Raw genomic sequence first — 111,601 nt, forward strand, 5'->3', positions numbered from 1 at the left:
GACGAGGGCCCACCAGGGATACGTATCGGTCAGCAACAGGCCGACGAGCGCGGCCTCCGACTGCATCGGCAGGAGCGTCGCGGCCACCAGCGCCGTCAGGAACAGCCCGGCATAGACGGTAAGGCTCATCATGGGCGCGCGTCACATGGGGCGTATCGGGCGCCCTCCCGGAGCCATGAACGGGGCATGCGCGAGATTGTCCGAAGATGCGGATCGACGGTCACGACGTCAGCGCGCGCGGCTCTCAAAAAAATCATGCCCGGGACAAGCCCGGGCATGATTTCGGTCTCAGAAGAACTCAAGGCGAGACTGTCGCCCGGTCCTAGTACTGCACGGACAGGGCGTCGATCTTGGGGGTCTGCGGGGGCGCAAACTTGGTCAGATCGATGCCTTCCACAGCGGCCTTGTACTCGTCAGCGCTGGGCGTACGGCCGAGGATCGCGGAGAGCACCACAACCGGCGTCGAGGCGAGAAGCGACTCGCCCTTCTTCTCGGTGGTGTCCTCGACAACGCGGCCCTGGAACAGGCGGGTCGAGGTCGCGAGCACCGTGTCGCCCTTCTCCGCCTTTTCCTGGTTGCCCATGCAAAGATTGCAGCCGGGGCGCTCCAGATAGAGGATGTTCTCGTATTCGGTGCGCGCCGTGTTCTTCGGCTTCGCATCATCGAATTCGAAGCCCGAATACTTCTGCAGGATTTCCCAATCCCCTTCGGCCTTCAGCTCATCGATGATGTTGTAGGTCGGGGCGGCGACGACGAGCGGCGCCTTGAACTCGACCTTGCCCTGAGATTTTTCAAGGTTCTTGAGCATCTGGGCGACGATCTTCATGTCGCCCTTATGCACCATGCACGAGCCCACGAAGCCCAGGTCCACCTTCTTGGCGCCGCCGTAATAGGAAACCGGGCGGATGGTGTCGTGGGTATAGCGCCGCGAGACGTCGTTGTTGTTCACGTCGGGGTCGGCGATCATCGGCTCGTCGATCAGGTCCAGATCCACCACGACTTCGGCGAAGTATTTCGCATTGTCGTCGGGGGTCAAAGCCGGCTTCTCGCCCGAGCGGATCTCGGCGATGCGCGCATCGGCCCTGGCGATCAGGCCCTTCAGCGTGCCGGCGGCATTGTCCATGCCCTTGTCGATCATGATCTGGATGCGCGACTTGGCGATCTCCAGAGACTCGATCAGCGTCTCGTCCTGCGAGATGCAGATGGACGCCTTGGCCTTCATCTCGGCCGTCCAGTCGGTGAAGGTGAAGGCCTGGTCGGCCAGCAGCGTCCCGATATGGACCTCGATGATGCGGCCCTGGAAGACGTTGTCGCCATGCTGCTGGAGCATCTGCGCCTGGGTCGCATGGACCACGTCGCGGAAGTCCATCCAGGGCTTCATCTTGCCCTTGAAGGTCACCTTGACCGACTGCGGGATCGGCATGGTGGCCTCGCCCGTGGCAAGCGCCAGGGCCACGGTGCCGGAATCCGCGCCGAAGGCCACGCCCTTGGACATGCGGGTGTGGCTGTCGCCGCCGATGATGATCGCCCAGTCATCCACGGTGATGTCGTTCAGCACCTTGTGGATCACGTCCGTCATGGCGTGATAGACGCCCTTCGGGTCGCGGGCGGTGATCACGCCGAAATTGTTCATGAAGGACATAAGCTTGGGAATGTTCGCCTGGGCCTTCTTGTCCCAGACGGACGCGGTGTGACAGCCCGACTGATAGGCGCCGTCCACCAGCGGGGAGATGACGGTGGCCGCCATCGCCTCAAGCTCCTGGGCGGTCATCAGGCCGGTCGTGTCCTGCGAGCCGACGATGTTCACCTTCACGCGCACATCCGAGCCCGCGTGCAGCACCTTGCCCGGGGTCACGCCGACGGCGTTGCGGTTGAAGATCTTCTCGACCGCCGTCAGGCCCTGGCCTTCGACGGTGATTTCCTTGTTCGCAGCGAAGACCGGGGTCGGCTCGACGCCGAGCGTCTGGGCGGCGAAGGTCTGGAGCTTCTTGCCGAAGACGATGGCATAGGAGCTGCCGGCCTTCATGAACTCCATCTTCTGCGGCGTGAAGGCGGCGGCGATGTCCACCAGCTCTTCGCCATTCTCGTCGCGCAGCTTCTTGCCCTTGGCGTCGATCTTCAGGACGGTGCCGGTCGCCACGGAGAATTTCTGGTCAAGGATCGGATTGCCCTCGTTGTTGAGGATCGGCTTGCCGTCCTCGCCGATCTTCTTGACCCAGTTCTTCAGATTGAGGCCGATGCCGCCGGTCACGTCCACGGTGGTGGCGAAGATGGGCGAGATGCCGTTCGTGCCCGCCACGATGGGGGCGAAGTTCACGAAGGGCACATAGGGGCTGGCGGGCTTGCCGGTCCACAGCGCCACGTTGTTGACGCCGGACATGCGCGATGAGCCCACGCCCATGGTGCCCTTCTCGGCGATCATCATGACGCGCTTGTCGGGATGCTGCTGCTGCAGCGCCACGATTTCCTGCTGCGCCTCGGGGGTGATCATGCACTGGCCGTGCAGCTGGCGATCCGAGCGCGAATGCGCCTGGTTGCCCGGCGACAGGAGGTCGGTCGAGATATCGCCTTCGGCGGCGATGAAGGTCACGACCTTGATCTCGTCCGCGACATCCGGAAGCTTGGTGAAGAACTCGGCCTTGGCGTAGCTCTCCAGGACGCCCTTCGCGACGGCGTTGCCCGCCTTGTAGGCGTCGCGCAGGCGGAACATGTCGGCGTCGTAGAGGAAGACCTGGGTCTTCAGCACCTCGCCCGCCTGCTGGGCGAGCACGGCGTCATCGCCGAGGGCGATGTCGAGCAGCACCTCGATCGACGGGCCGCCCTTCATGTGCGACAGCAGTTCGAGGCCGAAGGTGGGCGTGATCTCCGGGACGATCAGTTCACCCAGGATGACCTGCTTCAGGAAGGCCGCCTTCACCCGCGCCGCGCTCGTGGTTCCGGGCAGCGTGTTGTAAATGAGGAAGTTGAGGGCATCGGCGCGGTGCTCGCTGCCGGCATCTTTAATCAGCGTGATGAGTTCTTCAACAAGAACGCCATCATCAATCGGCTTGGGAGCGAGACCTTGGGTTTTTCTGCCTTCGATTTCGGCCAGGTAATCTAAATAGAGAGTCATCGCTATCCCAACGTCCTGAGGTGCATGGGGCTGAAACACAGCGCCGCCAAATCGGTGTTGTCGGTCGGCCTGGGGTCCGGTGGACCCCGGCTGCGCCAACGAAAGCCAGCCGATTAGGTACCACATTTCAGCGAAAAAATGGCACCCCGGATTCAGCATGGGACCGCTCGCAATGCCCACGCTCATGCATGTCGGGCCGGCTTCGTGGAAGTCAAATCTTTCAGCCCACTTTGTCTTACGACCGGCATGACGGATAAGTATTTCACAATTATATTTTCGAATTATGCGATTTATATGGGTATTTAACTTATAGTTCGGCCTGACTTGTCGCAGATTTCGACAATGAGCGATTGTGCGATGCACGCGAGTGGCGGTTCGATATTTTTGGAATGCCTCCAGACCGCCATTCCGGATCGCAGAAAAGTGATGCGGCCGCCCTGGCCTCGACAGGCACGCCCGTGCCCATCCACATCGGCCGGACCGTGCCGTTCGCCATTCCGGAACCCTGAGGATGGGATATAAATCCGCGCGACTCAGAACCGAACACGATGACGAGGCGACCATGAGGCCCCTGGGCTGGATCCTGCTCCGCACTGACGTGACGACGTGCTGATGGCGCTCACCCATCCGGTCCTTGAATGTCTCTCCTGATCACCCGGCTCACGACAGAACCCGCCCCGCTTCCCTGGCTTGAGCGTCAGGCATGGCATCCCTGGCTGGTGGTCGGCCTCGTTTCCATGGGCGCCTTCGTCGGGCAGTTGGACGCCACCATCGTCCAGCTCGCCTTGCCGAGCCTCGGGCATTATTTCGACGCCTCCCTTGAGCATGTGAGCTGGATCGCGCTGTCCTATCTCGCGGCGTTCGTGTCATTCCTGCCCATCTTCGGCCGCCTGTGCGAGATGTTCGGCCGCAAGACGCTCTACATCGCGGGATACCTGATCTTCATTCTCGCCAGCGCCCTGTGCGGCTCCGCGGCGAGCTTCGAGCAATTGCTGGTCTTCCGCTTCCTGCAGGGCGTGGGCGGCTCGCTCCTCGGCGCCAACAGCATCGCGATCCTGGTGAAGACCATCTCGCCGGCCCAGCGCGGGCGGGCGCTGGGCTGGTTCGCGGCGGCCCAGGCCGTGGGCATGAGCGCGGGGCCGGCATTGGGCGGCCTGATACTCGCCTCGCTCGGCTGGCGATGGATCTTCTGGCTGACCGTCCCGGTCGGCGCGCTGGCCGTCATCGTCGGCTGGCTGGCTTTGCCCCGAAGCACCGGCATGCAGCCGGAGCGCGCGTTCGACTGGGGCGGCGCGCTCCTCATCGGCCCCGCTTTGATGCTGATCGTAGCCATTCTCAATCATGTCTCGACCTGGGGGCTGGGCGCGCCGGTGACGCTCGCTGGGCTCGCCTTGGCCGCGCTGTTGCTCGCGCTGCTGGTGTGCAGGGAGCGCATCTTCCCGACGCCCTTGATCGATCCCGCCTTGTTCCGGAGCGCCGCATTCTGCAGCGCCGCGGCGGGCGTGGCGCTCGGCTATGCGCTGCTGTTCAGCATGTTCTTTGTCATGTCCTTCGCGCAGGGGCACGGCTATGGCCTGCCGCCCGGCACGGCGGGCCTGCACCTCGCCATCATTCCGGTGGCCATCGGGCTGACGGCGCCGTTCAGCAACAGCGTGACGGAACGGTTGGGCATGCGCTGGGTCGGCATGGCCGGCATGGCGATCAGCTTCGCGGCCGTCGCCCTCCTGATTGCCACGCTCGGGCGGGTCGAGGATCACTTTCTGTTCGATGCCACCGCCTATGCGCTGTTCGGCGTGGGTCTCGGCCTGTTCATCGCACCCAATAATCATGTGGCGCTCGCGGCTGTCCCGGCGGCCCAATCGGGCCCCGCCGGTGCGCTGCTGAACCTGATGCGCGCGCTGGGAACCTGCCTCGGTGTTGCCGGCGGCGCGACCATGCTGGCGTTGAACCTGGAGGGTCCCGGCGAGGCCACGCGAACCTGGATGTCCTCAAGCGGCCCGCAAATGCTCGTGGCGGTGCGAGACAGCCTGCCGCTGCTGGCGGCCATGGTAGTGCTGGCGGCCATGGCCACCGGCTATGCCGCGCGGCAGGTGGCGCGCCAAAGCGAGAACAATACAGCGACCTCCGATTGAGGTGTGCCCGCCCGGGGCGCTGACATTCGGTCGCGCTCGGCTACCGCCCTCCATAAGGGCGGGCGGGTCTATAGTGTGTCGGCGGGCCTTTTCCGGGGAGGGCCTGCAAGGGGGAAAACATGACCACGGCATTCGTCGCTCTCGATTTCATCAACGACATTGTCGATCCCGCCGGCAAGATCGCGGGTTCCGCCGCCGAGATCGCCGCGCGCGGTACGCTGGCGAAGGCCCATGATGCGCTGGCAGCGGCGCGGGAGCGGGGCTGGCTCACGGTGCTCGTGCGGGTGGGCTTCGCCGAGGGATATGCGGCGGCTCCCAAGACCAGCCCGATCTTCGGCCGCGCCGCCCAGCTCGGAGCGCTGAAGCTCGGAGGCTGGGGAACGGAATTCCACCCGGCCCTGGGCGCGACGCCGTCCGACGCGGTCATCCTCAAGCCGCGCGTCAGCGCCTTCTATGCCTCGGGCCTCGAAGCGCTGTTGCGCGTCAACCATGTGGAGCGGCTGGTGGTGTGCGGCGTCTCCACCGCCTGGGCGGTCCAGGCGACCGTGCGGGACGGGCATGACCGCGACTATGAGATGGTGGTGGTGGAAGACGCCTGCGCCGCCGCCGACGCGGAGGAGCATGCCGCCTCCCTCCACCTGCTCTCGCGGATCGCGCGCATGGTGCGCGCGGAGGATCTGGCCGGCCTATGAGCGGATTCGAGGCTCCGGCGGCGAAGCTGCGCGATTTTCTCGCGCGCGAGGTGAAGAGCCGCGAGGTGCTTCACGCCCTGGCGGTCATCGGCCCGCTGGTGGTGGCCTATCTCGTCTCGGGCGAGACGGCCCTGCTCAGCCTGGGCCTCATCGCCATTTCCCTGTTCGTCCCCGCGCGCAAGCTGCGGCTCGGGCCGAAAATGGTGGCGCTGCATTTCCTGGTGATCCTCGCCGTCTTTTCCGTCCTGTTCATCGCCCTGCCGTTCAAGCCCGTCTTCGTACTTCTCACGGCGCTTGCGGCCTTCCTCGCGGTCGCGGTGACGCATTATGGAAACGAGCTGCGGAGCCTCGGCAATTGGGTGTTCATCCCCGCCGTCTATCTCGCCTGCGAGGTGCGCGAGGGCGCGGGGATGGACGAGGCGTGGCGCCATGCGGCGCTCATCGTGGCCCTGTCTCCCGTGGCGCTGGCGCTGGTGTGCGCCGGGCAGGTTCTCGACCGCAATCGCCCGGCGGGTGCCCCGCCCGACTATGGGCCGGCCGCCGCCAACTGGCTTCTGCCCGCAGGTGCAACCGCGCTCGCCGTCCTCGCCGCCGCCGCTTTGGTGGAGGCGTTCGACATCGCACAGGGGCAGTGGCTGATCTGGTCCTCGGCCAGCGTGATCGTGGGCGACCTCTCCGCCACCACCGGCAAGCTGAAGATGCGGGCCATGGGCGCGTTGATCGGCGCCCCGCTCGGCCTTCTTGTGGGCCTGGCCCTACCGGCGAGCCGGCTCGGCTATTCGCTTGCGGTGCTCGGCGCCATCCTCACCCTCATCGCCTTCTCCCGCTACGTGGTGGGGTTCGGCTCGCGCTGCTTCCTCATTGCGCTCGCGGCGGCCTTCGGCGGGGGCGCGCACGGCATCGCGGAGGAGCGCGTCGCCAACGTGATCATGGGCGGCGCCTTCGGCCTCGCCGCCGTGGCGCTCACCGAAGCCATCTGGCGCCGTGCGGCCAAGGCGCAGGAGGGTGGCTAGGTGGAAGGCGTTGACGGGCTTGTGACCAGCGGCATTTCGACTGCGAAGCGGGCCTCTTTCCGGGCGCGTTTCGGCCGCAACCGCCGTTCCGGCCTGGATTCCCGACCTCCGCCAGGGACACCGCCGGGCGGGTCACCTGCGGCGCCCTCTCGTTGGCACCTACCATTGAACCGTTTATAGGTCGGCTCCAGATCCTGCGGCCGTGCTTGCGCTCGGCCTTGTGGGAATATGTCTTTGTTTTCCAGGCGAGTAAAAGAATGCGGGCACCCGGTGCGTCCTTGCCGCACGTCACGTTACGGCTCAGCACTGGGTTTGTTCTCGGATGCGCTTCGGCGCTTGTATCGCCGGCTGCGGCGACCTCCTGCATTTTCGACGCCAGCACCTCCAGCGTGAGCTGCACCGGAGAGCCCACGCTCCCGATCCTCTATTCCAATATCGCGACGACCACCTTCTCCGCATTGACGGCGGACCTGATCGCCCCTTCCGGGACGTCCATCGCCGTCATTTCCAATGCGGGCGGCTCTCCGGGCAATGGCGCACCGAATGGCGCTCTGTCGTTTCAGGGCGGCGCCTATGGCTTCGCGACAGCCAATGCCTCCGGCCTCGTCCTGTCCGCCGTCGGGGCCGCCGGGGGCGGGAATGGCGGGGTCGTCACCCTCACCGTCGATGCCCCGTCCGTTTCCGTCTCCGGCACCGGCATGGCGGCCATATGGGGCGCCAGCATCGGCGGCACGGGCGTAGCAGGCGATCCGCAGCCCATTCCACCGGACCATGACAATGTCCATGGCAGCGCCAGCGGGGCCGGTGGCTATGGGGCGGCGGCCAGCGTCACCGCCGCCATCGGCACGCTCAGCATCACCGGAGGGGCGACGGGGATCTCCCTGGCCAGCACGGGCGGCGCGGGCGGCAGCGTCGGCGCGGGCACCGAAACGGCGGGGCAGAACAATGTGGTGGGCAGCGCGGGCGGAGCCGGCGGCAATGCCGGCATGCTCGGCGGCCTGAACGCGGCGCTCTCTTTGTCCTCGGTCACGCTCAACGGTGCCTCCGGCGCGGCCGTCTCGATCAGCGCCACCGGCGGCGATGGCGGCGACGGTGGCATGGCGGTCTCCGTCATCGGCTTGGGACAGGGCCTCGCCACGGGCGGGGCCGGTGGGGCGGGCGGCAATGGCGGCGCGATTTCCGTCATGGGCAGCCTCAACCTCTCGGGCACGACCGGATCGGGGTTCGTGGGCCTGCTGGCGCAGTCGCGCGGCGGGGCGGGCGGCGATGGCGGCGCGGTCTCCGGCTATACCGGCTCCAAGGGGGGCAATGGCGGCGCAGGCGGCGCGGGGGGCAGCGTCACGGTCGGGACCGCCGACAGCGCATTCCTGCTCACCGCCAGCCTCAGCGGCGACAATGCTCCCGTGCTGGTGGCCCGCTCCTATGGCGGCGCGGGCGGCGACGGGGGCGAGACGCAGAATTCCTACGGCCAGAAGGGCACGGGCGGTGCCGCCGCAGGCGGCGGCGCGGCGGGCGATGTGAGCGCTTACCTCACCGGCAACGCGGCGACCGCGGGCACGGGCTCCACGGCGCTCCTGATCCAGTCCGTCGGCGGGTTTTCCGGTGCCGGCAACATGTCCTACGGCGCGGGCGCCCAGAGCTACGGCGCCGGCGGAAACGTGACGCTTGCCGCGACGCTGGCGCCGGCGTCCAACGCCTATGGCCTGGCCACCACCGGAAACACGTCCGACGCCATCCTGGCGCAGTCCATCGGCGGCGGCGGCGGCGCGGCGCTCCAGAGCCTCAACATCACCACCCTCGGCGGCGCGGACATGGCCGGGGGCGATGCCGGCGCGGTGACCGTCACGGTCGGCGGCGCGCCCATCCAGACCTCCGGCACCTTCTCGCGGGGCATCTATGCCGACAGCATCGGCGGCGGCGGCGGCAGTGGCGGCGGGAATACCGGCATCACGGTGATCGGCGCGGCGGGCGGCTCCGGAGGCTCCGGCGGGGCGGTGAGCGTGACCAGCGCGGTTCAGATCGTCACCACCGGCAACGGCTCCGACGGCCTGTTCGCCGCCAGCCGGGGCGGCGGGGGCGGCTCGGCCATGTCGAGCGCCGCTTCGAACTGCGTCAGCAGCGGCTCCGGCTTCTGCATCGGCGGCGGTGTGGGCGGCGGCGGCGGCGCGGGCGGCACGGTCTCGGTGAACTTCACCAACGGCATTTCTACCTCCGGTTCGGATGCGGGCGGCCTCGTTGCCCAGTCCATCGGCGGCGGCGGCGGCGACGGCGCCAATTCCGTCGGCACGGGCATCGTCTATGTGCAGGCCATCGGCGGCACCGGCGGCAAGGGCGGCGACGGCGGCACCGTGGGCGTGACCCAGGCGAGCGGCGCGCAGGGCCAGATCGTCACGCAGGGAGACCGCTCGCGCGGCCTGTTCGCGCAATCGGTGGGCGGTGGCGGGGGTGACGGCGGCAGCGCGGTGACGGTGGGTGCCATCGCCTCCTACACCCATACGGTGGGCGGCAGCGGCGGCGCGGCCGGCGACGGCGCGGCCATCACGGTCGATCTGCTGGTGCCGGTCAGCACCCATGGCCATGTCGCCGATGCCGTGTTCGCGCAATCCATCGGCGGCGGCGGCGGTTCGGCCGGCGGCGTGATCGACGCCGACATGGGCGGCCTCGTCTATTTCCAGCACAATGTGGGGGGCACCGGCGGCGCGGGCGGCTCTGCGGGCGGTGTGTCCGTTTCCACCCTCGGCGCCATCTCCACCACCGGAAACCAATCCTCCGGCATCGTGGCCGAGGCGACAGGCGGCGGCGGCGGCCATTCCAGCACGGTGGTCTCGAACTCCACACTGGTCGCGGCGAACATCGCCGTCTCCGTCGGCATGGCGGGCGGCGCGGGCGGCGATGTCACCGGCACCATTCTCGTGAATGCGGGCGGCGCGGTCACCACCACGGGGAAATCCTCCGGCGCCATCGCCGCCCATTCCACCGGCGGCGGCGGCGGCCATGCGGGCACGGTGATCTCCACCGGCGATGCGCAGATCGGCGAAGTCGCGGTGACCATTGGCGGAAACGGCGGCGGCGGCGGCGATGGCGGGGCCGTCATCGTCACGACCACCGGCCCCATCTCCACCGCAGGTGGGGCTTCCGTCGGCATTTCCGCCATCTCCACGGGAGGAACCGGCGGGACCGGCGCGCTGGTGGTGGAAGCCTCGGCCCTGTCGCTGGGCAATGTCGACGTCACGCTCGGCGGCTCCGGCGGCGCGGGCGGGAATTCCGGCACGGTTTCGGTCACGTCATCGGGCAACATCATCACAGCGGGCGGGCTGTCGGACGGCATCTTCGCCTCCTCCGCCGCAGGCTTCGGCGGGGATGCGGCCTTCAGCTTCGCCAGCACCGTGGCGGCCAATGCCGCCTCCCTCGGCGACATCACCGTCACCCTGGGCGGCCATGGCGGCGCGGGCGGCACGGCCGGCAACGTGACGGTCGTCAATACGGGCAGCATCGCCACCGCAGGCCCCTTGTCGTCCGGCATCTTCGCGCAGTCGCTGGGCGGCGGCGGTGGCCGGGCGCACGGTGTCATGGCCGGCAATGTGGGCGATGTGGGCAATGTCTCCGTCACCCTGGGCGGCGCGGGCGGCGTGGGCGGCATCGCCGGGGACGTGCTGGTGACCTCGCTCACGACCGGCACCACCATCACCACCGGCGGCTCCTCCTCTCACGGTATCGTGGCCATGAGCATCGGCGGCGCGGGCGGCTCCGGCGGCTTTGCCAGCGAGGTGTCGTTCAATGTGGGGACGCAGGCCACCGGAGGCGTGTCCGGCGCCGTTTCCGTGGCCATCGGCGGCGGCGGGGCCGCCGGCGGGCGGGCGGGAACGGTCGAGGTGGAGAACGCCTCCGACATCCTGACCCAGAATTTCGGCAGCATCGGCATTCTCGCCCAGACCGTGGGCGGCAATGGCGGCACCGGCGGCAGCGTCTATGCCGGCAATCTGAATGTTAGCAATAACGGCTCCATCAATGTCAGCGTCGATATCGGCGGCAATGGCGGCTTCGGCTCCGCGGGCAACACGGTCGGTGTCGCCAATAGCGGTGCCATCACCACCACCGGCCATTTCGCGCCCGGCATCTCCGCCAGTTCCACGGGCGGCGACGGCGGCAACGGGGGCTCCACCTATGTGGTGTTCACCCAGATCGGCCCGGCGGCGCAGGAAAAGCTCCAGGTGAGCGTCGGCGGCGCGGGCGCGGGCGGCGGCGATGCCGGCGCGGTGACGGTGTCGAACCAGGGCGCCATCAGCACGGCCGGCGGCAGCTCGGAGGCCATCTTCGCGCAGTCCGTCGGCGGCGGCGGCGGGCGCGGTGGCAGTGCCGGCTATATCGGCGTCGATTTGACCCTGCCGACGGCACATGACAACGATGCCTGGAATGTCAGCCTCAGCGCCAATGTGGGCAAAGGCGGGGGCGGCGGCAGCGGCGGTGACGCAGCGGCCGTGACAGTGACAAACGCGGGCGCCATCACCACCACCGGCACGCGGGCGCGGGGTATCTTCGCCCAGTCCGTGGGCGGCGGCGGCGGCGACGGCGGCACCGCCTCGGCCACCTCCTTCGGCCTCAGCGACATCTGTAACTGGGGCCTGAAGGGCGACTATATCTGCCCGGCCGCCAAGCCGGGCCAGGACGGCAAGGTGCCGGTGTCCGTCACCCTCAGCGCCACCGTCCAGATCGGCGGCGGCGGGGGCACCGGAGGCAACGGCGCGGCGGTCACGGTCCATAACACCAGCGCCATCACCACTGCCGGCCAGCTCAGCCACGGCATCTATGCGCAGTCGGTGGGCGGCGGCGGCGGCAATGGCGGCGAAGGCGCGCTCGGCATCGAGGCGTGGACCACCAATAGCGTGGCCCTCATGGTCACCGATCTGCCGAGCAATTTCCTGCCCAGCTTCACCTCGATCGATATCGCGGTGGGCGGCACGGGCGGCGGCGCGGGCAAGGGCGGTGCGGTGGAGGTGACAAATTCGGGCACCATCCACATCCAGGGGCCGGACCCCTCTTATGTCCAGAAATATACCGGCGTCTCCGGCGGCGTAACCAACATCCTGCCGTTCCTGGCCGGGGGCGCGGGCATCTTCGCCCAGTCGGTCGGCGGCGGCGGCGGTGACGGGGGGGCGGGATCCTCCAGCCTCACCGCCATCGTCACCCTGGGGAATACCGGCGGGGGCGGGGGCGATGGCGGCACCGTGACGGTGAACAATTCCGGCACCATCATCAACGCATCCGGCTATTCGGGCACCGGCATCTTCGCCCAGTCCGTGGGCGGCGGCGGCGGCACCGCCGGCGACGTGGGCCTCGCCTTCTCCGACAAATGGGACGACCTCAATATCGGCGTCGGCCTCGCCGCCACGGCGAATGGCGGCGCGGGCGGCAATGGCGGCGATGTGAGCGTGACCACAAGCGGCGCCATCACCACCAGCGGCACGGCGTCCGTGGGCATCATCGCGCAATCGGTGGGGGGCGCGGGCGGCATCACCGGCGTGTCCGGTCATTCCGAGCGTGCCTTCGCCGGCAGCACGGGCGCGGGCGGCAATGGCGGCACCATCTCGGCGAACGTGAACGCGCCCATCGCCGTCACGGGTACGGGATCGGTGGGCGTCGTGGCGTTGAGCACCAGCGGCATCGGCACGGGCGACTCGAGCGGCACGGTCACCGTCAACGCCAATGCGGACATCGCCGCCTCCGGCAGCGGCGGGCGCGGCATCCTTGCCTCAAGCGCCAGCTACCAGAACGGGGCGACGGGCGACGTACTCATCACCGTGGCCCAGGGCGCGAGCGTGACGACCGGCGCCGCAGGCGCCGAGACCATCGGCGTGACGGAAGGCGGTGGAAACTCCACGATCACCAATAATGGCACCATCACCAGCGGCAATGCGGCCGGCTACGCCATTCGGGTGAACACCTCCAACACCTTCGCCATCTATAATTTCGGCACCATCAACGGGTCGGTGCTCGGCAGTCCGCCCGACCCCACATCCAATCTCGGCATCTACAATTTCACAAATTACGGCCTGCTGAATTCAGGTGCCGAGATCACGCTCGCCGCCGCCAATTCCTACTTCCAGAACGAGGGGACCATCTCGCCCGGCGGGCTCGGCACTCTCGCTACTACCGCCATCAGCGCCACCCTATCGGTCAACCTCAACGCCAACGGCACCTATCAGGCGGACTTCGATCCGAGCCGGGTGCTGAGCGGGACCACGGTGGCGAGCGATAGACTCACCCTCGCCACCGGATATGGGACCACACCGGGGATCACATATGTGGAGGGCACCATCGCGCCTTATGTGGTGGTGTCCAATCCCGGCAATGCGCTGCGCTCCGGCACGGCGAACATCCTGCAGAGCGCCCAGGCGTTCGACACCTCGCTCCTGTCCGTCTCCAACAGCGCGACCGTGCAATACGGCCTGTCGGTCCGTTCCGGCGTGCAGCCCGGAGAGACGATTCTGGCCCTGTCCTACGTCATCGACACGACGCCCTGGTCCGGGCCCATCGCCGCCACCTTCCCCACCTCCGCCTTGGGCCGGGTGAATGCGAACCACGATGCCTTCGGCACCTATATGGACGGCCTCATCTTCCAGAACACGGCGCCGGGCGCCCAGAGTTTCGTCAGCAGCCTGAGCGGCCTCGTGCTGAACGTGCCGGACGGCAACACGCTTCTGACGGTCTACGACAATTACATCGCGGACGAGGCGTTCGCAGTGCCCGACGCCACCTTCCTGTCGGCCCTGATGTTCTCCAACGAGCTGCACAGCTGTGACCGGAGCCGGGCCGAGAGCGTCGTGCGGGTGGGCGAGGACGGCGCGTGCGCCTGGGCACGCATGTATGGGCGGGTGCTGGACACCAACCAGGACAAGGCCGGCCCCTCCTACCGGGAGAACATGTTCGGCATGTCCGCCGGCGCGCAGTTCACGGTGGCGCCCGGCACCCTTCTGGGCATCGCGGGCGCCTGGGAGACCGGCTCCGTGGATATGGACGTGGCGGGCAGTGCCGATGTCACCCGCTATTTCGGCGGCCTGATGCTGAAGCACGATTTCGGCGCCTTCACCCTGTCCGGCTCGCTGGAGGGCGGCATCTATTCCTCCAATCTCGATCGCGCGCTGAATGGCTTCGGCGCCTATCTGATCGCCGACAGCGACCAGGATGGCGGCTACGTGGCGAGCCATGCCCGTGTGAGCCGCCGGTTCGATATGGGCACCCTGTTCCTGGAGCCGGTCGCAGACATCGGCATCACCTGGCTGCGCCAGAACGCTTTTACCGAGAGCGGGGCGGGCGACTTCAACGCCTCCCTCTCGGCGCTCAACCAGACCACCGTGAGCGTCAATCCGTTCGTGAATTTCGGCGGAACGGTGAACCTGTCGGGCTATGCCGCCAGCCTCAAGCTGCGGGCCGGCGTGCTGGCCTTGTTCGGCGACGATCCCGTTCTGACCGCGTCACTCGCCGGGACCGGGACGTTCGGCCCCTCCTTCACCATCCAGAACAGCCAGAGCAACCTGTTCGCCGATCTTGGGGCCGGGATCGGCGTATCGCTGGCGCAGGATCTGTCCCTGAGCGCGGACGTCTCCGCCTTGCTGTCCGAAACCCAGGCCGCCTACGGCGCCCAATTGCGGCTGAACTATCGGTTTTGAAGCAAAGCTCGATCGGCACGGCTTGATGCGCCCTCGACCAGCCAGACCACCGGCGGGATATTCGTGTGCTTCGCGATGCCGGTGACCATCAAGGCACACCGCCGGAGAGGCATCGAACCGGCCGCCGTGCTTCATGCGCGCTTTCAAGAATTATCCGGCGACGGTCAAAACCATGCTACAAACAGGTTCCGTTCTCGCGCGGGATCTGAACAAAGATCGCGGCGTCATGAATGACGAATATCGACTGGAAATAATTTGCAGATCTTGGTTCGGGACAACAATATTGAACAGGCTCTGAAGGTCCTCAAGAAAAGAATGCAGAGAGAAGGCATTTTCCGCGAAATGAAGCAGCGGAAAGCCTACGAAAAGCCGTCGGAGCGTCGGGTCCGCGAAAAGGCTGAGGCGGTGCGACGGGCGCGCAAAGCGGCGCGCAAAGTTGCCCAGCGTGAAGGCCTGATCCCGATGAAGCCCAGGAAGCCGAGAGCGGATCGCTCCCCCTCCATGCCGAGATAGATCCTTTCCCGACACTGGAAATGACAGGAGCTGTCGCATGGCAAAAGGTCAGAAACGAAGCAATCGCGAGGTCAAGAAGCCGAAGAAGGTCAAGCTTGCCCCTGCGCCGACGTCAGCGCTGACGAAAGGCATTGCGATTGGCGGAGAGGCATCGAAGAAAAAATAGCCGACACCGCAGCAGGGCCGGGCGCGCTCCGGTTTGGTTCAGCCTGTCAATAGAATGGGCGCGTGAGCCTGGCGCTGGCCAAGGCCCTGCCCTTGGCGTCCATCGCATCCACGGTCCATGTATACATCCCCCCGACGCACGGGGATCGGAATGAGACCGCACCGCGAGGAATCAGCCCGAGAAGGGGGGCCGGCACGTCCGCGCCTCCTAACTCACTGCCATCCGTATTGGTGAGCACGAACCGCAATTGGGTGGTTCCGCTCGGCATGTTCTCCACCTGGAACCTAGGGCTGCTCGATTGCGAAGCGCAGAGACTTGTCCCGATCCATGTGAAATCGAGCGTCATGTCCTCAGACAGCGCAAAGGCCGAGGACGGACATGCACAGAGAAAGCAGACCAGCGCGCTCGCGATTTTCATTCCGGTTCCTCCGGCTTCGGTGCCGAAGCTGATCGCACGCTATCATGATGCGGGCTTCCCAACGGGATGAACTCGAAAATAAAAATGTTCTTTCATAAAAATAAAACCTCTCCACTTACGAAGTGTGGTAGAATAAACTATGAGTGCAAAATTCAAGATCGACGGTCGCGTCGAATTTGTTGCTGGCTTCGGCTCACCGCCTGGACAGTTTCGAATTATTCGTGAGCTGCCGTCCGAGAGAGACGAGCCGAGCTACCGGCTCAAGGGCGAGCACGAGGCATTTGAGCGTGTGGCCCGGGAATCGCAACTTCGCCGGGTTGTCGAAAATTTAAAATAATTTAAATAGCCACACCTGCCTTCACATCAAGAGCACCCCTCCCACGGGGAATGCATGATATTGAATGGCAGTTTCAATTAACACGAACGTGCGTGTGGCGATTTTTATTCAATATATATTTCCAACTCTTCTGAAATTTTCAGAAATCAAATCTGTGCGATTGAAGGGAAACAGTGATGAGTGTCGGTACCGTGAAATGGTTCAATGCCACCAAGGGCTTTGGCTTCATTCAGCCCGAGGATGGCGGGGCGGATGTGTTTGTGCACATCTCGGCCGTCGAGAAAGCCGGAATGGCGACGCTTTCCGAAGGGCAGAAGGTGCAGTTCGAGCTTGTTCGTGACGAGCGCTCCGGAAAGAGTTCCGCAGGAAACCTTCAGGCTGCGTGACAAACCCATGCCATTGACCGTGGATGTATCGGGAATGGCATGAAGCGCCCTGAAGGCGAAAGTATCAGGCTCCGCCTCGCCGAGGCGGAGCCTGTTTTTGTGAAAGGGACAGCCCTTTGGCTTAAAATAAGTCGGCTCTGCTGGACCGACATCCTTGCGCGCCCTGCCCGCCCCTCCGCTTCGATGCGGTGGATCCCGGCGACACTGCCGAGCGCGCCCAATCCATTTCCGCAGGGAAGGACACCCTCTCCAATGTGGGTCGGGGGGTGCATCACGGTTGTGACTTTCCCGACGAGATAGCCGGGCCGACCGCAGGGAACGCCTCTGAAGCCATTCGCGCCGGCTTGAAACCCATCTACGTCAACGATGCGAAGTCGCGAGATCGTCACTCGCGAGATCGACCTCCGCCTTGGCGGCGCGTCCGAACGTCGCTTCCGACGCCTGATCGAGGGCGAACCTCACATGAGAAGCTTGGCGCTTTTTGGCATCCGAAAGCATCGCGCGAAGTAAGATGGCCTTCGGCGCATCGCGCCCCTCTGCCGCGACATTGATGATCCCCTCCGGCTTCTCCACACCTTGAAAATGAGCTCACTCTTCGAGAAGCTTATTGTAAGCACAACTTACATTAATTCGCTTCCCGCGAATTATCGTTAGGTATTATAATGAGTGTTGAAATATTTATTTCGTGATGATTACATTGCGTGATCACATCGGAACATGAATGTGGCTGCACGAAAAGGAGAGATGGCTCTCTCCATTCGATGCGAGTGCGAAATGAGCGTTTCCGGGGGCGGAAATGGATTCGACGCGCACAAGTCATTGCCCTCCAAGGGGCACGTCCGAACAGGCCTACACCTCGCTCATGCCCAGGCTCGAGTTGCTCGCGCCGTGTTTCGTGGCGCTTCTGCATCCCGACGGCGGGGACATGGACCTTAACGGCGTGATGCGGCGCTATCCGTCAGCCCTCGCTTTGCTGTCCGCCTGCGCGGAGTTTTCCGGAAGCGCCCATCTGGGCATCCTGCTGGCCCAAATCTGGCCGCTCCCGGAGCTTCACCCCTCCCCGGCCGACACACCCACCTGGACCGTCCTGAGCGCGGCTCTGGCGGATGCGCGCGGCACCCTTGACCTCAACCAGCACGGCCAGATCATTCTGGGGTGGGCGCCTGGAACCGTGCGTGTCAATTATGTCATTACCGACAATGCCATGGAGAGCGGGGCGGTCGCCGCCGATTTCGAGATCGCCATGGCCTGCCGAATCCTCTGCAAGCTGCTTGGCCCGGAATTCACGCCCGAACTGGTGGAGCTTCCGCGCCGTGCGCCGCGGGATGCGCGCGCTTACAGGCGCGCCTTCGCCTGCCCCGTCGCCTTTAACGCCAGCGTCGCGACCATCCATGTGAACGCGGCCGCCCTTCAGGCGCCCACCAAGCTACGGGTCGGCCGGAAGGACGGGGTGGGAGCGGACTGGGCCACGGACCCTGCCCCGCTCGGGGATCTCGTCGCGCGTGAACTCGCCCTCAAGATCGCCCTGGGCGAATCCCCGTCCGCTGCCCGGGTCGCCACTGTCCTCAACATGGGATGCCGGACGTTGCAGCGGCAATTGGAGCACGCGCAGACCAGCTTCCGGCTGCTCTGCGACGGCGTCCGTTTTGGAATGGCCAAGCGGCTGCTGCGGGATACCGATATCGACCTGACCAACATGGCCTTGTCGCTCGGCTATTCCGACGTTTCGGTTCTCACCCGCGCCTTCACCCGCTGGGCCGGCACCTGCCCATCCAACTGGCGGGCGAGCCACCCGGCCCGCGAGCCGGCCTCACGCCGGGCGCCAGAGATGACGGAAGGACGGTGAGCGCGCTCACGGAGCGGGGTCCAGGCGGTCAAAGCGGATCAGGCGCGGCACGAGGCTGACGCTCCACGCGACCCCCACGCCCAGCAGCGTCTCCAGGAAACGATTGATCGCGTAGTCCCACGACCCGCCCATGTGACCCACGAGGATAAGGCCGGAAATATAGCCCGCCACCTTCGCGCCCTCACCGATGCGGGCAAGCTGGCAGCAGACCATGGACAGGAAGATCCCGAGGCCCAGCGTTGCCAGATGGGCGGGGAACATGGTGCCGAGCGCGGCGCCCACCGCGGTTCCCACCATGGTGGCGGCCACGCGGACAAGGCCCAGCCGCCGGGAGATGCGGGGCGACAGGTCCGTCACGATGATCGACGCAATGAAGGCATAGACCGGATGGTCGAAATTCAGGGCTTTCGCCAAGGGCAGCGTAATCAGCGCGGCCACGGCGACCCGTAATGCGAGCTGAAGTCCTGTAATGGCGTTTCCCATGGATGATGCCCGTTCGGATATCTGAGTATCCGGCATGAGGTTGGGCGCATCATTGTCTTCGGGTACGCGAAGGCGGCCGATCTCGCGAAATCGAACATGTAATCAATCCACGATGCTTGACATTTCGCGACAATAAATCAGATCGCCCCGTTCAAGAATCGATGTCGCAAAATATCAAGCAGCGCGGGATCGATGATGATCAATATCGAATGCCTGAATGTCTCGTGTCGCCGGCAATCACAATGCCGGCGCGGACGATTTCTGATGTATAAAATCAATCAGTTCGAGGGAGAGATGCCATGCCTGATCAGGCGGGGCCGCAGATCGACGCCTTCTTTCTCCTTCACTCCGTCCGGCCGGACCATTGGCGCGGTGCGCTGACCGTGATCGAAGCCTGGCATCGGGGCGAGGCCACGGCGAATGACGTGAAGAGCGCACTGGCGGCGTTCGAGGTCATCGAGGAATTCCATGCGTTTCCCGGCGTTGGCGCCATGGCGCGGCTCCACCAGCTCATCGCGGCGGGGGACACACTGGGCACCATGAAGCTGGTGCGTTCGCTGTCCGATGCCATCATCTCCGGGCACGAGCGCGGCGAGGCGCTGGCGGAAGCCGCCGGTGAGGCGGAGGACCTGCTGCCCTTCACCAGGGGCGACACAGGCCAGAAGCGCCCCTCCTTCGAGACCCTGTTCGTCACCGCCCAGCCGTCCACCCGCTGGCCCGCGATGGTCGAGGAGGTTCGGCGCCTGCGCCGCAAGGAGGACCTGTTCGTGTACGACGCCCTGTTCGTCGCCTCGTTCGAGGATGCGGTGTGCGCGGCGGTGGCCAATCCCCGCATCGCGGCGGTGGTCACCATCGACGACATGCCGTACCGCTCGCGCCACGACACGCCCGTCCTGCGCTCGCTGCTGGATCCGATCCTGAACTATTCCGGTGGCCAGGCATCCGGCATTGACCTCGCCGATGTGCTCAAGGCCATTCGTCCCGAGCTGGACATCTATGTGCTGTCCGACCGCAACGTCGAAGCGCTGGCCGGAATGCAGCAGAGCAGTGTCGCCCGGCGGATCTTTTACGCCGTGGAGGAGCCGCTCGAACTGCATCTGTCCATCCTGGAGGGCATCGCGGCGCGCTACGAGACGCCTTTCTTCGACAATCTGAAACGCTATGCAGAGCGGCCCGTCGGGACCTTCCACGCCTTGCCGATCGCGCGCGGGAAATCGGTCTTCCGGTCCGAATGGATCGGCGACATGGCCGAATTCTATGGGATCAACCTGTTCCTCGCGGAAAGCAGCGCGACCACGGGCGGGCTCGACAGCCTCCTGGAGCCCACGGGCAACATCAAGAAGGCCCAGGAATACGCGGCCCGAGCGTTCGGCGCCGATCATGTCTTCTTCGTCACCAACGGCACGTCCACCAGCAACAAGATGGTGGTCCAGGCGCTGATCAAGCCCGGCGACATCGCGATCATCGATCGCAACTGCCACAAGTCCCACCATTACGGCATGGTCTTGAGCGGCGGCCAGCCCATCTATGTGGAGGCGTATCCGCTCACGCGCTATTCCATGTATGGCGCGGTCCCGCTGTCCGAGATCAAGCGGGCCATGCTCGCGCTGCGCGCCGAGGGCCGCCTCGACCGGCTGCGGCTGCTGGACCTCACCAACTGCACATTCGACGGCCACATGTACAACACCCGGCGGGTGATGGAGGAATGCCTCGCCATCAAGCCGGACCTGATCTTCCTGTGGGACGAGGCGTGGTCCGGCTTCGCCCATTGGTCTCCTTTCCTGCGGCCGCGCACGGCCATGGGCGCGGCTACTGCCATCGAGGCGTGGATGCGAGAGCCGGCATCCATCGAGGCTTATGAGCGCCAGCAGCAGGACCTCGGCGGCTCGCCCTCGGACGAGACGCTCATGGAGACGCGCCTCATTCCCGATCCGCGCCAGATCCGGCTTCGCGTGTACCAGACCAATTCCACCCACAAATCCATGTCCGCCATCCGGCAGGGCTCCATGGTCCTGGTCCGTGACGTGGATTTCGCCCATGTGGAGAGCCAGTTCCACGAGGCGGTGTTTACCCACGCCTCCACCAGCCCGAACCAGCAACTGATCGCCAGCCTCGACGTGGCGCGACGCCAGATGGAGCTGGAGGGCTATGGGCTGGTGACGAACGCCATTTCCATCGCCCTGAAGATCCGGATCGCGGTCAACCGGCATCCCCTGATCTCCCGCTATTTCCGCATCCTGGGCGCGGACGACCTCATACCGTCCGAGTTCAGGCAGTCGGGCTTCACGGATTTCCTCTCGGAAGGCGTGACCTGGGGCGACATCGCCCGCGCCATGCGCGAGGACGACTTCTATCTCGACCCGACCCGCATGACCCTCGTATGCGGGACGGCCGGCTTCGACGGCACGCAGTTCAAGGGAATTCTCGCGAACCGCTACAATATCCAGGTCAACAAGACCTCCCGAAACTCCGTGCTGTTCCAGTCGAACATCAACAATACCCGCAGCGACATCGCTCATCTCATCCGGGTCCTGGCGGAGATTGCCGGGGAGATCGACGCGCGGCTCAAGACCGGCGGCGCGGGCGTGAACGACGCCTTCGCCGCGCGCGTGCGCTCCCTGATGGACGATGTGCCGGACCTGCCGAATTTCAGCCGGTTCCACGATGCGTTCCGCGCCGATGCCGGCGACAAGACCCCGGAAGGCGACATGCGCACCGCCTTCTACGGCGCCTATGACGAGGCCGGGTGCGAATACCTGCCCCTGATGAGCGCGGATATCGACCAGCGCCTCGAAGACGGGCCGGAACTGGTCTCCGCGAACTTCGTGATCCCCTATCCCCCGGGCTTCCCGATCATGGTGCCCGGACAGGTGCTGACCCGGGAGACCATCGACTTCATGCGCAAGCTCGATGTGAAGGAAATCCATGGCTACGAGGCCGCCAAGGGCCTGAAGCTGCTGCGCGCGGACCGTCTGGACGGCGCGCGCGCCTGAGCGGGGAGGAGAACGACCATGTCCGGCTTCTTTCATTATCTCGCCGCCAACCCCTACATCCTCCTGTTCCTCACGGTGGGGGGAGCCGTCTGGCTCGGGCGGCAGTCCGTGGGCGGATACGGCCTCGGCATGGTGGCCTCCGCCATCATCATCGGCTGCGGCCTGTCGGTCTGGGCTTCCAGCTACGGGGCGAAGCTGGAGCTGAACAACTTCACGAAATCCATGTTCTACTATCTGTTCATGTATGGGGTGGGCCTTCGCGTCGGCCCGTCCTTCGTGAACAGCCTGGGCGGGGACGGCCTCAAATTCACCGGCCTTGCCGTCGTGAGCTGCGTGATCGGCTTGCTGCTGGTGGTGGCCGGCGCGCGGATCTTTGATCTTCCCGCAGGCGCCGCGGGCGGCATGCTGGCCGGCTCTCAGACCATGTCGGCGGCCATCGGCTCGGCGGAGGAGGCGGTGAATTCCGGCGTGGTCAAGCTGGCGGCGGGCACCACCGCCGAGCAAGTCTCCTCCATGATCGCCCTGTCCTACGGCATCACCTATATCTGGGGCACGGTGGGCATCATCCTCATCACCAAATACCTGCCGACCTGGTGGGGCGTGGACGCCCGCAAGGCCGCCCAGCGCTACGAGGTGGAGCACGGCGTCGCCAGCGGCGACACACCGGCCCTGAGTGCCTGGATGCCCGCCGCAATCCGCGCCTACCGGCTCGAAAACACCCTCTGGGCCGGCCGGACGGTGGGGATGCTGCTGGAGGAGAACCCGGAATACCGCGTCGTCAACGTGGTGCGGGACGGGCAGCGTCTGGAGCTGTCCGACGACCTCACCCTCGCGCTCGGCGACATCATCGCCCTGGGCGGACGGCGCGAGACCATGACGGATAAGATGGGGCTCGTCGGCCCCGAGGTCTCCGATCGGCTGGCCCTGGACATTCCCCTCGACCAGGCGGAAATCCTGGTGACCAACCGCGACATGCTCAAGCTGACCCGCTCGGAGATGCGGCACCTGCCGGACGTGAACCAGGTCCAGGTGACGAAGCTGGAGCGGGGGGGCGTCCCGCTACCCATCGGGTCCGACACCAAGCTCCAGCGCATGGACATCGTGACGGTGGTGGGCCTCAAGGATGCGGTGGGGCGGGTCGGTGCCCTGTTCGGGCGGGTGGTGCGCCCCAGCACGGCGACGGACCTGTTCACCCTCTCGGTGGGGATGGTCCTGGGCTTCCTCATCGGCGCCATCCAGTTTCCCGCCTTCGGGGCGTCGGTCGGGCTTGGAAATGCCGGTGGCCTGCTGGTGTCGGGCGTCATCATCTCGTCCCTGGCCTCGCGGCTCCGGTTCTTCGGGAATACGCCCAACGCCGCCCGGAACATCCTTGAGGATCTCGGTCTCGTGGTCTTCGTGGCCATCGTCGGCATCAATGCGGGCAATTCCCTGCTGGCCCAGCTCACCGGCGTCCTTGCCCTGAAGATCTTCATCGTGGGCTTCGTCGCCTGCTCCATCCCCCCGGTGATCGTGTGGATGATCGGCTACCACGTCTTCAAGATGAACCCGGCGGTTCTCATGGGCGGCGTCGCGGGCGCGCGGAGCCATTCGGGTCCCTGCCGTGAGGCAGCGGTCGAGATCCAGAGCAACGTGCCCTGGATCGGATTTCCGGTGGCTTATGCCGTCTCCGGCGTGCTGCTCACCGTCTTCGGCTATTTCGCGATGGTCCTGGCGCAATAGGCCCGCATCCGTGCCCCGCCGCCTTCTCCCCAGGCGGCGGGGCGGGGGACACCGGGCCGGCCTTTCTCGCCGGCATTCTCTCCGCCATGTCCAAGCACTCGCACATCCAGCCGGGCATGAGCCTGACGGCGCTCACTGTGCGCTGCCCTCTTCATTGCGACCATGCTCACCGTGCCGGCCAGGGCTCACAGCCAGGATCCGGCACCGGCTGAGTGAGACTTGGGGTCACGCAGTGGTGCGGAGCGCGACACTGCCACGCCTCGCGCTCTCTCCAGATGGCGCGCCTGGAGGGTTTCAGCTTTTCATGGAAACGCTGAAACACTCTATCTCTTTGTTTTTGCGCATTTCCTTCAGGCGAACCGCGTCACGCCTCGCTCGGAAATGCGCTAGAAGCTGATGGTCGCGCGGGTATTGATGGAGCGCCCGGGCCCTGCAACTGGATAGCCCCAGGCCGCTGACGTGCCCATCATGCTCGACACCTGATAGTTGACGAGGTTCGCGCCACCGAGCGGCAGGTCATATTGGGTGTCGAGGATGTTATCGATCCCGAAGTCCAGCTTCAGTTGACCGGCCGTGTAGCTGGTGCGGACGTTGAGCAGGGCGTAAGCCGAGGTTTCCAGCTCGTTCCGTACTTCGTTCACCAAGGTCTTGGCGCCGACCAACTGGACCTCGATGCTCGAACTCCAGTTGCCCAGCGTATGGTCCAGGGCCAGCGTCGTGTTGACGGGCATGATGTGGTAGAGATTCTGCCCGTCCGTCCGCTGCCCGCGAACGAAGTTCAGGGCCCCGCGGAATGCCCCCTGGCCCCACCCCGGATTGTCCCAGAGCGCCAGCTTTCCGTCGATATTCACGCCATAGAGCCAGGCGTCGAAATTGGCGAACTGCAGGAAGACGAAGGTGTTTTCGGCGGTCAGGTTGTTCGGCAGATTGGCAAGGCAGCCAGCCAAGGCGCAGCGCTGCGCGTCGATATAGTCCTGCACGTAGCTGTAATAGGGCGAGACGCGAACGTGCCAGATCTTCTGGGACGGGTCATGCCAGTCGGCCGTGAAGCTCACGGTGTGGGCCTTTTCAGGCTCCAGGTCGATATTGCCCACATAGCCGTTGCCGTCGCCGAACCAGCCGATCATCTGCATGGCCATGCCATTGGTGGACCATGCATAGCGCTCATACAGGTTGGGCGAGCGCGTCTTGCGGGACAGGCCCAGCTCATAGAGGCTGAAGGCATTGGCCTCGTAGCGCAGGATGGCGGAGCCATCGATGTTGAAGTCGGTGCGCGCGTGGCTCTGGTCGTTGAATGCGGCGGCATTCGCCCCATACATCATCATATTATAGCCCTGAACGTCGCCGGTATTCATCCAGACGATGTCGTTGCGCAGGCCCACGACGGCGGTCCACTGGGCATCGATGGCCCGCTCCCACTCGCCGAAATAGCCGAAGCGCAGACGCTGGCCGTTATTGATGTTCTCGAACGTATCCGGCCCCATCATCATGGAGCCGGCCACGGGCGGCCACCAGTCGTCAAGATCGTTGTAGTAAAGCTCGTTGCCGATACGGACCGTGTCGATGGGCGACGTTGCGAACGTGGCCTTGACCTTGTAGCCGAGATCGGTGCTGCGGGTGTCCATGGGCATGTCGCCGGTCTTGTCCGGCTGGATGAATCCCATGGTGTGCCGCACGCGATTGGCGAAGAGCGAGGCTTCCAGCTTGCCCCAGTCGAACAGCCCTTCGTAGCTGCCGTTCGCATAGATGCTCTTGTTATCGACCATGTCCATGTACTGGTTGACATAGCCTTGGTAGGGAATGAACTGCCCGCCGATCTGGAAGGTGAACAGGCTCTGGTTCACCTGCTTGGCAATGGTCAGAGCGTGGTTCTGCGTCTCGTACATGGTGGACTTGATGACCGTGCCATTGCCGGACGTATAGTCGCTCGACCGCACCCAGCCGCCGGTGTAGCGCACGCTGGTATCCTCGTTGGACACGGTGCCGTTGAAGTCCACGCCATATCCGGTGCCGTTGCTGCGGAAGAAGCCCGAAAGGCTGCCGGAAACGGAGAGCGCCTGGCCCTGGGTGAATTTGGGCGGTGCCACGGTCACGTCCGCTTTCGCGCCGGTATAGTCGCCGCCCACGCTCACCGGCGCGGTGCCCTGATAGACCTTCACGCTCGAGATCATCGCCGGGTTCACATAGGACATGGGCGGGTTCATCTCGTTCGGACAGGCCGGACTGAAGATCATGTTGTTGATGGCGATCTGAACCCGGTCAGCTCCCATGCCATTGATCGCCGGCAGGCTGGACACGCCGCCCGCGCCCCATGTCGCGCCCCCCGGAACGCGCGAAAAGAGCGATCCGGAATCGCTGGTCCAGAGCGTCGCATTCTGTGCCGCGGGTCCGGAAATGAAGGTGGCGTCGGCAGGCATGAAGGAGCCGGTGCCTTGAGCGCTTGCGACGGCCTCCGGAGTGGAGGGCCTGACAAGCACCATGGGAAGCTCAGGAGCCGTCTGGGCCATGGCCGCATCGTTTGTTAACGCCATCATGGCCAAGGCCGCGAAGGACCCACAGCCAAGGGCGGTGGTCGCGTACAGTGAGCAGTAAAGTCGGGAATTCGTCGTCCGTTGCATTGGAAGAGTCCAAGTCCGTTCGCGGCCACGCGGCCAGACGTCACGCCTTCGCGCGCGCCTCCGGCAAGCCGAAGTCGAGAAAAAGCGGCGCAGAGCGCCATCGACGGGTCAAACGGAAGCTGGAGGTCCTCGCGGCAGGCATTTGCGCTGCACGTTCAACGGGGAGGCTGAGATTCCCTCGGGGCCGCGAAGCTCGACGACCATCTGGCGGCGCTGGATGTCCGCAATGGCCGGCGGGATAGGCAGAATCGCCGCGTCGGCCCTTGGAAGGCAGAGGGGGCAATGAACCGCCTTCTGCGCCGTGTCGTCCGCGCCCCCGTGCTCAGAGGCATCGGGCAGGGCACCGAAGCAGATCTGGGCCGGGTCGGCGCCCGTGGCCGCTGTCTGGCTCGCGATGAGCGTACTGGTCAGGACAAGCTGAAAGACGAGCGCATACGCAATCGCCCAGGCGACTGCCGACACTCCTTTCCAGCGTGACCCCAGCGCGTTGATCATCCAGCCTTCCCCGCCCGGACTATGTCTGTTGTCACAGCGAAAATACAGTCGGGGGGTGCGTGGTCATTCTGTCCCAGGCAGGAGAGGAAGCGGCCGGCGGCATGATGCACGGTGCGTGCGATCCACAGATATGTGCGGCCATCCGGCATCTGCGCCACCTGGGTCAGGATGCGCCCAGGCCGAGCCAAGGCCTCGTAGACGTTCCAGAGGGGACATATGCCGCCGCCCCGGGAGACATCAATGTCCGTGGCGGACTGCCACTCCGAGATGTTGCCCGCCCGGTCCATGCGGATGAAGAAGAACGGCACGCCTTGGGCGCCCGGCCAACGCTGGAGCAGGAGTTCGCGATCTTCACCGAGGTGCAGTTCGTGGCTCTTTCCCTGCTCGCTGGTCGCGAATGAACCGCCGGCGCAGGCCGCGCACGGTATGAAGCGCTTAATTCATTGAAATAAAACAGAAAAATAAAACCCAACGCCGGATGAGATGCAAAATTGGTGTCCCGGAAGGGAATCAATCTGAAGTTCTATTTCAATGAAAAGTATGAATAATATTTTTCATTCTGCCAGCATGCCCACAAAAATGCCTACACATGGCCGGCGTACGCGCGCGAGGCATCATGTCGCCTGCGTGGAGCTCATTTCACATCCCTATTACGGAGGCGTTTAAACTGCGTCCGATCAAGTGAAAATCACGGTTTTTCAATGCATTATTGACATTTAGACGGTAATATGATATTCTCATAGGGGCGGAGTGCGCCGCCTCCTTCTCGAAGGAGCTCCCCTATGAACGACAAGTCGAACGTCACGCCTCTCGCTGCCGCCAAATCGACGGAGAAGGCCACCAGCGGCAAAGTCGGCACTGTTGTCGCCTCTGCCGAGCCGAAGGCCGTGGCGGCCTCTGCGCCCGCCTCGGACGCTGGCGGTGGCGCCAAGGTGAAGGCTGCCGCTGTGCCGGCTGCGCCTGCGGCTAAGACGGCCTGGCAGGACGGGCCGTGGCAGGCCGTCGCCGCCGGGGAGGTCGTCCTCATCGCCGACAACAGCGATGGCGAGTTTCAAGGATGGTGGCCGGCCAAGGTCATCTCGCGTTCCGGCGACTTCGTCACCTGCGAGTTCCTCGGCTACGAGAGCATGGGCCGCTTCACCAAGCCGCTCAGCGCGCTGAGCCTCATGCACCCCGCTCACAAGGACTGAGCCGAAGGAGGCGCCGCTTTGCGGCGCCTCTCTCTCATGTCTCGCATGCGGAGGACATCCATGAGCAGGACGCAAAGGCGCCGTCGCGCGGGTTGGCGGCCGGCGAGTACGATTGTTCGCGATTGCCTGATCTATGCCCAGTCAATCGCCGCGCTCAAGGCGGCGCACGAGATGGATCCTGATCCGGAGGGCCGATACGCCGCCCATCACGCAGAGCATCTGCGCGAGCGGGGCGCCCGGGCACTTGAGCGCCTTACTCAGACCGAAGCCGCCACACCGGATGAGCTGAGGGGGAAGGCCAGGGTGGCGGCCCTGTTGATCGCCGATGGACATGGCGCACTCGAGGCGGAGGTGGAGGCCTTCATGACGGCTCTCCTTCTCGACATCGAGTTCTGCCTGCAAGGCGCGATCTTTGTCCCGGGCCCGTCATTCGAGCAGTGGCGGTGATAAGCCCGCGCCACGTCACTTCGGCTTGAGGCGTGGCGCGCGCTTGCGCTCCGTGAGCGGCGGACGGGCGTCTTCATCCTCTTCGAACAGCGCCTTGATGCTGACGCCCAAGGCCTCGGCCGCATGCCAGACCGTCACCACCGTTGGATTGCGGCGGCCGGCTTCCAGGCTGCTGATATAGGCGCGGTCCACGCCCATGCGGGCGGCGACGTCCTCCTGGGACAGCCCGGCGGCGAGCCGCAGCCTTCTGACATTCGTCCCGACAAGTTGCCGCGCATCCACCATGGGGTGGAAACGGCCTAATTGTGCACTCTTGTGCTACGCACTATAATGCACGTTATGGGTGAGGAGCATTGCAGATGGGGGAATTTCGAGGATTGCCGGCAGCTGGCCTTGCCTGCCTCGCCACGACACTGGTTGTGATGGGCGGTCCGCCCGCCGCAGCTCAGGCTTCATTCGAGTTCGGCTACAAGGATCGGATCTTCAAGCAGCAATACGTTCTGCCCGAGGAGATTCCGGCTTCGAGATTGAATGAAGTGGCGTTAGCTCTCGTGGCTATCGCCATGGCAAACCCGACAACGGCCACGGTTGTGACCGATCCGAACGTATTGAGGCGCCAGCTTCAGGGGGAGTGCGGGGTCATTCTTCTGCGAAGACTTGCGCCGGGGCCCATGACGGACGCCCAGCGTGCACTTGCCAAAATGCCGGATGCCCTCGATCCGATGCCGGATCGGCTCATCAAGGTCACGTGCAATGCCCAGGTTTTATATTTTGTAGCGGCAAGCGCAGATCCTGCTTCTACCGATCGCCAGCTCGACGATTTGGCACGCTACATCCCGGAGCGGTTCCGAGATGATTGGGTCATGATTGACCGTATCCAAGATGCGCGACTTTTGCCGTCATTAAAGAAATTCGCAACCCTGTGGTTTCGCGCCGATCTCTTGAAGCGGAAAGGGGTTTCCGGCGCAGCTGATATTCTCTCCGAACTTGAGAGCGGTCCGTTCAGCCTGCGGCTTTCGAAGTTCGCCGACGCCGAAGGCTACGACCCCGTGGATGCGCGGTTGACGTCATTGGAGAACGACGCTGTTCAACGTCTCCCCCGCCTTCAAGCGGAAGATGCCGCTTCCAGGAAGGAGAGGGAACAGGCTGCGTATGCCGCTCGGCTGCTCCGAGAAGCGGACGACGCCGTAGCGCGTGCCGAAGGGTACCTGAAGGGCAAGACAGAGGAATACGAAAACGCGGCGATGCGAGCCCGCTTGAATCCGGACCCCACAAGTACGGCCGCACGGGTGGCGGCGTTTCTCGAGGACCAGGTCACGCGCGCGAAGGCTGATCTGAAGGGGGTCATTGCCGACCGTGAGACGCTAAAGGCGCATCTCGCACAGGTCGCCAATGGCACGCCTGCCACGCCCGCGCAGCCCCAAGCGCAAGCCCAGCCCGGCGATCCCTCCATGTGCTTTGCCGGGGAGCGGTGCAGTATTCTGTCGAAGACGATCTTCTGCGAGACGCTCGGCCAGATGCAGGCCGTGCTTGCGAAGCCGGCGGGCCCCCAACGCCGCAAGCTGCTTCATGACCTCATGGCGAGACGCGTCTGCCTGGTGCTCGAGCCCGGCACGCTTCTCTATCCCCATGGCGACCTTCTGACGGTCACCCCCATCGGCGAGGCGCCCACCAAGGCGGTTGCGGCGAAACTCGAGACAGGGCGCGAAGGCTTCGTCCTCGAAAGCGCTGTCGGTAGCCATCAGACAGCCAGCCGCTAGAGGTCGCGACATCCATGAAAGTCTGGCTCATCAACCCGAAGACGGGCGCGTTGAAGCACGCGCCCGTCAAGGCTTCATCGCTTCACTCAACGCTCGCTGTGTGGGCCGTGCTGGCCGTGTGCTTGATCGTGCTGACGCTCTTCGAGCCGCCCTCGTATAGCAGCATGCTCAGGATCATCTGGGCCCCTATGGCGGCCTTCAGCATCTTCATAACACACCGCCGCCTTGGGAAGTCGATGTATCTACGCGGCTGGCGGTTTGCCGACCCCGATGGATTGGATGCCCGCATGGCGCGGGCTCAGTGGGACCTCCCGCCCGTCGAGGCTCCTTCCGAGAGACCGAGCATGGCAGCGCCTTTCGTGCTCAACGAAGCCGCCTTTCTCGCCGAGGCAACCCTCCCCGCCAGCGCCCCTCCGCAGGCCATCCGAATGCCCCGCATCCCGCACATGTCCGGAGGAACGAACTTCATGCGCTTCATCATGTATGCCGTGGCCGTGCTGGCCTTTCTCGCCGGCATTCTCTCGGTCGTGTCCATGCGCTCAGACATCCAACTGGGCATGAGCCTGACGGCCTTCATCGGCAGCTTCATCCTGCTTGGCCTCGGCCACATCATGGGAAGGCTGGCGCGATGAAGGGTGTCACGTTCGTCGCTCTTTTCGCCGCCATTGCGGGTGTGGCGCCGGCCAGTGCTCAGAGCCGGGATTCAGGCACCGGTTGGCAGTGCTTCGACAACATGGAGCAGTTGAGGGCCTTCGAAACCGAGGGTCCCATTCGGCTGAACAACATTTCGATCCGAGAGGCGCCCGATCTTATCTCCGGCGTCTCGAAGATCACGTTCAAGGCGTCCATCGCCAATCGCAGTCGCTCCCGCGTCGTCGCTTCGGTGGAGATGATCGGTTCAGCGGGCGCCACCTCCTTGTTCGCCATATCTGCTCGCCCGAGCTTCGATGTCGTGAACCCGGGCGACAATGCCGAACTGACCCAATCCATCTTCGCCGAGAAGGACACGCTCGCCAGGGCCGATGGCGGGTGCATCAAGTTCGTGGCTTTTCCGACGAAATAACCGGGCCGCCTGCTGCGATGGCCTTGCGGCGGCTCGCTCGTCACAGCAGCACAAGGCGGCGAGTCAGGCCGCCGCCCTCCCTATTTCAAGACCTGGGGGTATCATGAAAGTTCTTCTGCACAATCCAAACAGCGGCGAGCTAAAGGCCGTGAAGATCGGCTGGAGCTGGACATTGTTCTTTTTCAGCGGCTTCTTCGGTCTGCCCCTGTTCCTTCGCAAGCTCTATTACTGGGGGCTGTTTTTCCTGATCCTGCCCCTCATGTTCAGCTTTGCGCCCGAGATACCCGAGGACAAAGGCGAGCAGGCCGTGATCGTGCTGACCTACCTATTCAGTGTGCTCATCCAGTTTGGGCTATACGTCTTCATCGCCATCAAGGGTAATGAGCTGACGGCCAAGAACCTGCTGGAAAAGGGCTGGAAATTCGCCCATCCAGAGGCCGTTGAGACGCAGTTCGCGAAGCACAAATGGAGGCTCATGTGAGTGTCTCCTTCGACCACCGGCTTGTTTTGAAGCCAAGCTGCCGCTTGCCCGTTGACTATCGCGCACCGGGGCGGGTGACGTCAGGGGGTTGGGCCCTTATGCGCAAAGGATTTTCCACGATCCTCATGAGCGATAGAAGGGTTATCTATAAATCACAGACTTGCTAAAATAAGAGCTATAAAGAGGCGTTCTATAGCTCACGGCATGGAACTGGGCCCAGCGCGGATGGCCACGCTTCACTACGATATGGCCGCTCTCGAGGCGATGGAGCGGCAGTTTCTTCTGCTATCCGGGGAGGTGATCGGGGCTGTCCGCCATGTGAGCGACGGAGAACGCGATCTGCTTCGGATCGAATCCCTCAGCAACGAGGCCGTCAAGACCAGCGCAATCGAAGGCGAAATGCTGGATCGTCTCAGTATCCAATCATCTCTGCGCCGGCAGCTCGGGCTCGATGCCGATAATCGCGACGTGAAGTCGTAGGAACGTAGCGTCGCTGAAATGATGATTGATCTCTATCGCACCTGAGAGGCTCAACGAGGTTGCGCTCGACGGATTTCGGCCCATGAAAAATTCGATCTCTGCGCCGGATGCCAAGCATTCCAGCACGGTGGCGCGGATACCATCATCGTGCAGGGCGGAATAAACATGGACGCTACCACGTTGCCCGTACAGGCATCAGGCGGCCGCAGCGTTGCCAGAGCTGAGAAGAGCCACCCGGTCACGCCGAGTTCGCGATACCGGCTGAGCGCCATGGACGCACCACATGCATTGAAGCTACAAGTGGGATCGATCGGCTCGTCCTTCAGATAGAGATGCGGCAGGCCTGAGGTCTGTCCGAATGTTTCGAGGCGAACAATAGGCGTGAATCCTTCGCCCATATGCACGCTTTGATCTGAGATCACGTCATGGTCCGCCATCCGCCGCCATTGTTAAATGGAAGAGGAGATTTCAACGCGAGCCACATGGCGGATCCGCTTGCGGGCCGAGCGATTTCTGAAGCGACCGCGCGAGGTTCGCGAGTTGGGGCGCGATCTGCGTTTCCAGCACGGACGTGGACAGGCTGGCGGCCGGGGCCCCGCAATTCAACACATAGGGGACCGTGCCATCGGGCATCACGAGGGGCACCGCCACCGTGTTATAGGCCTTGTGGTAGACGCCGATATTCAGCACGAAGCCGGTGCGCCCATAATCCAGCAGGGCCTCTTCGAGGCAGGCCCGCGCCGTACTGAACCGCGCTTCATCCTGCGCGGTGAGCTCGTTCAGGATGCGCGCCCGCCCATCTGGCCCATGGCCCGCGATGAAGGCCCAGCCCAAAGCGGACGTGGCGAGCGGGACGGTGGAGCCGACGCGCAAATTCATGAGGAGTTGGTTCTGGCCCTCGCACCGCTCGACGAACACCATGTCGAGGCCGTCGCGCACGCCGATGCCGCAGGCCGCGCCGTATTTGGAGGCGAGTTCCTGCATGTAGGGGCGGGCGAGATCGATCACGCTCATTCCCGACAGGGCGCTATATCCCAGCCGCAGCACCGCGAGGCCCGGGCGCATGCGCTCGTTGGCCACCATGGTCAGCATACCCAGTTCCAGCAGGGTATGGCACAGCCGCCAGACGGTGGGCTGCGGCAGGCCGGTGATCTTGGCGATCTGTGAGCCGCTCAGCTCCGGACGGTTCACGCTGAAGCACTGAAGAATCATCACGCCCCGCGCCAGCGCCGTCACGAACTGCCGGTCCTTGCCGCTCTCCCCTGCCTCATCCGCCGCCGCGCCAGCCGCGCCTTGGGCCTCGCCCCCGACAGGGTGCGTGGCCAAGGGCAAAGGCGGCCGTCCACGGCGACGGGGGGCTCCATCCTGCGTGCTCACCATGACCTCCACTTGTGCTGCACCATCAAGCATGACATAAATATTCGCTAAGCAATATATATATTTGCATAGCGAATTAAAAGGAAATCTTCCGCGGTACACGCGGTCCGAGGAGAGGACATGGAACCAAGGCTTTTCCAGCCGCTGGACATCAGGGGCGTTACGCTTCGGAACCGCATCGCGCTTGCGCCGATGCTGACCTATGGCGCGCGCAACGGCTACGTCACCGATTGGCACATGGCCCATCTCGGCAAGTTCGCGGCCGGCGGGGTTGGCCTCGTCTTTCTGGAATCCACCAAGGTCGATCCGCGCGGCTGCACCACAGCCAACGATCCCGGCATCTGGAAGGACGACTTCATCGCGCCGCTCCAGCGCATTACGCAGTTCGTGAAATCCCAGGGCGCGGCGGCGGGCATTCAGCTAGGCCATTCCGGGCGCAAGGCGCGCAATTCCCTTCCCTGGCTCGGCCGCGCGCCGCTCGCCTCGGCGCCGGGGGTCGATCACGGAGAAGAGTGGGAACTCATCGGCCCGAGCGCCATCCCCCATTCCCCCCAGGCCGGCGTCCCGCGCGCCATGACGGTGGATGACATCGCCGAACAGGTGGAGGCCTGGGGCCTCGCCGCTGTGCGCGCCGACCGGGCCGGATTTGACGTGCTCGAAATCCACTGCGCCCACGGCTATCTGCTGCACCAATTCCTGTCCCCCATGGCCAACGCCCGCACCGATGCCTATGGCGGCAGCTTCCTCAATCGCGCCCGCTTTCCTTTGGATGTTGTGGAGCGCGTGCGGGCCGCATGGCCCGCCGACAAGCCGCTGTTCGTGCGCATTTCGGCAGTGGACGAAGGCGGCTGGACCATCGAGGAGAGCGTCGCCTTCTCCCGTCTGCTCAAGGAGCACGGCGTCGATGTCGTGGATTGCAGCGCGGGCGGCATGACGCCCGCATCCGTTACCGAGGTGGGGCCGGTGCCGGTGCTGGGATATCAGGTTCCGTTCGCCCACCGCATCCGCCAGGACGTGGACATGAAGACCATGGCGGTCGGCCTGATCATCCATGCCGATCAGGCGGACGCCATCCTCACGGATGGCTCGGCCGACCTCGTGGCCCTGGGACGGGAACTGCTCCACAACCCCAATTGGGCACTGGACGCGGCGGAAAAGCTGGGCCGGGCCGATGTCTTCGCCACCGTGCCTCCCAACTATGGCTATTGGCTGGAAAAGCGCGCCCGTGCGGGCTTCGCGCGCCGCTCCTCCACATGGCTCGCCGGCAGCGACCAACCGCGCGGAGCCGCCTGACATTCTGCTGGCCATACTATGAATAATCAATTTGCATAGCAAATAGGTGATGATGTGAGCGAAGCGAAGGACGCGGTCGGCGCGGAACACCAGAGCGGTGTTTCCGGCGGCCCGCTCAGCGGACTGAAGGTGGTGGAAATCGGCGTCGCCATGGCCGGTCCCTTCTGCACCATGACGCTCGGCGATTACGGCGCCGATGTCATCAAGATCGAGAAGCCCGTCGAAGGCGATGACAGCCGGAGCTGGACCCCGCGCTTCCACGACACGCTCGGCTACTATTTCGCCTCCGCCAACCGCAACAAGCGCGCCGTCGCCCTGGATCTGAAGCAGCCGGAAGGGGTGGAGATCGCAGCCCGGCTGATCGATCAGGCGGACGTGCTGGTCCACAATTTCCGGCCCGGCGTGCTCGAACGCCTGGGATTGGGATGGGAGGCGCTGTCCGCGCGCAATCCGCGCCTCATCTATTGCGCCATCAGCGGCTTTGGCGCCTCCGGTCCGCTCAGCGCCAAGCCCGCCAACGACCTGTTCATGCAGGCCTATTCCGGCGGCATGAGCATTACCGGCGAGCCCGGCGGCTCACCCGCCAAGATGGGCATGTCGGTGGCGGACGTGGGCGCCGGCATGTTCGCCGTCATCGGCATCCTCATGGCCATCGAGGCGCGCCGGCAGACCGGGCGCGGCCAAAGGGTCGATACCTCGCTCCTTGAGGGGCAGATCGCCATGCTCGCCCATTTCATCACCCGCTATTTCGCGAGCGGCGACGTGCCGGGGCCGAGCGGCAGCGGCGCGCTCAGCAGCCCCATCTACCGCGCCTACAAGGGCAGCGACGACTGGATCGTCATTTCCGCCTTCAACCAGCGCATGTGGCAGGGCCTGTGCCGCGCGCTGGAACGGCAAGAATGGATCGAGGACCCGCGTTTCCTGGATGCCGGGCTGCGCTCCACCAACCGCCATCTGCTCATCGACATGATCACGGCGGTGATCGCTCCGCGCACCGTCGCCGAATGGGAAGAGCGGCTGGTGAAGGAGGGCGTGCCGTGCTCGCCGGTCAACAAGATCGACCGCATGGTCGCCGAGCCGCAGGTGGCGGCCTGCCAGATGATCCAGGACATCGACCTGCCCGGCCTCGGCCCCATGCGCATGGCGGGGCTGCCGGTGAAGCTGTCCGCCTCCCCCGGCGGCGTGCGCCGCCATCCGCCCCGGCTCGGGGAGCACACCGCCCAGGTGCTTGAGGAGCTTGGTCTTTCCCCTTCGGACGTGGCGCGCCTCGCGGCCAGCGGCGTGGTCGGCCTCGATGCCGGCTGGCTGGCGCCCGCCTCCACCGCCCAGGCCGCCCAATAACCACGTTGCCCCATGACGGGGGCTGATGAGGAAACGCCAGAATGGCACTGCTGACTGACGACGTGCGCAGCTATATCGGCCGGACGAGCGAACCCTGGTTCGCCTGCGACGCCATCGAAGCGGGAGCCGTGCGCCGCTATGCGCAGGCCATCATGGACCCCGACCCGGCCTATGCCGGTGAGGGCCGCGACCGTTTCGGCGGGCCGGTGGCGCCCCCGCTCTATCCCGCCTTCATGTTCCGGCTGCCCTTCGGCTCGCCGGACTATCTGACGGAGAATGCGGAGAACCCGGACTTCGACGGCCTCGCCACATCGGTCTCCAGTGGCCTGCCGGAGCTGCCGCTGCCAGGCCTCGCTTTGCTCAATGGCGGCGCCGAGATCGAGCTGTTCCGCTACGCCCGCCACGGCGAGCGCGTGCTCCAGAAATCCCGCTACGCCGACATCACGGAACGACAGTCCAAGGCGGGGCCGATGCTGCTCGTCATCGTGGAGACCACCTACGAGACCGAGGCCGGCGAGGTGCTGCTGAAGGTCCGCAAGACCTTGATCCGGAGATGATGGACATCATGCGACGCAATTTTGAAGACGTCCTGGCCGGCGACGAGTTGACCGTGCTGGTCAAGGGACCGCTGACCACCGCGCATCTCATGCGCTGGTCCGCCGCCACGGAAAACTGGCACAAGATCCATTACGACCTGCCGTTCGCCACAGGCCACGACAAGCTGCCGGGCCTGCTCATCAACGGGTCGCTGAAGCAGCAGTTCGTGGCCCAGTTCCTGAAGGATTGGGCGGGACCGGACGGCTGGGCCTGGAAGATCGCCTTCCAGTTCCGCGCCATGAACCTGGCCGGCGAGCGCCTGGAATTATGGGCGCGCGTCACCAGGCTGGAGCGGGCGGAGGCCTTCGGCCTCGTGCATCTGGAACTGGGCGTCCGCAACGGGGAGGGCAAGGAATCCACCCCCGGCAGCGCCGTAGTGGCCCTGCCCTACCGTGACGGACCGGCGGTTCCCTACCCGTTCGTTCCTCCCGTCCTCCCATCGGCGGAGGCGGCAGGCGCATGACCAAGCTCACTTCTGAGGTGCGGGTCGCCTGCGCCGAGATCGACATGCTGGGCGAATGCCCCATGTGGCACCCCGTGGAAGAGCGCCTCTACTGGGTCGATACGCGCCGACCCGCCTTGCGGCGGCTTGAGGCGGACAACAGCATCACCTCCTGGCCCATGCCCAGCAATATCGGGTCTTTCGTCTTCCGCAGCCGCAGCGGCATCGTGGCGGGCCTGAAGCAGGGCTTCTGCACGGTGGACCTCGAAACCGGAGATGTGGCCACCCTCCTCCATCCCGAGCCGCATCTGGCGGAGAACCGCCTCAATGACGGGCGCTGCGACCGTCGCGGCCGCTTCTGGTGCGGCACGCGCGATCCCGGCAACGACAATCCCGGCGGCTCGCTCTATCGGCTGGACCCGGACTTCTCCGTCACCCGCATGGATAGCGGGTTCATCGTCTCCAACGGCATGGCCTTCAGCCCGGACGACCGGACCCTGGTGTTCGGCGACAGCCGGGGCGACACCATCTGGCAATACGACCTCGACATGGACAGCGGGGCGCTCAGCAACAAGCGGCTCTATCTGTCCACGGCCGGGCTTCCCTGGCGGGTGGACGGCGCCACCTTCGATGCCGAGGGCTATTATTGGTGCGCGCTGATCGGCCATGGCGCCGTCGGCCGCTTCGACCCGCTCGGCCGCCTGGACCGCATGGTCCTGCTGCCGCTCACGCACCCCACCATGTGCAATTTCGGCGGGCCGGACCTCGGCACCCTCTATGTCACCACATCCTCGGTCCTGGTGCCCGAGGAGGACCGCGCGCGCCAGCCGCTGGCCGGTGCGGTGCTCGCCATCGAGGGGCTGGGGGTGCGCGGCGTGCGCGAACCCCTGTTCGCGGGATGAGACACGCCCGCATGCCGCTTCCCGATCCGCTTTTCCGCCGGGGCCACCCCGCCGCAGCCGGAGCCGACTATGCCTAGCTTCCCGAAATTCGTTCAGATCAACGAGGAAGGCCCGCGCGAGGGCTTCCAGATCGAGAAGGGGCCGATCCCCACCGATCGCAAGATCGCCCTCATCGATGCCCTCTCCGAGACCGGGCTCTCGCAGATCCAGACCGTGTCCTACGTCAATCCGGCCCGCGTGCCGGGCATGGCGGATGCCGAGGCGGTGGTGGCCGGTTTCACCGCGAAGCCGGGCGTGCGCTATACGGGCCTGTGGCTCAACGACAAGGGCCTGCTGCGGGCCATCGCGAGCGGCAAGCTGTTCGTGCGCGGCTCCATCTCCCTCACGGCCTCCGAGGCGTTCCTCCAGCGCAACCAGCAGCGCACCATGGAACAGAACATCGCCGCCCAGGACGGCATGGTGGCGATCTTCAAGGCTAATGGCGTGACCGTGGACCGGGGCGCGATCATGGCCGCGTTCGGCTGCAATTATCAGGGCGAGATCACGCCCGCCGACGTGCTCCGGCAGGTGGAAGCTATCCTGGAGGTGGCGGGCCGTCACGACCTGCCCATTTCCATCGTCTCCCTGGCGGACACCATGGGCTGGGCGACGCCGGACAAGATCCGCCGCACCGTGGGCGCGGTGCGCGAGCGCCATCCCGACCTGCGCATCGCCCTGCATCTGCACGACACGCGCGGCATGGGGATCGCCAATGCTTATGCCGGCCTTGAAATGGGCGTCGATACATTCGACGCGGCGGTCGCCGGTCTCGGCGGGTGCCCGTTCGCGGCCAATGCGGGCGCGGCCGGGAATGTCTGCACGGAGGACCTGGTCTTCATGCTGCACGAAATGGGCATCGAAACCGGTATCGACCTGGAACGGCTGAACGACGCCGCGCGCCTCGCGGAAGACATTGTGGGCCATCCCCTCCCCGGCAGCGTGAAGATCGGCGGGAGCCTCACGGCGCTCCGCCAGCGCATCGCCGGCCACGCCTGAGGAGGCCCCGATGGACCCGTCGAACGCAGCCCTCCACGCACCGGCCAACGCCTTCAAGCGCCAGCTCTATTCGGGACAGCCGCAGATCGGCCTGTGGGCCGGCCTCGCGGATGCCTATGTCACCGAACTGCTCGCCACCGCCGGCTTTCACTGGCTGCTGGTGGACGCCGAGCACGCCCCCAACGACCTGCGCTCCATCCTCGGGCAGCTCCAGGCCATCGCCCCCTATGCCAGCGCAGCGGTGGTTCGCCCGCCGGTGGGCGAAACCTGGATGATCAAGCGCCTGCTGGATATCGGCGCGCAGTCGCTGCTGATCCCCATGGTGGAGAGCGCGGCGCAGGCCGAGGCACTGGTGGCGGCCACCCGCTTTCCGCCCCACGGCGTGCGCGGCGTCGGGCTCGCTTTGGCCCGCGCCTCCGCCTTCAACGCGCGGACCCGCTATATGGACAGCGCCAGCGCGGAAATTTGCCTGCTGGTGCAGGTGGAATCCGCCCTCGGCCTGGAGAATATCGAGGCCATCGCGAAGGTGGACGGCATCGACGGCATCTTCATCGGCCCCGCCGATCTGGCCGCATCCCTGGGACATCCCGGCAATCCCGCTCACCCGGACGTCCAGGGCACCATCGATGACGCCCTGCGCCGCATTCAGGCGGCCGGAAACCGGGCGGGCATCCTGACCTCCGATAACAAGCTGGCGCAGCACTATCTCGATCTGGGCGCCAGCTTCGTCGCCGTGGGCACCGACGTCACCTTGCTCGCCAATGCGGCTCGGACCCTCGCGGCGCGGTTCGGCTGCCGGCCGGAGACCGCGCCCGCACCGGCCGGCCCCTACTGAAACACCCGATGCCGATGCGCCGCAGGCCCATCGCGCGCCGTTCGAATAACAGGGAGGAGAAACACATGATGAAAAAGACGCTACTGACCGCCGTGACGGCGGGCGCCATGGCCCTGGGTCTGCTGGCGCCCTCGGCCCAGGCCGCCGGCTATCCCGACAAGGCGGTGAAGATCATCGTTCCGTTCGCCCCCGGCGGCCTCACGGACATTCTCGCCCGCATCATCGCCCAGCGCCTTCAGGAGCGCAGCGGGCAGCCCTTCGTGGTGGATAACCGGCCCGGCGCGGGCGGCAATACCGGCATGGAAGCGGTCGCCCGCTCGGCGCCCGATGGCTACACGCTCGGCATGATCATCACCTCCCATGCCATCAACATGACCATGCCGCCGAAGCCCAATTACGACGTGGTCAAGGACCTCACGCCCATCTCGATCCTGACCCTGTCCAACAATGTGCTGGTGGTGAACAACAAGCTGCCGGTGAACTCCGTCAAGGAGCTGATCGCCTACGGCAAGGAGAAGGATCGCAACCTGACCTTCGCCTCCTCCGGCAACGGCACGACGCCGCATCTGTCGGGCGAATTGTTCAAGCAGATGACCGGCGTGAACATGACCCACATCCCCTATCGCGGCGCGGGCCCGGCCATGGTGGATGTGATCGGCGGGAACGTGCCCATCATGTTCGACGCCATCTCCACCGCCGAGCCGCACATCCGCAGCGGAGCCGTGCGCGCCCTGGCGGTGACGGGCATCGAGCGGTCCCCGCTTCTGCCCAACGTGCCCACCATGGAAGAGGCCGGCCTGAAGGGCTATCGCATCGATGGCTGGCTGGGCCTCGTGGCCCCCGCCGGGACGCCCACGGCCGCGCTCCAGTGGCTCTCGGCCCAGACCACGGAAATCATGAGCGACCCCGAGGTCCAGAAGAAGCTCATCGATCAGGGCATGATCGTCGCGAACTATACCGGTCAGGCCGCGAGCGACTTCATCGCCAATGAAGTCAAGAAGTGGAATTCCATCGTCGTGAACAGCGGGGCGAGCCAATGACAACCGCGCTGATCCCCCCTGCCGCGACGCGCCTCGGCGCGGATCTCGCGCGCTTCGCGGATGCCGACTTCGCGCCGGCCGTCTGGGAGAAGGCCAAGGCCTGCGTTCTGGATTCCGTCGGCCTCGCGGCCATCGCCCGCGAGGAGAACACCACCCGCGCCATGGCCGATCTCGTCTCGCCCGCCGCCCCGGGAGCGGCGGCGGGACGCATCTGGCCCTATGGAAAGCGCGCGCCGCTATCGGAGGCGGTCACCGCCAACGCGGTCGCGGTTCACGGCCATTTCCACGATGATTCCGACCCCGCCTCCTGGTGCCATCCCGGTTCGCTGATCGCCCCCGTGGCCCTGGGCCTGGCGGAGGCCAACGGCGCCTCCGTCGGCACGGCCCTGCGCGGGCTCATCGCGGGCTATTCCGTGCTCAACTGGCTGGGCGACAAGGAGCATGTGGCCCATGCCCTGATCCAGCGGGGCGTGCGCACCAGCCCGTGCTTCGGCACCATCGGCGCCGCCGCGGCGGCCTCGGTCTGTCTCGGCCTCGACGCGGTCCAGAGCGCCAATGCCATCTCCATCGCCGCCAGCATCACCGGGGGCACCCTGGCGCCCCTGCGCGCCGGATCGGACGAATGGCGGGTGCAGAATGCGCAGGCCGCCCGGGGCGGGTTGCTGGCGGCCCAACTGGCGCAGCGCGGCGTGGTGGGCGCGGCCGGCGCCCTCGAAGGGCCGAAGGGGCTGCTCCAGGCCCTGGCCGGGCTTTCCGACATCCCCGAGGGCTGGCAATCGCCCCTGAGGGAAGAGGCGATTCTGGACATCTACGCCAAGCCCTGGGCGACGCTGGGCGACAACATGGCAGCCGTCCGCGCGGCCCGCCTTATGGTAGAAGACGGCATCGATCCCGCCGCGATAACCTCCGTGGAGGTCTATATCTGGCGGGCCTTCTTCGACTATCCTGGCACGTCGTATCGGGGCCCGTTCGACCTGCCGGTGCAAGCGCTCGCCAGCACCGCCTTCGCCACCGCCGCCATGCTGATGCTGGGCGATCTCGAATATGACGTCTCCCTCGACCAGCGCACCAATCCGGCCCTGCTGGACCTGATCGCCAAGACCAAGGTGCTGCCCAGCGACGAGGGCGGGAAGCTGGCCTCCACCCTGACCGTCACGTTCGCGGACGGCACATCCCGCACCCGCCGGGCGTCCGAGGCGCCGCGCACCTGGCTTTATCATGACGCCCCCCGCGCCATTGAGGTCCTCGACCGCCGCATGTCGCAGTGCGGGCACCCGGCCGGCAAGGGCGCGGCCTGCGCCGAGGCCCTGTTCGCGCCCGCAGGAGACGATCTCTCCATGGCCGCCTTCCTTGAGCAATTGGCGCCCTGGGGCCCGTCTCACCCCTGACCCATCGCCTCTAACGTTTTGAAAAAGAACACGTTGTCCGACCAGTCCGCATTGCGGGCCGGTCGGCGCGTGCCTAAACCGAGGACTTCGCCGTGCATCACGCCGCCACCACCGACAATGCCTATCGCCTGCCTGACGACATCCAGGAATTCTGCGAGGTCGCCCGCCGGATCGTGCGGGACGAGCTCCTGCCGCTGGAGCAGGAATATCTCGCCAGCTCCAACCACGCCTATGGCGTCAAGGAGACCATCAACCTGAAGAATGTCTTCGGCCCCAAGGTGGTGGACCGGCTCACGGACCTGTCCAAGGAGACCGGCCTGTGGAACCTGATGGTGCCGGAGGAGCACGGCGGCGCGGGCCTCTCCATGCTGGCGCAGGTGGCGATCCTGGAGCAGTTCAACTACACGCCCGTGCCCTTCCCCTTCGCCAATGTTCCCAACATCCTCTATTTCTGCAGCGGCCCGCAGATCGAGAAATATCTGAACCCGGTCATCTCCGGCGAGAAGACCACCTGCTTCGCCCAGACCGAGCCCAATGCAGGCTCCGACCCCGGCGGAATGATGCAGACGCGCGCGGTGCGCGATGGCGACGGGTGGGTCATCAACGGGACCAAGATGTGGATCTCCATGGCGGCGGAGTCGGACATCATCATGGTCCAGGCCGTCACCGATCCCGAGAAGCGCCAGCGCGGCGGCATCACCATGTTCCTGGTGGACCGCAACAATCCCGGCGTGAAGATCGAGGAAGGCGGAATCCGCACCTGGCTCGGCCCGAAGCCGTCCCAATATGTGGTCCATTTCGACAATTGCCGTGTGAAGGACGAAGACGTTCTCGGCGAGGTGGGCGGCGGCTTCTCCATGGGGCAGCGGTGGCTGACCATTCACGACCGCCTGCTCCGGGGGCCCTATGCGCTGGGGAAGATGCAGCGCTCCCTCGACATGTCCGTGGAATGGGCGAAGCAGCGCGTCACCTTTGGCCGCCCCATCGCGGAGCGCCAGGCCATTCAATGGAAGCTGGCCGACATCCATATCGATATCGAAGCCCTGAGGGCGCTCACCTATTCCGTCGCCGCGCGCGCCGATGCGGGCGAGGACGTGCGGGCCGAGGCGGCGCTCGTGAAGCTGGTCTCGACGGAATGGGGCGCGCGGAGCGTCAACGAGGCCATTCAGATTCACGGAGCCATGGGCGAGGCGCTGGAACTGCCGCTCACCCTATTCTACCGCTATCTGCGCCACGCGCAGATCGGTGGTGGAACGAGCGAGATCCAGCGTGTCCTCATCGCTCGTAAGCTCCTGAAGGGATGATCGTAGCCCCCGTCCCATCGCGTTTGGTGGGACGGGGAACTGCATTGCGAAGGAGCGGTAGTCCCGGGCTGCCGAGGATCACGCATGGGACAGCGGGTTGGCGGTTTGATCCTCAATCGCCATACCGCTCAGGATGTCAGCATCCTCCCGGGTGGCCCGTGTTTTTCTGTCAGGGCGACAAGCTCCGGCCAGGTGTTTAGTCCCGGCATTTGATGGATTGGATTAAGCGTGAACTGTTCCGGCTCTAAAGCCCAGCGTTTGCAGATCCACTCGCAAGGCGTGAGGCCTTGGAGGGTCTTCAAGCGGTTGCCGAAATTGGAGGCTGAGCGTAGTCCTGAGGTGACGTTCGAGCTGGTTGTGGTTGTCGTAGTGGGACCTTCTGCTTTTCGGTCACCTCAGGGCGCAAGCGCAGGTCGAGTTATGACCATTTGGTCAGGAGCGGCGAGCGCGGCGCAAAAATCAAAAGTTTTGAGACGTCTGCCGTATGCAGCAATCACAATGGCTTAGGCGTCTCATTTTTTAGTCTCGAAAGTGCTGAGGCACGGCTCGAGCCAAGCCCCCCTTGCAAGCATTGTTCGCTCAGCGAGCCACCCAGCGGCCGTGTCGCCGGCATGTATAAGGTGTCGCCTCTAATGGGCGCTGAATGGGGACTGGGGGGCAGCGCAGGCTTCGAAATCCTTTCTTGCATGCGGTAGTAAGCTTGCCTACCATCGGACAAAAGGAGAACCACTTAATGGCCAACGTCGAGAAGGTGAGTGTCGCGCTCACGCCGGAAATGGCGGCGATGATGCGCGAGGCGGTGGATACCGGCGAATACGCGTCCGCGAGCGAGGTCATGCGCGAGGCGTTGCGCGATTGGAAGTATCGGCGGGCTCAGCGTGCCAAGGCCATCGAAGAATTGGGCCGCTTGTGGGATGCTGGTATGGGCAGCGGGCCGGCCGTCGATGGCGAAGAAGCCTTTGCCAGAATTAAAATGAACCTCGACGACAAGATTGCCCAGCGTGGAGAAGAATGAGCTACCGTCTTCGACCGCAAGCCGAGGCGGATATCGAGGCCATCACCCTTTATATCGCAGAAGATAACCCGTCGGCTGCCTTACGCTGGTACGAAGAGCTGCAACGACATTGTCAGCGGATCGGAGACATGCCGGGCATCGGCGTTGCGAGGCCGCAGGTGCGACCTGATCTGAGAAGCCTTCCGGTCGGCAATTACTTGATCTTGTACCGTCAGGTCGATGAGGGGGCGGAGATCGTCCGTGTCGTGCATGGCGCACGACAGTGGGAAGACCTTCTCTAGACTGCCGCTGTTGACCCATACCTGCCCCTCGACTGCCCCTTCAGCGACGTCCGCTTTGCGCCCCCATTACCGTCATTTAGCGATCTTGTGCGAGATCCTGAGAGCTGCCGTCTAACGTCACATCACCACGTTGAACCTTTTGGGGTTGGCTCGGTACACGGGAGCCGGGTCCGCGGGATCCGGATAACACGCTCATGTGGAGCAATAGAATCTAAGGCGGGTATTCGCTCTCGCACAGGCTGTCTGCATTGCGTCCCAATGCATCAGGAATTGCCGCAAACGGTTCTCCCACGGTGCCTGATCTAGACCGTCTGCCAGCGCTTGTCTGCGCGCCATCTTCGCACCGACAATCCAGATTTCACGATCAAAGGACGGATTGCGACACGAGGCGCGCAGCAGATCGTTCATTTGTTCGGCTGTGAGCCCGTCAGGATTCCGGAAGATGCGGCTGCGGCCATCCAGCGTAACCCTGTTTGCGTGTACGTCGGTTTGCCAACGTTCAGGCGTCCAGATAGTTGACGGCTGCCCGCGCGAGATAAAACCTAGGCTAGCCAGCGCCTGTCGACCGACATCCTGCAAGCCGCCGACATTGAACCCCTGCCCTCCCCCCTGATGTTTGCCGACCTTCGCATGAACAAGCATGATCTTTTTCCCATCGGGATCGACTCCGATGAAATCCGCAGCTTCGCGATTGTCGTCGTCGCAGAGCCATATGGGAACCGCTTCGATTGCCTTGGTCAGATCGTCGTCCGCAATGCCGTTCGCATCACGGACTTCATCGCATGTCGCTGAAAATAGACCGAAAATGGATTGACGATACCAATCGCCTCTGTTGGCCGCGTAGTCGTTCTCGCCCTTCTCGCTCTCCACTGCGTCCAGCGTCGCCGATGCATGGACATATTCGAGAACCGGCTTGATGCCGCCCTCCTGGACCCATTGCATTTTCGGTTCGTAGAAATTGCCCTCGGAATACACAACGCCTCGACGCTGCGTGAGAATGCGAAAAGCTTGTCCTTTGTTGAGCCGCTGCACGAGTGTCAGTGCCTGACGCCTGCCGTCCCCCTCCGGTGTGGGAGCAAGTTCATCCAGTCTGTTGCTGGCGAGCCTGTACTTGCCCGTTTCGGAAACGAACTCGACACTGCACGCCACATCCTCCTCGCCGATCCGGATCGTGAACTCGCCGGTCCCGGCATCCACCTCGGCACAAAGATCGAAGTAGTCTATGTCCTCGTGCAGAACCCAAGCCGCCCCACCGGCCTCGTCGTCCCGCATGTCGTCAAGAGATGGGTCGAGCAAGATGGAAATCGGTTGGGCTTCCTGCTCGCTGATATCCTCAACCAAGGCGGCGTAGCGGTCGAAGACGCGGCTTCGCGCGCGATCAGCATCCTCTAGCTCGGCGGCAATTTCCTGCGTCCATGACACATACTCATCAACAGGAACATAGCGCTCTGAGGCATCGCGCAGACGCGACCGGCTGAAACCAACATAGCGCGCGGTTCCGTTCACAAAACCGGCGGCAGTTGCGGGAACCAGTGAGGGATCGAGCAAGTCGGTGAAGGCGTCGGCAAAAGATCGGGTGCGCAGCGCCATTGCCCGGATTGCATGTTGCGACATGTCGAGCGAGGAAAAGGACATGCGGGAAAGTCGGGACGGGCTGGCTTCGTCTTCGGGAAAGGCTTTCTCCATGACGGCGCGCCCGGCACGTTTGAGGCTCAGGCCATCCATATCGACTACGAGCCCTTCAGTATCGTGCATGAAGACGAACGCGCCCTTCTGAACAGCAAGAAATATCCCGAGTTTCCACTCCGAGAAGAAGCGATCGATCAGGTAGGGGGAGTTTCGCCAAGCATAGTACGAAAAGCCCATCGAGCCATCCGGCATCCCTTCGATCGGCGTGATCTTGAAGCGGTCCTTGTCCATGATGGCTTCCTCGATCACCGTGCCAAATGCACGGATGTCGGGAAGCGGTTCGGCTGTTCTTAGCACGGCGGCGGTTCTGGGAAGTTGAATATCGCCCGCGGCCAGCGGCTGCTCGAACTCGAAACGACCGCGAAACTCACCGCTAATGTACTGGTACTCAGCCATATATTCGAGCAGGCGATCCGGCAGCGTGACCTCGTTCGTGACGATGTGCGCTGTGTTCCTTGCTGCGTAGTCCTCGTATCCCTGATACCGCTCCCACGCCGTTCGAATACGTTCGGCGTTAGCAGGCGACGCGAGTACGAAGCCGGTCTGCCTCACTCGTCCATCGCCATTTGAGTATCTTGTGACACGTCCAATTTGCTGCACGAGCTGGCGAGCGTTTCCCATTAAATCAAATATCCCAACTGCCACGAATGTAGGATCGTCGATTCCCTCCATGAGTTTGTTCTGGTGAATCCAGAACTGCGCGTCGGCCCGTGATCGTTGGGCCGATGCGACACTTATGAACATGTCGGAGTTATACGCGGTCTTCTTTGCTCTGTCATGAATAACGACAGCCCGGGTCTCGAAGACGCGATTGATCTCGGCTTGCAGTAGCGTGAGCGTCTCGAGGTCATCACCACGCACCATGACTTTTGGCGATGCGCCGTTACGAAACCAACGCCGCGCTTGTTGAAGCCTTTCCGGCAACGCATGGTGCAGATTGGCGACAAACTGCGTTATTGCAGCTTCTCGCCCTTCAGGTTGGTGGACGTCTTGTGGTTGAATGATCTCGGCAGGGCGGATAATGCTTCCATCGACAGCCTGCCGGTAAGGGAAGTTGAAGAGGTATCGTCCACGAACGCGGAACGATTTGTAGTCGTTCCGGTACGGAGTGGCACTCAAGAGAAGAGTCGGCAGATTAAATTCCCGAACGCCCCGTGACCACGAAATCGCGGGCTCGTAATGACCTTCATCGACAATCACGAGATCAAAAATGTCCTGAATGTGGGCCAGCAATGCGACGCAATTTGCCGATCCCTGCGATTCCGGATTGTGAGCTCTTTTCCGGATATCTCCAAGTGCCTGGTGAGTGCCTACGAGGATTGCCCGACCGCATTCCGCTTCGATCAGGTGTTGCACCATCATGTCTACGTTCTTGGGTAAAAACTGCTCGACGTATACGCTTTCCAAGGCACTACCGAACTCTTCCGCTTCGGCAGTGAAGAGCGCCGTTCCTTCGTGCTCGAAGCCCATGTGCTTCCAGAAGCGATAGCGAATGTCCGCCATCAATTGCTCGGTCAGCGCTGTACGAGGAGTGAGCACGAGCACGCGGCGCACGTCCGGAAGACAGCGCGCGAGAACGGCTACGATGCCGGATTTGCCAGTGCCCGTTGGAAGCTTGAGAAGCGCGGCCTCCTTTTGCTCGGGCCGTTCGGGAATCGCCTTCTCACCATTTAAGTAGGCGAGGACGGTAGCGATGGCGGCTTGCTGGTGTTCCCACAGCCGCGGCATGCCTTCTATGCCATCCCAAAAATTGTAGCCTCGGAGATGTCGTAGCGCACGCTCGTAGGCTGCACCATCAATCACATCCTGCCGTATTGATGTACGGTTATCTCTAATGAGTTCGCTTAAATTCACGTTAATTCCATAGCTAAAGAATTAGAGTGCCACTGAACGCACGAACCGCTTCGAAGTTTGCTCCGAATAATAGAATATAATACCCCATGATAGAAGAGGAAGGGCCTTTCAGTGACCCGACCTGCACCCATCGGACATTTCGGTTCAGTCGTCGTGCATGGCGGGACAGGACCAAATGCAGTCGTCCGCTGCGTTGGTCGCTAAGGCAGGCTTTAGAGCTGAAAGTTAAGGCTAGCCCAAGTTGCGGGAACGACCGCTTTAATAGGGCGTCTTCCAGAACCCGACTGTCCGCTTCCGGCCCCGTAGCCGTCTGTCAGCAAAGCGCCGCGATTTCGGCCATAGAGGTCGGACGAGCGATTTCCTGAAAGCAGAAGTTGCGGTTACCGCTCTGGAGGTCGTGGTTGCGCCAACTGCAGACATTGGAGTCTTGCCAGTAAGCGGACATTAGGGACACTAGGCTAAAGGAGCCACTTCGACCCGTGGCGGACACAAGGCGGTCTGATCGGACATCGGGGGCGAGCGTCGTGGACTTCATACAAATCGCGATCTCAGCGCGCTTGGCCCACGCCGACCTTATCGCGGGGGGGACCGCGATCTTGAGGCGGGCCCCAGCGACCCCGCGAGCCGCCTCATCCTCATCAAGCAGCTGCTGGTGACGTGCACCAATGTCAGCGACCTGGAGGGGATCAGCCGGGCCCTCTACCAAGCACACCCCGAGCTTGGCGACTTGATCACCGCTCACAAGCGCGGCTTCGAGTTCGCCAAGTACATCCGTAACATCACCGTGGGTCACGTGAACCCCGCGCTTTGCCATAAGGCAATCGAATGGCGGCCGGAGCTGAACGCGCTGTTGGCCGACCCCAAGGAGGGCGCGGGCGTGTTCCTCGGCTACGCGGTCCTGGAAACCGCCATCAACACATATGTCGATGGCGAACGGCATCGGATTTTCGAGAGCGACACAGATCTGGCCTATCCGCCCGACATGACGCGGTTCCTCAACTTCCTCGGTCAGACCGTCCATCTCGGGATCGCCTATTGTGAAGCTGTTGGCGCCGTGGCGGTGTCTGAAGCGAAGCTTCCCGACTTCCAGAAACACCTTCTCGATTTGGCAACGAAAGCCGCACAGACGGACTTCAAGTTCATCATGAGAAAGGGGGAAGCGTAGTAAGGGAAAGCCTTTCTCTGCGTTCGAGCCGACGTCATCTCGCTCGACCTTTCGGTACGATTCGACTCTAGGTGTTGAAGGACGAGAAGCGATTCATCTTCACCGCCGCTACTCAAGCCCAGCAGGCAGCCGATTTCCTGCATGAGCGGCAGCCTGCACCTCAGGCGGCTTGACCCGCCTCAAGGGCGAGTTCGATATCGCCTGGCGTCTTCACGTTAATCGCGACCAAAACGCTTGCGGATCCAACCGAGCAAAAGGGCCATGCGAGAATCCGGAACACTGACCGGCGGTTCGACGGGCGCGGGCTGGCCGAGGCGTTCGAGATAGCGACGAACGTCGAACATCGGATCGCCGACCGCCTTGGCTGGGTAGTGGGAGCAAGGCTTGCCGCGCCGCCGGGCTAGGCGGTCCGAGGGGCTCACCGTCCCCAGGTTGGCGTCGTAGGCAAAGTAGGCGCTGCGGGGCGGATCGGAGATCCAAGGCGTCAGCAACTGGACCACCAGGCCAACAGCAGTCGACGCGAGCAAGCCATTCGGCCAGACCACCTGCGGCCGGCTGCCGGCGACGCCATAGCGCTGCGCCTCTGCCTTCAGCCGCTCGTCGGTGACCAGTTGCAGGCACCGCAGACAAGGCTCACCCGGCATGGACAACACCACCTGCCCGCTGACCAGGCTTTGGCCAGCGCCGGGCAAGGGCGTTACGTCCATGCCCATGTCGATGTAGGGGGTCATGAAGCGACGGCAGAAGGCCTCCAGTTCGTCCTTCGAGCCGATGTGGTCGAGGCCGCCCACGATGATGTCGCAGCCCTTCAAGAGGTCGCCGACTTCCTGCCACTTGGCCTTGCGCATCACGATGCGGGCGTCCGGATTGACCGCTCGAATCACGCGCGCCGCGATCTCGACCTTTGGCCGGTCTGCTTTGACGTCGTCCAGGGTCCCGCCGACGAGCCTGTTAAGATTGGTCAGAGTGATGATGTCGTCATCGAGCAGAACGAAGCCGCCGACCCCCAGGTGGGCCAGCTGCTGGACCACGTGGGAATTGCCGCCGCCAAGCCCCACCAGGCCGACCGTCGTCGCCGCCAACCTGGCGTTGCTGTCCGCGCCTAGGAAACTCTGTCGATCAAGCCAGGACATGGGGCCCCCATTCGCGCTGCAGAGGTGCGTCGATGCGTTGGAATTGGTCGATGGCGACCGGCAGGCGGTCGTTGGCGAGCCACAAGAGGCCGTGGGCCGCGTCGTTGCTGAGGACGAGCAGGCCGTGTGGCATGCGCGGCGTGGTTTCGAAAAAGCCGGGGACGAAGTCATCGGCGCTGTTCAGGTCCACTCGGCTGAAGCCCGGCTTGCCGCGGCCGCCGTGGGTGTGGACGTGCAGGAGCGCGGCCGCCGGCCTGTAGGCTGACTGCACCGCCTTGCGCATCGCCGCCGAGCCGATCTTGGCACCAACCTTATGGTCGATCTCATAGTCTTCATCGGCGACCGGCATGTAGTCGCGAACCGTCAGGAGCAGCCGGTCGCCCAAGTCGGCAGTGCCGGCGGTGAAGAAGCCCACCCGCTCGTGGGCGAAGGGATGCGGCCGGTGCAGGTCCATGCGGACATAGTCCAGCAGCCGGCCGTCGATCTTCAGGTGTACGGTCATTGCAGAGGCCTCAGATGGGCACCCAGGATTTCGTCCCAGCCGAGGCTGGGATCTACGCCGTTCCACGACATGGCGTGCCAGGGCGCGCCGAGGATGTTGTGCGTGGTCCAGTTCTGGCCGCGGGCGGGAAAGGGCTTCGACAGGAAAAGCCGCGAGCTATAGCCGCTGTGCTGGCCGGGGCAGAGAAGGCCATCGACCGTCTCCACCCCGCCCGCATACTGGATCCGCAACTCCGGAAGATGGACGAGCGGCTGTCCGCCATCTTCGTGGAGTTCAGCCCGGCGGCAGATCCGACGCAGCTTGCGCAGTTCCGACGCTGGGTCCCTCACGACGAGTGCCCCGCCGGCGGGTGCGACGAGAACTCCAGACCTTCGCGGATCTTGATCAACTCGCCGGGCTTGAGCTCGCGGAACTCGCCGTCCTGCTCGATCAGGTCTAGCAGGTAGCCGGCAGGCGCCGAGAAAACCGCGATCAGCTGTTCGGTGGTGTAGGCACCGCGCTCCAGTTCGAACGGCGCTTCCTTGTAGTAGACCGTCACCGTCTTGGGCGGGTGGCGCAGCATCAGCCGTTCCACGCCCTTGGCGGCAACGTCCACCAAGTCGTCGTCATCGAGGACGACGTCGCCGCCCTCGCTGTCGAGCACCAGCACTTGGCCCTCTTCGGCTTTGGCCAGGAACTTGATGTTCTTGGCGGCCAGCTTCGCCTTCGGCCACTCCATCGACAGGCCCTCCACGGTGAACCGGTGAAGGTCGTCACCGCGGATTACGAAGAACCGCTCCACTCCCTCTTCGCCCAGGTCGACGACCTCGGTGGGGCGGATTGACTCCAGTTCGCCCGAGCGCAGATGGCGCAGGATGGAGAACGCTTCGATCGGATGGGCGCCGGCGGCTTCAGTAATCTGTATGCCGACAACCTTGCGATCGTCAAAGCGCACGCGGCGAAACTTGAAGGTTTCGTCGCTGAGCTCGACCGTGAAAACGCCGGCGGCGCCTCGGTCGAGGGCGCTCTCCTCTTGGGGAATAAGCTGACTCATGGGGTGGGTACCTCGGTCTTGGTGTGAAAGGGCCGCGATGCCGACCCGCGACAATAGGGATGACAGCGACTCGCGGATGAGTCAATATCAAGCACCAAACACATGCAGTATGTTTGTGACAGGCACGCTTGATGTCAGCCCCATTGACACCGCTTCATGAGGTTGTCATTATGTTCCTATGGACGACATGGAAATTTACCGGCAGCTTGGCCAGAAGGTCGCTCGAGTGCGCGGCAAGCTCGGCAAGACCCAGGCCGAGATCGCTGTGCAGATCGGCCTGACTCGCGCGTCGCTGGCCAATATCGAAACCGGTCGCCAGAAGGTACTGATGCATCATGTCTTTCGGCTGGCCAACGCGCTTGAATGCCCGTCCGTCCTCGATCTCATTCCAGAGACGTTCGTCTTCGCCGACGACGAGCCGCCAGTCACAACGCACGGAAGCCAGCTCAACGACCAGCAGCACGCCGCAGTGCAGCGGTTCGTCCAGATCGCTGGAAAGCGCTAACCATGGCCGATAAGGTAAGGGCCAGAGCGGAAGCCTTGCGGCTCTTCGAGGCCAGCGCCGTCAAATCCGCGCCCGTGCCGCTCGACCGCATCGCCCGCGCGGCCGGTGCTATCGTGCAGTACGCGCCGTTCGATGGCGAACTGTCCGGGATGGCCTTCATCAAAAATGGCCAGGCGATGATCGGCGTGAACTCCCTCCATGCGCCGACCCGCAAGCGGTTCACCTTGGCGCACGAACTTGGCCACTTGATCCTCCACCGTCATGTTCTGGAGACGGCGGGCGTCCATGTAGACAAGGGCATCCTTCGCCGCGACACCTTGGCGTCCCAAGGCACGGACGACCGGGAGATCGAAGCGAACAACTTCGCCGCAGAACTCTTGATTCCAGAACCCCTGCTCGCCGCCGCGCTCGATGGGCGAACCCTAGACCTTGAAGACGACGAGGCGGTGCAGACCCTGGCCAAGCGTTTCAACGTCAGCGCCAGCGCCCTGGTCTACCGGATCCAACGGTCTTAGGCGGGCGGGTCGATGGGCTTCGTGATCTATGACCTCGAGACTACGGGCCTCAACAAACGGTTCGACCAGATTCTGCAGTTCGTGGCGGTCCACACCGACGCGAACCTTGAGGTGCAGGAGCAGGTCGAATTTGAGGGACGCCTGCGCCCCCACATCCTGCCGTCGCCCGGCGCCCTGCATGTCACGGGCAGCCACTACGCGAACCTGATCGACCCTTTGCGGCCGTCCTACGACGCCATGCTGGGCAACATCTATGGGACGATGAAGCGTTGGAGCCCTGCGATGTTCGTTGGCTTCAACTCCATCAGTTACGACGAAGAGGTCCTGCGCCAAGCCTTTTACGAATCCTTGCGGGCGCCGATCTACATCACCAACAGGGATGGCAATTCGCGCGGCGACCTCCTCAAGCTGGCGAGGGTGGTTGGGACCTTGCAACCCGACGTTCTCAAGACTATCCGCGGTCCGGACGGCCGGCGCGTGTTCCGCCTAGCCGACCTCGCCCAGGCCAACGGAATCCATCCCGGTCAATCGCACACGGCGTCTGCCGATGTCGCGACCACCCTGGCGCTTTGCAGGCTGATCGCTGCTGAAGCGCCAATTCTGTGGTCGAGCTTCATGCGGTTCTCAAACAAGGCCGAGGTTCTGAGCTTCATCGCCGAACGTGACGCGTTCGCGGTGTTCGAGTTCAAGAGGGGCGTTCAGGACGTTCACCCGGTGACAGCGATCGGGTCCAAGCCCGCCGACAAAAACGTGCACTACTGCCTGGACCTGACGGCGGACCTCGCCGCGCTTCGGCGGATGTCGCCGACGGAGTTGATGATCGAGATCGGAAAGCCCGATGGGCCGATCCTGCGCATGAAGGCCAACGGCTCGCCCATCCTCGCCGAGCTTTGGGAGCTTGACCAAGCTCTGTTTGGCGACTTCACTGAGGCTGAGTTGGAGACGACGGCGGCCAATGTGCGCGGCGACACGGCTTTTGTTCAGCGCCTCGTCACTGCGGCCATCGCCTCCGAGAGAGTCTGGCCGAAGTCAAAGTACGTCGAGTTCCAGATCTACGAAGGCTTCATCAACGACTTGGACGAGGATGTGTGCCGGCGATTCCATAGCGCCGCTTGGAAGGATCGGCCAGCGCTGATCGACCGTTTCCAGGACCCGCGGCTGAAGAAGCTGGCCCGGCGACTAATCTATTTCGAGCGGCCTGATCTTCTCGACCCCGATATTCGCGGACAGATCGACCGGGCGATCTGGGGGCGCTTGCGGGGAAATGAGCCCGACGCACCCGGCCGAAGCTACGCCGCCACGCTTCAGGAATTCGACGGCCTGGTGGCCGAGATCCAGATCGTCAGCCCGTCCCTGGCGAGCTACCGCGACTATCTTCAGTCGCAACTCGTCGCGGCCGCCTGAGGCGCTTGGTCTCGATGTCGAGGTAAATGCGCATGCGGCAGGTCCTCCTGTAACCTCTCCCCATAACTCGCGTCCGCCCCAACAGACGATAGAGCGCTGGCACGCTGATATGACATCTGCCAATCTGATCAGGCAACGGCTCGAAGAGGCTGTCGGATCGGGGGGTCGATGCTCACTAGAGTCAGCAGATTGAAAAATCTGGGCGTATTTGCGGACTACACTTGGGGCGCACAGCTTCCGAAATTCGAGCGATACAATCTCATCTATGGAGACAACGGCTCGGGGAAGACGACGCTCTCCCGCCTGTTCGAATGCCTGGAGGTCGGCGCGCACGACGACTATCCGACGCTCGAATACAGAATCGAAAGCGAATCCGGCGATATCGTTCATGGTCGGGCGGCACACCGAAAGGTCCGCGTCTTCAATGCCGACTACGTCCAGCTCAACATTGGACCCATCGATGGCGCGCTCAAGCCGATCCTGGTCGTCGGCGAGGAAAACAAGGCGATCGCTGACGAGTTGGTGATCGAACAGGCCGAAATTTCCAGTCGAACGCAGCTGATCAACGCCGCGAAGGACGCGATCAGCACCTTGGAGACGAGCCGCGGCAAGGTCTTCACCGCGATAGCGAAGACGATCAGCGAGGCTACCAGTGGCAGCACGGTTCGCAATTATCGAAAGAATAACGCCGAGGCCGCATTCGCAAAGCTAACGGCCGACTTGACGCTCTCTGCGGCGGCCCTCGAACTCCGCCGCGCGACGCTCCGGCAGGAGCCTATGGACGATGTCGCCTCCCCAAGCGAGCTACAGGTCACGGTCGGGGACAGCGCCGTTACAATAACGGTCGCAGTCAGTTCCCTGCTGCAGGAAGCATCGCGTCTTTGCAGTCGGTCGGCGATCTCGGATGCAATCCACCGCCTGCGAGACCATCCCGACATAGCCTCGTGGGTCGAACAAGGGCACGCTCTCCACAGACAACATGGCAGTACCGACTGCGAATTCTGCGGCCAACCGGTTCCGACGGAGCGTTGGAGCCGGCTTGAGGCTCATTTCAGCACCGAGGACCAGGCGCTCAAGTCGGCAATCGAAGCGTGCGCGGCGTCAATCGGTGCACTCATGGCGCCACTCAATGCCGTAGTGCTTCCCGATCGGCTCGCACTCTACAGCGACTTGCGGGACCGCTACGACGCTGCAGTTGCGGCTTGGCAAGCGGCCAAGCAGGAAGCTGACCGGCAGGTGCAAGCGGTCTTGGAGCGCCTAGCCGCCAAGCTAGCCGCCAGGACGGAGGCCCTTTCTTTCGACCTGGAGGTCGACCTATCGGCAGTCGCGGAGGCCCATGCGGCGCTCGCGGCCGTAATCAAGGATCAGAATGAAAAGACGGCGGGGCTTGGGCAGGCAAGCGACAAGGCACGGGCCGAGATCGAGCAGCACTACCTGACCAGCATCAAGGCCGACGTCGCGGATTGTGATCAGAAGATCCGCGACAAGCAGGATCAGATCACGCTCGCAACCGAGGGGACGGCGGCCGAGGGGAAGCCGAGCCTAGAGGCACTCCAGACCTCTACAGCAGAGAAGCGCGCCCAGATCTCGAATGCGCATAAGGCCGGCGAGCGGCTGACGAAGCTGCTTCACACTTTCCTTGGCCGCAGCGAGTTGGTCTTCAACTCAAGCGACGAGGGCTATCGAGTCCTACGGAACGGCAGGGTTGCCAAGCGACTGAGCGAAGGAGAGCGAACCGCGATCGCGTTTATCTACTTCATCGTGCAGCTGGAGGATCAAGATTTCGACCTAGCCGATGGCATTGTCGTCATCGACGATCCTGTATCCAGCCTAGACGCAAGCTCGGTCTACCAGGCGTTCGGCTTCCTGAAGGCTGCCGTTAAAGGCGCGAAGCAGGTGTTCATCCTCACGCATAACTTCAGCTTTCTCCGTTTGCTCCTTAATTGGCTCCAGACCTTGCCAAGAGCCGAGCGCAAGAGCGCGTTCTATATGCTGGTTTGCCGCACGGACGCCGACAGCCGCACGTCGACCATCGGCGCGTTGGACAAAGCGCTGATCGATCACCCGACGGAGTACCACTTCCTGTTCAAGGTTCTCGCGCGCTTCCAAAACGACGGCACGATCGCCGGCTGCTATCACATCCCCAATGTGGCTCGAAAGGTGCTTGAGACCTTCCTCGACTTTCAGGCACCCGCACCCGAAAAGCTGCATGCGAAGCTTAACTCCGTCACCTTTGATGAGGCCAAGAAGTCTGCGATCTACAAATTCTCGAACGACTTGTCGCACCGGACCGGCCAAGGCTTTGAACCCGGGCTCGTTCAGGAGAGCCAGAAAAATGCAGCCTATCTTCTGGAAATGATCAAGGAGCTCGCACCCGCGCACTACGACGGGATGATGGCCTCGATCGCGTAGCGGCATGCGGGAAATGGGCGCCATCTCCTTTAGGCCATCTGAATGCTTCCAGGCCTGATAATCCGGTCGTCGGCTAACGGTCAGGTGCAGAAGGGCAGCTATGCGGCATTCCCCACCCGATAGCTGACGGCCCGGAGACGGCCCCAAACCGGCCATTCATCGTCCCGCAGCTAACGTCGGCTTCTGGCGCAGGCGTCGCCCTGCGATCCGGCGCACAAAGGGCAAAGAATGTTTTGTCCGCTCCGGAGGCACCAACCTTGCCGATAGCATCGCTATCGCGGTTGTGAACCAACTAGATGCGGACGGCGGGCTTGCCATATGTAGCCGTATTGGTCTCTCGGCCAGCTAAGGTAGTAGGATTTGCACACCGCAGAAGTGATCGCCGATTCGTATTGAGCCGGGCACAGCGACGACCATGAAGACGTCGAGATCACGAATCCCTCTCGGGACACTTGAACCGATGCAGGCGATCTTCGACAAAAATATCCAGACGCTGCCAGAACGCTATATTCAGAGGATCATCGCCAAGCGAGCGAGTGCGTCGGGCATAGAGCTGAAACCACATGAGACCGAAGCTCTAGCGAAACACCTCCTCGCCGGCAACTGTACCCCACTTCAACTGGAGGAACGCCCCGGCCTGATGTCGGCAACGCTAACGTTGACGGAAGAAGATATCGACGAGATCGCTGACTTGGCAGACCGCTTCGAAGCCAAGTTGACACGGGCCATCGAAGGGATTGCTAAGGACGCCTCGAACATCCTTCTTCGCAGCATCCGCAAGCAATGGCGGGAAATTCAAGCCGAGCACGAGCGAAATCGCGCGAAGTTTATTGAGACTATCCAAATAATCTGGGGCGATGCTTTCGATAAGCTCGATATGCTCATGGCGGCGGCAGACAGCGTCGGCGGTCAAGCCATCGCCGTCGCGCACGCCGCCGGCTCGAAGCAACACCTCGCCATAACCACGGCCCTCGACCGACTACATATCCGTGGCATCCAAGTCGCAACCGAAGTTCTCACATTGCTACGCGAAGGTTTCGCCGATGCCGCCTTCTCGCGATGGCGAACTCTGCACGAGGTATCGGTCGTCGCGATGGTGCTGGGTGACCATGGCGAAGACATCGCCATACGGTACCTAGACCACGATTCGGTGGAGGCGCAGCGGGCCGCTGAAGCCTATCAACGCTGCCACCCTAAGGAGGCAGCGAAGGAGAGCAACGTTGCCGCACTCCACCGAACCAAGGCAGAATATGACGCTGTGCTTGCGCGCTATGGTCAAGCGTTCAAATCACCCTATGGCTGGGCCGCCCAGCACCTCGGCAAACAGAAGCCGACCTTTCAGGACCTGGAGGAAGCTGCAAACCAGGTGCAGATGCGGCTACAATACAAAGCCGCAAGCTACGGTGTTCATGCTGGAATCGAGGGCCTCACAACCTCGGTGGCCGACGTCTTTGGTGAAGGACCGCCGGGGCGCGCAAGCATCGGCGGCCTGCATGAGGCCGGAATTGAAACTGCCTTTAGCATCGTGCGCCTGACCGGTCCTCTCCTAGGGCCGAACTGGTCGATCGACAAGCTTGCTGGTCTCAACGCGCTCATCGAGTTGCGAGACATCGCCGCCAACGCCTTCTGGGAAGGCGGCGAAGCGATGCGTCAAGCGACCTGGGTCTCCGAGGAAGAGATGGAGGCTTGGGAGCGAGAGGTGCAGAACAACCGGAACGCAGAGGAGCAGGAGGACTAATGGATCGCTTGCTTAGCCTGCGACAAGATATCTACGATCATTTCCACTCCTCGACTATTCGAGGCGATCTGTTCCTTGCACCTGGCAACCGGGACCGCTTCGCGCAGTATGAGATCGCCATGGTGCTGATCCAGGACACCGGCGAAGCGCTGTGGACCCACATGCATCGTGATTTCTCGACGTCACCAATGGCGGCATACATCGAGTTCTGGGGCGTGATGCAGGCCGTCATCATCCAACAGGACGCGCTGCTGGAATTGGCGGCGGCGCTCGGCTCCCCCAAGCCATCGACAGGCAAATCCTGGAAAGCGATCCGCGATTTTCGGAACGTGTTGGCAGGCCATCCTGCCAAGAAGATCTCCGGTTGCAATCCCCTTGGCGCAAAACCTACACTACGCGCGTTTATGGGGCGCCAACAAAAGTCGTATCGTGAGTTGATCTACGAGGTTTGGGACGCCAGCGCCGAACAAATCACTCACCCGCAGGCCAATCTCGGTGCGATGATCGGCGCCTATGAAGCCGAAGCCGCCGACCACCTCGCGAAAATCCTCGATCACATGCGGCGGAGTTGGCCTGTAGAGCCAGACCACGGAGCGCTGGCCGCCTGCTAGGAGGCATATGCCGATGAGCAGGTTCACGTCTGAATGAACCAACGGGGCATCCGAGAAAGTCGCGCTCAAGCCTTTGGGCGAATGTCTCTTACTGGTGCTCGAGCGAAGGTCGGCTCCTGGCGTCGGCACGCCGGCGCCGACCTCTTCGCGGCCGGCTCTTATGGCATTAGCCTAATCGGGGCTGCTCCTCGGAAGGAGGATGCCATGCACGTCAATCAAGACACGCACTCACAGCACGAGCCTTGGAACGCCGGCCGGATCGTCGGAGCCAAGCCTCCCTTGAAGCCCAAGCACATATGGGCCCTGCGCACGCGGCTGCAAATTGCCAACCGGGTGCGCGATCTCGCTATGTTCAACCTTGCCATCGACAGCAAGCTGCGTGGCTGCGATCTGGTCACACTGAAAGTCGGCGACGTATTCTCCGGCAGCGGCATTCGCGCGAGATCAGTGGTCGTCCAGCACAAGACCGGCCAGCCGGTCCCCTTCGAGATCACTGAACCGACGAAGGACGCACTCGCTGCGTGGCTCGCAATCCGGCGCGCAAAGGGAAGCGATTGGCTTTGGCCAAGCCGTAGCCACAGCGGAGGACACGTCACCACTCGGCAGTACGGACGTCTCGTCGACCAATGGGTCGGCCTGATCGGTCTCAACCCAGCGGATTACGGGACGCACAGCCTGCGGCGAACAAAGGTCTCTATCCTCTACAAGCGGACCGGAAATCTGCGTGCCTGCCAACTCCTGCTCGGTCACACGAAGCTCGAAAGCACCGTGCGGTATCTCGGGATCGAAGTTGACGACGCCTTGAGCCTATCGGAGCAAACGGAGATTTGAGGTTCGGCACATCAGCGACGCTTGCCGTGGCACCCAAGCTAATCCTCGGAGTATTGGGCCGCATTGCTCCCGGAATCATGGTTTGCAGGCTGCTCCCGGCAGATTCAGATGGTAGCGCGTATATCGGCGCTCGCCGGTTCGCGTCAGGGCGCCTTTCTCGACCAGATCGTGCAGGTCACGCGTGGCGGTCGGACGAGAAGTGCCGGTGATCGCGATGTAGTTCTCCGCGCTCAGGCCACCCGTGAATCCGCCGGGGCCTTCACGGAATAGCCGGGCGATCACCTTCTCCTCGCGGTCGTTCATTTTGTCGCGGAAGCGATCGTAAAAGTGCGTCTTGGCGATGTGGAAGGCGACGCGGCCCAGTGTCGTCCGCTGGGCTGTGATGATCGTCTCGGCGAAGTAGGTCAGCCAACCGGTGATATCGAGTGTCCGCTGGTGGACCTCGAGCTGTTCATAATAGGCCTTGCGGTGCTGCTCGATGGTATGGGCGAGTGCGATCAGCGTCGGTTGTCCGATGTTCTGCGCGAGGGACTTTTCCGCGACGGCGCGACCAATCCGGCCATTGCCATCCTCGAAGGGGTGGATGCTCTCGAAATAGAGATGTCCAATCCCGGCACGGGTTAGGGCGGGCAGCGGCGTGCCACCGTTCGGTGCCGAGCCGTTGAACCAAGCGAGATAGGCGGTCATCTCCCCGGGAACCCAAAAGGATGGCGGGGCCTCAAAATGCACCGTGGGCCGATCGTAACGGCCGGACACGATCTGCATCGCGTCTTCGTGACGGCGGTAACCGCCAATCGTCTCCAGATGCTGGCTGTCCGCCATGAGCATGCGATGCCAGCGGAACAGGGTATCGTCTTCCAGCGGATCCGCCCAACTCCGGTACAGATCGGCCATCATCTCCGCGATACCGCGCTCCTTCGGCTTCACGGCACGATCGTCGGTGTCGAGGCCGAATTGCCGGCGCAGCGAGGATTGCACGCTCAGGCGATCCAGGGCCTCGCCCTCGATCGCGCTGGTTTTGACCGCCTCGTCACTGAGAAGTTCGATCCGCAGCAGGTCGCGGTCATCGTCGCCCACATGCCGGACCGCGCCGATCACCTCACCGGAGAGCAGCAGGAAGTGCCGCTCCAGCGGTTCAAGAGCGGCCGGATCATAGGTAAAATGCGGCCAACGGGACTGCGTCCAATTCCATGCCATGAGCGATAGAATCCTCCTCTATAGCTCGCATATTAGCCGATATATGATTTATAGAAAACTATCCTATCGCTCACATGGCCCACGGGGCCGAAGTGCATTGTGGAACGAAGGGCGCGACTTTCTCCTCCTTGGCGTCGAAAACGCAATATGATGGCGCGGATCAGGGATGGGACATGGGATTCGGCGTCTTCATTCACCGCTCCGACTCGATCTACGATGACAGCCCGGCCGAGCGATATCAGTTTCCACCCCAGTATCTCGGGCGGGTCGAAGCCTGTGTCGGCGACTGGATCGTCTATTACGAGCCACGGAAGATCGCGGAGACACGCGGCTATTTCGCGATCGCCAGAGTCGAGCGTGTGGTGCCTGATCCGACGGCGCCCGGCATGTATCTGGCGCTGATCGAGCCCGGAAGCTATCTCGATTTCGTCCATCCGGTGCCGTTCAGCGATGCCGATGGTGTCATCGAGCTTGGCGTGCTGAATGAGGAAGGGCGGATTTCAGGTCGAGCGCAGGCCGCCGTGCGCGCGCTCTCGCCGGACGATTTCGATCGCATCATCCGGCTCGGGCTGGATGACAGCGAACCGTTGCTTCCGCGCGTCGACGATGACGCGCCCGTTGCCGGCTTTCATGAAGAGCAGGCACCGTTCTTATTCGAGCAGAATCGGGAACGCGTCAGCAGCCTTTCATCGCGGATCGTGCGGGATCGGGTTTTCCGGCGGGTGGTACTGCGCGCCTATGATGAGCGCTGTGCGATCAGCGGGCTTAAGCTGATCAATGGTGGTGGGCGGGCCGAGGTCGCTGCGGCACATATCCGACCGGTGGAAGCGAACGGGCCCGACATCGTCAGCAACGGCCTGGCATTGTCGGGCACCGCGCACTGGATGTTCGATCGCGGTCTGATCAGCCTCTCAGATGATCTGGAGATACTGATCTCCCGGCAGGCCAACGACCCCGATGGCGTGCGGGCCTTCATCAACCGGAGCGGCCGCGCCATCGCGCCGAGAAAGGCGTTCGAGCGACCGCATCCGCATTTCCTGCAATGGCACCGGCAACACTGCTTCAAGCAGTGAAGCGGTGCCGCTACGCCGCCTCCCAGACGCGATTGAGGATCTGTGCGGCGAGCGCCGCCTTGTCCTGCGGCAGGAAGCGCCCATAGTGCTTGGCCACCATATCGGGCGTGTCCTGAATGGCGTAGCTTGCCTGCTCGTAGGAGCCGGTCTGCTTCAGGATATGGGTGGCGAGCACGTCGCGGACATTGTGCGGTCCGTGGGGCAATAGCCCCCTGATGGCGCCGCGACCCGTATAGGGGTTGTGGATGCCGTAGCGCTGGATCGTGAGCCGCCACGCCTCATAGAAGGTGTTCTGGTCGTACGCGGCGTCCTTGCTGGTGAGTTTCACCGTCTTTACGAACAGCGTGCCGGGATCGGCGGCATTCTTCAGCAGTGCTCTCCGGTGCCGGTCGATATAGGCGTCGAGATAGTGGTAGAGGCCGCCGAGGTCCGGCAGGATCAGCCGGAACGGCTTGCTGCCGAAGAAGGACGAATTCGCGTTCTTGAAGGCGACGGAGGGGATGAACACTTCCCAGCCTCGATCCCGTTCGCTCCAGCGCAGTTCGCCGCGCTTCAGTTCAGTGAGGCGACGTTCCGAGCTCGGAATGTGTCCGCGCGGGCAGACGAGGAGCTGGCGCAGGTTCTTCTCGCGTAGCCCGAGATGCAGGCCGAGCCGGAGCATCAGGAAAGCCCTCACGGCTTCAGCGGCGGCGCGCGGGTAGCGCTTCTCGTCCGGCATCAGCCGCAGGATCTCCTCGGTGATCTTGCGGTACTCGCCCACAGGACTGTCGGCTTCCAGCACGACCATGATCGGCTCGAAGGGATCGCGATGGATGCGCGCGACACGTTGGACTTCCCTGGCGCGGGCAAGTCCGTGCTTGTGCATCTGCTCGCAGGCGCCGGCCCAGTCGGCGCGGATTGCGGCGATGTCGCGCTCGGTGATCAGATTGGGGATTGGCCGGATACGCTCGGCGAGCTGTGGGCTTTGACGCAGCCACCCGGTATCGACCCGCGTCAGCGCGATGGCGATGCGCAGCATGTCGACTTCCCATGCGGTGTAGAAGCCGCGCCGACGCTCGCGCCATTGGATGTACCAGTCCCAGACGATCGGAAAGACGAGAAGACCGAAGGTGAGGCTCTCCAGCGGCACGCCGAAGCCATGAACGGCCCCGCTCGGCGCCGCCGCCAGGGCGCCGAACATCAGGCCGAGATGCTCGACCTTCTGCGAGGCGGTCTCCTCACCCCAGACGCCATTGCGCTGATAGCCGAAGGCTGTCAGCGTCGCCGTCTTGAAACGGACGAGGTCCGCCATCTCCTCGGAAAGCTGGGCTGGTGCATCGACAGCGGCGACCGCAAGCTCGGGATCGGGCAGGCTACCATCCTCTTCCCGACAGAAGCGATAGAGCCCGCGTGGGCGCGTGGATTCGCCGAGCACGCCGGGAAAACGCACCGCGTAGCGCTGTCTCATCGCGGCAGCCTGGAACCGACGATATTCCGTTGATCCGGAGATGACCACGCGCTGCACCCATTCGAGGATTTCCTCCCGTTCCTTCAGCGGACGGCGATCGAAGTCGAAGGGCAGGTGCCAGGCGAGGCGTCGCCGCTCGGCGCGACTGATGCCGGCAATGGCGCCAGCCGAGGTGCAGCGGTCGGTCATCGGTAATTTGTGCCTGAAATAGCCGGACGGCAGGCGATAGCGCCGCTCGATGAACTCCAGCGCCGCAAGGCTACGGGCTGCGCGCGGCACCTTCACGCCGCGCCGCCACATGTTGAGGGTCGTCTCGTCGACCTGACTGGCGCCGTTCGCCAGGACGCGCGCGAGATGCTTCGAACTGTCGCCGTGCCGGCGCATGTGAAGGTCAAGAGCATCGGCGAAGGTTGCGGGATCCTCCCATGGCTTGCCGTCGCTCTCCGGAAACTCCACGATTGGTCTTGCACGCACGCCCGGCTTCCGGCGCGGCGGAGCGGGCGTCTCTGGTCGCGGGTTGGAATCTGCCGCCTCTCCATGGTTGCGGTGCGTAGTCGCACGAGGTGCCCGGCGAGACGCGGCGCGGCTCGCCTTCCTTGGATGGAGACCTCCATTCTGGCGAATGTCCCGCGTCAGGGCATCAAGGCCGGGCGAGAGGACGCGTGCGGCGCGTTGGAGGTCGGCATGACCGACGCCGCAGGCATCCGAGATGGCGAGCCAATCGTAGTCGTGCCCGGCCTTTGGCGGAGACATCCGGGCGGCGAGCAGCCCGAGGAGCCAGTTCTGGAACAACGCTGCATCGCGCGGGGACAGAATGGTGGTGACGCGCTGCTGGCAGAATTTCTCCAGCATGCGCGCGAAGGTCAGTCGGGGCATGTTTGATCAGAAGGACGCAATGGTGAGGAGGCGAATCGCCTCGGGGCGGGCAGCATTTCTCGGCAAGAGAGATCGCTCGCGAAAGCCCTTCAAGCCGTTGATCCACTGATCGATTAAGCGAATTGCGATGTCGGCCCGCTGCGTGATCGGAGCGTTGACGAACGCGCGGTCACGCTTAACTACATCTGCCTACAACGTCCGGTTTCGGACATCTCATCAACGTCAGCTCCTGGCGCTTCAAGCCGCCCCGATGCGCCCGATGGTGGCCTTGCTGACGCCCATGATGCGGGCGATGTGCCTGACGCTTTCGCCTTCGGCCTTTAAGCGCGCCACATATTCCTGCTGATCGGGTGTGAGCTTCGGCTTGCGGCCGAACTTGATGCCTCGTGCCTTTGCCCGTGTACGGCCTTCCCCAGTGCGCGTACGTATGAGCTCGCGCTCGAACTCTGCCAGTCCCCCAAGAATAGTCAGCATGAGGCGCCCGTGCGGGGTCGTTGTGTCGGCCCATGCGTCAGAGATTGACCGGAACGCCGCGCCCTTTTCCGCGACCTCCGCCAGGACATTCAGAAGATCGCGTGTCGAGCGAGCGAGGCGGTCCAGGCGCGTGACGATCAGAACATCACCGGGCTTGAGCTTTGCGAGGCATTTGCGCAGTTCACGGCGCTCGGTCTTTGCGCCGCTCGCTGTCTCTGAGTAAATCAGCTGACACTCTGCGGTGTTGAGGTGTGAAATCTGACTATCTAGAGACTGCCCATCCGTCGAAACACGCGCATATCCGTATATCATGAATGTATGATAGTAAATTGCAGATTTTATTCAATAAAAAATGCGAGCCATCATTTTGATGGCTCGCCTTGGCTTCACTCGCTTTCCATCCACTCGATAAACTGCTCCCAAGTGACGGCGACGCCATTCTCTCGCTTGCTCTTACCCTTTGCCCAGATCAGACCCGTGCGAGTCAGATACACGTCGCCCAGCAGCTGACCATCATTGTCGTTCACTTGGAATTCGATACCTTTGTTCTTCACTTCGAGTTCGACGTGAAAATCCTTGATGACAACTTTCATATCAAAAACCGCTCCCTCAACGCCTGATTGTGAGGGGAGTTTTAAGGCGCTCCGGAAAAAACGTCATTGCCTAGGTTCAGTTTGCGCGCGTCCTATCCACAGCCGCGTAAAGACCCTTTTTATCGCATTTTCTTCTATTTCGTGCGTTATATAGCGCTTAAGAGGAAGCATGACCTCCGGGAGCAACAATGACCGACGCTGAGTATGATGAAGAAGCCGAGTTCGAGCAGCTTGCCGAGCGCGCCCGCGAACTCAAAGCGACCGATCACTCAGCCCGCGTCTTCTTCGAGGTGATGGCGCAGCGCGAGCGGGATCCGTCAGCCACAAGCATCGAGAACCTCGCCAAGATCATCCGGTCTGACCGCGCTGCAGCTGTCGAGTTGGCTCGCCTCTTTCATAATGCCGGTTTCGGCAAGTTTTTAGTCGGCCGCCGGGGAGGCGTGTCCCGCTTCGAATGGTGGTGGAGCGCAACAGGCCTGGCGCAGGTGGCGCTTGGAACGGACACCAATATCCCGCGCGTTGATCCCACCCAGGCAGGAGATGATGAGGCGAGTGAGGAGGCCCGGGAAAAGGACAGCGACGAAAAGCCTGCGCGCACGCCTTCACCGCCTCTCATGTTGACCATTCCCCAAGCCAAGGAAGCGCTGGCGCGCACACTGGGCGTTCCGGTGGAAAACATTGAGATCATCATTCGCGGCTAGTGCTTCAGAGTGAACGTCCACGCGCCCGTCGAAGGGAGGTGCCGTGCAGCCTTCTGCAGGCCTCGTCGTAACCCTTGTCCGTCGCATTCAGCGCGGCTTTCCGCTCCTCGGGCAGGACGAGAATGGTGTCCATTGAGAGCCTCTTTCCTACGGTCTTGAAGGCGTACTCCGTCATGTAGTCGGGCGTACTGAGCACGCGGCCTACCCACAGACGAGCAATGTGCGTCTCGTCGATAAGCTGATCATGATTGGCTTTGGCCCAGAGGTGGAATTTGCGCTTGAACCGCGACACAGGCGGCTGAAGAAACATTGCGTGAAAATGGAGGCCATCATTGATCGAGACATCCTGAATGCTCGATTTTGCCGTCTTGGGAACCGGTAAGTCAGGAGCCGCGAGCATGATGGGGAGCTTACTGCGCTCCTGGATATCATTGGGATGATGGGCGAAGCGGGTGACGATGCGGCTGTAGAAGCGCCGAATGTCCCCCTGGGCGAGCGGCACAAAATTCTCCTTAGGAGAAAAACCGACGGGCCGAAACATGAAGCTCAGAAAGAACGGCTTGTATCCTTGATCAACGAGGTCCTTCACCCATTCTCCGTATGAACGACGAACCCTATTCGAATTTGAGAAATCGCTATCATGAGAAACGTCTTTGTACATAGAGATAACATCCAATCTGTATCAATGATTACATCTGATTAATGTAATGAATGCACTTTCGTGCAGTGATTATATTGATCACACGCAATCAATTGATTGATTTAAGAATGACTCCTCACGACCCTATGTAAGCTCACATCTATTATTCACATGTAATATACAGTAAATATATGTGAATAATAGATGTGATTTGCATATCGCGGCGTGAGCCTCCGCGTCTTCGTGTAAAGACGGGGTCGGGCGCGGAATCCGGATTGCCTTGAAACTGCGTTTAGAGCGACAATACTATTTACAGTATTGGCCAAAATACCAAGACGGATCTCCGGAATGCGGATCAGAAGAGATAGATGCCCCCCGCACCATGTGCGGAGGGCCGAATTTGTCACCAGATGCACATTCATTTCGCGTGGAGCTGAGTTGCTGTCAGAGTAAGTTTGTCTTTGTCCGCGAGCACGGCCACAATCTTGAAGTAACTGCCCTCTTCGGCGTCACGGATAGTCTCGAAATGATCGGATTCCAACTCTATGCGAACAACGCCATCAAACTCTCCATTGTCATAGGGAGCGCTCATTTGCGCGTCTTCCCAGCTACCCTCCTCGTCATGATACGTCTTTACGGTTCTATCTGTAGATTTTTCCGGTTTAGCCGCTTGTGCTCGAGGCTTTTTGATCTTGTTATAGATTTTCGTCACACCGCCGCGCTTCTTTAACTCGCCATAAAACTCCTGCGGCAGGACGCCATGATTAAGTAGATGCTTAGCGACAATGGCTCGCTTGGATGCCAATTTATATGTTCCACCCATGTAAATCATAACGGCATGCATCAGGTCTTTAGGAGATTGTTTTTGCTCCCAAAACGCATCGTTCTTGAAGTTACTTAGCTCATCTTCGTCATCTCTTAATGCACAAGCGATACCAGCAGCATCCGCAATATGACGGCGCAACTTTGTACTGTGTCGGCGATTTTCCTCAGAATATTCTGATCTTAGCGCTACCAACCTTTCATACGGGGAAATCTGTATTAAGCCTGCGGTATTCTCCGCGCCACCCTTTCGTCTGGGGAGCGAAGGAGAGATGTTGCGGTCCTCCAGGCTATCTCTCGCAGGGTGTTTATTGCGATTTTTGGAGCTGCGCTTACTAATGGCGTTTTTCTTAGTCATTGATATTTCCTTTCGGGGATCAAGTGTCCGTGTATTCAGTCAGCGATTACTTGGAGCGTTGTCGTTGCTGTAAAGCGCTGTAATTTCGCTTTCACGCCAGCCTCGAATGCGTTCGCTTATGATGACGGGCTGCGGGTAACGCCCATCCTTCACGCCCCGCCACCACGTGCTGCGGGACACTGGGATGGGGCCGTCTGGGGCAATCACCTGCTGAAGACGGAGGAGGCGTTCGGGGGTGGTCCAACCATTTTTCATTGCGGACTCCAGAATTTAGGGTGCAAGGGGCCGTTCGCCGCAAAGGCGTTTTTCAAGCCGCATGTGTCGGGGATTGGCCAAGTAGGCCGGAAGAGAGCGGGTTTTCCTGATCAGGGAAGGTGGCCCGCCACGGTCCTTGTTGTGCGCTTTGGAGGCGTTTAGGATGCAGTCATATCAGGCCTCGCTAATGGGATGAAATTACCCCATATAATCCCTTATATATCCATATAATCGCTTTTCAATCTTAAAATTGAAAATGCCCAAAAAATCTCATTCCGTCGGCGATTTGATTTTGAGCGCCCGGAAATCATCCAGCATGTCGGCCCAAGCCTGCATCATCGAGACACGCTCTGGCCAGTAGGTGGCCCGGTTGTAGGCGCGGCGCACGGCGTTCGGCTCCACATGCGCCAAGGCTGCCTCGATAACGTCTGGTGGGAATCCGCGCTCGTTCAGAATTGAGCTAGCTGTCGCGCGAAAGCCGTGGGCCGTCATCTCTTCTTGCGTGAAGCCCATGCGGCGCAAGGCGCTGTTGAAGGCATTTTCACTCAGCATCTTTTTGTGGGAGCGAACTGAGGGGAACACGAGGTCGCTGGCTCCCGTGATGGGGTGCAGGTCTTTGAGAACCTGAACCGCCTGCCGCGAGAGCGGCACCAGATGCGGCCGCCGCATCTTCGTTCGATGCTCCGGAATCGTCCAGATCCCTTTCTCAAGGTCAATTTCGACCCAAAGTGCGCCGCGCACCTCTCCTGGCCGGCAGAAGGTCAGTGCGTTGAACAGCAGCGCAGCGCGCACGGAGGGCCAGCCGGTATAGGTGTCGATGGAGCAGAGAAGGGCACCGACCTCCTTCGGGTCGGTGAGCGCCGCCCGATGAACCACCTTCGGTGGACGAAGGGCGCCACGGAGGGGGCCGGTGGGATCGGTCTCGGCACGCAAGGTTGCGATGGCGAGGCGAAACACGCCGCCGATAGCACCGCGCAGCTTTTTCGCCGTCTCGAGGCGTCCGCTACGCTCGACGCTTTGCAGGACGCTCAGCACCTCTACGGGCGTGATCTGCGCAATGGGGCGATTGCCCAAGGCGGGACCGGCGAGCTTTTCGAGAAACCAGCGATTCTTGGCCATCGTGGCCTCAGCTGATCCCTTTGCTTGCAAGCGCTCAAGATATTCCGCCGCAATGAGGCCGAACGTGTTCTCAGCCGTCGCGGCTGCCTCGATTTTCGCCATCTGACGAACCACCGATGGATCCTCGCCATTGGCGAGCGCACGCTTGGCTTCGTCGCGCTTCTGCCGGGCATCTGCGAGCGAGATGGTGGGATAAGGTCCGAACGAGAGCTGCTTCGCCTTCCCGGCGAAACGATACGCGAGCCGCCAGAGGCGGCTGCCGGTGGGCGTCACGAACAGAAAGAGGCCCCCACCATCGAAAAGCTTGTAGGCCTGCTCTTTCGGCTTGGCGTTGCGAATGGCGATGTCGGTCAGCGGCATGTGTAGGCATCTCAAATCGGCCAATGGCCGCAATGCCTACAAAAATGCCTACAATTTCGTGAGATGCAACGGCGGCCGATGCGCACGCATGAGGCGTTGAGACACGATCAACGCTTTGATTTTATTGCGAAATGAGACTCAATGAGATGTCATGCACCGCGCAAATGGTGTCCCGGAAGGGAATCGAACCCCTGACCCCAGGTTTAGGAAACCTGTGCTCTATCCTGCTGAGCTACCGGGACACGCCCCTTCCTTTTACTGACGCTCGCCCCGCTACGGAAGGGGCAACGGGCGACGGGCTGTGGTCAGGCCGGGAAAAGCAACGCAACGCAAGGTGATGGCCCACGGCTTTTTTACCGGAGGCCGGGCGGGTAAACTGTCCTTATTCCTTTTGGTTCAAACCGAGCAAATGCCGTTTTTCGCGTGTGCCCCATGGTCCAGATTGCGCGCGGCCCCGCCGCCACCCCGGCGCTCACGTCATCGTGGGCAAGCGGTCGGCCACGGGAAAACGGCTGCGGAGCGGAAGCGCGGGCAGGCGAGGCGAAAATCGGCCTCGGCCTCGCTCCCGCCACGATGACAGGCACTCTCGCGCACATACGCGCAAGACGATCGAGGCTTTGCGCGCAAGGAGACGCGGCGGTGAGGCAGTGGGGGACGAGGACCGGCAGGACCGGCGGCGCGCGTAGCGCACGCGCCGTGCTGCTGGCCGCCTGCGCCCTCGCTTTGTCCAGCTGCGCCAATCTCGACATGGACGCCATGCCCGTCTCCGAGGCGCGCATCCAGCCCGCCGCGCTGCGCTCGTCCGACATGGACATGATGACGCCCGCCCAGCGCCGCGAGCATGAACGGCTGGTGGCGAGCTATGGCGGGGCCTATGACGACCCCGAGCTGAAGGCGCTCATCCAGCAAGTGGTGGAGCGCCTCGTGGCTGCCTCCGAGCGGCCGGACCTGAAATACCGGGTCACGGTGCTCAATTCCGCCGCCATCAACGCCTTCGCACTGCCGGACGGTTCGCTCTATGTGACGCGCGGCCTGCTGGCGCTCGCCAACGACACGTCGGAACTCTCCTCCGTCCTCTCCCACGAGATGGCGCACGTCATCGCCCGCCACGCCTCCATTCGCGAGGACCAGGTGAAGCAGGCGGTTCTGGTGAGCCGGGTCATCTCCGATGTGGTGAACGACCCCGACCTCGGCGCGCTGGCCATGCAGAAGTCGCGCATGTCGCTCGCCAGTTTCTCCCGCGGCCAGGAGCTGGAAGCGGACGCCATCGGCGTGGGCATCGCGGCGCGCGCGGGCTTCGACCCCTATGGCGCCTCCCGCTTCCTCACGGACATGGGCCGCCAGTCGGCGCTCAAGAACGCCTCGGTGGGCGGGATGTCCTCCACCACGCCCGACATGGACTTCCTGTCCAGCCATCCGGCGACGCCGGAGCGCATTTCCATCGCCATCGCCAATGCCCGGCAATATTCCGTTGCCTCCGGCGCCGGCACGTCCAGCGGGGAGAAGGACCGCAACGCCTATCTCTCGGCCATTGACGGCATGGTCTATGGCGACGACCCGAAGGAAGGCTTCGTGCGGGGGCGCAAGTTCTTCCACCCCAAGCTGGGCTTCACCTTCCTGGCGCCCGAAGGCTTCACGCTGGAAAACACCTCCCAGGCCGTGCTGGGTGCCAACGGCTCGGGCACCGAAGCGCTGCGGCTCGACGCGGTGCGCGTCTCCGGCGACCAGTCGCTCGGCCAGTATCTCGCCTCCGGCTGGATCGACGGGGTGGAGGTGAATTCGGTGGAGAGCCTCAGCGTGAACGGCTTTTCCGCCGCCACCGCCGTGGCGCGGGGCGAGCAATGGTCGTTCCGCATGTTCGCCATCCGCTTCGGCTCGGACGTGTACCGCCTGATCTTCGCCGCCCGCAACCTGACGCCGGAGCTGGACAAGCAGTTCCGCGCCGCCGCCGAGACCTTCCGCCGGGTCTCCAGCGACGAGGCGGATTCGGTGAAGCCGCTGCGCCTGCGCACTGTTTCCGTGGGCCTCGGCGACACGGTGGAGAAGATGGCGGGCCGCATGCAGGTGCCCGACCGGCCGCTGGAGCGCTTCCTCATTCTCAACGGCCTCGACCGGGATTCGAAGCTGAAATACGGCGAGAAGCTCAAGATCGTCGCCGAATAAGACCGCTCCGCCGGGCTGGCCGGCCGCGCGTCAAGAAAATGGTTACCATCATCGCTTAGCGTAGCCACCAGCAGATATTGATCTGAATATCTGCTGGTTTTGGACGCTTTTCCGTCCCCTTTGGCGGAAATCCTCCTCGACCAAGACAGCAACGCGCAGCTTGGGCATCCGAACCGGATGCCTCGGACAATATCCCCCTGCCCCGTAGACCGGGACAGGGCAGGTCCCGTGCGTGCCGTTTTGGAGGAAGTCTTGGGCCGGTCTCCGGCCCACGAGCGTTCGATACCTCTCGTTACTGGTCGCGTCAGGCGTAAGGGGACCCATGAGCAGCATCACCGCACAGGCCGCCCGGCTCCCCGTCGCCGATTTCGATGCGGAGCCCGCGCCGCGCCTCAGCCTGCGCCTCGCCGGCGCGCTCCTGGGCGTGGGCGGCATCGTGGCGGCGGCGCTGCAGTCCGCCGGCTTCATTCCCCATCCCGGACTGGAAATGTCCTTCGTCCGCGCGGTGGAGCAGGATCTCGGCCCCGCCATCTTCGGGCCCATGGCTGAACCCGCGCCGCCCGTCGCGCCCGCCGCTCCTCCCCGCCAGTCGCTCTCGCAGGCGGCCCCGCAGGCCGCGCCGCAAATGGGCGAAACGCGCGTCAATGCCGGCTGGGCCTTCGCGCCCATCGGCGGCAGCGCGCCCTTCACCCTCACCATGTCGGTGCCGGAAGAGGTGGTCATTTCCGAGCACCCGGCGCGCACCCGCATGGTGCCGCTGCCGCCCGCCAATCCCCTGCTGGCCTTGGAGAGCGCCGCGCCGGTGCCCCCGGTGGTGGCGACCCCGCCGGTTCCGGCCCGCAACCCTCTGCTGGGCGTGGAGCGCAAGCTGGCAAGCCTGCCGCCCACCGATGACGATCGCGACCTGAAGCCCGCTCCGGTACCGCGCGGTTCCAACGTGCAGTTGCCCGGCCCCAGCGACCGCTACGCCATCTATGACATCACCGCCAAGACCGTCTACATGCCCAGCGGCGAGCGCCTGGAAGCCCATTCCGGCTACGGCTCCATGTTCGACGACCCGCGCCATGTGGCCCGGAAGATGCGCGGCCCGACGCCCCCCAACGTCTATAACCTGACCATGCGCGAGGCCTTGTTCCACGGGGTGGAAGCCATCCGCATGAACCCCACGGACCAGGGCAAGATGTTCGGCCGGGACGGCATTCTCGCCCATTCCTACATGCTGGGACCGCGCGGGGATTCCAATGGCTGCGTCTCGTTCGCGGACTATCCCCGCTTCCTCGCCGCCTTCAAGCGGGGCGAGGTGAAGCAGATTGTCGTGGTGGCGAAGCTGGAAAACAGCCCGGCGGCCAACCCACTTCTGTCCTGGCTGATGCCGCGCTGAGGCAGACACGACGTAAAAACCCGGCGCCCCACAGGGACGCCGGGTAAAGATGCTTCAGGCTGGTCATAGGACGTACACCGGACCGAAGCCCGCCGCAGGATGGCGGCAACATGCGCGCCCGTATGCGCTTTCGGCGCAGCATATGTGCCGCGTCACAGCGGCCCCGGGCCACGTCTGATTTCAAATGAAATCCGGAACGGCGGAAAACGCGCGCGCCAACCGGGGCTTACGCCCCGGCCGCAGGCTCACTGCTTGCGCGTCGTTTCCTCGCGCATGGCCGCTTCGTGATACCAGCTGTCGCACACCACCGGCGCTGTCGCCGCGATGTCCGGCTTCCCCTGCCGGGCCACACGCACTCCCGCGCGGCCACCCTTGGGGAACACATAGATCTTGGCGCCTTCGCCTCCGATATTGGCAGTCATTTGATGCCTCGTCTTTCCCGGATCGGCGCGAGCGCCTTTCCCATGACAACACCTTAGCAGAAGTCGAAACGTGAATGCACAACAATTAGATCAAATTTGCGCAAAATGATTAAACTTTGTGCACGCCTAAATTAATTTCTATGCACTTGCTTCTTGAAATGCAGGATCCCTTATTGGCGAATATTGCACCGCGGCGAGGACTGCGCTGCTGAAGAAATGTCCAGTGGCGCTTTTTTGTTCCTTCGCGTGTCGTGTATCCCAACCGCAACCGCGCGCCCTGTCACGAAACCTGCATACAAGGCGACCCGCAAGAACTTGAGCCACCGTCACTTTTTCCGCTCCGGCCCCGGCTCGCAGCGAAATGGCGCCTCTCTGGCACGGACCGTGCTTCTCTCTGTCGCGATCGTTGGCGACCGTGCTCGCCCTCGATGGAGCCTCACCCTGACACCGCGCCAGCGGACCAGGGGTGGTGCCTCATCCGTTCACGAGAGAGTGGCAATGACGAAGTATAAGCTCGAGTATATCTGGCTCGACGGGTACAAGCCGGTTCCCAACCTGCGTGGCAAGACGCAGATCAAGGAATTCGATCACTTCCCCACCCTTGCCGAGCTGCCCCTGTGGGGCTTCGACGGCTCTTCCACGCAGCAGGCCGAAGGCCATAGCTCCGACTGCGTGCTGAAGCCCGTGGCTGTTTATCCGGACCCGGCCCGCAAGGACGGCGCGCTGGTGATGTGCGAAGTGATGATGCCCGATGGCGTCACCCCGCACTCCACCAACAGCCGCGCCACCATCCTGGACGATGCCGACACCTGGTTCGGCTTCGAGCAGGAATACTTCTTCTACAAGGACGGCCGTCCGCTGGGCTTCCCCGAGCACGGCTATCCCGCTCCGCAGGGCCCCTATTACACCGGCGTCGGCTTCAAGAATGTCGGCGACGTGGCCCGCGAGATCGTGGAAGAGCACCTTGAGCTGTGCCTCGACGCCGGCATCAACCACGAAGGCATCAACGCGGAAGTCGCGAAGGGCCAGTGGGAGTTCCAGATTTTCGGCAAGGGCTCCAAGAAGGCGGCCGACGAGATCTGGATCGCGCGCTACCTGCTGCTCCGTCTCACCGAGAAGTATGGCGTGGACATCGAGTTCCACTGCAAGCCGCTCGGCGACACCGACTGGAACGGCTCGGGCATGCACTGCAACTTCTCCACGAAGCACATGCGCGAAGTGGGCGGCAAGGCCTATTTCGAGGCGCTGATGGCTGCTTTCGACAAGAACTGGAAAGAGCACATCGACGTCTACGGTCCGGACAACCACCTGCGCCTGACCGGCAAGCACGAGACGGCGCCGTGGAACAAGTTCAGCTATGGCATCGCCGATCGCGGCGCGTCCATCCGCGTTCCGCACTCCTTCGTGAAGAACGACTATAAGGGCTATCTTGAGGATCGCCGCCCCAACTCCCAGGGCTGCCCCTACCAGATCGCGTCCCAGGTCCTGAAGACCATCGCGGAAGTTCCGACCAGCGGCAGCGCCACCGTCGCCGCCTGATCGCGGACACGTCACTGTTCAACGAAGCCGGCGCGGGCCCTGCCTGCGCCGGTTTTGTTTTGGACTGAATGTAGGAATTTATTCTAGGAATCTTATCCGACACCCCTCCAAACGGCCTTACCCTATCCGGCGGCGCAACAGCCGGAGGATGGAGAGGTGCGATACGACGGATATGAGGAGCTGGACCTCGAGCTACTGGAACTGAGGGCCGATTGGGCTGAACTGGCGCTGGAACTCGTCCTGCTGAAGCAGGCGGTCCGGGCAAAGGCCAATTTCAACCCAAATCAACCCCGCGTGCCCGCCGGCCACGAAGATGGTGGCAGCTGGACCGATGGCAATTACGGACCGCCGACACGGTCCGGCCCTCGCCGTGTGGCACCGAAACCACCACCGCTTCCCGCAGCGACCAAGCCGTCGCCCGAGGCGCACCTTCCACCCCAAGACGGCACAGGCAAACCCGCCCCTGCCTGGGACGGACCCGCGCGGGTCCGTCCCACATTCGACGTGGCCCTCCCGGTTTTAAAGGAACCGGGCCTGCCGCCGCATATCCTGGCGTCCGCGCCCAAGGTCCCGGAGCAGCGGCCCCCGACGCCACAGGAGCGCTTCCGCACCGTCCGCGCGGTCGCCTTCTGGGCGTCAAAGGTAACCCTGCAAAGCGGCGGCAATCCTCGCGCCATTGCGCTACGCCTCTTGGCAGAAGGCGCCCATTGGCTCGTCCAAGAATATTGGCCCTATGTCAGTGAGTATCTCGAACCGCCCAAATCCCTGGCGCAATTGCGGGCCGACGTCCGCGCCCCTCGACCGGGAACGGAGGTCCATCACATCGTCGAGCAAACCAGTGCGATCCGGGCGGGGTATAGTCGCGATCTCGTGCACCATCCTGACAATCTGGTGCGGATTTCGACACTACGCCATTGGGCTATCTCGGCTTGGTATCAGATCCGCCATGAACGCTTCGAGAATATCACGCCCCGCGACTATCTAAGAGATAAGCCCTGGCACGTTAGATATGAAATTGGCCTTGAAGCCCTTCAAGAACACGGGATACTTGCGCGATGAAACGAAAACTCGCTCAACTAACCGACACAGCGCTGCGTGACCTCTTCGAGGCCCTGTGCATCGAACGAGGTCAAAAGTGGAACCCGGAAAATGTACGTCCATATAATAAATTATACTTAGAGATTGTGGACGTTGCGGAGGAGTTGAAGCGACGGCCGGGCGATGCACGTCACCTGCTCATTCCCCTTCTGAAACACGAAGACTGGCACGTCCGGCTCAAGGCAGGGACAAACACCTATGCCCTCACTCCCCAAGAGGCCCGGGAGGCATTGCAATGGCTGAGGGAAACACGGCTCGAGCCATTTGGCGCAGAAGCGGGCATGTTCCTTTCGGGCATCGACCGTGGGGAGTTCACCCCGAGGTGAGCTGAAGACACGCCCAAACAGCCTTTTCGAGAGGATAATCGATGTGCCCGGACCGTAGATCTAAATTTACTGTTCGGGTACACTCCCCTACGTTTTAGGAGTACTCCCTCCACCCGATTGGAATCGCGCGCACTTTCTGAGATTTAAGCCATGAAGCAAAATTTTTCACGCTTAACAGAAATTGAACTGCGCGATCTCTTCGAGGCCCTATGCATCGAGCAAGGTACAAAGTGGAATCCCGAGGGTCTACGCCGATATAGAAAGCTTTATTTTGAGATAAAGGCGGTGACCTGAGCCGCATTTCTCCTCCGGTTTATGGGAGAGTCCGCAGGTTGATTTGTGGCCTCAGGCGGCCACGGTTTCCAGTGTGAGTGTTGCGGCGAACTCGGCGGGGGATCGGTTGCCGAGCGCCGAATGGGGTCGGTTCAGGTTGTAGTCCTCCTTCCATGAGCTGATGGTGGCGCGCGCCTGCGCCAGGTTCGAGAACAGGGTCTCATTCAGGCACTCGTCCCGGAACCGGCCGTTGAAGCTCTCCACGAAGCCGTTCTGCATGGGCTTGCCGGGAGCGATGTAGTGCCATTCGACGCCGGTCTGCTGGCACCATTTGAGAATTGCCATCGAAGTCAGCTCCGTGCCGTTGTCGGAAACGATGGTTGCAGGCCTGCCTCGAATGGCGAGCAGCGCATCCAGCTCACGCGTCACCCGAAGGCCGGACAGCGAGGTGTCGGCGACCAGCGCCAGGCATTCCCGGCTGAAGTCGTCGACCACGGCCAGCACCCGGAAGCGCCGGCCGTCGGTGAAGGCATCCGACACGAAGTCGAGGCTCCAGCGGACATTGATCCGATCCGGGACCAGCATGGGCCGCCGTGTGCCGAGCGCCCGCTTGCGCCCTCCGCGCCGGCGCACCTGGAGCTTCTCCTCCCGGTAGAGCCGGCGCAGCTTCTTGTGGTTCATGACGATGCCCTGGCGCCTCAGCATGACGTGGATCCGCCGGTAGCCGAACCGGCGGCGCTCGCCGGCCACGGCTCTCATAGCCTCGCGCAAGCCGGCATCGTCGGGACGGACGCTCCGATAGCGCATGCTGGTGCGATCGACGCTCAAGGCCTTGCACGCCCGACGCTGGCTCACCCCGTGCGCGGCACAGGCGTGGGCCACGGCTTTACGCCTCGCATCGGGCGTCACCATTTTTTTGAAGCAACATCCTTCAGGATGGCGTTGTCCAGCATCTGCTCGGCGAGCAGCTTCTTCAGGCGGGCGTTCTCTTCCTCGAGCGCCTTCAGCCGGCGGGCATCGGACACCTCCATCCCGCCGTACCTCGCCTTGAACTTGTAGAAGGTGGCCGAGGAGATGCCGTGCTTGCGGCAGACGTCCGCCGTCTTCGCGCCCGCCTCCTGCTCCTTCAGCATCCCGATGATCTGCTCCTCAGTGAACCGTGAGGCTCGCATCGTCCGTCTCCGTGATCGACGGACTCTACCCAAATCTGGAGGAGGTTCTGGGGCTCAGGTCAATCCCGTTGATCACCCGGCGGTCATCCACCCGAGCGACACCCCGCACCTTATTCGGCAGCAGTGGCGCGATGATCCTCCATTCCTCATCGGTCAACTCGTGGCGGCGCATCTCTTAAGCTCCGTGGGGCAGGAGCTTGAATCACGACAGCCACGAGGACGCAAATTTATGGGGCCACAGCCTAACGCACGAAGACTGGCAAGTCCGCCTGAAGGCGGGAATACACACCTATGCAATCGCTCCGGAAGAGGCCCGCAAAGCATTGCAATGGCTACGGGAAACACGCATCGCACCGTTTTGCGGGGAAGGAGGCTTCTTTCTCTCGGGTATCGATCGCGGAGAATATACTCCAACCTAAACCCAAGACGCGCTCAAACAGCTTTCACTGAAGACTGTTCAGCTTGCCCGAACCGTAGATTTAAATCTATCGCTCGGGCACACTCCTCTAATATTGAGGGGCGCTCCCTCCACCAAATTGGAATCTCGCGCACTTTCTGAGGCTTACGCCATGAAGCGCAATCTTTCACGCTTAACGGAAGTGGAGCTACGCGATCTCTTCGAAGCCCTGTGCATCGAGCGGGGTGAGAAGTGGGACGTGGAGAATGTGCGCCCTTATAATAAGTTATACTTGGAGATAGTAGACGTCGCAGCGGAGATGAAGCGACGGCCGGGCGATGCACGTCACCTGCTCATTCCCCTCTTGAAACACGAAGACTGGCAAGTTCGGCTCAAGGCGGGAACAAACACCTATGCTATCGCTCCCCAGGAGGCCCGGGAAGCATTGCAATGGCTGAGTAACACCATGGTCTCACCAATTGGCCCGGAAGCAGGCTTTTTTCTCTTTTGGATCGACCGTGGGGAGTTCATTCCCACCTGAGCCGAAGACACGCCGAAGCCGTCTCGGGTGACGCCGCGCCCCTACCCGCACGTCCAGTTCAGGCCGCGCACCACATGCACCGCCCTTACATAAGCCTCACGCCCACTCGCCCCTGCGGAACACCGGCACCCGGCGGCCGTCGGCATGGACGCCATCAATGTCCACTTCGCCGGAGCCGATCATCCAGTCGATGTGGATCAGGCTCTTATTGCCGCCCTGGGCCGCGATCTGGTCGGGGGTGAGGTTCGCCCCGTCCACGAAGCATTTGGAATAGCACTGGCCCAGCGCGATGTGGCAGGCGGCATTCTCGTCGAACAGCGTGTTGTAGAAGAGCAGCCCGCTGGCCGAGATGGGCGAGGAATGGGGCACGAGCGCCACCTCGCCCAGGCGCCGCGATCCCTCGTCCGTGTCCAGCACCTTGTTCAGCACCGCCTCGCCCTTGGCCGCCTGCGCCTCCACGATGCGCCCGCCCTCGAAGCGCACGCTGATCTCGTCGATGAGCGTGCCCTGGTAGGAGAGCGGCTTGGTGGAGGACACACGCCCCTCCACACGCAAGGCATGGGGGGTGGTGAAGACTTCCTCGGTGGGAATGTTGGCGTTGCAGACGATGCCGTTCTTCGCCTCCGATGCGCCGCCCTGCCATTCATGGCCGTCCGCGAGTCCCACCGTCAGGTCCGTGCCCGGGCCGGTGAAGTGGAGCGCGTGGAAACGGTGGTCGTTGAGCCATGCGGTGCGCGCCCGCAGCGCGGCATTATGGGCATCCCAGGCCGCCACCGGGTCCACCGCATTCACCCGCGAGGCGGCGAAGATGGCCTCCGCGAGCTTCGCCACCGCAACGTCCTCCGCATCGTCCGGGAAGACCAGCTTCGCCCAGGCCGGGCTGGGATAGGCGACGATGGTCCAGTTGATGTCGAAGGCGGCGATCTTCTCCAGCGCCGGCTGGTAGGCGATGGAATTGGCCTTGTTGGCGCGGGCCACCTTGGCCGGGTCCTCGCCCGACAGCAGCATGGGATTGTCACCCACGATGGCGAGGCGCGCCGTATTGGCCGAAAAGGCCTTGGCCACCCCGTCATAGAGCCAGGACGGCGCCCGCTCGAAGCTGGCCTCCTCGGCATTCTGGAAGCGGGCCAGCGTCACCTGCTCGTCGGAGAGGATGGGGGTCAGCAGCCCCGCGCCCGCCTTGTAGGCCTGCACCGCGATGCGCCGCACCAGCGGCAGGGCCGAGACCGGCGCGGTGAGGAACACGTCCTGGCCGGGACGCAGCGCAAGGCCCACCTTCACGGCGACTTCGGCGAGCCGGTCCAGCTTCACGGGATCGACGGGCACGGGCGGGCGGGGCTGGTGGACGGTCATGGCGGGGTGCTCGGGAACAAGTTGATCCTCCTGTGAACATAGGCCGATCCCGCCGATCCGCCAGCGCCCGCCGCCCTTCCCGCAGCGCAGCATCCTCTTTTCCCGGCGGACGCGGGCATGACGGGATGCGCGAAACGGTGCGCGCCCTTGCAATTGCGTCATTTCTCCACTAAGTCAGCCCTGTCCGAGACAGCGCCCCACAAGGCGGAAGTCATCCGGGCGGGCCGGGAGCGCGGGATACGTGCTCCTCGATCTTCAGGAGGCAGCCCGCCTTGGCTTTCGTCGGCGCCGGATCCGACACCACAATCCCAGCTTCATTCCGCGCGGCCTTGCGCCGGCCCATCGGCTTTGCCGATGGCGGCCCGGGTGTCATCCGGGCTTCCGTGCGGAGTGAGGCGTCTTGCAACCCAAGACGCCGGCGCCGACACCTTGGAGACTAGATGTCCCCCGAAACGACCCGTGAAGATTTTGCGGCCCTGCTCGACGAGAGCTTCGGCCGCGCTGATGTCAATGAAGGCGCCGTGGTGCGCGGCATTGTGGTCGCCATCGAGAAGGATCTGGCGATCATCGACATCGGTCTGAAGACCGAGGGCCGCGTGGCCCTGCGCGAGTTCGCCGGCCCCGGCCGCGAAAGCACCATCACTGTCGGCGACGAGGTCGAGGTCTATCTCGAGCGCGTCGAGAACGCCATGGGCGAAGCCGTCCTCTCGCGCGACAAGGCGCGCCGCGAGGAGAGCTGGGTCAAGCTCGAGAAGGCGTTCAATGCCGGCGAGAAGGTCACCGGCGTGATCTTCAACCAGGTGAAGGGCGGCTTCACCGTCGATCTCGACGGCGCCGTGGCCTTCCTCCCCCGCTCGCAGGTGGACATTCGTCCCATCCGCGACGTCGGCCCGCTGATGCACAATCAGCAGCCCTTCCAGATCCTCAAGATGGATCGTCGCCGCGGCAATATCGTCGTGTCGCGCCGCACCGTCCTGGAAGAGACCCGCGCCGAGCAGCGCCACGAGCTGGTCCAGAACCTCGAAGAGGGTCAGGCCATCGAGGGCGTGGTCAAGAACATCACCGATTACGGTGCGTTCGTTGACCTGGGCGGCATCGACGGCCTGCTGCATGTCACCGACATTGCGTGGCGCCGCGTGAACCACCCCACCGAAGTGCTGAATATCGGCCAGACGGTGAAGGTGAAGATCATCAAGATCAATCACGAGACGCACCGCATCTCGCTCGGCATGAAGCAGCTCCTGGGCGATCCCTGGGAAGGCATCGAGGCCAAGTATCCGGTGGAGGCCCGCTTCAAGGGTCGCGTCACCAACATCACCGACTACGGCGCCTTCGTGGAGCTGGAGCCCGGCATCGAAGGCCTCATCCACGTCTCCGAGATGTCGTGGACCAAGAAGAACGTCCACCCCGGCAAGATCGTCTCCACCTCCCAGGAAGTGGAAGTGCAGGTCCTCGAGGTGGATCCCGCCAAGCGCCGCATCTCGCTCGGTCTCAAGCAGACCCTCCAGAACCCCTGGGAGGCCTTCGCCGAGAAGTATGCCCCCGGCGCGGTGGTGGAAGGCGAGGTCAAGAACAAGACCGAGTTCGGCCTGTTCCTCGGCCTCGACGGCGATGTGGACGGCATGGTCCATCTCTCCGACCTGGACTGGAACCGCCCCGGCGAGCAGGTGATCGACGAGTTCCGCAAGGGCGACGTCATCAAGGCCGTGGTGCTCGACGTGGACGTCGAGAAGGAGCGCATCTCGCTGGGCATCAAGCAGCTCGCGGGTGACCCCTTCGCCGACGCCGGCGAAGTGAAGAAGGGCGCGATCGTCACTTGCGAAGTGACGGACGTGAAGGACGGCGGCATCGAGGTGAAGCTCACCGGTACCGACCTCTCCACCTTCATCAAGCGTTCCGAGCTCGCTCGCGACCGCAACGACCAGCGCCCCGAGCGCTTCTCCGTCGGCGAGAAGCTGGACGCCCGCGTCACCCTGTTCGACCGCAAGGCGCGCAAGGTGCAGGTGTCCGTCAAGGCGATGGAGATCGCCGAGGAGAAGGAAGCCGTGGCCCAGTACGGGTCGCAGGATTCCGGCGCTTCTCTGGGCGACATCCTGGGCGCGGCGCTCAAGCAGCGTGCCAAGGACGGCGACGAAGAAGAGTGATCCGAGGGGCCTTGTGCCCCAAGGTTGCACCGAACGGGAAAGGCCGGCCTCGCGCCGGCCTTTTTCATTTCGCGCTTCATTGCGCTGTCACGGGCCCTCACCCATGCTGCGGGGCCCGCCGCCGGGCGGGCTTCAGGCCGCTCCGAAAGCCATGAAGCCGTCCGGCGTATTGCCTGACCGCGTTTCCGTCCCGCGCGCCACCGCACGCGCCGCTCGGAAACGCTTCATTTCCGGAGCGCCCCGCATGCGCCGCGCCATCGCCCTCGGTCTTTTCCTGCTGCCGTTGGCGGCTCCCCTGTGGGGCGCGAGCGCGCAAGTTCCCACCACCATCCCCCCCGTGGTGGACCAGCCGGACATACAGACGAACGATCAGAGGATCCTGCCGAAGATCGAGGCCGAGATGGCCCGCGGCATGAAGATGTTCGATGTGCCCGGCGTTGCCATTGGCATCGTCCACCAGGACAAGCTCATCTATGCCAAGGGCTTCGGCACCCGCACCAAGGGCGGCGCGCCGGTGGACCCGCGCACGATGTTCCAGATCGGCTCCACCACCAAGGCGTTCCTGTCCACCACCCTTGCCATGGCCGTGGACAAGGATGTGCTGAACTGGGACGACCGGGTGGTGATCCTCGACCCGTCCTTCCAACTGGCGGATCCCGTCACCACCCGCGAGTTCCGGGTGTTCGACCTCACCGCCCAACGCTCGGGCCTGCCGCCCTATGTGAATGACGTGATGACCATCCTCGGCTATCCCGAGGACCGGCTGATCCACTCGCTGCGCTATGCCGATCCGGTGGCGAGCTTCCGCACCACCTTCACCTACACCAACATCACCCATCTGGCGGCGGGCCGCATGCTCGCCCATCTGAGCCGCGAGCCCAGCTGGAATGCGCTGGTGGAGAAACAGATTCTCACGCCGCTCGGCATGAAGGAGACCACGGCGACCGCCGAGGCCATCCGCGCCGCGCCCAACCATGCGGAAGGCCATCGCTGGACCCCCAAGGGGTCCGTGCAGATCCCCTTCGATTCCTTCTTCCCCTATGCGCTGGGCCCGGCGGGCAACCTCAATTCCAATGTGGAGGACATGGCCCGCTGGCTGCGCCTGCAGATCGCGGACGGCGAATTCGAGGGCAAGACGCTGGTCTCCCGGGCCAATCTGCTGACCACGCGGATGGCCAAGGTGGGCATGACCGAAACCATTTCCTATGGCGAAGGCTGGGTCATCAGCCAGACCCCGCGCGGACGTGTGATCTGGCACAATGGCGGCACCAGCGGCTTCAGCGCCCATGTGGGCTTCCTGCCGGATTACGGGGTCGGCATCGTGGTGCTGGCCAATCTCCAGAACCAGGGCTTTCCCGATGCCCTGGCCATGACGGCCTATGACCTCATCCTGGAAAATCCCCCGACCGACCACCTCTCCACCGCCCTCGACAAGGCAAAGGCGGACGCGGAGCAGAACGCGGCCGCCTTCGTGCGCCCCGAACAGCCCACCGCGACGCCCGACCTTGCGCGGCTCGCCGGCCCCTATGAGAGCGCCGTGCTGGGCCCGGCCACCCTCGCGGTCGAAGGCGGGCGCGCGGTCCTGACCCTCGCGGACACCAGCGCGCGGATCGCCCTGGAGCCGTTCGACGGCGCCGTGTTCATCGCGCGGTTGCTGCCCGATGGCCGGTTCCGGTCGGTCATGGAGATGGCCGGTCACGAGCCCATGGGCTTCCTCGCCTTCGCGCCCGATTCCAACGGGAAGCTGACGCGGCTCGACTGGCTTTATACCGAGGGTCAGACCTACAGCTTCCAGCGCCGGTAACGGGAGCCGGCGAGACGGCGGGGTGCGAATGCTTCATCCCGCCGCTTGCAATGAGGGGAGCCCCCGTCTTTAGTGGCCGGCGCGGGGCAACGGAGAGCCGGAATGTCGTTGGACGTGGACCAGATCGTGGATCGCCGCCGCCTGCGCAGCAAGCTCACCTTCTGGCGTGTGGTCGGGGTGCTCGCTCTGGTTCTGGCCATCGGCGGCGGCGCCTATGCCGCGCTGGGCCGTCCGTTCAATGAAAGCTCGCCCCATGTGGCCCGTATCGTCATCGGCGGTCTCATCCGCAATGACCGTGAGCGGGTGGAGATGATCGAGAGGGTGGGCCGCTCCAACGCTGCCGCCGTGCTCCTTTCCATCGACAGCCCCGGCGGCACGGTCACCGGCTCCGAGCAGCTTTACGATGCCCTGCGCCGCCTCGCCGAGAAGAAGCCGGTGGTGGCCGTGGTGGAAGGCGTCGGCGCCTCCGGGGCCTATATCGCCGCCATGGGCGCGGACCATATCATCGCGCGCCGCAACGCCATCGTGGGCTCGGTGGGCGTGATCTTCCAATATCCCAACGTCACGGAACTGCTGAAGACCGTGGGCGTGACGGTGGAGGACATCAAGTCCAGCCCGCTCAAGGCCTCGCCCAACCCCTACCAGCCCACGTCCCCGGCGGCGCGGGCCGCCATCGATAGCCTGGTGGTGGACAGCTACGACTGGTTCAAGGGGCTGGTGGCGGATCGGCGGCGCATGTCTTCGGACAAGTTGGCCTCGGCCACGGACGGGCGCGTCTTCACCGGCCACCAGGCGCTGGAACTGCAATTGGTGGACGAGGTGGGCGACGAGCGCACCGCCCGCGCGTGGCTCGCCCGCGAGAAGGGTGTGCCGGAGCGCCTGCGCACCCGCACCTGGCCCGCGCCGGGTGTCGCCAACGAGTTCGGATGGCTGCGCGGCAGCGTGGAAAGTGCATTCGGCGCCGTGGGCCTCGCCTCCCTCGCCCCGCTCGTCGCCCGGCTTGCGGGCGATGCGCTGGAGCGCACCCAGCTTGACGGCCTGCTGGCCCTCTGGCACCCTTGATTCACACGATGAAAATCCCGCCAGCACAAGCTTTTCCGCCGCCCTCCGGACGCTCCGGTCCGGCCGCGCAGAGCCAGGGTGGACGCCGGGGCAAGGACCTTCTCAGAGGCTCTTGGGGCAGAGGCTCTTGGGGCAGAGGCTCTTGGGGCAGGGGCCGGAAAACGGAACAGGGCACGCTATGATCAAGTCTGAACTGGTCCAGAAGATCGCCGACGCCAACCCGCACCTCTACCAGCGGGACGTGGAGAATATCGTCAACGCCATCCTGGAGCAGGTCGTGTCCGCCCTGGCGCGCGGCGACCGGGTGGAACTGCGCGGCTTCGGCGCCTTTTCCGTGAAGAAGCGCGAGGCCCGCACCGGGCGCAACCCGCGCACCGGCAAGCAGGTGGACGTGAGCGAGAAGGCGGTCCCCTATTTCAAGACCGGCAAGGAGATGCGCGAGCGTCTCAACGGCCAAGCGTGAGTGGCGACGTGAAACGTGTCCTGTCTGTCGTAATCGGCCTGCCCCTGTGCGTCATCGTGGTGGCGCTGGCGGTGGCGAACCGCCGCGCGGTCCCCCTCTCCCTCGACCCGTTCAGCCCGGACACATCCGCCCTCACCGTGCATGTGCCGCTGTTCGTCATCATCTTCGTCGCGCTGATCCTCGGCGTGGTGGCGGGCGGCTCGGTCTCCTGGCTGGGGCAGGGGCGCTTCCGCCGCGAGGCGCGGCGCGTCCGCAAGATCGTGCCTGCACCGGAAGCCTCCGTGCGCGCACCCGGCCTTCCCGCTCCCGTCCGTCGCGGCTGAGGCCGTCGCGGCCTTCACAGGCGCCCCTGCGATCAGTGGCCGGGCCGGAGGGACGTGCTTCCGGGCGCGGCTTCGGATGCAGTCAACCGCTCCCGCTCGGTATCGAACCGCTCAATGATGAGCTTCGCCACCAGCGTCAGCAGCGCCACCGCCGCCAGGATGGTGGCGGCCGCGAAGGCCGCCGTCGCCTGGGCGTCCTGGTAGAGCAGCTCGATCTGCAGCGGCAAGGTGGAGGTCTGCCCCCGGATATTGCCCGACACCACCGACACCGCGCCGAACTCGCCCATGACGCGGGCGTTGCACAGCGCGGCCCCGTAGAGCAGCGCGAAGCGCACATTGGGCAGCGTGACCGTGCGCAGGATGCGCCACCCGGAGGCACCGAGCGTCACCGCCGCCTCCTCCTCCTCCCGGCCTTGCGCCATCATGAGCGGGATGATTTCCCGCGCGACGAAGGGCGAGGTGACGAACAGGCTCGCCAGCACGATGCCGGGGACGGCGAACATGATCTTGATGTCATAGGCCTGCAGGACCGGCCCCAGCAGCCCCTGCGCCCCATAGACGAACAGATAGGCCACGCCCGCCACGATGGGCGAGATGGAGAAGGGCAGCTCGATCAGCGCCAGCAGCAGGCCGCGTCCGGGAAAGGTGAACTTGGTCACCGTCCAGGCGGCTGCGATGCCGAACCCCACATTCACGGGCACGCAGATGAGCGCGGTGAACAAGGTGAGCCACACCGCATGGAGCGTGTCCGGCCGCAAAAGGCTCTGGCCATAGACCGCGAGGCCCCGTGACAGGGCCTGGGAGAAGATGACCGCCAGCGGCGCCAGCACCGCGAAGGCGGTGATCAGCAGCACCGTGCCGAGCAACACCCGCCGCGTAGCAGCGCCGTCCCCTACCCGCCTGCGTCCGGGCTCGGCCATGGCTCAGTCCTCCCGGATCGCGCGGCGCTGGTGCCACGCCTGGATGAGGTTCACGGTCAGCAGCATGAGAAAGGCGAAGCCCAGCATGGTGGCCGCGATGGCCGCAGCGGCGGCGTAATCATATTCCTCCAGCCGGATGAAGGTGAGCAACGCCACGATCTCCGTGCGGAAGGGCTGGTTGCCCGCGATGAACACCACCGCCCCGAACTCGCCCAGCGACCGGGCGAAGGCCAGCGAGGCGCCCGCCAGGAAGGCGGGGAAGATGGCGGGCATGATGACCGTGCAGAACACCCGCAACTCCGAGGCACCAAGCGTGGTGGCCGCCTCCTCCAGGTCCGCGCTCAGGTCTTCGAGCACCGGCTGGACGGTGCGCACCACGAACGGGATGGAGGTGAAGGCCATGGCGCACACGATGCCCGCAGGCGCATAGGCCACCTGGATGCCCCAGGCCTCCAGCGGGGCGCCGAACCAGCCGTTCTTCGCGAACAAGGCGGTGAGGGCGAGGCCCGCCACGGCGGTGGGCAGGGCGAAGGGCACGTCCACCAGCGTGTCCAGGAAGCGCCGGCCGGGAAACTCGTAGCGCACCAGCACCCAGGCCAGCATGAGTCCGTAGAGCGCGTTGAACACCGTCGCCACGGCGGCCGCGCCGATGGTGATCTGGAACGAGGCCAGCGTGCGCGGCGAGGTGATGATGGTGATGTATCGCGCGAAGCCCACGTCGGCCGCCTGCAGGATCAGGGCGGCGATGGGCAGGAGCACGATGAGGCCGAGATAGGTCAGCGTGATGCCGAGCGACAGGCGGAAGCCCGGTATGACGCTGAACATGGGGCTGGCCCTCTCGGATCACGCGGCGCGGGGCCGGGGTCGAGCGGCGTATATGACGGCGTCCCGGGCTTTTGTCGAGCGCCGGGACCGCCCGGTCGGGCTCAGTAGCCCGGCAGGTAGAAGCGGTCTGGCAGCGGATAGCGGCCGGGCACGAAGCCATTCTCGCCCGCACCATAAGTGGGGAAGAAGTAGCTGGAGGGCAGGGCATAGTCCAAATAGGACTTGGAACCCGGCTTCACGACCGTACCAGCATCCAGCGGCGAACGCTTGGTGATGTCGATGACGATGCGCTTCTTGGGCTGGGTGCTGGACGAGGAGCCGGTCTGGGCTTCGGCCACGCCGACGGCCGCGAGGCTCAAGGCGGCGGCGAGGGTGAGAAGCGGCGCGAAACGCATGGAATCCTCCCAGGGAAGCGTCCTGTTGCGACGCCCCATTGAACCGAACCGATTCCGGTTACGTCACAAACGCAGTCTAGGCAAGGAACGGCTGCAGGTCGAGGGCGGTTCCCGACGCAAGGGCATGCCGCAGCGATCATCGCGACCCATGGCAAATCAAGGGTTTCCCGAAAATGCTCCCGCGCGGCGCCGGTCCTTGGCCTGGCGGGAGGTGGCGCAGCGTGTCGGGCGCGCCACACTGCGCGGGCAGGCCAGCGCGCCTTGACGTTGCGCCCTAGGCCGCAAAGGCATAAAAGCTCGGTCTTCCGGCACCTTGCCGGCTGCTAGTGAAGGTCTGTCATGGGTTACAAGATCGCCGTTGCCGGCGCCACGGGGAACGTGGGCCGGGAGATCCTGTCGATCCTCGACGAGCGGGGCTTCCCCGCCGACGAGGTTGTCGCGCTCGCCTCGCGCCGCTCCATGGGCGTCGAGGTCTCCTACGGCGACAAAACCCTGAAGGTGAAGGACCTCGCCACCTACGACTTTTCCGACACCGACATCTGCCTCATGTCTGCGGGCGGCTCCGTGTCCAAGGAATATTCGCCGAAGATCGGCGCGCAGGGCTGCGTTGTCATCGACAATTCCTCGCAGTGGCGCACGGATCCCGATGTTCCGCTGATCGTTCCGGAAGTGAATGCCGACGCCATCGTCGGCTTCAAGAAGAAGAACATCATCGCCAACCCGAACTGCTCCACGGCGCAGCTCGTGGTGGCGCTGAAGCCGCTGCATGACGCGGCGACCATCACGCGGGTGGTGGTCTCCACCTACCAGTCCGTTTCCGGCGCCGGCAAGGACGCCATGGACGAGCTGTTCAGCCAGACCCGCGCGGTGTTCGTCTCCGATCCGGTGGAGCCGAAGATCTTCCCCAAGCGCATCGCCTTCAACCTGATCCCCCAGATCGACGTGTTCATGGAGGACGGGTTCACGAAGGAAGAGTGGAAGATGGTGGTCGAGACCAAGAAGATCCTCGACCCGAAGATCAAGCTCACCGCCACCTGCGTGCGCGTGCCGGTCTTCGTCTCCCATTCCGAGAGCGTGAACGTGGAGTTCGAGAAGCCCCTGTCGGCCGAGGAAGCCCGCAAGATCCTGCGGGCGGCCCCGGGCATCCTGGTGGTGGATACGCGCGAGCCGGGCGGCTACGCCACGCCCCACGAGGCGGCGGGCGAGGACGCGACCTATATTTCGCGCCTGCGCGACGACCCGACCGTGGACAACGGCATCGCCTTCTGGTGCGTGTCGGACAATCTGCGCAAGGGCGCGGCGCTGAACGCGGTGCAGATCGCGGAAGTGCTGGTGAACCGCAAGCTCATCACCTCGCGCCGCAAGGCCGCCTGAGGCGGGCTCAGAGCCAAATGGAAACGGCGCCCCTCGGGGCGCCGTTTTCGTTTCAGCTGTCCCTTGCGCCGGCCAAAGGCGGGGGCCGGTGGCGTCAGGCGCTTTTCCTCAAGACCTCGGGCAGCATGGAGCCCGTCTCCTTCGCCCGCAGGTGCCAGGAGAAAGCCTCCTCCATCACATGGGGCGTATGGCCGCCGCGCTTCAAAGCGCGCTCGTAATAATCGGCCAGTTCATCGCGATAGGAAGGGTGGACGCAATTGTCGATGATGCGCTGGGCCCGCTCGCGCGGCGCCAGTTCCCGCAGGTCGGCGAGGCCCACCTCGGTCACCAATATGTCCACGTCATGCTCGTTATGGTCCACATGGGGCACCATGGGCACCACGCTGGAGAGCGCCCCGCCCTTGGCGATGGACTTGGTGACGAACACCGACAGATAGGCGTTGCGTGCGAAATCCCCCGAGCCGCCAATGCCGTTCATCATGTGGGTGCCGCCCACATGGGTGGAATTGACGTTGCCGTAAAGGTCGAATTCCAGCGCCGTGTTGATGGCGATGATGCCGAGGCGGCGGATGATCTCGGGATGGTTGGAAATCTCCTGCGGCCGCAGGATGAGGCGCGGCTTGTAGCGCACGATCTCCGGCATCACCGCGTCATGCTTCTCCTTCGACAGGGTGATGGAGGAGCCGGAGGCGAAGTTCAGCTTGCCCGCGTCGAACAGGTCGAACGTGGAATCCTGCAGCACCTCGGAATACATGGTGAGGTCGTGGAACGGGCTGTCGATGAAGCCGTGCATGACCGCGTTGGCGATGGTGCCGATGCCCGCCTGGAGCGGCTGGAGCCGCGTGGTCAGGCGCCCGATGCGCACCTCCTGCTGGAGGAAGTCCATGAGATGCCCCGCGATGGCGGCGGTCTCGGGATCGGGCGGCAGGACGGTGGAGGCGGAATCCAGCTTCCGGGTGATCACGATGGCCGCGATCTTCTCCGGCGGGATGGCGATGAAGGGCAGGCCCACCCGGCTCTCGGGCGACACCACGGGAATGGGCTCACGGAACGGCCGGCGCGTGGGGATGTAGATGTCGTGCAGCCCCTCCAGCTCCGCCGGCTGGGACAGATTGATCTCCACGATCACCTTCTCCGCCAGGATGGCGAAGGTGGCCGAATTGCCCACCGACGTGGTGGGGATGATGGCGCCCTGCGCGGTGATGGCCACCGCCTCCACCACCGCCACGTCGATGGGGCCGAGCTGCCTGGTGCGCAGATGCTCCACCGTCTCGGACAGATGCTGATCGACGAACATCACCTCGCCGGCATTGATGGCCTTGCGCAGCGCGGGGTCGGACTGGAACGGGATCCGGCGGGCGAGCACATGGGCCTCGGTCAATTGCTTGTCGAGGTCGTTGCCCAGCGAGGCGCCGGTGACGAGGGTGATCTTGAAGGGCTCGCGCCGCGCCCGCTCCGCCAGCGCCATGGGCACGGCCTTCGCCTCGCCCGCGCGGGTGAAGCCGCTCATGCCCACCAGCATGCCGTCGCGGATATGGGAGGCGGCCTCCTCGGCGCTGACGACCTTTTCGTGGAGCGATGCGAGGCGGATACGATCGTAGGGCATGGCTGTGTCCATTTTCGGCGCGTGACAGGAGCACGCACCGCCCCCAGGGCCAATCCGTCATTCCGCCTAAGTCGAAGGACGGATGCGCGCCTCACGCATGGATGGCCACCGGAATGCCGAAACCGTCCAGCCCCGCCACATAGTCCCCCATGGCCGCCCCTCCAGTCCGGCTGTTCACGATGTCCGCGCGCGACGGGCGGACACGGCAGATTCCGGTTCCTTCGGACCGTATCGCGCTCTAGCCTTGGTTGAAACCGCGCCAGGGGAGAGCCTTCCGTCATGACCATCCGCCCACGCCGCAGCGTCCTCTACATGCCCGGCTCCAATGCCCGCGCGCTGGAGAAGGCGCGGACCCTGGCCGTCGATGCCGTGATCATCGACCTTGAGGACGCGGTCGCTCCCGACGCCAAGGTGGAAGCGCGCGGACGGGCGGCGGAGACGGTGAAGGCGGGCGGCTTCGGTCCGCGCGAGACCATCATCCGCATCAACGGCCTGGACACACCCTGGGCCATGGACGACCTGGAAGCCGCCGCTTCGGCCGCCCCGGACGCCATCCTCGTGCCCAAGGTGCAGGACCCCGAGCAATTGCTGACCGTGGGGCGCCGCCTGGAGGCGCTGGGCGTGCCCGACACCACCCGCGTCTGGGCCATGATCGAGACGCCCATCGCCATCCTCGACATCCACGCCATCGCCGCGTCCCGCAGCCCGCTGACCCGTCTCGACGTGTTCGTGCTGGGCACCAACGATCTCGCCAAGGAGACCCGCGCGGCCCTGGTGCCGGGACGCGCGCCCATGGTTGGCTGGCTCATGCAGGTGCTGGCGGGCGGGCACGCTTATGGCATCGACGTGCTGGACGGCGTGTGGAACCAGTTCCAGGACATGGACGGCTTCAAGGCCGAGTGCGCCCAGGGCGTGGAAATGGGCATGGACGGCAAGACGCTGATCCATCCCAGCCAGATCGAGCCTTGCAACACAGCCTTCAGCCCGCCCGAGGCGGAAGTGGCCAAGGCGCGCAGCATCATCGCCGCCTTCGCCCTGCCGGAGAACCAGAGCAAGGGCGTGATCCAGCTGGATGGCCGCATGGTGGAACGCATGCACGCGGACATGGCGCAGCGCACCGTGGCGCTCGCGGACGCCATCGCCGCCAAGGCCTGATGCCATGGCCACCCGCATCGTCATGGTGGTCTATCCGGAGCTGGACCAGCTCGACCTGACGGGGCCGTTCGAGGTGCTCGCACGGCTGCCGGGGGCACAGGTCCAGCTCGCCTGGAAGAAGACGAAGCCGATCCGGGATACGGCCGGGCTCGCCTTGGTGCCGGACGTGAAATTCTCCAAGGTCAAGGACTGCGACGTGCTGGTGGTGCCCGGCGGGCCGGGCCAGCTCGCGCTCATGGAGGACGAGGAGACCCTCGCCTTCCTGCGCCGCATGGCGGAAAACGCGCGCTACGTCACCTCGGTCTGCACGGGCGCGCTCCTCCTGGGAGCGGCGGGCCTGCTCATGGGCTATCGCGCCACCACCCATTGGCTCTCCCTGGAGCAATTGTCGCTGCTGGGCGCCATTCCCGTGGGCGATCGCGTGGTGGTGGACGGCAACCGCATGACCTGCGCGGGCGTCACCTCGGGCATCGACTTCGCCCTCACCCTGGCGCGCGAACTGGCGGGCGAGAACGAGGCGCGGCGCATCGCCCTGTCCATGGAATATGACCCGCGCCCGCCCTTCCCGCCCTTCGCCGACGAGGATCCCCGCCTCGTGGAGGAGGTGCGGCTGCGCACGGAAGACTTCCAGCGCCGCCGCGTGGCCGTCGCGCGTGCCGTGGGCGCGCGCCTCCTCAACCAACCGGACCTGACATGAAGCTCTATCGCTACCTCACCGGCCCCGACGACAACGCCTTCTGCAAGCGCGTGAGCGCGGCGCTCAACAAGGGCTGGCAGCTCTACGGCGCGCCGACCCTCACCTTCGACCCGGTGAAGGGCCGCGTCATCTGCGGCCAGGCCATCGTCAAGGACGTGGCGGGCGAATGGTCCGAGGACGTGACCCTGTCCGACTATTGAGGCCGTCCGCCCGCGCGGCCGGAGCCGTGATTCAGGCTGCGTGGGTCTCCGCCAGGGTGGCGGCGAAGGTGCGGGGGGTGGGTGCCATCAGCACCACCGCCACATCCACCTCGTCGCCCACCACCGCGAACTCCTCCTTCACCTTACTGGTGAGGTCCGCCACGGCATCGCGGGCCCGCGCCACGCTCCAGGCGGGGTCGAAGCCCAGATGCAGTTCCACCATCATGCGCCCGCCATGGCTGCGGGTGCGGATGTCGCCCAGCTCCTCGAAATCGTCGAAGCAGCGGGTGAGCGCCTTCAGGATGCGCAATTGCCCCGCCTCGTCGATGGCGCGATCCAGCAGGGAGCCCAGCGAATTGGTGAGCATCTCGTAGATGTTGAACACCATGAAGCCGATCACCACGAAAGACGCGAGCGGGTCGAGATAGGCGATCCAGTTCACCGAATGCAGGTTGGACGTGATGAGCGTCACGCAGAACACCGAGCCGGACGAGCAGGCGGACACCAGATGCACGCGCGCCTGTGCCATCAGGACGGGGGAGCGCGCGCTGCGCGCGAGACGCCGGGCCTTGATGTGCAGGTAGATGTTGCCGGCCGCCGCCACCGCCGTCACCAGAAGGCCGAGCGCAGCGCCGCTCACATGCTCGGGATGCAGCAGGCCCACCACCGCCCGCGCGGTGGCGACGATGACCAGGATCACCTGGAGCACGGCGATCAGCAGTTCCGCGAGATTTTCCAGCTTGCCGAGCCCATAGGCGAAACGATGGGCCTTGGAGCGCTCCGCGATGCGCAGAACCAGATAGCAGGCGGTCAGCGAGGTCAGGTCGAAGCAGGTGGCCAGCATGTCCGTGAGGACCGCCGCCGAATTGGCGAGCGCCGCCGCCAGCACATAGAACGGAAACAGCGCCGCCACGAAGCACATGGCCTGAAACGACAGTTTCTGACTGGACGAACCCGACACGCCGCCTCCCCGCTTTGCCGGCAAGAAAGAAGCAGTCCGGCACGAGCGTCAAGCGCGCGAGTTGCACATGCACGGTGTGCCCTGCAACATGACGCGAGCTGCGCGGTAGGAGAGGCTGATGAGCAAGACGAATGCAGGCAATTTCTTCGAGGACTTTTCCGTCGGCCAGGTGATTCGCCACGCCACGCCACGCACCGTGACGGTGGGCGATGTGAGCCTCTACAGCGCCCTCTATGGCACGCGCTTCGCCGTGCAGTCCGCCGACAGCTTCTCCCAGGCACTGGGCTATCCCCGCGCGCCGGTGGACGACCTGCTGGTGTTCCACACCGTGTTCGGCAAGACCGTGCCCGACATCTCCCTGAACGCGGTGGCGAACCTGGGCTATGCGGGCGGCCGCTTCCTGGCCCCGGTCTATCCCGGCGACACGCTCCAGGCGGTGTCGGAGGTGATCGGCCTGCGGGAGAATTCCAACGGCAAGAGCGGCGTCGTCTATGTGCGCTCCACCGGCTTCAACCAGGACGGCATCGAGGTGCTGGACTATGTGCGCTGGGTGATGGTGCGCAAGCGCGACGCCAAGTCCCCCGCGCCCGAGCCGGTGGTGCCCACCTTGCCGGCCGCGCTCGCCCCCGACGCCCTGGGCGACGCGGTGCCGCCGCTGGACATCGAGGAATGGCGCGACGACCTCTCCGGCTCGCCGTTCCGCTTCGGCGACTATGAGGTGGGCGAGCGCATCGACCATGTGGACGGCATGACCGTGGAGGAGGCCGAGCACATGATCGCCACGCGCCTCTACCAGAACACGGCCAAGGTGCATTTCAACCAATATACCGAAGGCCAAGGCCGGTTCGGCCGCCGCCTCATCTATGGCGGCCACGTCATCTCCATCGCCCGCGCGCTCTCCTTCAACGGGCTGGGCAACGCCTTCCATGTGGCGGCCATCAATGGCGGACGGCATGTGGCCCCGCTGTTCGCCGGCCTCACCGTCTTCGCCTGGAGCGAGATCCTGGACGCGGCCGAGCTGCCGGGGCGCTCCGATGTGGGGGCCCTGCGGGTGCGCACCATCGCCACCAAGGACCAGCCCTGCAGCGCCTATCCCCTGAAGGGCGAGGAGGATTACGACCCGAGCGTGATCCTCGACCTGGATTACTGGGTGCTCATTCCCCGCTGAGCGGGCGATTTCGGCGCGCCCTCGGCGCGCCGCTGCCCGCTCCCCTTCAGGGGCGAGGGCACCGGCAGGGGCACCGCGCCCATTTCGGCGGGGGGCGGGCCGAGCCGGAAGCGCGCGAAGAAGGCGAGGGATTCCTCGCCCATGTCGATGTCCCGGTTGCGCAGGCCGAGGAAAGGCGTCGCGAGGCCCGGCTTGGTCTCCACCCGGGCGGGCGACTGGTGGCCGCCCCGGTTGATCTTGTAGAGCACCACCTCCACGCCATCCGCGCACTGCGTGTAGCGGCGCACGGAGACGGTGGTGGCGTCCATGCCCACGATATCCGGCAGGTCCTGGTCGCTCGCCTCGCTGCACTGGTCCAGCTTGGCATAGAGAGCCGCGCTGTCGGGCGCGGAGAGGGTGGCGCCCAGCGGCGTCCAGAAGCCGTTCCAGGCGATGACCCCGTCGGCGGTGCCGTGCACGAACATGATGGGCACGGGCCGCTCGGGGTGGCATTCCTCGCGATAATTGGCGGGCGCGGTGGCCATGGCCACCGAATAGGCGGCGAACAGGCCGGCAAACTCGCAGGCCATGCGCTCCACCATGAAGCCGCCATTGGAAATGCCCATGAGATAGAGCCGGGCGGGATCGGCGATGCCCTGCTCCACCAGCCTCTGGGCCAGCGCCACCAGGAAGGGCACGTCGTCGCCCGGCGTCAGCACCGCCTTCAGCCGCATGGCGGCGGGGCGACCGTCATTCCACACATGGCCGATGCCCTGGGGATAGACCGTCACATAGCCCTCCCGCTGGGCGGCAGGCTCCAGGCCCAGATAATCCCGCAGCCCCTCCGAAGTCTGCCCCGCCGCATGCAGGGCGATGATGGTGGGGCGCGGCTGCGCGGGAACGGGCCCGGCGGGGCGGCTGAGCAGGTAGGAGCGCGTCTCGCTCCCCACCTGGATGCGCTCCATGCTGCTGCGCGCCGGCTCCATGGCGGGCGCGGCCGCCGGAGCGGCGGGGCGGGGCGCCGTCTGTGCCAGCGCCGATGCCTGGCCGCCCCCGGCGAGCAGGCCCGCGAGAAGGACGACACGCAGAGGCCGGACGAGACGGCTCAGGGCAAGGCGGACCAGGGACAGGGACGGGAAAACGACGCGCATGGTGCGAATGAATCGCCGTTCGGCGGGCGATGCAAGCCGGATGGCGATCCACACCCACCGCCCCACCGGTTGTGGAGCGCCGCATCCGCCGGAAATCCAGTGTCCGCAAGGCCGGGAAAACCCGGATGTCACCTGAAAAGCACAAGGCTTCCCCATCCCCGCGCCGCCATGGCGAATTTGATCCAGATCAAATCCGCCGGGCAGCACACGGCACAAGCCTTACAAAGTTTCAAATCTGCACGATGGGATGTGGGGCATGATTAAGGGCATTTGGGGGCGCACCATTGCCGGGGCGACCGTGGGCATGGCGATGCTGGGCAGCGCGTTCGGCGCCATGGCGGCGGACCTGTCGCCCGTCTACAAGGCGCCCGCGGCGCCGGTGGTGAGCGAGCCGAGCCCGTGGATGATTCGCGTTCGCGCGCTCGGCGTGCTGCCGGCCGGCGGCGGCCACGTGAACGGCGTGGCGGGCTCCAGCCTCTCCTATTCCGACTCGGTGGTGCCGGAACTGGACATCAGCTACTTCTTCACGAAGAACATCGCCGCCGAGCTGATCCTGGGCGTGACGCCGCACAACATCTACGGCGCGGGCACGCTGGGCGGCCTGAATGTGGGCAAGGTGTGGCTGCTGCCCCCGACCCTCACCCTGCAGTATCACTTCACCGACTTCGGCGCCTTCAAGCCGTATGTGGGCGTGGGCGTGAACTACACGGTGTTCTTCAACACCAAGACCTATGACACGCAGTCGCTGGACGTGAAGAACACCTTCGGCTGGGCGGTCCAGGCCGGCTTCGACTACATGATCGACAAGCACTGGGGCGTGAACGTCGATATCAAGAAGCTCTTCCTGGAGCCCGACTTCACCGTGGGCGTGGGCAATGCCGTGCTCACCGGCACCGCCGACCTGAACCCCTGGATCGTCGGCGGCGGCGTCACCTACCGCTTCTGATCTCTCGGCGGAATTCTGCGCAGAGCTTTCCGGCCACCCATGCGCCACGCTCATGGGTAGCCGGCACGGGACTGCCGGCGCCCCTTTGGACCAAGCAATCACGCGAAGGCGCGGGTTTCCCGCGCCTTTTTGCATTTCCTGCCCTACCCCGGCTGGCGGTATCGCGGCATCGGGCGTAGCATCCGGCCGCATTCACGCCGTCTGCATCGCGCCAATTCCGGTACCGCATTGCGGCATTTTGGTGCACCCTGCCCGAATACCTGCTTTGGAATCGTTGCGAACTGGCAACGATTGCGATACCTGATCGGGCGATTTTCGGAGGAGCCCCATGGCCGACAGTCCGTCGCGTATCGAGCGCCCGCTCTCTCCCCACCTGTCGATCTACCGCCCGCTGTTCACGATGGTCATGTCCATTGTGCACCGCATCACCGGCGGCGCGTTGTATTTCGGCACGGTGATCCTCGTATGGTGGCTTCTGGCCGCCGCTACGTCGCCGGGAGCCTATGACCTGTTTTCCAGCATCGCCGGTTCCTGGATCGGCCGACTGGTGCTGCTCGGCTACACCTGGGCGCTGATCCATCATGCGCTCGGCGGCATCCGCCATTTCATCTGGGACTTCATCCACGGCTTCGGCGCCAAGGAGCGCGAGCTGATGGCCAAGGCGACGCTCGCCGGCTCCATCGTCCTGACGGTGGTCGTGTGGATCATCGGCCTGGCGCTGAAGGGCTGAGGAGGGACGTATCGTGAGCAATCCCAAGACCCATCACGCCCCCATGCGCACGCCCCTCGGGCGGGTGCGCGGCCTCGGCTCGGCCCGTTCCGGCACCGAGCACTTCTTCATGCAGCGCGTGACGGCGGCGGCCACGCTGCTGCTCTCCGTCTGCTTCATCGTCATCGTCATCTCGCTGGCGGGATCCAGCTACGAGGCCGCCAAGGCGACCCTTGGCCATCCCATCGTGGCGGTGATTATCCTTCTCACCCTTCTGTCGGTCACCACCCACATGCGCATCGGCATGCAGGTGATCATCGAGGACTATGTCCACGATGAGGGGAAGAAGGTGCTCTGCATCATCGCCAACACCTTCTTCACGGTTGCCGTCGGCCTCGCCGGGGCGTTCGCCGTGCTCAAGATCAGCCTGGGAGGCTGACAATGGCCGCATCCACCGAAACCAACGGCTCAGCCGCTCCTGGCGTCAACGGCGCGGCCTATCCCATTATCGATCACACCTATGACGTGCTGGTGGTCGGCGCCGGCGGCGCGGGCCTGCGCGCCGTGGTGGGCTGCTCCGAGGCGGGGCTGCGCACCGCCTGCATCACCAAGGTGTTCCCCACCCGCTCCCACACGGTGGCCGCCCAGGGCGGCGTCGCCGCGTCCCTCGGCAATATGGGCCAGGACAAGTGGGAATGGCACATGTACGACACCGTGAAGGGGTCGGACTGGCTGGGCGACCAGGACGCCATCGAATATCTGGTGCGCAACGCGCCTGCCGCCGTCTATGAGCTGGAGCATTGGGGCGTGCCCTTCTCCCGCACCGAGGACGGCAAGATCTACCAGCGCCCGTTCGGCGGCATGACCACCCATTTCGGCCAGGGCACCGCCCAGCGCACCTGCGCGGCGGCGGACCGCACGGGCCACGCCATGCTCCACACGCTCTACGGCGCGGCGCTGAAGCACAAGGCCGAGTTCTTCATCGAATTCTTCGCCATCGACCTCATCATGGACGAGGACGGTCGCTGCTGCGGCGTCGTCGCCCTGAAGATGGACGACGGCACCATCCACCGCTTCCGCTCGCACCTCACCATCCTGGCGACGGGCGGCTACGGGCGCGCCTATTTCTCGGCCACCTCCGCGCACACCTGCACGGGCGACGGCAATGCCATGGTGCTGCGCGCGGGCCTGCCGCTCCAGGACATGGAGTTCGTGCAGTTCCACCCCACCGGCATCTACGGTTCGGGCTGCCTCATCACCGAGGGTTCGCGCGGCGAGGGCGGATATCTCACCAATTCGGAGGGTGAGCGCTTCATGGAGCGCTATGCCCCCTCCGCCAAGGATCTTGCCTCCCGAGACGTGGTCTCGCGCTCCATGACCATGGAGATCCGCGAAGGCCGGGGCGTGGGCAAGGCCAAGGACCACATCTTCCTGCATCTCGACCACCTGGATCCGGCGATCCTGCACGAGCGCCTGCCCGGCATCTCCGAGAGCGCCAAGATCTTCGCGGGCGTGGACGTGACCCGCGAGCCCATCCCGGTCATCCCGACCGTGCACTACAATATGGGCGGCATCCCCACGAACTATCACGGCGAAGTGGTCAACAAGGCCGCCGGCGACCCCGACAAGGTGGTGCCCGGCCTGATGGCCATCGGCGAGGCGGCCTGCGTGTCCGTGCACGGCGCCAATCGCCTGGGCTCCAACTCGCTCATCGACCTCGTGGTGTTCGGCCGCGCGGCCGCGCTGCGGGCCGCCGAGGTGGTGCATCCCGGCGAGAAGCATCGTCCCCTGCCCGAGAACAGCGCCGAGCGCGCCCTCTCGCGCCTCGATCGCTTCCGCAACGCCTCCGGCTCCACCCCCACCGCCGAACTGCGGGCGCGCATGCAGCGCGTGATGCAGAACAATTGCGCGGTGTTCCGCACCGGCGAGGTGCTGGAAGAGGGCCGCACGCTCATCCATGACGTGTTCTCCGGCACCCCCGACATCCGCGTCTCCGACCGTTCGCTGGTCTGGAATTCGGATCTCATTGAGACGATGGAATACGACAACCTGATCTCCCAGGCGGTCGTGACCATGGAGAGCGCCGCGAACCGCAAGGAAAGCCGTGGCGCCCATGCGCGTGAGGATTTCCCCGACCGCGACGACCACACCTGGATGAAGCACACCCTGGCCTATCTCGACACCGTCACCGGCAAGGTGCAGCTCGATGATCGGCCGGTGCACACCTACACGCTCTCCAACGACATCCAGTATATCGAGCCCAAGAAGCGCGTGTACTGATGCGCGTTTGCTGAGGCGCGGAAGCTGAGGACCGGAAAGGGTTTCGCGGTGGGAAAGAAGGCTCCTGGCAAGAAGAAGGTGGGCGCGCTGATCCTCGATCGGCTCGCCCAGCTGGACGACAAGCTGGAAGCTCTCGCCGAGAAGATCGAGGCGCTCGAAGAGCGGATCGATCTCGCGACCCTGGAGAAGACGCGGCGCGATCATCGCGACGCGCGCATCGAAGAGCGCCGCATCGCCTATGAGCGGCGCTTCGATGTGGGTGAGGATTGAGATTCAACAGGCCGGCTCCGCCGGCGATGAGGACGGAACATGGTTGAACTGGCCCTTCCGAAGAATTCCCAGATCACCGGCGGCAAGTCCTGGCCGAAGCCTCAGGGCGCGTCCAAGCTCACCGAGTTCCGCATCTATCGCTGGAACCCGGACGACGGAAAGAACCCCTCCATCGACACCTATTACGTGAACCGCGAGGATTGCGGTCCGATGGTGCTGGACGGGCTCATCTACATCAAGAACAAGATCGACCCGACGCTGACCTTCCGCCGCTCCTGCCGCGAAGGCGTGTGCGGCTCCTGCGCCATGAATATCGGCGGCACCAACACGCTGGCCTGCACCAAGGGCATGGACGAAGTGCTGGTGAAGGGCGTGGTGAACGTCTATCCGCTGCCGCACATGCCGGTGGTGAAGGATCTCGTTCCCGACCTCACCCGCTTCTATGCGCAGCACGCCTCCATCGAGCCCTGGCTGCAGACCGACACCGCCGCCCCCGAGAAGGAATGGCGCCAGTCGAAGGAAGACCGCGAGCAGCTGGACGGCCTCTATGAGTGCATCCTGTGCGCCTGCTGCTCCACGTCCTGCCCCAGCTATTGGTGGAACGGCGACCGCTATCTCGGCCCCGCCGCTTTGCTCCAGGCCAATCGCTGGCTGAAGGACAGCCGCGACGAGCGTACCGGCGATCGTCTGGACAATCTGGAAGACCCCTTCCGCCTCTATCGCTGCCACACCATCATGAATTGCGCCCAGGCCTGCCCGAAGGGCCTGAACCCGGCGAAGGCCATCGCCGAGATCAAGAAGATGATGGTCGAGCGCCAGATCTGAATTCTGCGGACTTTCGCAGGTGAAACGGCCGGGCTTGTCCCGGCCGTTTTCATTTGGCCCGCTCGTTTCCTGGCCAGGTCGTGCTCGCGATATCTCACCCTCGCCGCGGCACCACTAACTTCGCCTGGAGCACCTGAACCACCTCGCCCTTCTGGTTCAGGGTCTGCGTCTTCAGCAGCACCATCCCCCGGTCCGGCCGCGAGCGCGACGGCGTCACCGACACCACCTCGCTCTCCGCATGCAGCGTATCGCCCGGCCGTGTCGGCCGAGGCCATGCGATGTCTCCGCCCCCGCCGATGACGCCTCCGGCAATGGGCACGCTCTCGACGATCATGCGCATGGTAAGCGCCATGGTGTGCCACCCGCTGGCCGCGAGCCCGCCGAACAGGCTGTCCTTCGCCGCCTCCTCGTCCATGTGAAAGGGCTGGGGATCATAGGCCCCCGCGAACGCCTTGATGGCGTCCGCATCCAGCGTCACCGGCCCGCTGACGAAACGCCGCCCGATTTCCAGGTCGTTCAGATAGAGCAACCCGCCCTTCGCCTGTGCCGATTCCGCCTCTGCCATGGCCGCCTCCCGATCCCGTGATGCCCAGTTACTTGCATCATGATAGTAACAAGCCTACAGAGGGTCTGCCAAACGTTTCCATAGGCTCTCCCATGAAGCGCACCAGTTTCGGCACCATGGCCTGCCCCATCGCCCGCTCGCTGGAGCGCGTGGGGGAATGGTGGAGCATCCTCATCCTGCGCGACGCGCTGAACGGCTTCACGCGGTTCGACGATTTCCAGCGCAGCCTGGGCATCGCGCCCAACATGCTCACCCGCCGCCTCGCCGCCCTGGTGGAGGACGGCCTGCTGGAGAAGCGGGCCTACAGCACGCGCCCGCTGCGCCACGAATATGTGCTCACCGAGCGCGGGCGGGACTTCCGGCCGGTGGTGGTGGCGCTGCTCGCCTGGGGCAACAAGCATTTCGCGCCCGAGGGCGAGAGCGTGGTCGTCCGCAACATGGAGACCGGCGAAGTGGCCGAGCCGATCCTGGTGGACCGCGCCACCGGCCGTCCCATCACGGACCCCATCTTCCGCACCATGCCGGGCCCGGCGGCGGGGCCGAGCACCCATGCCCGATATGCCGCGCTGGCGGCGGCCCGGGAGAGGACGGCCTGACATGAACATGGTCACCCCTCCTCCGTCGGCTCCGGCGCCCGCCATTCCGGAGCGCACCCGGCGCCTGCTGGAGGCGCCCATCGTGCCCCTGCTCCTCATCATGGCGTGGCCCAACATCCTCATCATGGTGGCGCAGGCCTCCACAGGGCTGATCGAGACCTGGTGGATCGCGCATCTGGGCACGGACGCGCTGGCGGGCATGGCGCTGGTCTTCCCGCCGGTCATGCTCATGCAGATGGTCTCCAACGGCGCCATGGGCGGGGGCATCTCCTCCGCCATCGCCCGCGCGCTCGGGCGCGGCGACCGGGACGGGGCGGACGCGCTGGTGCTCCATGCGGTGGTGATCAACATCGCCATCGCCCTGGTCATCACCGCGCTCATGCTGGCCTTCGGGCGTCCCATCTATCGCGCGCTGGGCGGGCATGGCGGGGAGCTGGAAGCCGCGCTGGTCTATTCCAACGTCGTGTTCGCCGGCATGGTCACCGTCTGGCTCATGGCGGGGCTGGCCAGCATCATCCGGGGCACGGGCAACATGCTGTTTCCCGCCCTCGTCACCTGCGGCGGCGTGGTTCTGCTGATCCCGCTCTCCCCGCTGCTCATCTTCGGCTACGGCCCCATCCCGGCCATGGGCGTGGCGGGCGGCGGGCTGGCGCTCATTCTCTACAACGTGGTCGGCGTGGTGGTGATGGGCTGGTACATCCTCTCGGGCCGCAACGTGGCGCGCTTCAAATGGGTGAAGCTGCGCTGGCCGCTGTTCCGGGAAATCCTGCGCATCGGCGCGGTGGCCACCATCAGCTCCATCCAGACCAACGTCACCATCGCCCTCGCCACCGCCCTGGTGGCGGGTGCGGCGAGCGTCGATGCGGTGGCCGGCTTCGGCACGGGCGCGCGGCTCGAATATCTGCTGGTGCCGCTAGTGTTCGGCCTTGGTGGCCCCCTGGTGGCCCTGGTGGGTACGAATATGGGCGCGGGCCAGTATGAGCGGGCGCTGCGCATCGCCCTCATCGGCGGCGGCATCGCCTTCGCCCTCACCGAGACCATCGGCATCCTCGCCGCCATCTGGCCCGCCGCCTGGCTATCCCTGTTCAGCACCGATCCGGCCATGATCGAGACCGGCAGCGCCTATCTGCGCGTGGTCGGCCCTGCTTATGGCTTCTTCGGCCTCGGCCTCTGCCTCTATTTCGCGTCCCAGGGCGCGGGGCGGCTGCTCTGGCCGCTGGTGGCCGGGACATTGCGGGTGATCATCGCGGTGGGCGGCGGCTGGATCGCGCTGCGCCTCACCGGCTCTCTCACCGCCCTCTTCGTCGCCTTGGCGCTCGGGCTGGTGGTCTACGGCATCACCCTCACCGCCGCCGTGAAATCCGGCGCCTGGTTCAAGAGTCCGGCCTGAAACGCAAACGGCCCGGCTTTGGGCCGGGCCGTCGCGAACGTCTCGGGCTCAGGCTCAGGCGGTCTTCGCCGGCGCCTTCTTCACCGCAGGCTTGGCACTCGCGGCCTTAGGGGCAGTCTTGGGGGCAGACTTGGGAGCGGCCTTGGGCTTGGCCGAAGCCTTGGCACTCACCACCTTCGGGGCGTCCGCCTTAGGCGCTTCGACCTTCGGGGTGTCAGCCTTGGGGGCGTCAGCCTTCGGGGCCTCAACCTTGGGGCTCGCCGCCTTCGCCTTCGTCACCTTGGCCGCCGCGGGCTTCGCAGCGACAGGCGCCACTGGCTCCGTCTTGACTGCCGTCTTGCCTGCACTTTTGGACACCTCCTTTGCCGCCGGAGCGGCCTTCGGCGCTTCGACAGCAGGCTTCGCGGCGGGCTTGGCCACCGGCTTGGCGGCCACGGGCTTTTTGGCAGCGGGCGCCTTGGTGGCGGAGGCCTTGGTGGCGGGCGTCTTGGCAGCGGGGGTCTTGGCAACAACCTTCTGGGGAGCGGCCTCCGGCTTGGCGGCTTCCGGCACCTTCACTTCGGCCACCGGCTTCGCCGTCGCGGGCGCAGCCTTGGCGGGCGCAGCCTTGGCAGACTTGGCCGCAGCGGGCTTCGCGGCCGCAGATGTCTTAGCGGCGGGCTTGGTCGCAGCAGGCTTAGCAGCCGGGCTCGCGGCGGGCGTCTTCACAGCAGGCTTGGCAGCGACGGTCTTCGCCGGAGCCGGCTTCGCCTCGGGCGCGGGCGCCGGGGATGCGGCTTCGGCCTTGGGCTCCACCGTGGCCTTCACGGTCCCCTTGGCAACCGCCTTCGGGGCAGCCTTGACCGGAGCAACCTTCGGAGCGGCAACCTTGGGAGCGGCAGTCTTCGGAGAAACCTTGGCGACCGTCTTCGGGGCGACCTGGGTCAGGACCGAGGCGGCGAGGGCGCGGATCTCGTCGGGAGTCACGCTCGCGGGGTTTCGCAGGGCCTTCGCGGCGATCTTGCTCACCTCAGCGCCCGACACTTCGCTCTTCGCCATCAAAGCCTCCGAATGGGTCTGGATCCGAATCCAGCTCTCTGAAAGGCCTTTCGCGATTCGCTGAAGGCCCGGAGGCATCCATGTGGGGGAAGGTTTTACATTGGGTTAACCGTGCAGTCTCAAAGGCGTGGATGCCCGAAACGCGCTGTCATCGTCGCGTTTTGGCGGCGCGGCTAGCGTCCGCCGTGTGATTCGGGCGCGGCGGTCCGGTCCCCGGGCCTTCAGGCTCTCATGTTTCACCAGGACCGCGCGCTCCAGCGGAGGCTTCATCATGCGGCGATCCCCCATCCGTCCCCGGGCGGCGATCCTGTTCGCGTGCCGGGACAATGGCGGCCTGAGCCTTCTGGCCGAGGCCCTGGCCCATGGGCGCACCCCGCACCTGCGCGCCTTCAGCGCGGGCGTGCAGCCGGGGCCGGTGGATCTTGCGGCGGTGGAGTGCCTGCATTCGGCGCGGATCCCGGTGGACGGTCTCTCAGCCAAGCCGCTGGAAGTGTTCAGCCTGCCCGGCGCGCCGCGCATCGATGTGGTGGTCTCGCTGGTGGAGGGGATCGAGGCGGAGATGGAGAGCTTCGCCCGCCGGGTGCGCTGCATCGCCCATCAGCGCTGGCGCCTGGATGACGCAGCGGCGCTCGCCGATCCCCATGCGCGCCGCCTCGCCTATCGCCGCCTGCTGCCGAACCTCGTCTCGGCCATCAGCGAACTCGGCCGCACCCACGCCTTCGCGGCGTGAGCCGCTCCGGCCAGACCAACGGCCCCAGTCCTTGGCCGGTGCCGCGTGGGCCTTTGGTGTCAGACCGCGATCTTCCCGCCCAGTTCGTCCTCGATATGGATGCGGATGATCTCGTCGAAGCTCGCTTCCGCCGTGAAGCCCAGCGCCAGCGCCCGAGCGGCATTGAAGCGGCGAGGCCAGCCCGCGACGATGGTCTCGATGACCGGGTCCGGCTGGCGGCGGATCAGCGCCACCGCTTTGTCGCCCGCGACGCGCCGCAGCGCCTCGATCTGCTCGCCCACGGTCACGGCGAGGCCCGGCATGGTCAGGCTGCGCCGCGCGCCCATGGGCGCGGTGTCCAGCGTCGCGGCATGAATGAGGAAGCCCACCGCCGCGCGGGGCGAGGCATGCCAGTGCATCACCTCCTCCGACACGGGGAGGATGGCCTCCTGGCCCGATAGCGGCTCGCGGATGATGCCGGAGAAGAAGCCCGAGGCCGCCTTGTTGGGCTTGCCCGGCCGCACGCAGATGGTGGGCAGGCGGATGCCGATGCCGTCCATGAGGCCGCGTCGCGAATAGTCCGCCAGCAGCAATTCGCCGATGGCCTTCTGGGTGCCGTAGGAGGTGAGCGGGGTGGTGAAGAAGTCGTCCCCGATGGCCTCCGGGAACGGCGCGCCGAACACCGCGATGGACGAGGTGAAGACGAGGCGCGGCACATAGCCCTCGATCACCCGCACCGCATCCAGCAGGAAGCGCGTGCCGTCCAGGTTGATGCGATAGCCCTTGTCGAAATCCGCTTCCGCCTCGCCCGAGACGATGGCGGCCAGATGGAAGATCACGTCGGGCTTGTCCGCCACCAGCGCCGCCGCCTCGCCGGGCACGGAGATGTCGGAGACGCGCGCGGTGATGGGGAACGGCGCCTCGATGCGGGCCGGGGCCACCACGTCATGGGCCGTGAGCGCGGTGATGGGCCTGCCGCCCAGGCGCCCGTCCTTGGCAAGGCGTTCGATGAGCTTGCGGCCGACCATTCCGGCGCCGCCGATGACGAGAATGCGCATGGATGAAAGTCCTGATTCGCGCGGGCCGCTCAGAGCGACCAGCCGCCGTCGATGAGGTGGATCTGCCCGGTGGTGAAGGCGCTCTCGTCGGAGGCGAGATAGAGGGCGAGGTCGGCAATCTCCTGCGCCGTGCCGAGCCGCCCCATGGGCTGGCGGCCCACGAAGTCCGCCCGCACATCCTCGCGCGTGCGCCCGAACTGGGCCGCCACCGCCGCGATGCGCTCATCCAGGGAGGGCGACTGCACCGTTCCCGGGCAGATGGCGTTGGCGCGGATGCCCTTGGTGATGAAGTCCGCCGCCACCGACTTGGTGAGGCCGATAATGGCGGCCTTGGTGGTGCCGTAGGCATAGCGGTTCGGCACGCCGCGCACCGAGGAGGCCGCCGAGGCGATATTGATGATGGAGCCCCCGCCCTTTGCCAGCATCAGCGGCACGAAGGCTTTCAGGGTGCGGTGCATGGACTTCACGTTGAGGTCGAACGAGAAGTCCCAGTCCGCCTCCGAGCAGTCCAGCAGGGAGCCCTGGTGCACATAGCCCGCGCAATTGGCGAGCACGTCCACCGCGCCGATCTCCCGCGCCAATGCCTCCACGGCCTCGGTCTTGCGCACGTCCAGCGACCGGACCTCACCGGCGAAGCCGTCCAGCTTGCCCATGTCGAGGTCTGTGGCGACCACCCGCGCGCCCGCCCGCACAAACGTATCGGCGATGGCCCGTCCGATCCCTTGCCCCGCCGCCGTGACGAGGCAGGTCTTGCCTTCCAAGCGTCCACTCTTCTCGAAGCGTCCACCCATGGTCGTCCGTCCCTGTTGTCCGGCTGTTTTCCAGCCTTGAAATCTTGGCCCTGCGCCCGCTGCCCCTCTCTCCAGCCCTCCCCCGCAAGCGGGAGAGGGAGCACGGCGCAGGCTCAGCGCTCGTCGCGGATCGCCTCCAGGCGGTGCTTCTGGCGCCCGTCCGCATCGAAATTGTCCGGCGCCAGCCACGCCTCGAAGGCCGCCTTGGCGTGCGGCCATTCGGTGTCCAGCAGCGAGAACCAGGTGGTGTCCCGGTTGCGGCCTTTGGAGATCATGTGCTGGCGGAACTCACCCTCGAAGGTGAAGCCGAGCCGCAACGCCGCGCGGCGGGAGGGTGCGTTGAGCGCATTGCATTTCCACTCATAGCGCCGGTAGCCCAGATCCTCGAAGGCATGGCGGGCCATGAGATACATGGCCTCGGTGGCGGCAGGCGTGCGGGCGAGCGCGGGGGTGAAGAGGATGTTGCCCACCTCCACCACGCGCTGGGCGGGCTCGATGCGCATATAGGTGGCGTGCCCCAGCGGCGCGCCGCTGTGCGGGTCCACCAAAGCGAACAGCAGCGGGTCCGCCTTCACCGCCAGTTCCTCATAGGTGCGCCGGAAGCTCGCCTCGTCCGGGAAGGGGCCCACCGACAGATAGGTCCAGGGGTCGTCCAGGCCCGGCCCGTGCGACGCCGCATAGAGGGCGGCCACGTGCCGCTCCGGCTCGAACGGCACGATGGCGATGTGCCGCCCCTCAAGGCGCGTGCGCTCGGGCCGCCGGGCGGGCGGGCCGTCCACGATGGCACCGACGGGCTGGGTCTGGATGTCCATGGCAAGCCTAGTGATTGTCGCGGGGAATGCCCATGGTCTGGGCCACCCGCTGGTACTTCACGGCGGGCTTCAGCACCATGCCCTCGTCGAACTGCTCCACCATGCCGCGCTGGATCTCCTGCCAGGGCGTCTGGCTGGGCGGGATGGGGAAGCCGCCCGCCGCATCCAGCGCCGCCCGGCGCTCGGACAGCTCGGCATCGGACAACAGGATGTCCGCCGTGCCCTTGCCCAGGTCGATGCGCACCCGGTCGCCGGTGCGCAGCAACGCGAGGCCGCCGCCCGCCGCCGCCTCCGGCGAGGCATTGAGGATGGACGGCGAGCCGGAGGTGCCCGACTGGCGCCCGTCGCCGATGCAGGGCAGCGCCATGACGCCCTTCTTGATGAGGGCGGCGGGCGGCTGCATGTTCACCACCTCCGCCCCGCCGGGATAGCCGATGGGGCCCGTGCCGCGAATGAAGAGGAGCGTGTACTCGTCGATGCCGAGGTCGGGATCGTCGATGCGGTGGTGGTAATCCTCAGGCCCCTCGAACACCACGGCCCGCCCCTCGAACGCATTGAGGTCATTGGGATTGGAGAGGAAGCGCGCGCGAAAGTCCGGCGAGATGACGCTGGTCTTCATGATGGCGTTATTGAACAGGTTTCCGCGCAGAACGATGAAGCCCGCTTCGGCCTTCAGCGGGTTGTCATAGGAGCGGATCACCTCACGGTCCCAGGAGAATTTGCCCCGGCAATTCTCGCCCATGCCGCGCCCGTTCACGGTGAGCGCATCCTCATGAATCTTGCCCGCGCCGATCAGTTCCGCCACCACGGCAGGGATGCCGCCGGCCCGGTGGAATTCCTCGCCCAGATATTCGCCGGCCGGCTGCAGGTTCACCAGCAGCGGGATCTGATGGCCCACGCTCTGCCAGTCATCCACGGTGAGCGGCACGCCCACATGGCGGGCGATGGCGTTGAGATGGATGGGCGCATTGGTGGAGCCGCCAATGGCGGAATTCACGCGGATGGCGTTCTCGAACGCCGCGCGGGTGAGGATGTCGGAGGGCTTCAGGTCCTCCCACACCATGTCCACGATGCGCTTGCCGGTCTCATAGGAAATCTGGCCGCGCTCGCGATAGGGCGCGGGAATGGCCGCGCAGCCCGGCAGCGACATGCCCAGCGCCTCGGCGAGACCGTTCATGGTGGAGGCCGTGCCCATGGTGTTGCAATGGCCCACGGAGGGCGCCGAGGAGGCCACCACATCCATGAAGGTGTCGTAGTCGATTTCCCCCGTCGCATGCTGGGCGCGGGCCTTCCACACCACCGTGCCCGAGCCGGTGCGCTCGCCCTTCCACCAGCCGTTCAGCATGGGGCCGCCCGAGAGCACGATGGCCGGAATGTTCACGGTGGCCGCAGCCATGATGCAGGCGGGCGTGGTCTTGTCGCAGCCGGTGGTGAGCACCACGCCGTCCAGCGGATAGCCGTAAAGCACCTCCACGAGGCCGAGATAGGCAAGGTTCCGGTCCAGCGCCGCCGTGGGGCGCTTGCCGGTCTCCTGGATGGGGTGGACGGGGAATTCAAAGGGAATGCCGCCCGCCGCCGCGATGCCTTCGCGCACGCGCTTGGCCAGATCCAGATGGTGGCGGTTGCAGGGGGAGAGGTCGGAGCCGGTCTGGGCGATGCCGATGATGGGCTTGCCCGACTGCAGCTCCGCGCGGGTGAGGCCGAAATTCAGGTAGCGCTCCAGATAGAGCGCGGTCATGCCGGGATTGTCGGGATTGTCGAACCAGAGCTGGGAGCGCAGCTTGCGGCCTTCAGCGCCGTTCTTATGGTTGCCCGCACCCGCCATGGCTGTCTCCCTGATCCGCTGCACGCGGATATCTAATCGATTTGATCCGGGAGCGAGTTATGCGCCGCGCCTTAGATGAAATCAATTCCAATAAGGCCGGCCGGGTGCTCTCAGGCCTCGGACCATTCGCGCAGCAGGTTGTGATAGACGCCCGTGAGCTGCACCGCCGAAGGGTGGCCGGGATGGTCCTGGTTGAGGCGCATGATGGCCATGTCCATGTCGAACAGCAGGCTGCGCCGGCCGTCATTGCGGATCAGGCTTTGGGTCCAGAAGAAGGACGAGATGCGCGCCCCGCGCGTGACCGGCGTGACATGATGGAGCGAGGTGGCGGGATAGATGATGGCATCGCCCGCCGGCAGCTTCACCCCGTGGGTGCCGTAGGTATCCTCCACCACCAGCTCGCCGCCGTCATAATCCTCCGGCTCGGAGAGGAACAGGGTGGTGGACACGTCCGTGCGCATGGTCTCGCCGGTGGTGCGGATGCGGCGGATGGCATTGTCCACATGGGAGCCGAAGGTCATGCCCTCGTCATAGCGATTGAACATGGGCGGCAGGATCCGCAGCGGCAGGACCGCCGACATGAACAGGCCGCTGCGATGGAGCGCGGCCACGATCATCTGCCCGCACTCCAGCGCTTCCGGGTCATCGTCCGGAATCTGGAGGTTGCGCTTCACCGAGCTGGTCTGCGCGCCCGCCGTCACCCGCCCGTCCACCCAGCCGGCCCGCT

General features: G+C 64.4%; 105 protein-coding genes, 1 tRNA gene and 3 pseudogenes (2 of these 109 running past the window's edge). 67 read left to right on the forward strand and 42 right to left on the reverse strand.

What is annotated here, in order from left to right:
• Together EJJ38_RS17545 and EJJ38_RS17550 are read right to left on the reverse strand one after the other, a co-directional pair.
• On the reverse strand, positions 1-132 hold the start of the coding sequence (locus EJJ38_RS17545; RefSeq protein WP_127091582.1) for a YqaA family protein. 306 nt of this gene lie to the left of the window's left edge; 132 of the gene's 438 nt are visible here — the first part of the coding sequence; the start codon lies at positions 130-132; its stop codon lies off the left edge, out of view.
• A gap of 190 nt (positions 133-322) precedes the next feature.
• Complete coding sequence (locus EJJ38_RS17550; RefSeq protein WP_127091584.1) at positions 323-3,112, reverse strand: bifunctional aconitate hydratase 2/2-methylisocitrate dehydratase; 2,790 nt, start codon at positions 3,110-3,112, stop codon at positions 323-325.
• Between the two features lie 638 nt (positions 3,113-3,750).
• Here EJJ38_RS17550 and EJJ38_RS17555 point away from each other — a divergent pair.
• From EJJ38_RS17555 to EJJ38_RS17590, 9 genes are all read left to right on the forward strand, one after another.
• Positions 3,751-5,244 (forward strand): MFS transporter, encoded by a 1,494-nt coding sequence (locus tag EJJ38_RS17555; RefSeq protein ID WP_127091586.1) that lies wholly within the window; start codon positions 3,751-3,753, stop codon positions 5,242-5,244.
• A 119-nt stretch (positions 5,245-5,363) separates the two neighbouring features.
• Positions 5,364-5,936, forward strand: a complete 573-nt coding sequence (locus tag EJJ38_RS17560) for a cysteine hydrolase family protein (RefSeq protein ID WP_127091588.1) — start codon at positions 5,364-5,366, stop codon at positions 5,934-5,936.
• On the forward strand, positions 5,933-6,949 hold the full coding sequence (locus EJJ38_RS17565) for an FUSC family protein (RefSeq protein ID WP_127091590.1): 1,017 nt from the start codon (positions 5,933-5,935) through the stop codon (positions 6,947-6,949). The genes EJJ38_RS17560 and EJJ38_RS17565 overlap by 4 nt, the downstream gene beginning before the upstream one ends.
• A 389-nt stretch (positions 6,950-7,338) precedes the next feature.
• Positions 7,339-14,616, forward strand: coding sequence for an autotransporter outer membrane beta-barrel domain-containing protein (locus EJJ38_RS17570; protein WP_127091592.1), 7,278 nt, complete (start codon positions 7,339-7,341; stop codon positions 14,614-14,616).
• Between the two features lie 255 nt (positions 14,617-14,871).
• On the forward strand, positions 14,872-15,129 hold the full coding sequence (gene rpsU, locus EJJ38_RS17575; RefSeq protein WP_127091594.1) for a 30S ribosomal protein S21: 258 nt from the start codon (positions 14,872-14,874) through the stop codon (positions 15,127-15,129).
• A 37-nt stretch (positions 15,130-15,166) separates the two neighbouring features.
• Positions 15,167-15,295: a hypothetical protein gene (locus EJJ38_RS20830; protein WP_274704741.1), complete on the forward strand. Its 129-nt coding sequence runs from the start codon at positions 15,167-15,169 to the stop codon at positions 15,293-15,295.
• Between the two features lie 266 nt (positions 15,296-15,561).
• Positions 15,562-15,783 (forward strand): hypothetical protein, encoded by a 222-nt coding sequence (locus EJJ38_RS20510; protein WP_205666207.1) that lies wholly within the window; start codon positions 15,562-15,564, stop codon positions 15,781-15,783.
• A 69-nt stretch (positions 15,784-15,852) separates the two neighbouring features.
• Positions 15,853-16,050, forward strand: coding sequence for a hypothetical protein (locus tag EJJ38_RS17585; RefSeq protein ID WP_127091597.1), 198 nt, complete (start codon positions 15,853-15,855; stop codon positions 16,048-16,050).
• 176 nt (positions 16,051-16,226) lie between these two features.
• A complete protein-coding gene (locus tag EJJ38_RS17590; protein ID WP_127091599.1) occupies positions 16,227-16,436 on the forward strand; it encodes a cold-shock protein in 210 nt (69 codons plus the stop codon).
• A gap of 360 nt (positions 16,437-16,796) precedes the next feature.
• On the opposite strand, the gene EJJ38_RS17595 is transcribed toward EJJ38_RS17590, so the two are convergent.
• Positions 16,797-17,009, reverse strand: coding sequence for a hypothetical protein (locus tag EJJ38_RS17595; protein ID WP_127091601.1), 213 nt, complete (start codon positions 17,007-17,009; stop codon positions 16,797-16,799).
• A 352-nt stretch (positions 17,010-17,361) separates the two neighbouring features.
• On the opposite strand from EJJ38_RS17595, the gene EJJ38_RS17600 reads away from it, so the two are divergent.
• Positions 17,362-18,282 carry an AraC family transcriptional regulator gene (locus tag EJJ38_RS17600; protein WP_164738557.1) on the forward strand — a complete coding sequence of 307 codons (921 nt, stop codon included), beginning with the start codon at positions 17,362-17,364 and terminating at the stop codon, positions 18,280-18,282.
• Between the two features lie 6 nt (positions 18,283-18,288).
• Here the strand turns inward: EJJ38_RS17600 and EJJ38_RS17605 are convergent, their stop codons facing one another.
• Positions 18,289-18,720 (reverse strand): FUSC family protein, encoded by a 432-nt coding sequence (locus EJJ38_RS17605; protein WP_164738558.1) that lies wholly within the window; start codon positions 18,718-18,720, stop codon positions 18,289-18,291.
• Between the two features lie 344 nt (positions 18,721-19,064).
• On the opposite strand from EJJ38_RS17605, the gene EJJ38_RS17610 reads away from it, so the two are divergent.
• Both EJJ38_RS17610 and EJJ38_RS17615 read left to right on the forward strand, forming a co-directional pair.
• Positions 19,065-21,758 carry an aminotransferase class I/II-fold pyridoxal phosphate-dependent enzyme gene (locus EJJ38_RS17610; RefSeq protein WP_127091607.1) on the forward strand — a complete coding sequence of 898 codons (2,694 nt, stop codon included), beginning with the start codon at positions 19,065-19,067 and terminating at the stop codon, positions 21,756-21,758.
• 18 nt (positions 21,759-21,776) lie between these two features.
• The gene (locus EJJ38_RS17615) at positions 21,777-23,477 is read left to right on the forward strand and encodes an aspartate:alanine exchanger family transporter (RefSeq protein ID WP_127091609.1); all 1,701 of its coding nucleotides are present in this window, start codon (positions 21,777-21,779) and stop codon (positions 23,475-23,477) included.
• A gap of 386 nt (positions 23,478-23,863) precedes the next feature.
• Here the strand turns inward: EJJ38_RS17615 and EJJ38_RS17620 are convergent, their stop codons facing one another.
• From EJJ38_RS17620 to EJJ38_RS20915, 3 genes are all read right to left on the reverse strand, one after another.
• Positions 23,864-26,095 (reverse strand): TonB-dependent receptor, encoded by a 2,232-nt coding sequence (locus EJJ38_RS17620; protein ID WP_205666208.1) that lies wholly within the window; start codon positions 26,093-26,095, stop codon positions 23,864-23,866.
• Between the two features lie 108 nt (positions 26,096-26,203).
• Entirely contained in the window at positions 26,204-26,590 is a 387-nt protein-coding gene (locus EJJ38_RS17625; RefSeq protein WP_127091611.1) for a hypothetical protein, read from the reverse strand.
• Positions 26,587-26,877, reverse strand: coding sequence for a short-chain fatty acyl-CoA regulator family protein (locus EJJ38_RS20915; RefSeq protein ID WP_420836893.1), 291 nt, complete (start codon positions 26,875-26,877; stop codon positions 26,587-26,589). The genes EJJ38_RS17625 and EJJ38_RS20915 overlap by 4 nt, the downstream gene beginning before the upstream one ends.
• 495 nt (positions 26,878-27,372) lie before the next feature.
• Between EJJ38_RS20915 and EJJ38_RS17635 the strand changes: the two genes are divergently transcribed.
• Positions 27,373-27,780 carry a tudor domain-containing protein gene (locus tag EJJ38_RS17635; protein ID WP_127091613.1) on the forward strand — a complete coding sequence of 136 codons (408 nt, stop codon included), beginning with the start codon at positions 27,373-27,375 and terminating at the stop codon, positions 27,778-27,780.
• A gap of 60 nt (positions 27,781-27,840) precedes the next feature.
• Positions 27,841-28,227, forward strand: coding sequence for a hypothetical protein (locus tag EJJ38_RS17640; protein ID WP_127091615.1), 387 nt, complete (start codon positions 27,841-27,843; stop codon positions 28,225-28,227).
• A gap of 15 nt (positions 28,228-28,242) precedes the next feature.
• Here EJJ38_RS17640 and EJJ38_RS17645 read toward each other — a convergent pair whose 3' ends face one another.
• Entirely contained in the window at positions 28,243-28,512 is a 270-nt protein-coding gene (locus EJJ38_RS17645; protein ID WP_338021894.1) for a helix-turn-helix domain-containing protein, read from the reverse strand.
• 74 nt (positions 28,513-28,586) lie between these two features.
• Here EJJ38_RS17645 and EJJ38_RS17650 point away from each other — a divergent pair, with 74 nt between their 5' ends.
• From EJJ38_RS17650 to EJJ38_RS17670, 5 genes and pseudogenes are all read left to right on the forward strand, one after another.
• Positions 28,587-29,987 carry a hypothetical protein gene (locus EJJ38_RS17650; RefSeq protein ID WP_127091617.1) on the forward strand — a complete coding sequence of 467 codons (1,401 nt, stop codon included), beginning with the start codon at positions 28,587-28,589 and terminating at the stop codon, positions 29,985-29,987.
• 14 nt (positions 29,988-30,001) lie between these two features.
• Complete coding sequence (locus tag EJJ38_RS17655; RefSeq protein ID WP_127091619.1) at positions 30,002-30,619, forward strand: hypothetical protein; 618 nt, start codon at positions 30,002-30,004, stop codon at positions 30,617-30,619.
• Positions 30,616-31,050, forward strand: a complete 435-nt coding sequence (locus EJJ38_RS17660; protein WP_127091621.1) for a hypothetical protein — start codon at positions 30,616-30,618, stop codon at positions 31,048-31,050. The genes EJJ38_RS17655 and EJJ38_RS17660 overlap by 4 nt, the downstream gene beginning before the upstream one ends.
• 103 nt (positions 31,051-31,153) lie before the next feature.
• The gene (locus EJJ38_RS17665; RefSeq protein WP_127091623.1) at positions 31,154-31,531 is read left to right on the forward strand and encodes a hypothetical protein; all 378 of its coding nucleotides are present in this window, start codon (positions 31,154-31,156) and stop codon (positions 31,529-31,531) included.
• A 205-nt stretch (positions 31,532-31,736) separates the two neighbouring features.
• Positions 31,737-32,008, forward strand: a pseudogene (locus EJJ38_RS17670) (DUF4172 domain-containing protein); the annotation flags it as partial.
• A 53-nt stretch (positions 32,009-32,061) separates the two neighbouring features.
• Here EJJ38_RS17670 and EJJ38_RS17675 read toward each other — a convergent pair.
• The gene (locus EJJ38_RS17675) at positions 32,062-32,448 is read right to left on the reverse strand and encodes a pyridoxal-phosphate dependent enzyme (protein ID WP_127091625.1); all 387 of its coding nucleotides are present in this window, start codon (positions 32,446-32,448) and stop codon (positions 32,062-32,064) included.
• Positions 32,449-32,479: 31 nt separating this feature from the next.
• Positions 32,480-33,337, reverse strand: coding sequence for an IclR family transcriptional regulator (locus tag EJJ38_RS17680; protein WP_164738559.1), 858 nt, complete (start codon positions 33,335-33,337; stop codon positions 32,480-32,482).
• 171 nt (positions 33,338-33,508) lie between these two features.
• Between EJJ38_RS17680 and EJJ38_RS17685 the strand changes: the two genes are divergently transcribed.
• The 10 genes from EJJ38_RS17685 to EJJ38_RS17730 all read left to right on the forward strand — a co-directional run bounded on the left by EJJ38_RS17685 (position 33,509) and on the right by EJJ38_RS17730 (position 43,565).
• Entirely contained in the window at positions 33,509-34,681 is a 1,173-nt protein-coding gene (locus EJJ38_RS17685) for an NADH:flavin oxidoreductase/NADH oxidase (RefSeq protein ID WP_127091629.1), read from the forward strand.
• Between the two features lie 54 nt (positions 34,682-34,735).
• On the forward strand, positions 34,736-36,022 hold the full coding sequence (locus tag EJJ38_RS17690) for a CaiB/BaiF CoA transferase family protein (RefSeq protein ID WP_127091631.1): 1,287 nt from the start codon (positions 34,736-34,738) through the stop codon (positions 36,020-36,022).
• A 41-nt stretch (positions 36,023-36,063) separates the two neighbouring features.
• Positions 36,064-36,579, forward strand: coding sequence for an FAS1-like dehydratase domain-containing protein (locus tag EJJ38_RS17695; RefSeq protein WP_127091633.1), 516 nt, complete (start codon positions 36,064-36,066; stop codon positions 36,577-36,579).
• An 8-nt stretch (positions 36,580-36,587) separates the two neighbouring features.
• Positions 36,588-37,082 carry a hotdog family protein gene (locus EJJ38_RS17700; protein ID WP_127091635.1) on the forward strand — a complete coding sequence of 165 codons (495 nt, stop codon included), beginning with the start codon at positions 36,588-36,590 and terminating at the stop codon, positions 37,080-37,082.
• A complete protein-coding gene (locus EJJ38_RS17705) occupies positions 37,079-37,963 on the forward strand; it encodes an SMP-30/gluconolactonase/LRE family protein (RefSeq protein WP_127091637.1) in 885 nt (294 codons plus the stop codon). Before EJJ38_RS17700 ends, EJJ38_RS17705 begins: the two co-directional genes overlap by 4 nt.
• Before the next feature lie 69 nt (positions 37,964-38,032).
• Positions 38,033-38,998, forward strand: coding sequence for a hydroxymethylglutaryl-CoA lyase (locus EJJ38_RS17710; protein WP_127091639.1), 966 nt, complete (start codon positions 38,033-38,035; stop codon positions 38,996-38,998).
• Positions 38,999-39,008: 10 nt separating this feature from the next.
• Complete coding sequence (gene hpaI / locus EJJ38_RS17715) at positions 39,009-39,833, forward strand: 4-hydroxy-2-oxoheptanedioate aldolase (RefSeq protein WP_127091641.1); 825 nt, start codon at positions 39,009-39,011, stop codon at positions 39,831-39,833.
• 65 nt (positions 39,834-39,898) lie between these two features.
• Positions 39,899-40,873: a Bug family tripartite tricarboxylate transporter substrate binding protein gene (locus tag EJJ38_RS17720; protein ID WP_127091643.1), complete on the forward strand. Its 975-nt coding sequence runs from the start codon at positions 39,899-39,901 to the stop codon at positions 40,871-40,873.
• Complete coding sequence (locus EJJ38_RS17725; protein ID WP_127091645.1) at positions 40,870-42,261, forward strand: MmgE/PrpD family protein; 1,392 nt, start codon at positions 40,870-40,872, stop codon at positions 42,259-42,261. Before EJJ38_RS17720 ends, EJJ38_RS17725 begins: the two co-directional genes overlap by 4 nt.
• A 92-nt stretch (positions 42,262-42,353) precedes the next feature.
• The gene (locus EJJ38_RS17730; protein ID WP_127091647.1) at positions 42,354-43,565 is read left to right on the forward strand and encodes an acyl-CoA dehydrogenase family protein; all 1,212 of its coding nucleotides are present in this window, start codon (positions 42,354-42,356) and stop codon (positions 43,563-43,565) included.
• A 128-nt stretch (positions 43,566-43,693) separates the two neighbouring features.
• On the opposite strand, the pseudogene EJJ38_RS20710 reads toward EJJ38_RS17730, so the two are convergent.
• Positions 43,694-43,946, reverse strand: a pseudogene (locus tag EJJ38_RS20710) (hypothetical protein); the annotation flags it as partial.
• A gap of 352 nt (positions 43,947-44,298) precedes the next feature.
• Here EJJ38_RS20710 and EJJ38_RS17735 point away from each other — a divergent pair.
• Both EJJ38_RS17735 and EJJ38_RS17740 read left to right on the forward strand, forming a co-directional pair.
• Entirely contained in the window at positions 44,299-44,580 is a 282-nt protein-coding gene (locus tag EJJ38_RS17735) for a ribbon-helix-helix domain-containing protein (RefSeq protein WP_127091649.1), read from the forward strand.
• A complete protein-coding gene (locus tag EJJ38_RS17740; RefSeq protein WP_127091651.1) occupies positions 44,577-44,861 on the forward strand; it encodes a type II toxin-antitoxin system RelE/ParE family toxin in 285 nt (94 codons plus the stop codon). Before EJJ38_RS17735 ends, EJJ38_RS17740 begins: the two co-directional genes overlap by 4 nt.
• A gap of 192 nt (positions 44,862-45,053) precedes the next feature.
• Here EJJ38_RS17740 and EJJ38_RS17745 read toward each other — a convergent pair whose 3' ends face one another.
• Positions 45,054-48,278, reverse strand: a complete 3,225-nt coding sequence (locus EJJ38_RS17745) for a DEAD/DEAH box helicase (RefSeq protein ID WP_127091653.1) — start codon at positions 48,276-48,278, stop codon at positions 45,054-45,056.
• A gap of 778 nt (positions 48,279-49,056) precedes the next feature.
• Here EJJ38_RS17745 and EJJ38_RS17750 point away from each other — a divergent pair.
• Positions 49,057-49,569 (forward strand): hypothetical protein, encoded by a 513-nt coding sequence (locus EJJ38_RS17750; RefSeq protein ID WP_205666209.1) that lies wholly within the window; start codon positions 49,057-49,059, stop codon positions 49,567-49,569.
• 215 nt (positions 49,570-49,784) lie between these two features.
• Here EJJ38_RS17750 and EJJ38_RS17755 read toward each other — a convergent pair whose 3' ends face one another.
• Genes EJJ38_RS17755 through EJJ38_RS17770 form a run of 4 tightly spaced genes read right to left on the reverse strand, consistent with a single transcriptional unit; the run spans position 49,785 to position 52,237 of the window.
• Positions 49,785-50,702: a HesA/MoeB/ThiF family protein gene (locus EJJ38_RS17755; RefSeq protein ID WP_127091654.1), complete on the reverse strand. Its 918-nt coding sequence runs from the start codon at positions 50,700-50,702 to the stop codon at positions 49,785-49,787.
• On the reverse strand, positions 50,689-51,204 hold the full coding sequence (locus EJJ38_RS17760; RefSeq protein WP_127091656.1) for a hypothetical protein: 516 nt from the start codon (positions 51,202-51,204) through the stop codon (positions 50,689-50,691). Before EJJ38_RS17760 ends, EJJ38_RS17755 begins: the two co-directional genes overlap by 14 nt.
• A complete protein-coding gene (locus tag EJJ38_RS17765) occupies positions 51,201-51,533 on the reverse strand; it encodes a hypothetical protein (RefSeq protein WP_127091658.1) in 333 nt (110 codons plus the stop codon). The genes EJJ38_RS17760 and EJJ38_RS17765 overlap by 4 nt, the downstream gene beginning before the upstream one ends.
• Positions 51,530-52,237: a multiubiquitin domain-containing protein gene (locus EJJ38_RS17770; protein ID WP_127091660.1), complete on the reverse strand. Its 708-nt coding sequence runs from the start codon at positions 52,235-52,237 to the stop codon at positions 51,530-51,532. The genes EJJ38_RS17765 and EJJ38_RS17770 overlap by 4 nt, the downstream gene beginning before the upstream one ends.
• A 178-nt stretch (positions 52,238-52,415) precedes the next feature.
• On the opposite strand from EJJ38_RS17770, the gene EJJ38_RS17775 reads away from it, so the two are divergent.
• The 7 genes from EJJ38_RS17775 (at position 52,416) to EJJ38_RS17805 (ending at position 60,253) form a co-directional block, all read left to right on the forward strand.
• Complete coding sequence (locus tag EJJ38_RS17775; RefSeq protein WP_127091662.1) at positions 52,416-52,742, forward strand: helix-turn-helix domain-containing protein; 327 nt, start codon at positions 52,416-52,418, stop codon at positions 52,740-52,742.
• Between the two features lie 2 nt (positions 52,743-52,744).
• Positions 52,745-53,257 carry an ImmA/IrrE family metallo-endopeptidase gene (locus EJJ38_RS17780; protein ID WP_127091664.1) on the forward strand — a complete coding sequence of 171 codons (513 nt, stop codon included), beginning with the start codon at positions 52,745-52,747 and terminating at the stop codon, positions 53,255-53,257.
• Between the two features lie 12 nt (positions 53,258-53,269).
• Positions 53,270-54,661: an exonuclease domain-containing protein gene (locus tag EJJ38_RS17785; RefSeq protein WP_127091666.1), complete on the forward strand. Its 1,392-nt coding sequence runs from the start codon at positions 53,270-53,272 to the stop codon at positions 54,659-54,661.
• 189 nt (positions 54,662-54,850) lie between these two features.
• Entirely contained in the window at positions 54,851-57,073 is a 2,223-nt protein-coding gene (locus EJJ38_RS17790) for an AAA family ATPase (protein WP_245454308.1), read from the forward strand.
• A 460-nt stretch (positions 57,074-57,533) separates the two neighbouring features.
• Positions 57,534-58,811, forward strand: a complete 1,278-nt coding sequence (locus EJJ38_RS17795; RefSeq protein ID WP_127091670.1) for a DUF5677 domain-containing protein — start codon at positions 57,534-57,536, stop codon at positions 58,809-58,811.
• Entirely contained in the window at positions 58,811-59,422 is a 612-nt protein-coding gene (locus tag EJJ38_RS17800; protein ID WP_127091672.1) for a hypothetical protein, read from the forward strand. Before EJJ38_RS17795 ends, EJJ38_RS17800 begins: the two co-directional genes overlap by 1 nt.
• A 204-nt stretch (positions 59,423-59,626) precedes the next feature.
• Positions 59,627-60,253, forward strand: coding sequence for a tyrosine-type recombinase/integrase (locus EJJ38_RS17805; protein ID WP_127091674.1), 627 nt, complete (start codon positions 59,627-59,629; stop codon positions 60,251-60,253).
• A gap of 75 nt (positions 60,254-60,328) precedes the next feature.
• On the opposite strand, the gene EJJ38_RS17810 is transcribed toward EJJ38_RS17805, so the two are convergent.
• On the reverse strand, positions 60,329-61,450 hold the full coding sequence (locus EJJ38_RS17810; protein ID WP_127091676.1) for a Fic family protein: 1,122 nt from the start codon (positions 61,448-61,450) through the stop codon (positions 60,329-60,331).
• A 173-nt stretch (positions 61,451-61,623) separates the two neighbouring features.
• Between EJJ38_RS17810 and EJJ38_RS17815 the strand changes: the two genes are divergently transcribed.
• Positions 61,624-62,523: an HNH endonuclease gene (locus EJJ38_RS17815; RefSeq protein ID WP_127091678.1), complete on the forward strand. Its 900-nt coding sequence runs from the start codon at positions 61,624-61,626 to the stop codon at positions 62,521-62,523.
• A 10-nt stretch (positions 62,524-62,533) separates the two neighbouring features.
• Here the strand turns inward: EJJ38_RS17815 and EJJ38_RS17820 are convergent, their stop codons facing one another.
• The 3 genes from EJJ38_RS17820 to EJJ38_RS17830 form a co-directional block, all read right to left on the reverse strand.
• Positions 62,534-64,846 carry a hypothetical protein gene (locus EJJ38_RS17820; RefSeq protein WP_245454309.1) on the reverse strand — a complete coding sequence of 771 codons (2,313 nt, stop codon included), beginning with the start codon at positions 64,844-64,846 and terminating at the stop codon, positions 62,534-62,536.
• Between the two features lie 237 nt (positions 64,847-65,083).
• Positions 65,084-65,632 carry a recombinase family protein gene (locus tag EJJ38_RS17825; protein WP_127091680.1) on the reverse strand — a complete coding sequence of 183 codons (549 nt, stop codon included), beginning with the start codon at positions 65,630-65,632 and terminating at the stop codon, positions 65,084-65,086.
• A 74-nt stretch (positions 65,633-65,706) separates the two neighbouring features.
• Complete coding sequence (locus EJJ38_RS17830) at positions 65,707-65,913, reverse strand: hypothetical protein (RefSeq protein WP_127091682.1); 207 nt, start codon at positions 65,911-65,913, stop codon at positions 65,707-65,709.
• A 188-nt stretch (positions 65,914-66,101) separates the two neighbouring features.
• Here EJJ38_RS17830 and EJJ38_RS17835 point away from each other — a divergent pair, with 188 nt between their 5' ends.
• Positions 66,102-66,614, forward strand: a complete 513-nt coding sequence (locus tag EJJ38_RS17835) for a hypothetical protein (protein WP_127091683.1) — start codon at positions 66,102-66,104, stop codon at positions 66,612-66,614.
• Between the two features lie 4 nt (positions 66,615-66,618).
• Here EJJ38_RS17835 and EJJ38_RS17840 read toward each other — a convergent pair whose 3' ends face one another.
• The 5 genes from EJJ38_RS17840 to EJJ38_RS17860 form a co-directional block, all read right to left on the reverse strand.
• Positions 66,619-67,203 (reverse strand): hypothetical protein, encoded by a 585-nt coding sequence (locus tag EJJ38_RS17840; protein WP_127091685.1) that lies wholly within the window; start codon positions 67,201-67,203, stop codon positions 66,619-66,621.
• A gap of 469 nt (positions 67,204-67,672) precedes the next feature.
• Positions 67,673-68,434: a hypothetical protein gene (locus EJJ38_RS17845; protein WP_127091687.1), complete on the reverse strand. Its 762-nt coding sequence runs from the start codon at positions 68,432-68,434 to the stop codon at positions 67,673-67,675.
• A 39-nt stretch (positions 68,435-68,473) separates the two neighbouring features.
• A complete protein-coding gene (locus tag EJJ38_RS17850; RefSeq protein WP_127091689.1) occupies positions 68,474-68,689 on the reverse strand; it encodes a helix-turn-helix transcriptional regulator in 216 nt (71 codons plus the stop codon).
• Positions 68,690-68,959: 270 nt separating this feature from the next.
• The gene (locus EJJ38_RS17855) at positions 68,960-70,168 is read right to left on the reverse strand and encodes a tyrosine-type recombinase/integrase (RefSeq protein ID WP_127091691.1); all 1,209 of its coding nucleotides are present in this window, start codon (positions 70,166-70,168) and stop codon (positions 68,960-68,962) included.
• A gap of 165 nt (positions 70,169-70,333) precedes the next feature.
• Positions 70,334-70,410 (reverse strand) — tRNA-Arg (locus EJJ38_RS17860).
• A 514-nt stretch (positions 70,411-70,924) separates the two neighbouring features.
• On the opposite strand from EJJ38_RS17860, the gene EJJ38_RS17865 reads away from it, so the two are divergent.
• Together EJJ38_RS17865 and EJJ38_RS17870 are read left to right on the forward strand one after the other, a co-directional pair.
• A complete protein-coding gene (locus EJJ38_RS17865; RefSeq protein WP_245454319.1) occupies positions 70,925-72,331 on the forward strand; it encodes a M48 family metalloprotease in 1,407 nt (468 codons plus the stop codon).
• Positions 72,332-72,653: 322 nt separating this feature from the next.
• Positions 72,654-73,712, forward strand: coding sequence for a DUF2778 domain-containing protein (locus tag EJJ38_RS17870; RefSeq protein WP_127091693.1), 1,059 nt, complete (start codon positions 72,654-72,656; stop codon positions 73,710-73,712).
• Positions 73,713-73,957: 245 nt separating this feature from the next.
• On the opposite strand, the gene EJJ38_RS17875 is transcribed toward EJJ38_RS17870, so the two are convergent.
• Positions 73,958-74,134, reverse strand: a complete 177-nt coding sequence (locus EJJ38_RS17875; RefSeq protein ID WP_127091694.1) for a DUF2735 domain-containing protein — start codon at positions 74,132-74,134, stop codon at positions 73,958-73,960.
• A 498-nt stretch (positions 74,135-74,632) separates the two neighbouring features.
• Here EJJ38_RS17875 and EJJ38_RS17880 point away from each other — a divergent pair, with 498 nt between their 5' ends.
• The 3 genes from EJJ38_RS17880 (at position 74,633) to EJJ38_RS17890 (ending at position 77,097) form a co-directional block, all read left to right on the forward strand.
• Entirely contained in the window at positions 74,633-75,673 is a 1,041-nt protein-coding gene (locus EJJ38_RS17880; protein WP_127091696.1) for a glutamine synthetase beta-grasp domain-containing protein, read from the forward strand.
• Positions 75,674-75,829: 156 nt separating this feature from the next.
• Positions 75,830-76,732: a hypothetical protein gene (locus EJJ38_RS17885; protein ID WP_127091698.1), complete on the forward strand. Its 903-nt coding sequence runs from the start codon at positions 75,830-75,832 to the stop codon at positions 76,730-76,732.
• The gene (locus EJJ38_RS17890) at positions 76,729-77,097 is read left to right on the forward strand and encodes a DUF2019 domain-containing protein (RefSeq protein ID WP_127091699.1); all 369 of its coding nucleotides are present in this window, start codon (positions 76,729-76,731) and stop codon (positions 77,095-77,097) included. Before EJJ38_RS17885 ends, EJJ38_RS17890 begins: the two co-directional genes overlap by 4 nt.
• A gap of 345 nt (positions 77,098-77,442) precedes the next feature.
• Here the strand turns inward: EJJ38_RS17890 and EJJ38_RS17895 are convergent.
• A protein-coding gene (locus EJJ38_RS17895) for an IS3 family transposase (protein WP_127091701.1) occupies positions 77,443-78,542 on the reverse strand; the annotation gives its coding sequence in 2 pieces (ribosomal slippage) (positions 77,443-78,290 and positions 78,290-78,542; 1,101 coding nt in all).
• A gap of 61 nt (positions 78,543-78,603) precedes the next feature.
• Positions 78,604-78,714 (reverse strand): annotated as a pseudogene (locus EJJ38_RS17900) (IS5/IS1182 family transposase); the annotation flags it as partial.
• Positions 78,715-78,739: 25 nt separating this feature from the next.
• On the opposite strand from EJJ38_RS17900, the gene EJJ38_RS20920 reads away from it, so the two are divergent.
• A complete protein-coding gene (locus EJJ38_RS20920; RefSeq protein ID WP_127091703.1) occupies positions 78,740-78,961 on the forward strand; it encodes a DUF2019 domain-containing protein in 222 nt (73 codons plus the stop codon).
• A gap of 150 nt (positions 78,962-79,111) precedes the next feature.
• The gene (locus tag EJJ38_RS17910) at positions 79,112-79,480 is read left to right on the forward strand and encodes a DUF2019 domain-containing protein (protein WP_127091705.1); all 369 of its coding nucleotides are present in this window, start codon (positions 79,112-79,114) and stop codon (positions 79,478-79,480) included.
• 96 nt (positions 79,481-79,576) lie between these two features.
• Here the strand turns inward: EJJ38_RS17910 and EJJ38_RS17915 are convergent, their stop codons facing one another.
• Positions 79,577-80,833: an aminopeptidase gene (locus EJJ38_RS17915; RefSeq protein WP_127091707.1), complete on the reverse strand. Its 1,257-nt coding sequence runs from the start codon at positions 80,831-80,833 to the stop codon at positions 79,577-79,579.
• Between the two features lie 440 nt (positions 80,834-81,273).
• On the opposite strand from EJJ38_RS17915, the gene rpsA reads away from it, so the two are divergent.
• From rpsA to EJJ38_RS17940, 5 genes are all read left to right on the forward strand, one after another.
• On the forward strand, positions 81,274-82,977 hold the full coding sequence (gene rpsA / locus EJJ38_RS17920) for a 30S ribosomal protein S1 (protein ID WP_127091709.1): 1,704 nt from the start codon (positions 81,274-81,276) through the stop codon (positions 82,975-82,977).
• Between the two features lie 244 nt (positions 82,978-83,221).
• Entirely contained in the window at positions 83,222-84,781 is a 1,560-nt protein-coding gene (locus EJJ38_RS17925; RefSeq protein ID WP_164738560.1) for a serine hydrolase, read from the forward strand.
• 102 nt (positions 84,782-84,883) lie between these two features.
• The gene (gene sppA / locus EJJ38_RS17930; RefSeq protein ID WP_127091713.1) at positions 84,884-85,843 is read left to right on the forward strand and encodes a signal peptide peptidase SppA; all 960 of its coding nucleotides are present in this window, start codon (positions 84,884-84,886) and stop codon (positions 85,841-85,843) included.
• Positions 85,844-86,021: 178 nt separating this feature from the next.
• Positions 86,022-86,306, forward strand: coding sequence for an integration host factor subunit beta (gene ihfB / locus EJJ38_RS17935; protein ID WP_127091715.1), 285 nt, complete (start codon positions 86,022-86,024; stop codon positions 86,304-86,306).
• Positions 86,307-86,314: 8 nt separating this feature from the next.
• Positions 86,315-86,629 carry a lipopolysaccharide assembly protein LapA domain-containing protein gene (locus EJJ38_RS17940; RefSeq protein WP_127091717.1) on the forward strand — a complete coding sequence of 105 codons (315 nt, stop codon included), beginning with the start codon at positions 86,315-86,317 and terminating at the stop codon, positions 86,627-86,629.
• Positions 86,630-86,661: 32 nt separating this feature from the next.
• On the opposite strand, the gene cysW is transcribed toward EJJ38_RS17940, so the two are convergent.
• From cysW to EJJ38_RS17955, 3 genes are all read right to left on the reverse strand, one after another.
• Positions 86,662-87,549: a sulfate ABC transporter permease subunit CysW gene (gene cysW, locus EJJ38_RS17945; RefSeq protein ID WP_127091719.1), complete on the reverse strand. Its 888-nt coding sequence runs from the start codon at positions 87,547-87,549 to the stop codon at positions 86,662-86,664.
• A gap of 3 nt (positions 87,550-87,552) precedes the next feature.
• Entirely contained in the window at positions 87,553-88,374 is an 822-nt protein-coding gene (cysT, locus tag EJJ38_RS17950) for a sulfate ABC transporter permease subunit CysT (RefSeq protein ID WP_127091720.1), read from the reverse strand.
• Positions 88,375-88,475: 101 nt separating this feature from the next.
• On the reverse strand, positions 88,476-88,769 hold the full coding sequence (locus EJJ38_RS17955; protein ID WP_127091722.1) for a hypothetical protein: 294 nt from the start codon (positions 88,767-88,769) through the stop codon (positions 88,476-88,478).
• 339 nt (positions 88,770-89,108) lie between these two features.
• Between EJJ38_RS17955 and EJJ38_RS17960 the strand changes: the two genes are divergently transcribed.
• Positions 89,109-90,143 carry an aspartate-semialdehyde dehydrogenase gene (locus EJJ38_RS17960; RefSeq protein ID WP_127091724.1) on the forward strand — a complete coding sequence of 345 codons (1,035 nt, stop codon included), beginning with the start codon at positions 89,109-89,111 and terminating at the stop codon, positions 90,141-90,143.
• A gap of 94 nt (positions 90,144-90,237) precedes the next feature.
• Here the strand turns inward: EJJ38_RS17960 and EJJ38_RS17965 are convergent, their stop codons facing one another.
• Positions 90,238-91,749 carry an acetyl-CoA hydrolase/transferase family protein gene (locus EJJ38_RS17965; RefSeq protein ID WP_127091726.1) on the reverse strand — a complete coding sequence of 504 codons (1,512 nt, stop codon included), beginning with the start codon at positions 91,747-91,749 and terminating at the stop codon, positions 90,238-90,240.
• Positions 91,750-92,028: 279 nt separating this feature from the next.
• Here EJJ38_RS17965 and EJJ38_RS17970 point away from each other — a divergent pair, with 279 nt between their 5' ends.
• Genes EJJ38_RS17970 through EJJ38_RS17980 form a run of 3 tightly spaced genes read left to right on the forward strand, consistent with a single transcriptional unit; the run spans position 92,029 to position 93,801 of the window.
• Entirely contained in the window at positions 92,029-92,904 is an 876-nt protein-coding gene (locus EJJ38_RS17970) for an HpcH/HpaI aldolase/citrate lyase family protein (protein ID WP_127091728.1), read from the forward strand.
• 4 nt (positions 92,905-92,908) lie between these two features.
• Positions 92,909-93,601: a DJ-1/PfpI family protein gene (locus EJJ38_RS17975; RefSeq protein WP_127091730.1), complete on the forward strand. Its 693-nt coding sequence runs from the start codon at positions 92,909-92,911 to the stop codon at positions 93,599-93,601.
• Complete coding sequence (locus tag EJJ38_RS17980; RefSeq protein ID WP_127091732.1) at positions 93,598-93,801, forward strand: DUF1737 domain-containing protein; 204 nt, start codon at positions 93,598-93,600, stop codon at positions 93,799-93,801. The genes EJJ38_RS17975 and EJJ38_RS17980 overlap by 4 nt, the downstream gene beginning before the upstream one ends.
• A 31-nt stretch (positions 93,802-93,832) precedes the next feature.
• Here the strand turns inward: EJJ38_RS17980 and EJJ38_RS17985 are convergent, their stop codons facing one another.
• Positions 93,833-94,762, reverse strand: a complete 930-nt coding sequence (locus tag EJJ38_RS17985) for a cation diffusion facilitator family transporter (protein WP_127091734.1) — start codon at positions 94,760-94,762, stop codon at positions 93,833-93,835.
• A gap of 118 nt (positions 94,763-94,880) precedes the next feature.
• Here EJJ38_RS17985 and EJJ38_RS17990 point away from each other — a divergent pair, with 118 nt between their 5' ends.
• Positions 94,881-95,930, forward strand: a complete 1,050-nt coding sequence (locus EJJ38_RS17990) for a MaoC family dehydratase (protein ID WP_127091736.1) — start codon at positions 94,881-94,883, stop codon at positions 95,928-95,930.
• Here the strand turns inward: EJJ38_RS17990 and EJJ38_RS17995 are convergent.
• A complete protein-coding gene (locus EJJ38_RS17995) occupies positions 95,906-97,060 on the reverse strand; it encodes a CE1 family esterase (RefSeq protein ID WP_127091738.1) in 1,155 nt (384 codons plus the stop codon). The two genes, EJJ38_RS17990 and EJJ38_RS17995, sit on opposite strands and share 25 nt — an antisense overlap.
• Before the next feature lie 256 nt (positions 97,061-97,316).
• On the opposite strand from EJJ38_RS17995, the gene EJJ38_RS18000 reads away from it, so the two are divergent.
• The 6 genes from EJJ38_RS18000 (at position 97,317) to EJJ38_RS18025 (ending at position 102,090) form a co-directional block, all read left to right on the forward strand.
• Positions 97,317-98,006 (forward strand): OmpW/AlkL family protein, encoded by a 690-nt coding sequence (locus tag EJJ38_RS18000; RefSeq protein ID WP_245454311.1) that lies wholly within the window; start codon positions 97,317-97,319, stop codon positions 98,004-98,006.
• 328 nt (positions 98,007-98,334) lie between these two features.
• Positions 98,335-98,736 (forward strand): succinate dehydrogenase, cytochrome b556 subunit, encoded by a 402-nt coding sequence (gene sdhC, locus EJJ38_RS18005; RefSeq protein WP_127091740.1) that lies wholly within the window; start codon positions 98,335-98,337, stop codon positions 98,734-98,736.
• A 43-nt stretch (positions 98,737-98,779) separates the two neighbouring features.
• On the forward strand, positions 98,780-99,154 hold the full coding sequence (sdhD, locus tag EJJ38_RS18010) for a succinate dehydrogenase, hydrophobic membrane anchor protein (protein ID WP_127091845.1): 375 nt from the start codon (positions 98,780-98,782) through the stop codon (positions 99,152-99,154).
• Positions 99,155-99,156: 2 nt separating this feature from the next.
• Positions 99,157-100,995 carry a succinate dehydrogenase flavoprotein subunit gene (gene sdhA / locus EJJ38_RS18015; protein WP_127091742.1) on the forward strand — a complete coding sequence of 613 codons (1,839 nt, stop codon included), beginning with the start codon at positions 99,157-99,159 and terminating at the stop codon, positions 100,993-100,995.
• 48 nt (positions 100,996-101,043) lie between these two features.
• On the forward strand, positions 101,044-101,265 hold the full coding sequence (locus tag EJJ38_RS18020) for a hypothetical protein (protein ID WP_127091744.1): 222 nt from the start codon (positions 101,044-101,046) through the stop codon (positions 101,263-101,265).
• A gap of 39 nt (positions 101,266-101,304) precedes the next feature.
• Positions 101,305-102,090 carry a succinate dehydrogenase iron-sulfur subunit gene (locus EJJ38_RS18025; protein WP_127091746.1) on the forward strand — a complete coding sequence of 262 codons (786 nt, stop codon included), beginning with the start codon at positions 101,305-101,307 and terminating at the stop codon, positions 102,088-102,090.
• Positions 102,091-102,184: 94 nt separating this feature from the next.
• Here EJJ38_RS18025 and EJJ38_RS18030 read toward each other — a convergent pair whose 3' ends face one another.
• A complete protein-coding gene (locus EJJ38_RS18030; protein WP_127091748.1) occupies positions 102,185-102,655 on the reverse strand; it encodes a MaoC family dehydratase in 471 nt (156 codons plus the stop codon).
• 92 nt (positions 102,656-102,747) lie between these two features.
• On the opposite strand from EJJ38_RS18030, the gene EJJ38_RS18035 reads away from it, so the two are divergent.
• Positions 102,748-103,251: a winged helix-turn-helix transcriptional regulator gene (locus EJJ38_RS18035; protein WP_127091750.1), complete on the forward strand. Its 504-nt coding sequence runs from the start codon at positions 102,748-102,750 to the stop codon at positions 103,249-103,251.
• Position 103,252: 1 nt separating this feature from the next.
• Positions 103,253-104,641, forward strand: a complete 1,389-nt coding sequence (locus tag EJJ38_RS18040; protein WP_127091752.1) for an MATE family efflux transporter — start codon at positions 103,253-103,255, stop codon at positions 104,639-104,641.
• 54 nt (positions 104,642-104,695) lie between these two features.
• Here EJJ38_RS18040 and EJJ38_RS18045 read toward each other — a convergent pair whose 3' ends face one another.
• Complete coding sequence (locus EJJ38_RS18045; protein ID WP_127091753.1) at positions 104,696-105,679, reverse strand: transcriptional regulator; 984 nt, start codon at positions 105,677-105,679, stop codon at positions 104,696-104,698.
• A 271-nt stretch (positions 105,680-105,950) separates the two neighbouring features.
• On the opposite strand from EJJ38_RS18045, the gene EJJ38_RS18050 reads away from it, so the two are divergent.
• Positions 105,951-106,409 (forward strand): arsenate reductase/protein-tyrosine-phosphatase family protein, encoded by a 459-nt coding sequence (locus EJJ38_RS18050; protein ID WP_127091755.1) that lies wholly within the window; start codon positions 105,951-105,953, stop codon positions 106,407-106,409.
• A gap of 59 nt (positions 106,410-106,468) precedes the next feature.
• Here EJJ38_RS18050 and denD read toward each other — a convergent pair whose 3' ends face one another.
• The 5 genes from denD to EJJ38_RS18075 all read right to left on the reverse strand — a co-directional run.
• A complete protein-coding gene (gene denD, locus EJJ38_RS18055; protein ID WP_127091757.1) occupies positions 106,469-107,446 on the reverse strand; it encodes a D-erythronate dehydrogenase in 978 nt (325 codons plus the stop codon).
• A 29-nt stretch (positions 107,447-107,475) separates the two neighbouring features.
• Positions 107,476-108,237, reverse strand: a complete 762-nt coding sequence (locus EJJ38_RS18060; RefSeq protein ID WP_127091759.1) for an SDR family oxidoreductase — start codon at positions 108,235-108,237, stop codon at positions 107,476-107,478.
• Between the two features lie 113 nt (positions 108,238-108,350).
• The gene (locus EJJ38_RS18065) at positions 108,351-109,049 is read right to left on the reverse strand and encodes a GNAT family N-acetyltransferase (protein ID WP_127091761.1); all 699 of its coding nucleotides are present in this window, start codon (positions 109,047-109,049) and stop codon (positions 108,351-108,353) included.
• A gap of 7 nt (positions 109,050-109,056) precedes the next feature.
• Positions 109,057-110,874, reverse strand: coding sequence for an IlvD/Edd family dehydratase (locus EJJ38_RS18070; protein ID WP_127091763.1), 1,818 nt, complete (start codon positions 110,872-110,874; stop codon positions 109,057-109,059).
• A 110-nt stretch (positions 110,875-110,984) separates the two neighbouring features.
• Positions 110,985-111,601: the 3' portion of a Fe2+-dependent dioxygenase gene (locus EJJ38_RS18075; protein ID WP_127091765.1), read on the reverse strand. Its footprint extends 64 nt past the window's final position; only the last 617 of its 681 coding nucleotides appear in the window; the start codon falls outside the window, past its right edge; it ends in the stop codon at positions 110,985-110,987.

Origin of the sequence: Aquabacter cavernae, assembly GCF_003993795.1 — a bacterium.
Taxonomy (GTDB): Bacteria; Pseudomonadota; Alphaproteobacteria; order Rhizobiales; family Xanthobacteraceae; genus Aquabacter; species Aquabacter cavernae.

What these genes read in the sequence shown, in the direction of transcription:
- EJJ38_RS17550 (WP_127091584.1), bottom strand. Translation starts at nt 3,112, where the DNA reads ATGACTCTCTATTTAGATTACCTGGCCGAAATCGAAGGCAGAAAAACC.
- EJJ38_RS17555 (WP_127091586.1), top strand. Translation starts at nt 3,751, where the DNA reads ATGTCTCTCCTGATCACCCGGCTCACGACAGAACCCGCCCCGCTTCCC.
- EJJ38_RS17560 (WP_127091588.1), top strand. Translation starts at nt 5,364, where the DNA reads ATGACCACGGCATTCGTCGCTCTCGATTTCATCAACGACATTGTCGAT.
- EJJ38_RS17565 (WP_127091590.1), top strand. Translation starts at nt 5,933, where the DNA reads ATGAGCGGATTCGAGGCTCCGGCGGCGAAGCTGCGCGATTTTCTCGCG.
- EJJ38_RS20830 (WP_274704741.1), top strand. Translation starts at nt 15,167, where the DNA reads ATGGCAAAAGGTCAGAAACGAAGCAATCGCGAGGTCAAGAAGCCGAAG.
- EJJ38_RS20510 (WP_205666207.1), top strand. Translation starts at nt 15,562, where the DNA reads ATGTTCTCCACCTGGAACCTAGGGCTGCTCGATTGCGAAGCGCAGAGA.
- EJJ38_RS17585 (WP_127091597.1), top strand. Translation starts at nt 15,853, where the DNA reads ATGAGTGCAAAATTCAAGATCGACGGTCGCGTCGAATTTGTTGCTGGC.
- EJJ38_RS17590 (WP_127091599.1), top strand. Translation starts at nt 16,227, where the DNA reads ATGAGTGTCGGTACCGTGAAATGGTTCAATGCCACCAAGGGCTTTGGC.
- EJJ38_RS17600 (WP_164738557.1), top strand. Translation starts at nt 17,362, where the DNA reads ATGGACCTTAACGGCGTGATGCGGCGCTATCCGTCAGCCCTCGCTTTG.
- EJJ38_RS17610 (WP_127091607.1), top strand. Translation starts at nt 19,065, where the DNA reads ATGCCTGATCAGGCGGGGCCGCAGATCGACGCCTTCTTTCTCCTTCAC.
- EJJ38_RS17615 (WP_127091609.1), top strand. Translation starts at nt 21,777, where the DNA reads ATGTCCGGCTTCTTTCATTATCTCGCCGCCAACCCCTACATCCTCCTG.
- EJJ38_RS17620 (WP_205666208.1), bottom strand. Translation starts at nt 26,095, where the DNA reads ATGCAACGGACGACGAATTCCCGACTTTACTGCTCACTGTACGCGACC.
- EJJ38_RS17625 (WP_127091611.1), bottom strand. Translation starts at nt 26,590, where the DNA reads ATGATCAACGCGCTGGGGTCACGCTGGAAAGGAGTGTCGGCAGTCGCC.
- EJJ38_RS20915 (WP_420836893.1), bottom strand. Translation starts at nt 26,877, where the DNA reads ATGGACCGGGCGGGCAACATCTCGGAGTGGCAGTCCGCCACGGACATT.
- EJJ38_RS17635 (WP_127091613.1), top strand. Translation starts at nt 27,373, where the DNA reads ATGAACGACAAGTCGAACGTCACGCCTCTCGCTGCCGCCAAATCGACG.
- EJJ38_RS17640 (WP_127091615.1), top strand. Translation starts at nt 27,841, where the DNA reads ATGAGCAGGACGCAAAGGCGCCGTCGCGCGGGTTGGCGGCCGGCGAGT.
- EJJ38_RS17645 (WP_338021894.1), bottom strand. Translation starts at nt 28,512, where the DNA reads ATGGTGGATGCGCGGCAACTTGTCGGGACGAATGTCAGAAGGCTGCGG.
- EJJ38_RS17650 (WP_127091617.1), top strand. Translation starts at nt 28,587, where the DNA reads ATGGGGGAATTTCGAGGATTGCCGGCAGCTGGCCTTGCCTGCCTCGCC.
- EJJ38_RS17655 (WP_127091619.1), top strand. Translation starts at nt 30,002, where the DNA reads ATGAAAGTCTGGCTCATCAACCCGAAGACGGGCGCGTTGAAGCACGCG.
- EJJ38_RS17660 (WP_127091621.1), top strand. Translation starts at nt 30,616, where the DNA reads ATGAAGGGTGTCACGTTCGTCGCTCTTTTCGCCGCCATTGCGGGTGTG.
- EJJ38_RS17665 (WP_127091623.1), top strand. Translation starts at nt 31,154, where the DNA reads ATGAAAGTTCTTCTGCACAATCCAAACAGCGGCGAGCTAAAGGCCGTG.
- EJJ38_RS17675 (WP_127091625.1), bottom strand. Translation starts at nt 32,448, where the DNA reads ATGGCGGACCATGACGTGATCTCAGATCAAAGCGTGCATATGGGCGAA.
- EJJ38_RS17685 (WP_127091629.1), top strand. Translation starts at nt 33,509, where the DNA reads ATGGAACCAAGGCTTTTCCAGCCGCTGGACATCAGGGGCGTTACGCTT.
- EJJ38_RS17695 (WP_127091633.1), top strand. Translation starts at nt 36,064, where the DNA reads ATGGCACTGCTGACTGACGACGTGCGCAGCTATATCGGCCGGACGAGC.
- EJJ38_RS17700 (WP_127091635.1), top strand. Translation starts at nt 36,588, where the DNA reads ATGCGACGCAATTTTGAAGACGTCCTGGCCGGCGACGAGTTGACCGTG.
- EJJ38_RS17705 (WP_127091637.1), top strand. Translation starts at nt 37,079, where the DNA reads ATGACCAAGCTCACTTCTGAGGTGCGGGTCGCCTGCGCCGAGATCGAC.
- EJJ38_RS17710 (WP_127091639.1), top strand. Translation starts at nt 38,033, where the DNA reads ATGCCTAGCTTCCCGAAATTCGTTCAGATCAACGAGGAAGGCCCGCGC.
- hpaI (WP_127091641.1), top strand. Translation starts at nt 39,009, where the DNA reads ATGGACCCGTCGAACGCAGCCCTCCACGCACCGGCCAACGCCTTCAAG.
- EJJ38_RS17720 (WP_127091643.1), top strand. Translation starts at nt 39,899, where the DNA reads ATGATGAAAAAGACGCTACTGACCGCCGTGACGGCGGGCGCCATGGCC.
- EJJ38_RS17725 (WP_127091645.1), top strand. Translation starts at nt 40,870, where the DNA reads ATGACAACCGCGCTGATCCCCCCTGCCGCGACGCGCCTCGGCGCGGAT.
- EJJ38_RS17735 (WP_127091649.1), top strand. Translation starts at nt 44,299, where the DNA reads ATGGCCAACGTCGAGAAGGTGAGTGTCGCGCTCACGCCGGAAATGGCG.
- EJJ38_RS17740 (WP_127091651.1), top strand. Translation starts at nt 44,577, where the DNA reads ATGAGCTACCGTCTTCGACCGCAAGCCGAGGCGGATATCGAGGCCATC.
- EJJ38_RS17745 (WP_127091653.1), bottom strand. Translation starts at nt 48,278, where the DNA reads ATGCCGCGGCTGTGGGAACACCAGCAAGCCGCCATCGCTACCGTCCTC.
- EJJ38_RS17755 (WP_127091654.1), bottom strand. Translation starts at nt 50,702, where the DNA reads ATGTCCTGGCTTGATCGACAGAGTTTCCTAGGCGCGGACAGCAACGCC.
- EJJ38_RS17760 (WP_127091656.1), bottom strand. Translation starts at nt 51,204, where the DNA reads ATGACCGTACACCTGAAGATCGACGGCCGGCTGCTGGACTATGTCCGC.
- EJJ38_RS17770 (WP_127091660.1), bottom strand. Translation starts at nt 52,237, where the DNA reads ATGAGTCAGCTTATTCCCCAAGAGGAGAGCGCCCTCGACCGAGGCGCC.
- EJJ38_RS17775 (WP_127091662.1), top strand. Translation starts at nt 52,416, where the DNA reads ATGGACGACATGGAAATTTACCGGCAGCTTGGCCAGAAGGTCGCTCGA.
- EJJ38_RS17780 (WP_127091664.1), top strand. Translation starts at nt 52,745, where the DNA reads ATGGCCGATAAGGTAAGGGCCAGAGCGGAAGCCTTGCGGCTCTTCGAG.
- EJJ38_RS17785 (WP_127091666.1), top strand. Translation starts at nt 53,270, where the DNA reads ATGGGCTTCGTGATCTATGACCTCGAGACTACGGGCCTCAACAAACGG.
- EJJ38_RS17795 (WP_127091670.1), top strand. Translation starts at nt 57,534, where the DNA reads ATGCAGGCGATCTTCGACAAAAATATCCAGACGCTGCCAGAACGCTAT.
- EJJ38_RS17800 (WP_127091672.1), top strand. Translation starts at nt 58,811, where the DNA reads ATGGATCGCTTGCTTAGCCTGCGACAAGATATCTACGATCATTTCCAC.
- EJJ38_RS17805 (WP_127091674.1), top strand. Translation starts at nt 59,627, where the DNA reads ATGCACGTCAATCAAGACACGCACTCACAGCACGAGCCTTGGAACGCC.
- EJJ38_RS17810 (WP_127091676.1), bottom strand. Translation starts at nt 61,450, where the DNA reads ATGGCATGGAATTGGACGCAGTCCCGTTGGCCGCATTTTACCTATGAT.
- EJJ38_RS17815 (WP_127091678.1), top strand. Translation starts at nt 61,624, where the DNA reads ATGGGATTCGGCGTCTTCATTCACCGCTCCGACTCGATCTACGATGAC.
- EJJ38_RS17820 (WP_245454309.1), bottom strand. Translation starts at nt 64,846, where the DNA reads ATGCCCCGACTGACCTTCGCGCGCATGCTGGAGAAATTCTGCCAGCAG.
- EJJ38_RS17825 (WP_127091680.1), bottom strand. Translation starts at nt 65,632, where the DNA reads ATGATATACGGATATGCGCGTGTTTCGACGGATGGGCAGTCTCTAGAT.
- EJJ38_RS17830 (WP_127091682.1), bottom strand. Translation starts at nt 65,913, where the DNA reads ATGAAAGTTGTCATCAAGGATTTTCACGTCGAACTCGAAGTGAAGAAC.
- EJJ38_RS17835 (WP_127091683.1), top strand. Translation starts at nt 66,102, where the DNA reads ATGACCGACGCTGAGTATGATGAAGAAGCCGAGTTCGAGCAGCTTGCC.
- EJJ38_RS17845 (WP_127091687.1), bottom strand. Translation starts at nt 68,434, where the DNA reads ATGACTAAGAAAAACGCCATTAGTAAGCGCAGCTCCAAAAATCGCAAT.
- EJJ38_RS17850 (WP_127091689.1), bottom strand. Translation starts at nt 68,689, where the DNA reads ATGAAAAATGGTTGGACCACCCCCGAACGCCTCCTCCGTCTTCAGCAG.
- EJJ38_RS17855 (WP_127091691.1), bottom strand. Translation starts at nt 70,168, where the DNA reads ATGCCGCTGACCGACATCGCCATTCGCAACGCCAAGCCGAAAGAGCAG.
- EJJ38_RS17865 (WP_245454319.1), top strand. Translation starts at nt 70,925, where the DNA reads ATGCCCGTCTCCGAGGCGCGCATCCAGCCCGCCGCGCTGCGCTCGTCC.
- EJJ38_RS17870 (WP_127091693.1), top strand. Translation starts at nt 72,654, where the DNA reads ATGAGCAGCATCACCGCACAGGCCGCCCGGCTCCCCGTCGCCGATTTC.
- EJJ38_RS17875 (WP_127091694.1), bottom strand. Translation starts at nt 74,134, where the DNA reads ATGACTGCCAATATCGGAGGCGAAGGCGCCAAGATCTATGTGTTCCCC.
- EJJ38_RS17880 (WP_127091696.1), top strand. Translation starts at nt 74,633, where the DNA reads ATGACGAAGTATAAGCTCGAGTATATCTGGCTCGACGGGTACAAGCCG.
- EJJ38_RS17890 (WP_127091699.1), top strand. Translation starts at nt 76,729, where the DNA reads ATGAAACGAAAACTCGCTCAACTAACCGACACAGCGCTGCGTGACCTC.
- EJJ38_RS17910 (WP_127091705.1), top strand. Translation starts at nt 79,112, where the DNA reads ATGAAGCGCAATCTTTCACGCTTAACGGAAGTGGAGCTACGCGATCTC.
- EJJ38_RS17915 (WP_127091707.1), bottom strand. Translation starts at nt 80,833, where the DNA reads ATGACCGTCCACCAGCCCCGCCCGCCCGTGCCCGTCGATCCCGTGAAG.
- rpsA (WP_127091709.1), top strand. Translation starts at nt 81,274, where the DNA reads ATGTCCCCCGAAACGACCCGTGAAGATTTTGCGGCCCTGCTCGACGAG.
- EJJ38_RS17925 (WP_164738560.1), top strand. Translation starts at nt 83,222, where the DNA reads ATGCGCCGCGCCATCGCCCTCGGTCTTTTCCTGCTGCCGTTGGCGGCT.
- sppA (WP_127091713.1), top strand. Translation starts at nt 84,884, where the DNA reads ATGTCGTTGGACGTGGACCAGATCGTGGATCGCCGCCGCCTGCGCAGC.
- ihfB (WP_127091715.1), top strand. Translation starts at nt 86,022, where the DNA reads ATGATCAAGTCTGAACTGGTCCAGAAGATCGCCGACGCCAACCCGCAC.
- cysW (WP_127091719.1), bottom strand. Translation starts at nt 87,549, where the DNA reads ATGGCCGAGCCCGGACGCAGGCGGGTAGGGGACGGCGCTGCTACGCGG.
- cysT (WP_127091720.1), bottom strand. Translation starts at nt 88,374, where the DNA reads ATGTTCAGCGTCATACCGGGCTTCCGCCTGTCGCTCGGCATCACGCTG.
- EJJ38_RS17955 (WP_127091722.1), bottom strand. Translation starts at nt 88,769, where the DNA reads ATGCGTTTCGCGCCGCTTCTCACCCTCGCCGCCGCCTTGAGCCTCGCG.
- EJJ38_RS17960 (WP_127091724.1), top strand. Translation starts at nt 89,109, where the DNA reads ATGGGTTACAAGATCGCCGTTGCCGGCGCCACGGGGAACGTGGGCCGG.
- EJJ38_RS17965 (WP_127091726.1), bottom strand. Translation starts at nt 91,749, where the DNA reads ATGCCCTACGATCGTATCCGCCTCGCATCGCTCCACGAAAAGGTCGTC.
- EJJ38_RS17970 (WP_127091728.1), top strand. Translation starts at nt 92,029, where the DNA reads ATGACCATCCGCCCACGCCGCAGCGTCCTCTACATGCCCGGCTCCAAT.
- EJJ38_RS17975 (WP_127091730.1), top strand. Translation starts at nt 92,909, where the DNA reads ATGGCCACCCGCATCGTCATGGTGGTCTATCCGGAGCTGGACCAGCTC.
- EJJ38_RS17980 (WP_127091732.1), top strand. Translation starts at nt 93,598, where the DNA reads ATGAAGCTCTATCGCTACCTCACCGGCCCCGACGACAACGCCTTCTGC.
- EJJ38_RS17990 (WP_127091736.1), top strand. Translation starts at nt 94,881, where the DNA reads ATGAGCAAGACGAATGCAGGCAATTTCTTCGAGGACTTTTCCGTCGGC.
- EJJ38_RS17995 (WP_127091738.1), bottom strand. Translation starts at nt 97,060, where the DNA reads ATGCGCGTCGTTTTCCCGTCCCTGTCCCTGGTCCGCCTTGCCCTGAGC.
- EJJ38_RS18000 (WP_245454311.1), top strand. Translation starts at nt 97,317, where the DNA reads ATGATTAAGGGCATTTGGGGGCGCACCATTGCCGGGGCGACCGTGGGC.
- sdhC (WP_127091740.1), top strand. Translation starts at nt 98,335, where the DNA reads ATGGCCGACAGTCCGTCGCGTATCGAGCGCCCGCTCTCTCCCCACCTG.
- sdhD (WP_127091845.1), top strand. Translation starts at nt 98,780, where the DNA reads ATGCGCACGCCCCTCGGGCGGGTGCGCGGCCTCGGCTCGGCCCGTTCC.
- sdhA (WP_127091742.1), top strand. Translation starts at nt 99,157, where the DNA reads ATGGCCGCATCCACCGAAACCAACGGCTCAGCCGCTCCTGGCGTCAAC.
- EJJ38_RS18025 (WP_127091746.1), top strand. Translation starts at nt 101,305, where the DNA reads ATGGTTGAACTGGCCCTTCCGAAGAATTCCCAGATCACCGGCGGCAAG.
- EJJ38_RS18030 (WP_127091748.1), bottom strand. Translation starts at nt 102,655, where the DNA reads ATGGCAGAGGCGGAATCGGCACAGGCGAAGGGCGGGTTGCTCTATCTG.
- EJJ38_RS18035 (WP_127091750.1), top strand. Translation starts at nt 102,748, where the DNA reads ATGAAGCGCACCAGTTTCGGCACCATGGCCTGCCCCATCGCCCGCTCG.
- EJJ38_RS18040 (WP_127091752.1), top strand. Translation starts at nt 103,253, where the DNA reads ATGAACATGGTCACCCCTCCTCCGTCGGCTCCGGCGCCCGCCATTCCG.
- EJJ38_RS18045 (WP_127091753.1), bottom strand. Translation starts at nt 105,679, where the DNA reads ATGGCGAAGAGCGAAGTGTCGGGCGCTGAGGTGAGCAAGATCGCCGCG.
- EJJ38_RS18050 (WP_127091755.1), top strand. Translation starts at nt 105,951, where the DNA reads ATGCGGCGATCCCCCATCCGTCCCCGGGCGGCGATCCTGTTCGCGTGC.
- denD (WP_127091757.1), bottom strand. Translation starts at nt 107,446, where the DNA reads ATGCGCATTCTCGTCATCGGCGGCGCCGGAATGGTCGGCCGCAAGCTC.
- EJJ38_RS18060 (WP_127091759.1), bottom strand. Translation starts at nt 108,237, where the DNA reads ATGGGTGGACGCTTCGAGAAGAGTGGACGCTTGGAAGGCAAGACCTGC.
- EJJ38_RS18065 (WP_127091761.1), bottom strand. Translation starts at nt 109,049, where the DNA reads ATGGACATCCAGACCCAGCCCGTCGGTGCCATCGTGGACGGCCCGCCC.
- EJJ38_RS18070 (WP_127091763.1), bottom strand. Translation starts at nt 110,874, where the DNA reads ATGGCGGGTGCGGGCAACCATAAGAACGGCGCTGAAGGCCGCAAGCTG.